At 39.4% G+C, this 106,703-nt stretch carries 105 protein-coding genes and 1 pseudogene (1 of these 106 only partly in view); 17 read left to right on the plus strand and 89 right to left on the minus strand.

Going from position 1 to position 106,703, the window contains the following annotated elements; all coding sequences use genetic code 11:
• The 6 genes and pseudogenes from rpmA to rsfS form a co-directional block, all read left to right on the plus strand.
• Positions 1 to 26: the 3' portion of a 50S ribosomal protein L27 gene (rpmA, locus tag DWX96_RS10575; RefSeq protein WP_022243836.1), read on the plus strand. The gene continues 265 nt to the left of window position 1, outside the view; 26 of the gene's 291 nt are visible here — the last part of the coding sequence; the start codon falls outside the window, past its left edge; it ends in the stop codon at positions 24 to 26.
• 149 nt (positions 27 to 175) lie between these two features.
• Positions 176 to 1,465: a GTPase ObgE gene (gene obgE / locus DWX96_RS10580; protein WP_118057471.1), complete on the plus strand. Its 1,290-nt coding sequence runs from the start codon at positions 176 to 178 to the stop codon at positions 1,463 to 1,465.
• A gap of 6 nt (positions 1,466 to 1,471) precedes the next feature.
• Complete coding sequence (gene yhbY / locus DWX96_RS10585) at positions 1,472 to 1,765, plus strand: ribosome assembly RNA-binding protein YhbY (RefSeq protein WP_117946962.1); 294 nt, start codon at positions 1,472 to 1,474, stop codon at positions 1,763 to 1,765.
• Positions 1,766 to 1,810: 45 nt separating this feature from the next.
• Positions 1,811 to 2,398: pseudogene (nadD, locus tag DWX96_RS14890) on the plus strand (nicotinate-nucleotide adenylyltransferase); the annotation flags it as partial.
• Between the two features lie 30 nt (positions 2,399 to 2,428).
• Positions 2,429 to 3,013: a bis(5'-nucleosyl)-tetraphosphatase (symmetrical) YqeK gene (yqeK, locus tag DWX96_RS14895; protein WP_242988782.1), complete on the plus strand. Its 585-nt coding sequence runs from the start codon at positions 2,429 to 2,431 to the stop codon at positions 3,011 to 3,013.
• Positions 3,006 to 3,359, plus strand: a complete 354-nt coding sequence (gene rsfS, locus DWX96_RS10595; protein WP_118057469.1) for a ribosome silencing factor — start codon at positions 3,006 to 3,008, stop codon at positions 3,357 to 3,359. The genes yqeK and rsfS overlap by 8 nt, the downstream gene beginning before the upstream one ends.
• A gap of 154 nt (positions 3,360 to 3,513) precedes the next feature.
• Here rsfS and lexA read toward each other — a convergent pair whose 3' ends face one another.
• A complete protein-coding gene (lexA, locus tag DWX96_RS10600) occupies positions 3,514 to 4,131 on the minus strand; it encodes a transcriptional repressor LexA (RefSeq protein ID WP_022243831.1) in 618 nt (205 codons plus the stop codon).
• A gap of 165 nt (positions 4,132 to 4,296) precedes the next feature.
• Between lexA and yneA the strand changes: the two genes are divergently transcribed.
• The 3 genes from yneA (at position 4,297) to DWX96_RS10615 (ending at position 6,460) form a co-directional block, all read left to right on the plus strand.
• Positions 4,297 to 4,773 (plus strand): cell division suppressor protein YneA, encoded by a 477-nt coding sequence (gene yneA / locus DWX96_RS10605; RefSeq protein WP_118057468.1) that lies wholly within the window; start codon positions 4,297 to 4,299, stop codon positions 4,771 to 4,773.
• Between the two features lie 227 nt (positions 4,774 to 5,000).
• A complete protein-coding gene (locus DWX96_RS10610) occupies positions 5,001 to 5,618 on the plus strand; it encodes an SGNH/GDSL hydrolase family protein (RefSeq protein WP_118057467.1) in 618 nt (205 codons plus the stop codon).
• 128 nt (positions 5,619 to 5,746) lie between these two features.
• Positions 5,747 to 6,460: a lysophospholipid acyltransferase family protein gene (locus tag DWX96_RS10615; RefSeq protein WP_118057466.1), complete on the plus strand. Its 714-nt coding sequence runs from the start codon at positions 5,747 to 5,749 to the stop codon at positions 6,458 to 6,460.
• Positions 6,461 to 6,597: 137 nt separating this feature from the next.
• Here the strand turns inward: DWX96_RS10615 and DWX96_RS10620 are convergent, their stop codons facing one another.
• The gene (locus DWX96_RS10620; RefSeq protein WP_118057465.1) at positions 6,598 to 7,647 is read right to left on the minus strand and encodes a tyrosine-type recombinase/integrase; all 1,050 of its coding nucleotides are present in this window, start codon (positions 7,645 to 7,647) and stop codon (positions 6,598 to 6,600) included.
• Positions 7,640 to 8,368, minus strand: a complete 729-nt coding sequence (locus tag DWX96_RS10625) for a tRNA lysidine(34) synthetase (RefSeq protein ID WP_118057464.1) — start codon at positions 8,366 to 8,368, stop codon at positions 7,640 to 7,642. Before DWX96_RS10625 ends, DWX96_RS10620 begins: the two co-directional genes overlap by 8 nt.
• A 116-nt stretch (positions 8,369 to 8,484) precedes the next feature.
• On the opposite strand from DWX96_RS10625, the gene dtd reads away from it, so the two are divergent.
• Entirely contained in the window at positions 8,485 to 8,934 is a 450-nt protein-coding gene (gene dtd / locus DWX96_RS10630) for a D-aminoacyl-tRNA deacylase (protein WP_117699216.1), read from the plus strand.
• Positions 8,935 to 9,198: 264 nt separating this feature from the next.
• Here dtd and DWX96_RS10635 read toward each other — a convergent pair whose 3' ends face one another.
• From DWX96_RS10635 to DWX96_RS10685, 11 genes are all read right to left on the minus strand, one after another.
• Positions 9,199 to 10,464 (minus strand): hypothetical protein, encoded by a 1,266-nt coding sequence (locus DWX96_RS10635; RefSeq protein WP_118057463.1) that lies wholly within the window; start codon positions 10,462 to 10,464, stop codon positions 9,199 to 9,201.
• Positions 10,448 to 11,410: an ATP-binding protein gene (locus DWX96_RS10640; protein WP_118057462.1), complete on the minus strand. Its 963-nt coding sequence runs from the start codon at positions 11,408 to 11,410 to the stop codon at positions 10,448 to 10,450. Before DWX96_RS10640 ends, DWX96_RS10635 begins: the two co-directional genes overlap by 17 nt.
• Before the next feature lie 29 nt (positions 11,411 to 11,439).
• A complete protein-coding gene (locus DWX96_RS10645) occupies positions 11,440 to 13,428 on the minus strand; it encodes a DDE-type integrase/transposase/recombinase (protein ID WP_118057461.1) in 1,989 nt (662 codons plus the stop codon).
• A complete protein-coding gene (locus tag DWX96_RS10650) occupies positions 13,401 to 14,087 on the minus strand; it encodes a TnsA endonuclease N-terminal domain-containing protein (protein ID WP_118057460.1) in 687 nt (228 codons plus the stop codon). The genes DWX96_RS10645 and DWX96_RS10650 overlap by 28 nt, the downstream gene beginning before the upstream one ends.
• 534 nt (positions 14,088 to 14,621) lie before the next feature.
• The gene (locus DWX96_RS10655) at positions 14,622 to 15,251 is read right to left on the minus strand and encodes a cytidylate kinase-like family protein (protein WP_022243824.1); all 630 of its coding nucleotides are present in this window, start codon (positions 15,249 to 15,251) and stop codon (positions 14,622 to 14,624) included.
• 180 nt (positions 15,252 to 15,431) lie between these two features.
• A complete protein-coding gene (locus DWX96_RS10660; protein WP_118057459.1) occupies positions 15,432 to 16,352 on the minus strand; it encodes an RluA family pseudouridine synthase in 921 nt (306 codons plus the stop codon).
• A 15-nt stretch (positions 16,353 to 16,367) separates the two neighbouring features.
• The gene (gene lspA / locus DWX96_RS10665) at positions 16,368 to 16,889 is read right to left on the minus strand and encodes a signal peptidase II (protein ID WP_118057458.1); all 522 of its coding nucleotides are present in this window, start codon (positions 16,887 to 16,889) and stop codon (positions 16,368 to 16,370) included.
• A gap of 62 nt (positions 16,890 to 16,951) precedes the next feature.
• Positions 16,952 to 17,704 (minus strand): YlmH family RNA-binding protein, encoded by a 753-nt coding sequence (locus tag DWX96_RS10670; protein WP_118057457.1) that lies wholly within the window; start codon positions 17,702 to 17,704, stop codon positions 16,952 to 16,954.
• Positions 17,705 to 17,740: 36 nt separating this feature from the next.
• Positions 17,741 to 18,262: a cell division protein SepF gene (locus DWX96_RS10675; protein ID WP_117699220.1), complete on the minus strand. Its 522-nt coding sequence runs from the start codon at positions 18,260 to 18,262 to the stop codon at positions 17,741 to 17,743.
• Between the two features lie 19 nt (positions 18,263 to 18,281).
• Complete coding sequence (locus tag DWX96_RS10680; RefSeq protein ID WP_117841055.1) at positions 18,282 to 18,974, minus strand: YggS family pyridoxal phosphate-dependent enzyme; 693 nt, start codon at positions 18,972 to 18,974, stop codon at positions 18,282 to 18,284.
• Positions 18,975 to 19,033: 59 nt separating this feature from the next.
• Positions 19,034 to 20,410, minus strand: coding sequence for an HlyD family efflux transporter periplasmic adaptor subunit (locus tag DWX96_RS10685; RefSeq protein WP_118057456.1), 1,377 nt, complete (start codon positions 20,408 to 20,410; stop codon positions 19,034 to 19,036).
• Positions 20,411 to 20,501: 91 nt separating this feature from the next.
• On the opposite strand from DWX96_RS10685, the gene DWX96_RS10690 reads away from it, so the two are divergent.
• Positions 20,502 to 20,714, plus strand: coding sequence for a DUF378 domain-containing protein (locus DWX96_RS10690; RefSeq protein ID WP_022243817.1), 213 nt, complete (start codon positions 20,502 to 20,504; stop codon positions 20,712 to 20,714).
• 65 nt (positions 20,715 to 20,779) lie between these two features.
• Here the strand turns inward: DWX96_RS10690 and DWX96_RS10695 are convergent, their stop codons facing one another.
• The 28 genes from DWX96_RS10695 to rlmH all read right to left on the minus strand — a co-directional run bounded on the left by DWX96_RS10695 (position 20,780) and on the right by rlmH (position 50,943).
• The gene (locus tag DWX96_RS10695; protein WP_117698372.1) at positions 20,780 to 21,199 is read right to left on the minus strand and encodes a twitching motility protein PilT; all 420 of its coding nucleotides are present in this window, start codon (positions 21,197 to 21,199) and stop codon (positions 20,780 to 20,782) included.
• 82 nt (positions 21,200 to 21,281) lie between these two features.
• Positions 21,282 to 22,274 carry a D-alanyl-D-alanine carboxypeptidase family protein gene (locus tag DWX96_RS10700; protein WP_118057455.1) on the minus strand — a complete coding sequence of 331 codons (993 nt, stop codon included), beginning with the start codon at positions 22,272 to 22,274 and terminating at the stop codon, positions 21,282 to 21,284.
• Entirely contained in the window at positions 22,258 to 22,653 is a 396-nt protein-coding gene (locus DWX96_RS10705; RefSeq protein ID WP_022243814.1) for a methylglyoxal synthase, read from the minus strand. Before DWX96_RS10705 ends, DWX96_RS10700 begins: the two co-directional genes overlap by 17 nt.
• A 4-nt stretch (positions 22,654 to 22,657) precedes the next feature.
• Positions 22,658 to 23,770 (minus strand): FtsW/RodA/SpoVE family cell cycle protein, encoded by a 1,113-nt coding sequence (locus tag DWX96_RS10710; RefSeq protein WP_118057454.1) that lies wholly within the window; start codon positions 23,768 to 23,770, stop codon positions 22,658 to 22,660.
• Between the two features lie 27 nt (positions 23,771 to 23,797).
• Positions 23,798 to 24,073: a cell division topological specificity factor MinE gene (minE, locus tag DWX96_RS10715; RefSeq protein ID WP_117698374.1), complete on the minus strand. Its 276-nt coding sequence runs from the start codon at positions 24,071 to 24,073 to the stop codon at positions 23,798 to 23,800.
• A gap of 13 nt (positions 24,074 to 24,086) precedes the next feature.
• Positions 24,087 to 24,878, minus strand: a complete 792-nt coding sequence (gene minD, locus DWX96_RS10720) for a septum site-determining protein MinD (protein ID WP_022243811.1) — start codon at positions 24,876 to 24,878, stop codon at positions 24,087 to 24,089.
• 22 nt (positions 24,879 to 24,900) lie between these two features.
• Positions 24,901 to 25,578, minus strand: coding sequence for a septum site-determining protein MinC (minC, locus tag DWX96_RS10725; protein ID WP_022243810.1), 678 nt, complete (start codon positions 25,576 to 25,578; stop codon positions 24,901 to 24,903).
• A 21-nt stretch (positions 25,579 to 25,599) separates the two neighbouring features.
• On the minus strand, positions 25,600 to 28,461 hold the full coding sequence (locus DWX96_RS10730) for a penicillin-binding transpeptidase domain-containing protein (RefSeq protein WP_118057453.1): 2,862 nt from the start codon (positions 28,459 to 28,461) through the stop codon (positions 25,600 to 25,602).
• Positions 28,454 to 28,972 carry a rod shape-determining protein MreD gene (mreD, locus tag DWX96_RS10735; RefSeq protein ID WP_022243808.1) on the minus strand — a complete coding sequence of 173 codons (519 nt, stop codon included), beginning with the start codon at positions 28,970 to 28,972 and terminating at the stop codon, positions 28,454 to 28,456. The genes DWX96_RS10730 and mreD overlap by 8 nt, the downstream gene beginning before the upstream one ends.
• Complete coding sequence (mreC, locus tag DWX96_RS10740) at positions 28,972 to 29,829, minus strand: rod shape-determining protein MreC (RefSeq protein ID WP_118057452.1); 858 nt, start codon at positions 29,827 to 29,829, stop codon at positions 28,972 to 28,974. Before mreC ends, mreD begins: the two co-directional genes overlap by 1 nt.
• A gap of 9 nt (positions 29,830 to 29,838) precedes the next feature.
• On the minus strand, positions 29,839 to 30,855 hold the full coding sequence (locus tag DWX96_RS10745; protein ID WP_022243806.1) for a rod shape-determining protein: 1,017 nt from the start codon (positions 30,853 to 30,855) through the stop codon (positions 29,839 to 29,841).
• 19 nt (positions 30,856 to 30,874) lie between these two features.
• Positions 30,875 to 31,552 (minus strand): RadC family protein, encoded by a 678-nt coding sequence (gene radC / locus DWX96_RS10750; protein ID WP_118057451.1) that lies wholly within the window; start codon positions 31,550 to 31,552, stop codon positions 30,875 to 30,877.
• Between the two features lie 62 nt (positions 31,553 to 31,614).
• Positions 31,615 to 32,916: a methionine gamma-lyase family protein gene (locus DWX96_RS10755; RefSeq protein WP_117841050.1), complete on the minus strand. Its 1,302-nt coding sequence runs from the start codon at positions 32,914 to 32,916 to the stop codon at positions 31,615 to 31,617.
• A gap of 90 nt (positions 32,917 to 33,006) precedes the next feature.
• Positions 33,007 to 33,957 carry a tRNA (adenosine(37)-N6)-dimethylallyltransferase MiaA gene (gene miaA, locus DWX96_RS10760; protein ID WP_117698379.1) on the minus strand — a complete coding sequence of 317 codons (951 nt, stop codon included), beginning with the start codon at positions 33,955 to 33,957 and terminating at the stop codon, positions 33,007 to 33,009.
• 6 nt (positions 33,958 to 33,963) lie between these two features.
• Positions 33,964 to 35,937: a DNA mismatch repair endonuclease MutL gene (gene mutL / locus DWX96_RS10765; protein WP_117698418.1), complete on the minus strand. Its 1,974-nt coding sequence runs from the start codon at positions 35,935 to 35,937 to the stop codon at positions 33,964 to 33,966.
• A gap of 17 nt (positions 35,938 to 35,954) precedes the next feature.
• Entirely contained in the window at positions 35,955 to 38,579 is a 2,625-nt protein-coding gene (mutS, locus tag DWX96_RS10770; RefSeq protein WP_117841248.1) for a DNA mismatch repair protein MutS, read from the minus strand.
• Between the two features lie 58 nt (positions 38,580 to 38,637).
• Positions 38,638 to 40,245, minus strand: a complete 1,608-nt coding sequence (locus tag DWX96_RS10775; protein WP_118057450.1) for an NAD(P)/FAD-dependent oxidoreductase — start codon at positions 40,243 to 40,245, stop codon at positions 38,638 to 38,640.
• Positions 40,242 to 41,486 (minus strand): NAD(P)/FAD-dependent oxidoreductase, encoded by a 1,245-nt coding sequence (locus DWX96_RS10780; protein ID WP_118057449.1) that lies wholly within the window; start codon positions 41,484 to 41,486, stop codon positions 40,242 to 40,244. Before DWX96_RS10780 ends, DWX96_RS10775 begins: the two co-directional genes overlap by 4 nt.
• 101 nt (positions 41,487 to 41,587) lie before the next feature.
• Positions 41,588 to 41,965, minus strand: a complete 378-nt coding sequence (locus DWX96_RS10785; protein ID WP_117698382.1) for a hypothetical protein — start codon at positions 41,963 to 41,965, stop codon at positions 41,588 to 41,590.
• An 85-nt stretch (positions 41,966 to 42,050) separates the two neighbouring features.
• Positions 42,051 to 43,709: a putative polysaccharide biosynthesis protein gene (locus DWX96_RS10790; RefSeq protein ID WP_118083001.1), complete on the minus strand. Its 1,659-nt coding sequence runs from the start codon at positions 43,707 to 43,709 to the stop codon at positions 42,051 to 42,053.
• Between the two features lie 29 nt (positions 43,710 to 43,738).
• The gene (locus DWX96_RS10795; protein WP_118057447.1) at positions 43,739 to 44,857 is read right to left on the minus strand and encodes a DUF3048 domain-containing protein; all 1,119 of its coding nucleotides are present in this window, start codon (positions 44,855 to 44,857) and stop codon (positions 43,739 to 43,741) included.
• 15 nt (positions 44,858 to 44,872) lie between these two features.
• The gene (ybeY, locus tag DWX96_RS10800; protein WP_117946943.1) at positions 44,873 to 45,370 is read right to left on the minus strand and encodes an rRNA maturation RNase YbeY; all 498 of its coding nucleotides are present in this window, start codon (positions 45,368 to 45,370) and stop codon (positions 44,873 to 44,875) included.
• Entirely contained in the window at positions 45,367 to 46,548 is a 1,182-nt protein-coding gene (locus tag DWX96_RS10805; protein ID WP_022243794.1) for a hypothetical protein, read from the minus strand. The genes ybeY and DWX96_RS10805 overlap by 4 nt, the downstream gene beginning before the upstream one ends.
• A complete protein-coding gene (locus DWX96_RS10810; protein WP_022243793.1) occupies positions 46,535 to 47,533 on the minus strand; it encodes a PhoH family protein in 999 nt (332 codons plus the stop codon). The genes DWX96_RS10805 and DWX96_RS10810 overlap by 14 nt, the downstream gene beginning before the upstream one ends.
• Positions 47,520 to 48,779 carry a sporulation protein YqfD gene (locus DWX96_RS10815; RefSeq protein ID WP_118057446.1) on the minus strand — a complete coding sequence of 420 codons (1,260 nt, stop codon included), beginning with the start codon at positions 48,777 to 48,779 and terminating at the stop codon, positions 47,520 to 47,522. Before DWX96_RS10815 ends, DWX96_RS10810 begins: the two co-directional genes overlap by 14 nt.
• 9 nt (positions 48,780 to 48,788) lie before the next feature.
• Complete coding sequence (locus DWX96_RS10820; protein WP_227700104.1) at positions 48,789 to 49,079, minus strand: YabP/YqfC family sporulation protein; 291 nt, start codon at positions 49,077 to 49,079, stop codon at positions 48,789 to 48,791.
• A 27-nt stretch (positions 49,080 to 49,106) separates the two neighbouring features.
• Entirely contained in the window at positions 49,107 to 50,414 is a 1,308-nt protein-coding gene (locus DWX96_RS10825) for a pyrimidine-nucleoside phosphorylase (RefSeq protein WP_197420805.1), read from the minus strand.
• Positions 50,415 to 50,460: 46 nt separating this feature from the next.
• The gene (gene rlmH, locus DWX96_RS10830; protein WP_117841040.1) at positions 50,461 to 50,943 is read right to left on the minus strand and encodes a 23S rRNA (pseudouridine(1915)-N(3))-methyltransferase RlmH; all 483 of its coding nucleotides are present in this window, start codon (positions 50,941 to 50,943) and stop codon (positions 50,461 to 50,463) included.
• A 102-nt stretch (positions 50,944 to 51,045) separates the two neighbouring features.
• Between rlmH and DWX96_RS10835 the strand changes: the two genes are divergently transcribed.
• Both DWX96_RS10835 and DWX96_RS10840 read left to right on the plus strand, forming a co-directional pair.
• Positions 51,046 to 51,525 carry a hypothetical protein gene (locus DWX96_RS10835; RefSeq protein ID WP_118057445.1) on the plus strand — a complete coding sequence of 160 codons (480 nt, stop codon included), beginning with the start codon at positions 51,046 to 51,048 and terminating at the stop codon, positions 51,523 to 51,525.
• A 46-nt stretch (positions 51,526 to 51,571) separates the two neighbouring features.
• Positions 51,572 to 52,150: a xanthine phosphoribosyltransferase gene (locus tag DWX96_RS10840; protein WP_117698389.1), complete on the plus strand. Its 579-nt coding sequence runs from the start codon at positions 51,572 to 51,574 to the stop codon at positions 52,148 to 52,150.
• 68 nt (positions 52,151 to 52,218) lie between these two features.
• Here DWX96_RS10840 and DWX96_RS10845 read toward each other — a convergent pair whose 3' ends face one another.
• The 19 genes from DWX96_RS10845 to DWX96_RS10935 all read right to left on the minus strand — a co-directional run bounded on the left by DWX96_RS10845 (position 52,219) and on the right by DWX96_RS10935 (position 74,904).
• The gene (locus tag DWX96_RS10845; RefSeq protein ID WP_118057444.1) at positions 52,219 to 53,367 is read right to left on the minus strand and encodes a chitobiase/beta-hexosaminidase C-terminal domain-containing protein; all 1,149 of its coding nucleotides are present in this window, start codon (positions 53,365 to 53,367) and stop codon (positions 52,219 to 52,221) included.
• A gap of 9 nt (positions 53,368 to 53,376) precedes the next feature.
• A complete protein-coding gene (gene folD / locus DWX96_RS10850; RefSeq protein WP_118057443.1) occupies positions 53,377 to 54,219 on the minus strand; it encodes a bifunctional methylenetetrahydrofolate dehydrogenase/methenyltetrahydrofolate cyclohydrolase FolD in 843 nt (280 codons plus the stop codon).
• Between the two features lie 8 nt (positions 54,220 to 54,227).
• A complete protein-coding gene (locus DWX96_RS10855) occupies positions 54,228 to 55,898 on the minus strand; it encodes a formate--tetrahydrofolate ligase (protein WP_118057442.1) in 1,671 nt (556 codons plus the stop codon).
• Between the two features lie 40 nt (positions 55,899 to 55,938).
• A complete protein-coding gene (locus DWX96_RS10860; protein ID WP_118057441.1) occupies positions 55,939 to 58,530 on the minus strand; it encodes a DNA translocase FtsK in 2,592 nt (863 codons plus the stop codon).
• A gap of 13 nt (positions 58,531 to 58,543) precedes the next feature.
• A complete protein-coding gene (locus DWX96_RS10865; RefSeq protein ID WP_199535176.1) occupies positions 58,544 to 59,416 on the minus strand; it encodes an undecaprenyl-diphosphate phosphatase in 873 nt (290 codons plus the stop codon).
• A gap of 89 nt (positions 59,417 to 59,505) precedes the next feature.
• Complete coding sequence (locus tag DWX96_RS10870) at positions 59,506 to 60,333, minus strand: ClpP family protease (RefSeq protein WP_118057440.1); 828 nt, start codon at positions 60,331 to 60,333, stop codon at positions 59,506 to 59,508.
• Between the two features lie 106 nt (positions 60,334 to 60,439).
• Positions 60,440 to 61,897 (minus strand): glycogen synthase GlgA, encoded by a 1,458-nt coding sequence (glgA, locus tag DWX96_RS10875; RefSeq protein ID WP_022243780.1) that lies wholly within the window; start codon positions 61,895 to 61,897, stop codon positions 60,440 to 60,442.
• 18 nt (positions 61,898 to 61,915) lie between these two features.
• Positions 61,916 to 63,199, minus strand: a complete 1,284-nt coding sequence (locus DWX96_RS10880) for an O-acetylhomoserine aminocarboxypropyltransferase/cysteine synthase family protein (RefSeq protein WP_022243779.1) — start codon at positions 63,197 to 63,199, stop codon at positions 61,916 to 61,918.
• Between the two features lie 90 nt (positions 63,200 to 63,289).
• On the minus strand, positions 63,290 to 64,018 hold the full coding sequence (locus DWX96_RS10885; protein ID WP_022243778.1) for a YebC/PmpR family DNA-binding transcriptional regulator: 729 nt from the start codon (positions 64,016 to 64,018) through the stop codon (positions 63,290 to 63,292).
• Positions 64,019 to 64,051: 33 nt separating this feature from the next.
• A complete protein-coding gene (locus tag DWX96_RS10890) occupies positions 64,052 to 64,960 on the minus strand; it encodes a hemolysin family protein (RefSeq protein ID WP_022243777.1) in 909 nt (302 codons plus the stop codon).
• Between the two features lie 66 nt (positions 64,961 to 65,026).
• On the minus strand, positions 65,027 to 65,374 hold the full coding sequence (locus tag DWX96_RS10895) for a type II toxin-antitoxin system PemK/MazF family toxin (protein ID WP_022243776.1): 348 nt from the start codon (positions 65,372 to 65,374) through the stop codon (positions 65,027 to 65,029).
• A gap of 64 nt (positions 65,375 to 65,438) precedes the next feature.
• Positions 65,439 to 66,608, minus strand: a complete 1,170-nt coding sequence (gene alr, locus DWX96_RS10900) for an alanine racemase (protein ID WP_118057439.1) — start codon at positions 66,606 to 66,608, stop codon at positions 65,439 to 65,441.
• A 21-nt stretch (positions 66,609 to 66,629) separates the two neighbouring features.
• The gene (locus tag DWX96_RS10905) at positions 66,630 to 68,117 is read right to left on the minus strand and encodes an NAD(P)H-hydrate dehydratase (protein WP_118057438.1); all 1,488 of its coding nucleotides are present in this window, start codon (positions 68,115 to 68,117) and stop codon (positions 66,630 to 66,632) included.
• A 3-nt stretch (positions 68,118 to 68,120) separates the two neighbouring features.
• Positions 68,121 to 68,774 (minus strand): hypothetical protein, encoded by a 654-nt coding sequence (locus DWX96_RS10910; protein WP_117946931.1) that lies wholly within the window; start codon positions 68,772 to 68,774, stop codon positions 68,121 to 68,123.
• Positions 68,775 to 68,785: 11 nt separating this feature from the next.
• Positions 68,786 to 69,436 (minus strand): redox-sensing transcriptional repressor Rex, encoded by a 651-nt coding sequence (locus DWX96_RS10915; RefSeq protein ID WP_022243772.1) that lies wholly within the window; start codon positions 69,434 to 69,436, stop codon positions 68,786 to 68,788.
• 77 nt (positions 69,437 to 69,513) lie between these two features.
• Positions 69,514 to 71,502, minus strand: a complete 1,989-nt coding sequence (locus DWX96_RS10920) for an ABC-F family ATP-binding cassette domain-containing protein (protein WP_118057437.1) — start codon at positions 71,500 to 71,502, stop codon at positions 69,514 to 69,516.
• Positions 71,503 to 71,617: 115 nt separating this feature from the next.
• The gene (locus tag DWX96_RS10925) at positions 71,618 to 72,826 is read right to left on the minus strand and encodes an NADP-dependent isocitrate dehydrogenase (RefSeq protein ID WP_117841030.1); all 1,209 of its coding nucleotides are present in this window, start codon (positions 72,824 to 72,826) and stop codon (positions 71,618 to 71,620) included.
• An 18-nt stretch (positions 72,827 to 72,844) separates the two neighbouring features.
• The gene (locus DWX96_RS10930; RefSeq protein WP_117698399.1) at positions 72,845 to 73,504 is read right to left on the minus strand and encodes a GntR family transcriptional regulator; all 660 of its coding nucleotides are present in this window, start codon (positions 73,502 to 73,504) and stop codon (positions 72,845 to 72,847) included.
• A 17-nt stretch (positions 73,505 to 73,521) separates the two neighbouring features.
• Positions 73,522 to 74,904 (minus strand): isopropylmalate/homocitrate/citramalate synthase, encoded by a 1,383-nt coding sequence (locus DWX96_RS10935; protein WP_022243768.1) that lies wholly within the window; start codon positions 74,902 to 74,904, stop codon positions 73,522 to 73,524.
• A gap of 186 nt (positions 74,905 to 75,090) precedes the next feature.
• Between DWX96_RS10935 and DWX96_RS10940 the strand changes: the two genes are divergently transcribed.
• Positions 75,091 to 75,294, plus strand: coding sequence for an alpha/beta-type small acid-soluble spore protein (locus DWX96_RS10940; RefSeq protein WP_022243767.1), 204 nt, complete (start codon positions 75,091 to 75,093; stop codon positions 75,292 to 75,294).
• Between the two features lie 130 nt (positions 75,295 to 75,424).
• Here the strand turns inward: DWX96_RS10940 and DWX96_RS10945 are convergent, their stop codons facing one another.
• The 4 genes from DWX96_RS10945 to DWX96_RS10960 form a co-directional block, all read right to left on the minus strand.
• Complete coding sequence (locus DWX96_RS10945) at positions 75,425 to 77,491, minus strand: methyl-accepting chemotaxis protein (RefSeq protein ID WP_118057436.1); 2,067 nt, start codon at positions 77,489 to 77,491, stop codon at positions 75,425 to 75,427.
• Positions 77,492 to 77,633: 142 nt separating this feature from the next.
• Entirely contained in the window at positions 77,634 to 79,694 is a 2,061-nt protein-coding gene (gene recG, locus DWX96_RS10950) for an ATP-dependent DNA helicase RecG (protein ID WP_118057435.1), read from the minus strand.
• A gap of 11 nt (positions 79,695 to 79,705) precedes the next feature.
• Positions 79,706 to 81,385, minus strand: a complete 1,680-nt coding sequence (locus DWX96_RS10955) for a DAK2 domain-containing protein (protein ID WP_118057434.1) — start codon at positions 81,383 to 81,385, stop codon at positions 79,706 to 79,708.
• Between the two features lie 15 nt (positions 81,386 to 81,400).
• A complete protein-coding gene (locus tag DWX96_RS10960) occupies positions 81,401 to 81,760 on the minus strand; it encodes an Asp23/Gls24 family envelope stress response protein (RefSeq protein ID WP_022243764.1) in 360 nt (119 codons plus the stop codon).
• Between the two features lie 222 nt (positions 81,761 to 81,982).
• Between DWX96_RS10960 and rpmB the strand changes: the two genes are divergently transcribed.
• On the plus strand, positions 81,983 to 82,168 hold the full coding sequence (gene rpmB / locus DWX96_RS10965) for a 50S ribosomal protein L28 (RefSeq protein ID WP_117698403.1): 186 nt from the start codon (positions 81,983 to 81,985) through the stop codon (positions 82,166 to 82,168).
• Between the two features lie 435 nt (positions 82,169 to 82,603).
• On the opposite strand, the gene DWX96_RS10970 is transcribed toward rpmB, so the two are convergent.
• The 17 genes from DWX96_RS10970 to proB form a co-directional block, all read right to left on the minus strand.
• A complete protein-coding gene (locus DWX96_RS10970) occupies positions 82,604 to 83,050 on the minus strand; it encodes a GerW family sporulation protein (RefSeq protein WP_022243763.1) in 447 nt (148 codons plus the stop codon).
• 36 nt (positions 83,051 to 83,086) lie between these two features.
• The gene (locus tag DWX96_RS10975; RefSeq protein WP_118057433.1) at positions 83,087 to 84,055 is read right to left on the minus strand and encodes a DUF2953 domain-containing protein; all 969 of its coding nucleotides are present in this window, start codon (positions 84,053 to 84,055) and stop codon (positions 83,087 to 83,089) included.
• Between the two features lie 2 nt (positions 84,056 to 84,057).
• Positions 84,058 to 84,399, minus strand: a complete 342-nt coding sequence (locus tag DWX96_RS10980) for a hypothetical protein (RefSeq protein ID WP_118057432.1) — start codon at positions 84,397 to 84,399, stop codon at positions 84,058 to 84,060.
• A gap of 44 nt (positions 84,400 to 84,443) precedes the next feature.
• The gene (locus tag DWX96_RS10985) at positions 84,444 to 84,896 is read right to left on the minus strand and encodes an NUDIX hydrolase (RefSeq protein ID WP_022243760.1); all 453 of its coding nucleotides are present in this window, start codon (positions 84,894 to 84,896) and stop codon (positions 84,444 to 84,446) included.
• Between the two features lie 134 nt (positions 84,897 to 85,030).
• Positions 85,031 to 86,509, minus strand: coding sequence for a peptidoglycan D,D-transpeptidase FtsI family protein (locus DWX96_RS10990; protein WP_118057431.1), 1,479 nt, complete (start codon positions 86,507 to 86,509; stop codon positions 85,031 to 85,033).
• On the minus strand, positions 86,433 to 87,821 hold the full coding sequence (locus DWX96_RS10995) for an FtsW/RodA/SpoVE family cell cycle protein (protein ID WP_118057430.1): 1,389 nt from the start codon (positions 87,819 to 87,821) through the stop codon (positions 86,433 to 86,435). Before DWX96_RS10995 ends, DWX96_RS10990 begins: the two co-directional genes overlap by 77 nt.
• A 13-nt stretch (positions 87,822 to 87,834) precedes the next feature.
• A complete protein-coding gene (locus DWX96_RS11000) occupies positions 87,835 to 90,087 on the minus strand; it encodes a peptidase U32 family protein (RefSeq protein ID WP_118057429.1) in 2,253 nt (750 codons plus the stop codon).
• 71 nt (positions 90,088 to 90,158) lie between these two features.
• On the minus strand, positions 90,159 to 90,674 hold the full coding sequence (locus DWX96_RS11005) for a cell division protein ZapA (protein ID WP_118057428.1): 516 nt from the start codon (positions 90,672 to 90,674) through the stop codon (positions 90,159 to 90,161).
• A gap of 95 nt (positions 90,675 to 90,769) precedes the next feature.
• The gene (ruvB, locus tag DWX96_RS11010; RefSeq protein ID WP_022243755.1) at positions 90,770 to 91,762 is read right to left on the minus strand and encodes a Holliday junction branch migration DNA helicase RuvB; all 993 of its coding nucleotides are present in this window, start codon (positions 91,760 to 91,762) and stop codon (positions 90,770 to 90,772) included.
• Between the two features lie 12 nt (positions 91,763 to 91,774).
• Entirely contained in the window at positions 91,775 to 92,392 is a 618-nt protein-coding gene (ruvA, locus tag DWX96_RS11015; protein ID WP_118057427.1) for a Holliday junction branch migration protein RuvA, read from the minus strand.
• Complete coding sequence (locus tag DWX96_RS11020) at positions 92,356 to 92,865, minus strand: Gx transporter family protein (RefSeq protein ID WP_118057426.1); 510 nt, start codon at positions 92,863 to 92,865, stop codon at positions 92,356 to 92,358. The genes ruvA and DWX96_RS11020 overlap by 37 nt, the downstream gene beginning before the upstream one ends.
• 8 nt (positions 92,866 to 92,873) lie before the next feature.
• Positions 92,874 to 93,251, minus strand: coding sequence for a NusG domain II-containing protein (locus DWX96_RS11025; protein WP_022243752.1), 378 nt, complete (start codon positions 93,249 to 93,251; stop codon positions 92,874 to 92,876).
• Positions 93,252 to 94,691: a tRNA (N6-isopentenyl adenosine(37)-C2)-methylthiotransferase MiaB gene (gene miaB / locus DWX96_RS11030; protein ID WP_118057496.1), complete on the minus strand. Its 1,440-nt coding sequence runs from the start codon at positions 94,689 to 94,691 to the stop codon at positions 93,252 to 93,254.
• A 31-nt stretch (positions 94,692 to 94,722) separates the two neighbouring features.
• Positions 94,723 to 95,967 (minus strand): glutamate-5-semialdehyde dehydrogenase, encoded by a 1,245-nt coding sequence (locus DWX96_RS11035; RefSeq protein ID WP_118057425.1) that lies wholly within the window; start codon positions 95,965 to 95,967, stop codon positions 94,723 to 94,725.
• A gap of 12 nt (positions 95,968 to 95,979) precedes the next feature.
• Positions 95,980 to 96,567 (minus strand): 5-formyltetrahydrofolate cyclo-ligase, encoded by a 588-nt coding sequence (locus DWX96_RS11040; protein WP_118057424.1) that lies wholly within the window; start codon positions 96,565 to 96,567, stop codon positions 95,980 to 95,982.
• A complete protein-coding gene (locus tag DWX96_RS11045) occupies positions 96,539 to 96,766 on the minus strand; it encodes a DUF896 domain-containing protein (RefSeq protein WP_117946917.1) in 228 nt (75 codons plus the stop codon). The genes DWX96_RS11040 and DWX96_RS11045 overlap by 29 nt, the downstream gene beginning before the upstream one ends.
• Positions 96,767 to 96,770: 4 nt before the next feature.
• Complete coding sequence (proB, locus tag DWX96_RS11050; RefSeq protein WP_117698413.1) at positions 96,771 to 97,625, minus strand: glutamate 5-kinase; 855 nt, start codon at positions 97,623 to 97,625, stop codon at positions 96,771 to 96,773.
• Between the two features lie 177 nt (positions 97,626 to 97,802).
• On the opposite strand from proB, the gene DWX96_RS11055 reads away from it, so the two are divergent.
• The gene (locus tag DWX96_RS11055) at positions 97,803 to 98,831 is read left to right on the plus strand and encodes an FAD:protein FMN transferase (protein ID WP_242988781.1); all 1,029 of its coding nucleotides are present in this window, start codon (positions 97,803 to 97,805) and stop codon (positions 98,829 to 98,831) included.
• Positions 98,832 to 98,839: 8 nt separating this feature from the next.
• Here DWX96_RS11055 and DWX96_RS11060 read toward each other — a convergent pair whose 3' ends face one another.
• The 7 genes from DWX96_RS11060 to rsxC all read right to left on the minus strand — a co-directional run bounded on the left by DWX96_RS11060 (position 98,840) and on the right by rsxC (position 105,335).
• Complete coding sequence (locus tag DWX96_RS11060) at positions 98,840 to 100,237, minus strand: MATE family efflux transporter (protein WP_117698414.1); 1,398 nt, start codon at positions 100,235 to 100,237, stop codon at positions 98,840 to 98,842.
• 82 nt (positions 100,238 to 100,319) lie between these two features.
• Positions 100,320 to 101,111, minus strand: coding sequence for an RnfABCDGE type electron transport complex subunit B (locus DWX96_RS11065; protein WP_118057423.1), 792 nt, complete (start codon positions 101,109 to 101,111; stop codon positions 100,320 to 100,322).
• 13 nt (positions 101,112 to 101,124) lie between these two features.
• Positions 101,125 to 101,700 (minus strand): electron transport complex subunit RsxA, encoded by a 576-nt coding sequence (gene rsxA / locus DWX96_RS11070; RefSeq protein WP_022243743.1) that lies wholly within the window; start codon positions 101,698 to 101,700, stop codon positions 101,125 to 101,127.
• Between the two features lie 14 nt (positions 101,701 to 101,714).
• Positions 101,715 to 102,437: an electron transport complex subunit RsxE gene (rsxE, locus tag DWX96_RS11075; RefSeq protein ID WP_022243742.1), complete on the minus strand. Its 723-nt coding sequence runs from the start codon at positions 102,435 to 102,437 to the stop codon at positions 101,715 to 101,717.
• Complete coding sequence (locus DWX96_RS11080; RefSeq protein ID WP_117841015.1) at positions 102,437 to 103,045, minus strand: RnfABCDGE type electron transport complex subunit G; 609 nt, start codon at positions 103,043 to 103,045, stop codon at positions 102,437 to 102,439. Before DWX96_RS11080 ends, rsxE begins: the two co-directional genes overlap by 1 nt.
• Positions 103,038 to 103,985 (minus strand): RnfABCDGE type electron transport complex subunit D, encoded by a 948-nt coding sequence (locus tag DWX96_RS11085; protein ID WP_022243740.1) that lies wholly within the window; start codon positions 103,983 to 103,985, stop codon positions 103,038 to 103,040. Before DWX96_RS11085 ends, DWX96_RS11080 begins: the two co-directional genes overlap by 8 nt.
• Positions 103,986 to 104,006: 21 nt before the next feature.
• Positions 104,007 to 105,335, minus strand: coding sequence for an electron transport complex subunit RsxC (gene rsxC / locus DWX96_RS11090; protein ID WP_118057422.1), 1,329 nt, complete (start codon positions 105,333 to 105,335; stop codon positions 104,007 to 104,009).
• 196 nt (positions 105,336 to 105,531) lie between these two features.
• Here rsxC and DWX96_RS11095 point away from each other — a divergent pair, with 196 nt between their 5' ends.
• A complete protein-coding gene (locus DWX96_RS11095) occupies positions 105,532 to 106,638 on the plus strand; it encodes a ribonuclease H-like domain-containing protein (RefSeq protein WP_118057421.1) in 1,107 nt (368 codons plus the stop codon).
• Positions 106,639 to 106,703 lie beyond the last annotated feature (65 nt).

Below are 106,703 nucleotides of genomic sequence, written 5' to 3' on the forward strand. Positions count from 1 at the left end.
TTTATCCAGTAGCAACAAACGAATAAGATGCATGATAGACCCGACACGAAAGCGCCGGGTCTATTTTCACTTATAGGAAACTATATTTTAACTTGAAGTAATTTAGAAACAATTAAAGTATCATTTGATTACAGTAACTGATATTTAATCACAATCAATAATGAGGTAGAAAATTATGTTTGCCGATAGTGCAAAAATTATTATAAAATCAGGAAAAGGCGGCAACGGTCATGTGAGCTTCCGCCGTGAAAAATATGTTCCGGATGGCGGTCCGGACGGTGGCGATGGTGGAAAAGGTGGCGATATCATCTTTGAAGTAGATGACAGCATGAATACATTAAATGATTTCCGTCATAAACACAAATGGGCTGCAGAAAACGGAGAAGAAGGAAAAAAACGAAACTGCCACGGAAAAAAGGGTGAAGACCTTGTCATCCATGTTCCTGCCGGAACCATTATCCGTGATGCAGCTACCGATAAGGTAATTGCAGATATGTCCGGTGAGAATAAAAGACAGATTATTTTAACCGGTGGAAAGGGTGGACTTGGCAATCAGCATTTTGCGACCTCTTCCATGCAGGCACCGAAATATGCACAGCCGGGGCAGGAAGCATTGGAACTTGAAGTTCGACTGGAACTTAAAGTAATTGCTGACGTTGGTTTAGTCGGCTTCCCAAATGTGGGAAAATCAACTTTATTATCCAGTTCCACCAATGCAACACCAAAGATTGCAAATTATCATTTTACAACTTTAAATCCGATTCTTGGTGTCGTTGATTTAGGCGAAGGTGCCGGATTTGTCATGGCTGATATTCCGGGGCTGATTGAAGGGGCATCCGAAGGAATTGGCCTTGGACATGAATTCTTGAAGCATATAGAGCGAACCAAGGTTATCATTCATGTCGTGGATGCTGCCGGAACAGAAGGCAGAGATCCGATTGCAGATATTCATGCCATCAATCAGGAGCTGGAATCCTTTAACCCTGAATTGTTAAAGAAACCTCAGGTTATTGCAGCCAATAAAATTGATGCTATTTATGAAGGCAATAATGAAATAATTGAGAAATTAAAAGAAACCTTTGAACCATCCGGCATTAAAGTGTTTCCAATTTCTGCGGTCAGCCGTCAGGGTGTACGTGAGTTAATGTTTTATGTGAAGAGTCTTTTAGATGAAATGGACGATACACCGGTTATCTATGAACAGGAATTCTTCCCGGATTCGAGAGCATTAGAGGGTGAACCTTATACCATTGAGATTGATCAGGAAGATGGTGCTTATGTTGTAGAAGGTCCTAAGATTGATAAAATGCTGGGTTACACCAATATTGATTCTGAGAAAGGATTCCTTTTCTTCCAGAAATTCTTAAAAGAACAGGGTATCTTAAAGGAATTAGAGGCAAAGGGTATTCAGGAAGGTGATACAGTCCGTATGTATGGACTTGAATTCGATTATTATAAGGAGTAAATCATTATGGAATTAACGAGTAAGCAGCGTTCCCATTTAAGAGGAATGGCAAGTACGATAAATCCAATTTTCCAGATTGGAAAGGCATCTCTTACACCGGAAATTATTTCTGCAATAGATGATGCTATTGAAAAACGGGAATTAATCAAGATTTCTGTATTAAAAAACTGTGCAGATGATCCTCGCGAATTAGGCGAAATAATTGCAGAGCGTACGCATGCACAGGTGGTTGCGGTAACTGGTAAAAAAATCGTTCTTTACCGTAAATCAAAGAAACATCCAAAGATTGAATTGTTATAAACGAAAGCTTTTATACCTTGGAAGGGTGGTAGAAGATTGAAAAAAGTGCGTATTGGAATTATTGGCGGAACCTTTGATCCGATTCATATCGGGCATCTGATTATTGCACAGAATGCGGTAACACAATATCATTTAGACCAGATTCTTTTTATTCCAACGGGACATTCGCCTCATAAGGATGATAAAGAGATTGAACAGTCTGCCCACCGGCTGGAAATGATTCGCCTGTCGATTAAAAATAATCCGGATTTTTATTTTTCGGCCATGGAGATTAATGCAGCCCGTACCAGTTATACGTATCTGACGCTGCAGGAGCTTCATCGGACCTATCCGGACTGGGAACTCTATTTCATTATGGGAGCAGATTCCCTTGATTATCTGGATAAATGGATGGAACCGGCAGAAATTTGCCGTCTTGCAACGCTCTTAGTTGCCATCAGAGACGATTTGGATATGAACCGGATAAAGAATAAGGCTGCGGAGTTAAAGCGGCTCTATGAGGCGGATATAAGGCCGATTATCACACCAAATGTTTCCGTTTCTTCTCATAATATCCGGGAACGTGTGGCAAAAGGGGAACCGATACGTTACCTTGTCACACCGGAAGTGGAAGAATATATTGCCCACCAGTGTTTATATCAGGAGGATGAAGGCCAGACACCAATGAACGAAAGATTTAATAAGATAAAAAAAGCATTAAAAAAAGAACTGGATAAAGACCGTTATGAGCATACTTTAGGGGTTATGTATACCTCGGCCTGTCTTGCCATGGCAAATGATTATGATATGGAAAAGGCTCAGCTTGCAGGTCTGCTCCACGATTGTGCCAAGTGTATTCCAAATGAAAAAAAGTTAAAAATATGTGCAAAGAATAACATTCCGATTACACAGGTGGAAAAAGATAATCCATTTTTACTTCATGCTAAAGTCGGCGCATTTCTTGCCAGAGTATTATATGAGGTAGAGGACGAAGAGATTCTTCATGCAATTTCTGTTCATACCACCGGGGCACCGGCAATGAATACTCTGGATAAAATCGTATTTATCGCAGATTATATTGAACCAAAACGGGATAAAGCAGCAAACCTAAAGGAAATCAGAAAAACAGCCTTTGAAGATTTAGATGAAGCACTGAAAATGATTTTAAGTGATACCATTCATTATCTCAATGGCAGTAAAAATGATAAAAATATCGATCCAATGACAATTGAAACATATCATTACTATACAGGAGGTTCTCATGAATAAACAATCGAAAGAAATGGCGAAGCTTGCATATCAGGCATTATCGGAAAAGAAGGCAGAAGATATTCGTATTATTGATATCAGTGAAATATCTGTTATCGCAGATTATTTTATTATTGCCAGTGGAAGTAATGCCAACCAGTTACAGGCTATGCAGGACAACGTAGATGAACAGTTATATAAAGCCGGTTATCATGCAAAACAGATTGAAGGAAATCAGCGTTCCAGCTGGATTCTGATGGACTACAGTGATATTATCGTTCATATCTTCTCAAAAGAAGATCGTCTCTTCTACGATTTAGAGCGCATCTGGAGAGATGGAAAAGATATTGACCCGGAAGAACTTTAAGAAATATATAGTTAAGAAGTATATTATGAAAAGGTATATATAAAAAGTTATATAATAAGATGTGCATATCAGGAAGGCACTATCGTACAAACACAGTCTGTATGGTAGCGCCTTCTTTCTAAAATATACTTACTTAATAAGCCTGAAATTATTACTAAGCCAGGAAACGGAATACGCCGAATACCTTTCCGAGAATAGAACATTCTTTCACAATAATTGGATCCATGGAATCATTTTCTGGCTGCAGACGATAATAACCATCCTCCTTATAAAAGGTCTTAACCGTTGCAGAATCATCCACAAGAGCAACCACAATATCACCATTAGATGCAGTAGACTGACGCTTTACAAGAACATTATCCCCGTCAAAAATACCTGCATTAATCATACTTTCTCCCTTAACACGAAGCATAAAGCTTTCTGCATTTGGCATAAACTCTGCTGGAATAGGAAAATAGCTGGTAATATTTTCTACTGCAAGAATCGGCTGCCCTGCAGCAACACTTCCTACCATAGGAACATTAACAACCTCACGTCTGGTTAAATTAAAGCTGTCATCAATGATCTCAATTGCTCTTGGCTTCGTAGGGTCACGTCTGATATATCCATTCTTCTCAAGAGTTTCCAGATGAGAATGAACCGAAGAAGTTGATTTCAGATTAACTGCTTCACAAATTTCACGAACAGCAGGTGGGTATCCTTTATTTAAAATTTCCTGTTTAATATATTCAAGAATTTCCTTTTGTTTTGAACTGATTTTTCCGTATGCCATCTCATTACCTCCTTTTTATATTCTAAGTCTAACATATGTTCGCTGAAAAAGCAAACACATATTCCGAAAATTTGTTCGCTTTTCTTCTTGACAAACGAATGTTCCCTATATATAATGCATATATAAACAAATGTTCGCAACAGACGTTCGAAAGGAGACATAACAATGAATCGTGATAATAGAGTATATGGATACAACGAATATAAAGAATACTACGGAAGGGGAAATAGAATGGACAACAGGCGCAGATATATGGATGGAACTCAGTATACATCGAATCGTACGATGGCAATTCGTGCAAACGGAAGAAGAAACAGAGCATATGTGTGCCAGATTCAAAGATATCTTATTATTTCTTTTCTGGCAGTGTTTTTAACCATCCTTGGTGTTATTTTAGGAAGCAACCTGCTTGCTTCTTCACAGAGCAAAGCTTCCAATGAGGTAAATACCTATAAATATTATACCAGTATTGAAGTACAGAAAGGGGATACTCTCTGGACGATTGCAGAGCAATATGCAGATGATGATGCCGATTATGCATCCTATATCGAAGAAGTAAAAGAGATGAACCAGTTAACCAGTGATACCATCCATGCGGGAGAGTACCTTACTGTTTCTTATTCTTCCAGTGAATTTAAATAGGATTTCAGATATGACAGAACACAGACCGCTTTTAGATAAATTAGATACCTTTCTGGATAAATAAGATATACAAGAAGAGATTTTGTTTTAATGTTATTTTAAATATTATTTTTAATTTTATATTGACTTTTCATAGTAACCATATTAATATAGTAGGAAATTAGAAAAAGTATTATTTTCAACTACATATATCAAATTACATTATTTTAGACAAATGGAGGTTTACTATGAAAGAAATATTATGCTTTGGTGATTCAAATACTTACGGTTTAATTCCTGGCACAAAAGAGAGATATGGACGTGATACCAGATGGACAGGTCTTTTAGAACAACATTTATATGAAAAAGGTTATCGTATTATAGAAGAAGGTTTATGCGGTAGAACCACCGTCTTTGAAGATGAGCTAAGAGAGGGACGGAAGGGGGCTGCCTTACTTCCGACACTGTTAGAAAGCCACGCTCCAATTGACCGGGTTGTTCTTATGTTAGGAACGAATGACTGCAAAAGCTTATATAATGCATCAGCAGAAGTAATCGGACTTGGAATAGAACAATTATTAAAACAGATTCGGAAAATTGATTCAGATACCCGTGTTTTGTTAATTTCTCCAATCCAATTGGGAGAAGGAGTTTGGGAGCCGGAGTTTGATCCTGAATTTAATCAAAAATCTGTTGAAGTATCTAAAAAATTAAAATCCGTTTATCAAAGAATTGCCCTAAAATACAACTGTGATTTTCTTGCTGCATCTGATATTGCAGCACCAAGCAGTGCTGATAGAGAACATTTAAATGAAGAGGGACATCAGAAGCTGGCAGAAGCAGTCCTTAAAGTGATTGCAGCATAATATGCTAAGAAATTTAAAATAAAATTTATCAGAAAAGAAAGAATAGTTGTCGAATTTTCGGAATGTGGTATAATAGCTATGTATTATTTTACGCATAGTACAAGATTAAAATATCAAGGAGTTAGAAAATGTTACGTTTTATATATGTTATTATAATGAATCTTTTTCGAGCCCCATATATTATACCGAAAATGAGAAAGTGGGCAGATCATCCGGAAAAATATTCGGAAGAGGAACGATATAAACTGGTTCGTCATGTCATTTATTTAATGAAGCGTTCCGGTAAAATCAAGACTGTAGCCTATGGCGAAGAAAATCTTCCAAAAGAAGGTGGATATGTTATGTATCCGAATCATCAGGGTAAATATGATGCTCTTGGTATCATAAGCACTCATAAGGAACCATGTTCCCTTGTTATGGACGAAGCAAAATCCCATACCATTCTGGTAAGTGAATTTGTTGACTTACTTCAGGGTAAGCGTTTAATAAAAGATAATGTCCGTCAGGCTTTGAAAATTATTACCGAAGTTTCAGAAGATGTAAAGAACGGAAAGAAATACATTCTTTTTCCGGAAGGTGGTTACGAATTCAATAACCGTAATCGTGTCTGTGATTTCAAAGCGGGTAGTTTTAAATCTGCAATAAAAGCACATGTACCAATTGTACCAATTGCGCTGATTGATTCCTACAAAGTCTTTAACAGTTTTTATCTGTGGCCAATTACTACACAGGTTCATTATTTGGAGCCGATTTATTACGAAGAGTATAAAGATATGAAATCCAAAGAAATTGCCGAATTAGTAAAACAGCGGATTCAGGATAAGATATCAAGTATTTTATAAGATTCCTTTTATTATCTTATATTAAAACAGTTTCCCTTCTGGTGATTATAAATATATTTTTACTTTTATAATACTGGAAGGGAAACTGTTTTTCTTATAAAATATTAATTATAATATAATGATAAGAATGCTTATTTTTATTCATCCCGCAAATGAATATATTTTGGAGCAGTTCTTCGACGTTCATCCTCTAAGGCCGCATAATGCTTTTTCGTGGTATTTACATCTTTATGGCCTAAGACATCAGCCACCAGGTAAATATCGCCTGTTTCGCGATATAGTGACGTTCCATAGGTACTTCTTAATTTATGCGGTGTAATATTCTTCATGGTAGTAATTAATTTTGAGTATTTTTTTACCAGATTTTCTACTGCCCGGACACCGATTCGTTTCTTCTGCAGGGAAAGGAAGAGGGCATTGGTGCTTCCTTCCACAGCTTCAATGGTATTTCTTTCTTCCAGATAATTTAAAAGGGCTGTGCGAACCTCATCACCAAAGTATACAACAACTTCAGCGCCACCTTTTCGATGCACTTTGATTCCGTTGTTACGAAAGTCTACATCTGTGATATCAAGTCCCACACATTCGGAAACACGAATTCCAGTTCCTAAAAGTAAAGTCATAATAGCAAGGTCACGACATTTGGTCTGTTCATGAAACTTTTGCTGGCGTTCGGTTAATTTTTCACCAGATTCAACTTCATCTAACAGCATAGCAACTTCATCTACATCAAGTCTCGTTATGGTTTTTTCGTGTTTTTTTGGCATCCGGACAAGCTGTGCAGGATTTTTTGTTATCATTTCTTTACAGAAATAGTAATTATAAAAGCTTCGTAAGCTTGCCAGTTTACGTGAAATGCCTCTTTCATCATTGGTATGCGCAACACCATCTTTTTCATAAACCCTTAAATAATCAAGATATTCCTCAATATCCATAGGCGAAATCTGGTCTAACAAATCGATGGTGAATTCATTTACCGGCTTTTTCGCACAAATGGGATTATTCTGATGTATAAAATCAAAAAATATACCTAAATCATATGCATAAGCCAATAGGGTCCGGGACGAAACAGACGCTTTCATTCCGATAAAAAACTCTCGGCAGAAGGGGGGCAGCTCCTTCTGAAGTTCACGTAACTTTAATTCATTTTTTGTATTTACTGATTCATAATATGCCTTTTCATTCATTGGATAATTGCCTCCAGTCTGGAATATTCCCATTTAAAATTGCTGTAAATAAACGGTTCTTTACACCAGGATGATCTTTATTAAGCTGTTGTAATAAATCCTTGGCATACTGACGCTTTGTTTTTCCATCAAATGTACATGGATTTTTAACAACAGGAAGATTGTAATGATTTTTAAAACCAATAACATCGACTTCCGGAACATACATCAGTGGCCGGATAACATCGAGATTGCTACGGTCGAGATGTGTAACAGGAGGAAATGTATAAAATCTTCCCTCGAACATAAGAGAAAGTAACATAGTTTCTATGATATCATCTTTATGATGAGCATAAGCAACCTTATTGCACCCAAGTTCTATGATAGCCTGATTTAATGCTCCTTTTCGAAGCTTGGCGCAAAGGGAGCAGGGGCTATTCTTTTTGTTCTGCTCTTTTATAATTGCCCCAATCTGTGTTGGAATAATATGATATGGCACATCCAGCTTCTGACACAATGCTTTGATTTCTGTTAAATCAAAATCCGGATATCCCAAATCAACTGTTATGGCAGTAAGTGAGTAGTACACCGGATAAAATCTGCGTAGACCAGCCAGGGCATATAGCAGCGTAAGACTGTCTTTTCCTCCGGAAATACCAACCGCAATAGAATCATTTTCTTTAATCATCTGAAAATCATCAATTGCCTTTCTGGTATAACTATATAATTTTTGAAGTTTCATGAATAGCCTCCAAGTTTTGTGTTTTACGAATACATTATACATGAAAACTACTGGAAAATCTATGTCTTTACATATATAATAGGATAAGAATATGTAATGAAAGGAATTTTAGAAGAATGAAATTCGTAATACAGCGTGTTACACATGCCAAAGTTGAAGTTGAACAGAAAATTATTGGTTCCATTCAGAATGGCTACCTGGTATTAATCGGAATTGCTGAGGATGATAATGAAGAAATTGCAGATAAATTAGTTAAAAAGCTATTGGGATTAAGGATTTTTGCAGATGAGAATGGCAAGACAAATTTAAGTCTAAAGGATGTAAATGGATCCCTCTTGTTAGTTTCACAATTTACATTATATGCAGATTGTCGTAAGGGAAATCGACCGTCCTTTGTAAATGCAGGTAATCCAGAAAAAGCTAACGAATTATATGAATATATCATTGGAAAATGTCGTGACGAAGTTCCGGACGTACAAACTGGTTCCTTTGGAGCAGATATGAAGATAACTTTGCTGAATGACGGTCCATTTACAATTATATTAGATTCAAAAGACTTGATGTAAAATCTGCTTTGTGCGTTAATATGGTATATATAGGGTGTGAGTTATCTATTCGCAAAACACAGCTTTTACGAATAATTGCTGCCATTTTAAGCCGGTCAGCGCCGACGCACGCATAAATGCCTTTGACCTATGTCAAATGAACTAAAACAGGTTCATTCATTGAAGAAACCTTGATTTTTTTGGTTCATTGCTGTTAATGTATTTTTTATTTTGTGAAGTAAATGTGGTTCATTCATGTCCAATGAACCACATTTACTTCACAATTTAATATAAAATTATATCCCCAGACTTAGTTTTGGCTACAACATAAACTGGATATTCCCAATTATGATATGTAATAAAAGATGAACTTGTGTTGGGACCCTTTTCCGGAAAATTATTTGTAAAGCAACTATATATATGATTGAAACGCGCTATAATAAACTCCTTCAAAATAATATTATATAATTCATTATACTCATCCATTGATATATCTATATAAATATAAGTTTTACGTATGAAATCAATTATAGGGGCACTAAAACGGTCCTCAAAAAATATTTCATTAATATTAATCAAAAAATTTCCCAGTTTATAATAAGGTAATTCATCAACATTATTTTTACATTGAAGTTCTCTTAATAAATACAAAACCGTTAAAAGCTCAATATTATAACCAGTAAGTTCATAACGATAATATCTATTTGAAATATGCCAACAATGCTTTAATATGATATCACGAGTATATTTAGACAAAATATATTGGTGAAGTAATTTTGACATGTTAATTTTATTGTTTGAATTATTCTTTTTAATCAAAAAACGTGGTTTACAGTTGGCTTGTCCGGAAAGCAAAATATTCTGTAATACCTGTTTTTGGGTATCATTAAATTTAATACAATCATGCGCATTATTATCTGATGTCCTATGGCCAATATACGAAACATCCAGTATATGAATACACTGATATATATTCGTTTTTTGAACATGCTTTTTAATTTCTCTGCTACTACTGCTTCCCCATGCGTTTAAGATACCATCTGCCGATGAAGGAGTCATTAATATTTTTTTGCTGCAAGTTTCGCATTGAAAAGCGCTAGTTTTAGTTATAGTTTTTCTTTTCAAAATATATGTATTTTGACATTCACATCGATATAAAAGTTTAGTATTTCCATGTAAAAAGCATTTATCAAAAAATGTTAATTGATGAAGAAATGAATGATAACCGTTCCTTATACATTTGGGGCAATATCGTATTCTGGTATCGAAAATACCATTTATATAAGTAAAATTCTTAAAAATATCTACATCTATTTTAAGAACATCTGACATTTGAGGCACAAAATAGTTTTGATTACGATAAATTAACAAATCTGTTGAAAATAATGTATAAAAACTATATCCTCCTATTTTTATTATCTTATCTAGTTGCACAGGTAATAACGCATTCACTGAACGAAATTTTTCTATACGTCCCCAAATTGATTCATATGGTATATTCCATTCGCTTTTCCAAGTATACTCTGGCTTTCGATTATCCAATTGGAACATTAAAATAGACCCTTTCTGCAGCTACATATCCTGAATTATTTATAGAATTTTCCCACATTTTTTCTGTAGGAAAATATGCTTTTTCACCTGTAATTCCATAATTATTTAAACAATACTTAATTGTATTAACGAAATACATCATAGGAATTTCCGATGCAGGTGGAATGCCTATTTTTTTCATTACTTTTAAGTATTCATCCATTAATATATTTGCACATGAAAATAAACGTTTTCCATCAAGAAATGCATCAGGGAAGAATTCTTTAGTTAAAGAAATCTGTTCACCGGCTATATCTAATGGTTGATCATAATTAGCCAAACAAATTGACATTTCTTTTGCTGATTGAATTCCATGAAACCGGCATTCCTCTACCATAAATCGTCCTACAATCTGATGCTGCTTGGCCATGATAAGTGCCTGTTTTCTGGCAATCAATTCTTCAGAACCAACTAAAAAAATATAGAGATGAATATTTTTAAGATTCAAATTATTATAGACATCCATAAGCCATTTAAAATCTTTCTCGCTAAAATTATATGCTTCATCTATAAAAAGAATTATTTTACGATACTTTGTATTACAGGCACTTGCAAATAATGAATTTAATAAACGTTCTTTAAGCATGCTTACAGTCCCTTTATCAAATTCTGGATGTCCAACAACTTTTAGTAGCTCTGAGTAGAAAAATTTATCTTTTGGTACATGTTCTGTTGCATTTAATACATATATAGGCAATTCACGTCCATATTTAGCTCTTAAAACATTGGCAATGTAAAGAATTGCACGAGTTTTTCCGATTCTAGGACGACCATATATAATTGCACCCGGAACCCCATCAGATACCCAGCGTAATACTTGACCTTGAAGTTCCATTATAGCTGGTGTTGTAATATTAAATTCGTTTGAAACAAAATAATTATCTAATGTATCTTGTGAAATTATCATTGCTTATTCTCCCATTTTTCACACAATTATTATATCAATCCTTGCCTGTATGCTTCTTCCAAAGAGCCCGCATTTATTATTGCTTCCATTTCTTCTGGTGTATAATTTTCACGTTTTCGTCTAATAGCTTCTTCATCAGATATTGTGGAATATGCATTTTGTGTATGCATTTCTTTCCCTTTTGAAGTGATTTCTTTGGAAGTAGTATTATTTGCCGTAAGTTCTTTACCCTGTTCCTGACGTATGCGAGCAGCCTTTGTTCTTGCCCTGCGTTCATTTATTGCTCGTTCATTTAACTCATTTTCCAGTTCCGTTAAAGGAGCATAAAACGGATTATTTTTCTGCTTATTATAATTAGCTAATTTTATAGCCTCTTCCCGTGTTTTTAAAGAATGTCTTCGCATTCCCCACTCTCCTACGGCAGTTAATAAGCCAAGTTCTGTACCATCTTCAAAAAAACCTTTTATAGTGCTTATATCATCAGGATTTATATCAATGATGAGTTTTTGACCAATAAGTCCCATGGATTGTGATAGTATATCATTACGATATTCAGTCCCTTTATAGGTTATGTAGGGTCTTTTGCCATTTTTAATGCTGCCACGTATAGTCTTTATCTCAGTAATATTTGTAAGTTCATATATTTTTCTTTTCATTGTTGCATCTGCAATATAAGGTTGCATTCCAGCTTCCATAATGCGGCGTTGCATACATTCAAGAGGTGTTTGATTGTCTAATGAAGAATGTGGACTATTATTATATATAGCAATAAAATATTCTGTTAATTGCGCTATATCATTAAAAGTAATTTGGTACTTAACAGAATCTTTTTCTGCATTAATTCTACGTACATCATTTATATTACTTCCTGTTGTAGACACTAGACGATGATATCCATTTTCTTCTAAAGTTTTAAACATGCGTTCAACAATACCTCTTGTTTCTGGCGTTGCTACCGATCCAAAATTTAAAGAGCAAAATAATTGTGAGCATAACTTTTCAATGATATTATCTGCCAAATGTGACTTTGCATTATCTAACATAATTGTATTTGGCATAGCCCACTCTGTTGCCGGAATTGCCAACGATGGAAAGCCATAGTTTTCAGGGTATTTCAATCCTGCAAGAGAAAATTCAATCGGCGTTTTTGGTATAATAGAATTTCTAATTGCCCGCAAAACATCTATTTGATTATAATTTTCATTACTTGTAAGACTATATCCGAGAATGCACCGAGTAGAAACATCGATAACAGCAATTAACCACATCCTCATGGCGGGCATTCTAATTAATTCTCCGTGTTTATTAATAACTTCAACGGAATACAGCATATCTATTTTGTGTCCATCAAGTTGTACTACAGAAAAAGGCACCAAAGGCGTTGGACGCATACTTCTTCCTATTCCTGTTGAGAAGTACTTTTGCTGAACATTTTTATCTGAACGTAATATTAAATTATCCGAAAAAGATATTTCTAATTTGTTTATATAATCATAAAAAGATCTACGAGCTTTATCAAACGTGTTAAATGGATATTCATAATCTTGAATTCCTATTTCACGACACTTATCAAGAAATTTATTATACAAATTTCCTATCGTAATATTTTTTTCAAAACTTTTCTTGGTATCATTAAAATATGAATTAAAAATAAATTCGTATAGTAAAGGATGCTCTAAAAGTAATTTTGAGAATGAACCGCGCCCTTTTACATTAGTTCTTTTAATGGAATCGCTTTTTAAACGTTTATATGGTATTAAGCCAGTATAACCGTATTGTTTTCCTGTTTTTTGATTGATTTTTACACATTTTCCAACTAGTTGAGAAATTTTTTGCCGTGGAATTTTTGTTAATTCCATAATTTTGATTAATGGAAAATCGTCAATATACATATCAACAGCCTGTTTACGTTTTATATAAATCTCTTTTTGTGAATTATTTAATAGTTCAATATGAACATCTGTCCAATTTTCTCGATACTTTTTTAATTCTAAAATATTGTATTTGCGTTCTCGCATAACCTAATCTCCGTTCTTTTATCTAAAGGTCTGTGTAAAATATCTATTTCAATTTTTCCTTTATAAAAAAGATATGACAAAATAACTAATTCTTGACCTCTTTCTAATATTCCTAATTCTGTTATTGTAGAAATAGTTTGTACTCCATTTGAAAGAAAATCGTATAATTTAGTTTTCGATTCAGGTGAAATTGATATATTTTGACGCAAAAGAAAAGAATGTAAAATACTTAGATTAGTAATATAATATTCACTTTTATATAATTCTTTTTCTGTTACCACCTTATACATATAGCCATGTTTGTGACACCATTCTTTTTGAAATTCTATTTGTTTTTTTGAACGTATAGATGATTTTGACGAACCCACTAAATCAGTTGAATATTTGACTTCTTGAAATTCAGTAGAACTATCGGTAAAATATACCCAAAAATCAAATACCGTTTGAGTGTTATTTGTATTTGAATCACTGATTTTCAATGGCTGCTCGCAAAAATATTCTACATTTGAATTCATTTCTAAAGAAAGAAAGTTTGCATATTCTAACATACTATATAAATGCACTTTTCTTTGTATCTTCCGACTAAATGTAATCCAATAGTCACTGCCATAATGCGTCCCTCTTGGCATATTTATGGGTGTATTATATAAATACTTCATTTAATATTGGGAACTCCCTTCTGCAAGAATGGAGAAAAAAGAATTGCATAAAATTAGCTGATGTGCTATATTAAGAAAAAATAGGTACACTTAATAAGCGCATTAACAATCTCACTTTCCTAGGGCGTAATTGTTAATGCCTTTTTTCTACATTCGTATTAAATAAATTTTACTATATTTTACACATACTGTAAATCACAAATATTTATGAACCACTTTTTCTTCATAAAAAAGCTTTAAATGAATATCAAAAGAAAAGAACCACATTTACTTCATAAATTTGTGAAGTAAATGTGGTTCTTTAAATTTTAAAATGCATATTTTTGAATGATTTTGTTATCGATGAAAGAACCAAAATTAGTTCATATAACAACCTATGCAGGCATTCCCTTATGGTTGTTTCAGAGCTTTTTATCCCCCTTTGGCAGTTCTGCTTTATAGCAAATGAGGGAAAAATATGAATGAAAAATAAAAAGTGCATGAACTCTAAAGTTTCTTTTGAAATACTTTAAAAGTTCATGCGCTTTTTGGTTTTTATTTCATAAGATATAATGCACGATACTGTAAAATCATTTCTACACATTTATCAATGCCAAGAGCGCTGCTGTCTAAGGTCAGATGATAGCTTCTTGAGTCGCCCCATTTCTTGCTGGTATAGTAATTGTAGTAGCTGGCACGCTGTTTGTCCTTTTTCTGAATTGCATCCTTTGCTTTGGATTCATTTACCTGCAATTCCGCAGCTACACGTTTTGTCCGGAATTCCTTGTCAGCATGAATAAATACATTGATGCAGTTTGGATTTTCTGCCAGTGCATAGTCGGCGCAGCGACCAACAATGACACAGGATTCTTTTTCAGCAATTTTCTTAATGGTTTCAAACTGTGCTAAAAATACTTTGTGATTTAACGGCATATCTAAAAACGGTGCGGATGAATAGCCATTTATGGAATATGTATCCATAACTAAAGAATATAAGAAACTGTTCGTTGGCTTTTCGTCCTGATTTTCAAAAATTTCACGGCAGAAACCGCTTTCTTTTGCAGCTTCCTGTAAAAGCTCTTTATCATAAAACTTTATGCCGAGACGATCTGCAACTTTCTTGCCAATTTCTCTTCCGCCACTTCCAAATTCACGTCCGATGGTTATAACAACATTATTTCCCATAGTAATCACCTCTTTATGCAAAATATATAACTTGATAAATGAATTATAACATATTTAGTGCACTATTCCTAGTTTTTTCTGAAAATAAATAGAATTTTTTAAAATTGAAAACAGCCAAACACTAAATATTACCGAAAATAATACCGGAGAAAGCATAAAAAATTGAAGAAGAATCCTGAATTAATTCTTCCTCAATTTATTTAAAAGATCTTCAAAATATTCCGGAATCGGTGCTTTAAACTCAACATATTCTCCGGTTGCCGGATGCACAAATCCAATGATATAAGCATGAAGGGTCTGTCCTTGCAGATGATATGGATTCTTCAGACTGCCATATACGGTATCGCCCAGTAAGGGATGACCAATACTTGCCATGTGAACACGAATCTGATGGGTACGTCCCGTTTCCAGTTTGAATTCCATATAAGTTGCATCTTTTAGACGCTCTATAACACGGTAATGGGTAATTGCGGTTTTCCCATTTCGTTCATTAATTGCCATTTTCTTACGGTCTTTTGGATGACGTCCGATTGCGCCTTCAATGGTGCCGGAATCTTCTTTTACAATGCCTTTTACAATGCCACGATACAGCCGGTTAACGGAATGCACTTTAATCTGTTCTGCAATCAGACGATGGCTCTGGTCATTTTTGCATATAATCAGTGAACCGGTGGTATCCTTATCAATTCGATGAACGATGCCTGGCCGGATTTCACCATTGATTCCGGAAAGATTTTCCCTGCAATGGTACATGATTGCATTTACAAGCGTTCCGCTGTAATGTCCGGGACATGGATGTACAACCATATCTTTGGGTTTATTAACGATAATTACATCATCATCTTCATACAAGATGTCTAATGGAATAGCTTCTGGTAAAATGGTTGTCTTTACCGCATCTGGTATGGTCACAGAAACCATATCTTCTATATGCATCCGATAATTTGCTTTTGATTGTGGCACATCATTGACCAATACCAGCCCGTCTTTTATCAGCTTCTGAAAGAAACTTCTGGACTGTTCCGGGTAGATAGCAGCCAGAAACTTATCCAGACGTTCCTCTTCATATTCATCTGTAACTTCAAAAGTTTCCTTATGCATAAAAGAAATTTCCCCCTACTCTTCCGCTTTTTTGTTCTTCATAAATGGGAAAATCTGACCTAATTCCTCTTCCTTATAATAAAACAGCATCAGCAGAATAAAGAGAATACATGCTACTACCACATAAATATCTGCAACATTAAAAATTGGGAAATTAATTAGCTTAAAATAAAAGAAATCAATGACATACTGGTGTACAACACGGTCAATCATATTTCCAATAGCACCGGCAACAATCAGTACAGCAACAATGCGGATTGGTGTAAATCTTTTCGTCAGTGGAATATTATGATAAAGAATTATCACTATTACAAGGAAAATCAATGTCCCAATCACAAAAAAAGTTTTCTTTCCCTGCATAATACCAAAGGCTGCCCCCTGATTTTCAAGATACTGCAATTCAAAAACGTTCTTAATAATTGGAATTGCAGCCTGTCCTTTGAGATGAAGCACGGCTAAATATTTTGCTATCTGGTCGAGAAAAAGCAATACTGCTGTACTCAATATAGTAATTATATACATGATTTTCTTATTCATAAATCTATCGCCTTTCGTCTTTTTTATGAAACATACTGCCGGAAGTGGATTTTCATCATTAATCAAACATACTGCCGGAAACGGATTTTCATCTTACTTTTCTTTGTGGTGCCAATTTCCCCATCAAAAATGAATTTTCCGGTGCCCCGGATGGAAATCACATCTTTTTGTTTACATAAGTATGTGTTATGTAAACACTCTGCACCATTGATAAAAATTTTACCGGATTGTATCAGCACAACCGACTGGCTTCTTGATTTTCCACTCATGGCAGCTATCACACTATCTAAGCGATTCGATGCCACAATTTTTTCGAATTCTTTTAATTCTGGCTCCACTGCCATAGCTGATGGTTCTTCTAAAACACAATGTACTATAGTATGACATACCTGTTGAAGTTCCTCGGCTATGTAATCGGCAATTTCCCTTTTTACAAAAAGGTAAGCATTATTATCCTTTATCAGAATGTCTCCCAGCTTCTCTCTTGCAATGCCAAGATTCATCAATGCTCCCAATACATCACGGTGGGAAATTGTATCTGCAAATTTCGGATAAGCCGGTGCGATTTCAATACATTTAATTGGATAACTCCATTCATAATAAAGAGCATCAGGAAGAAAAGCTGCTATCTGACGCTCTGCATAAAAACAGCCGCCCGATAATTCATAGGTAATTCCCAATGATCCGGCGCAGCTATTTAAGATATTCTGTTCATTCAGGGTAAGAAAATCGCTGAAACAGACAATCCCCTTGCGTTGTGCCTGCTGGAACAAGTCCAGGAAGCGTTTTTTTATTAATTGTTCATCCTGCATCATAGCTATATCACATCATATATTTTGATTGTAATACTATTAACGAAAATCTGTCTGAATGGATGAACCGGAGAAGCTGTCTAAAATCTCCTGGAAGTCACCTGAAATATCAACAGATTCCGGTGTAATAATAAAGATATAATTGGATATCTTCTGCAAATTCCCATTGATTGCATAACAGGAACCAGAGGTAAAGTCAATAATTCTCTGGGCAATCTCAACATCCAGACCCTCTACATTCAATACAACGGTACGGTTCATAAGAAGAGTCTCCGTAATCTCTCTTGCATCCTCAAAAGAGGTTGGCTTAATCACACAGACTGCCATATTACCATTCTGCTTCCGGCTGCTGCGCATTGGAGTAATCTTGCTGACTGCCTTTGGTTTCTCCTTTACAACAGGCTCATCGAAATCGTCATCCTCTTCCTCATGCTTATGGAAAAGCTTTTTCTTTGGCTTTTCTTCTTCCTCATCATCATAATAATCGTCATCATAGAAATCATCATCGTCATCATCTGAGTTCAAACGCATAACATCCATAAATTTATCAAAAAGACCCATTGTTCATTCTCCTAACTACTTATTTATTATAATTTCTTTCGCCAAAAATTCCGGTACCGACACGAACCATTGTAGCACCTTCCTCAATGGCAACCATATAATCTCCTGTCATACCCATGGACAGGACATTCATAGATACATTATCAATGTTTTTTGCGGCTATGTCAACAGATAATTGGCGGATATTCCGAAAATATTGACGGTTATCTTCTGGATTTTCTACAAACGGAGCAATAGTCATAAGTCCTTTTATCCGTACATTTTCAAGCTGTGCAATCTGTTCTACCAGTGCAATGGCATCCTCTGCATGAATACCAAATTTGCTACTTTCTTCAGCAATATTGACTTCCACGAGAATTGGAACTGTGATATTTTTCTTCTTTGCCTGAATATTAATTTCTTCAGCGAGACGATAAGAATCTACAGAATGAATCAGGCAGACCTTATCAACGATATATTTCACTTTATTTCTCTGTAAATGACCAATCATATGCCATTTGATATCCTGTGGAAGCTCATCATATTTTTCTACCAGCTCCTGCACTTTATTTTCCCCAAAGTCACGGATGTTTTCATCGTAAATTTCCTGCAGCATTGGTACCGGCTTGGTCTTGCTGACAGCAATCAATGTTACATCTTCCGGATTCCTTCCGGACTTTTCACATGCCTTTAAAATATTTTCCTGCACTTCTTTTAAGTTTTCTTTCAGCATTTTATACACCTCTTAATCTCATGATATCATTTTATGATAATGTTACTTTTTTAACAATATTAATTAATCAGATCATCCTCGGAAACAGCATCGCCCTCTAATGCAATGTGATCATAAATGGAGATTCCAAAATCTGTTCCAGCCTTTACAATGGTATATTCTTCATTCTGATACAAAATATCAATCTGCTTGAATACCGCATATCCCTTGTTGACATTGTATACACCCTGAAGTGTGGACTGCGCCTGCACCTCAAAAGTATCGTTGGAATCCGGCTTTTGAATGATACTGCCGGCAGTAATTTCTTCTTCGTCAATATAATAATCCGTTTCGGATTCCTGGAAAATAGCTGTTGCAACGAAATTAACAGCATTGGTCTTATTGTCCCTTACATATAAGCCTAAGGAGTTAGAATCGCCTCCACGGGTAAAATATTCCTTCGGAACAGTATAGAACGCCTTTTCCGTGATAGAAGAATTTGGGATCTTAAGTCCACTCCGCTCTGTCAGCAGTAATTCCACATCGGTAAAACGGTCTCCTGCAAAGCGAACCATGTTATTGTGCAGAGATAATATCACATAATAATCATTCCCCTGGGCTTTTAATTCATAATTCACCCAGCAGCTCGTATTGTCTTTTTTAAATTTGATTTCAATAACATTGCTGTCTGTTAACCGGTCATAGGTTGCTTTCTTGACCGGAAGAATGATATTCCAGTTTTCACTGGTAATCTGCTTATAAATCGGGTCACCTGCAGCAATCGTACTGTTATTTTTAATGGTTGTCTTCTTATAATCCAGCGGCTGAATATCATCTGCCGTAAAATTATCTGTCGTGATATTTTCATAGCCATCGGTATAATAAGCAATCAGCCCCGGAGTCTGGGCATAACTGATATGGAAAGTATCACTTGCCGTTGCCCCGGATGCTGTCAAATCGGATAATGCGCTCATATTTACCGATTCCATGACCTGGGAGCTTACATTTTCTTTAAAATCATATACATGATAAAAAGACAATGAATCATAGGACTGGGTAAACTGTGATACATTGGACTTCAGATTTTTAAAATAATCACTGTCAAGCCCCGTGGTATCTGAAGCAGCTGCAGCAGCCAACTGATTACTGACAGAGCCTGTCTCATCCACAGAACAGATAATATTGTTCCAGCCAGCCTGGGCATTGTCTGCAATGTAATAATTAAAGGTACCACTATAGTCGGAAGTATAAACACTTTCTGACCTTACAATCAATCCGGTATAAGTATTATTCTCGGCAATTGTACCCTGGGTCACTTCATATATTCCAATGTGTTTTTCAGTGAAATAAGAAAATACATAAAAAAGAATATATACAAGAATAATAACAAAAATGACAATCTCTATATTTAAATGAAATGGTTTTCGATACTTTACAATCTTTTTTGTTTCAGCCACAATCGTTCCGCCTTTATAAAGAATAAATAGAAATTGATGTATAATGTCATCCACTTTGCACCATACTACATAGTAAAGGAGGACTTTGGATATGAGTTCAAAAGGATTAGATTATACATTACTAACACTTGTAATCATTGGAGCCATCAACTGGGGACTCATCGGATTCTTCCGATTTGACCTGGTGGCATTTCTGTTTGGTAATATGAGCTGGCTTTCCCGCATTATCTATGCACTTGTCGGAATCAGCGGTCTTTATCTACTTTCTGCCTACGGACGAATCCGCTCTATCGAACAGGCTTAGTAAAAAAGGTGTCTTAAGCATTTTAAGGACTTAAGACACCGCTTTTACTGCCAATTCAGGCATTTTTAAAGTGCTACAACTACTTTTGCTTTTGCACATTCTGGAAGTTTTGAAGCATCCATAGAAATACTTAAAATAAATTTAACTTTATACTTCTCACTGATGACATCAAGTTTTTCAATAGCATGGGTAAATTCTTCGTCCTTCATACCGGAAATCGTAAGAAAACTATCCAGATACATCTCATGTAAATCATGATCAGATGAAACGATACCACATATAAAACCTAAAAACTCATCACAATTGGATATTGGAAAATCTGCAACATTGACAAGTCTGACTTTATTGTCCAGCTCATACATATGTTTCTGGCTCTTATCCAGATATACAATGCTGCCACCGACTGTTTTTACAGCTTCGTTTACCTTATCCAGTAATACTTTTGTCTTTCCTTTACCCTTTTCTCCTGCAATTATTTCAATCATCGCATTTCCTCCCAGACATTATTTTCTTCAATGAAGAACTATATAAGTTCATTATATAATATGTTGCTGCTTTATACAATGCCTAGTTACCACATCCGGCAAGTATTTCATTCATCATAAGATACAGATTGGATTTACAGTCTGCCTTTAATACAATGGATATCACCGGTTGTCCACCGGCATTATCCGTAAGTAACACAAGACAGAATCCTGCGTCCCCGGTGGTTCCTGTCTTACCGCCCACCAGTGTAAATCCATCCGGTAATTTGGATTCACCGGTTTTATACTGATTGGTACTGCTCCAGTCCTGGGTCTTAGCACTGCCATCTGCCGCTGTATAATTGGTGGTATAGGAACTGGTAGAAATCAGCTGGTAAAAGGTCTCGTCCTGTAATGCCTTTTGGAAAATCAGATACAAATCATAAACGGTTGTATAATGATTCTCATCCGGCAGTCCATTTGGATTCATAAAATGAGAACCGGTTGCACCAAGTTGCTGTGCTTCCTGATTCATCAAATCCACAAAAGCTTCTACGGAACCGGAAATATGTTCTGCAATTGCAATGGCTGCATCATTTCCGCTTCGCAGCATCAGACCATAAAGTAAATCCTGTAAAGTCATCTGGTCTCCCGCCTGCAATCCACATTTAGAAGAATCAGATGCCAGATTTACGGCATTGTCACTGATTGTTACCACATCACTGAGATTTCCATATTTGATAGCAAGATAAGCGGTCAGTATCTTTGTTGTACTAGCCGGATACATCCGCTCATATATATTCTGGGCATATGTAATTGTATTAGTTGCCGTGTTAAATACTCCGGCGGCCTCTGCCACACTGTTATGTTCTACGGATTCCTGCCCGATATTTTCAGTTCCGCCAACACATAAATTGGCACCAAAATAAGAGCTGACCGTATCCTCTGCACAGGATAGCACATTTACGCTGCTGCTTTCTCCATATACCGGATAGCCATTCTCTACAACGCTTTTGGCTTTCCCACAACCCGTTACAGATACGAACACACATACAACAAGCAGACCTGCCAGTACACGTTTATTTATACATTTCACGCCACTCAAGGTCTCCTCTGTCTAATGATTTAATCAAAAGCTCTGCAGTAGCAAGATTTGTTGCCAGCGGAATATTGTGTATATCGCATAAACGAACAACACTGTTTACATCCGGCTCATGTGACTTCTGTGATAATGGATCACGCAGGAAAATCACAAGGTCAATCTCGTTATGCTCAATCTGTGCACCAAGCTGCTGTGCACCGCCTAAATGACCTGCGAGATATTTGTGGACATTCAGATTTGCTACTTCCTCAATTAGTCTTCCGGTAGTTCCCGTTGCAAAAAGTTCATTTTTACAAAGAATTCCCCGGTATGCAATACAAAAATTCTGCATAAGCTTTTTCTTCGCGTCGTGTGCAATCAAACCGATATTCATTCGTTTAGTCCCCCTGTCCATATTTTCTAGGCTGAAGCCCTACATTCATTACCAGTCCAATTCCCGCAAACAACGTGACTAACGACGTTAATCCGTAGCTTACAAAAGGAAGTGGAAGTCCGGTATTTGGCATCAAGCCTGTGACAACGCATATATTTACAAAACTCTGGAAACCAATCAATGCAGCAATTCCGCTGGCAATTAACCGGCCTGCCATGTCTTTTGCACGTCTTGCAACCAACAGACATTCTATGGTAATCAGAAACAGTAATACGATAATAATAACACTGCCGATAAAGCCCATCTCTTCACCTACTATAGAAAAAATAAAGTCTGTCTGCGGTTCGGATATAAAATTACCGTTTTTAACGGAAACAATATTCGTATTATTCAGTCCCTTGCCCCAAAGCTGTCCGGAGCCCACTGCCATAATCGAGTTCTGCTGCTGATATGCAATGTTAGGATATTTATCGGGTTCCAGCCAGCCTAAAATACGAAGTGCCTGATTTCCTGTCAAAAGTTTCTGCCCCGGCTGTAATACCAGCGTTAAGACCACAACCAGTGACGGAACTGCCACTGCCAGCACACCCATTACTATTTTATAACTTAATCCGGCAATAAACAAGAGGGATGCAAAAATTAATGCTGTAACAATTGTGGTAGAAAGATCCGGCTCCTTAAAAATCAGAAGAAGCGGTACGGCTGCCAATACCAGCGAGCAAAACAGCGTCCGGATATTATTCAGTTTATCTTTATTTTTGCTTAGATAATAGGCAAAAAACAAAACTAACAGGATTTTGCCTAATTCGGAAGGCTGAAAGCGGATTCCAAGCTTCAGCCAGCGGCGCGCGCCTTTTGTCTCTTCTCCAATGACAAAGATAGCTGCCAATAAAGCCACATTAACAAAATAGAATATCCAACTGAATTTCAATATAAAATTGTAATCAATCAGCGATATACCAACCATTACAATCAGACCTAAGATTAATCCTGCAATCTGCTTATTCTGTACGGAAGGCTTTGCACTGCCAACTACCATAATTCCAATGATGGTCAGTGCCACCACATAAAATATCAGTCGGAAACGGTAGTCTCTTAAGCGGTATTGTTTTAACATAAATCACTACTTCCAATCTGAAGTCTGTTATTTTCCGGAATGCTTCAAATCCTTAATCGGAATATTTGCAAACAATGCCGGAACAGCTCCGTTGTTACCATCTGATTCGGTCTGGGTAATCTGAATATCAAGCCCTTCCGCATCAATTTCCATATACTTTGATATTACCTGGATAATATCGTTTTTGATATTTTCCATTACATCCGGTGAGCAGTCAGCACGGTCTGAAATCAACAATAATTTCAGACGGTCTTTCGCTACATTACCGGAATTCTTTTTCTTGAAAAAATCCATGAATCCCATAATTATTATCCCCCTAGTTTTTCTTAAATAAACTTACGAATTTAGACCATACGCCATTTTTAGACTCTAAGTCAAGAAGCGGTACTTCTTCTCCCATGATACGTTTACAGATATTTAAATATGCCTGTCCTGCAAGGCTGTCAGAGCCTACTAACGGCTCACCCTGGTTGGTTGAGATTACAATCTGTTCGTCATCCGGAACTGCACCGATTAAATCGATAGCAAGAATCTCATGAACATCTTCAATGGACATCATATCGCCACGTTTTACCATATCCATACGCAGTCGATTTACGATTAACTCGATTTTCTTAATCTCATTTGCCTCTAAAAGACCAATGATACGGTCTGCATCACGGATTGCAGATACCTCCGGTGTGGTAACAACCAGTGCACGGTCTGCTCCTGCAATTGCATTTTTAAATCCCTGCTCGATTCCAGCCGGGCAGTCTAATAATATGTAATCAAATTCTTCTCTTAATTCTTCTACTAATTTCTGCATCTGCTCCGGTGTAACAGAGGTTTTATCTCTGGTCTGGGCAGACGGTAATAAGAAAAGGTTCGGATATTTCTTATCTTTGATTAATGCCTGTTTGATTCTGCAGTTGCCTTCTACAACATCTACCAGATTGTATACAATACGGTTCTCAAGACCCATAACTACATCAAGGTTACGTAATCCGATATCGGTATCAATCAATACTACTTTTTTATTTAACTGTGCAAGACCGGTTCCTACATTTGCAGTAGTTGTTGTCTTACCAACACCGCCTTTTCCTGATGTAATAACAATTACTTCGCTCATGATTTATTCTTCCTCCTAAATCTTATATATTCATTAATAATCCACTTGTAATCGGTTCGATTAGTATGGAATCATCCATAACAACAGCTACCTGCGGTTCTAAAGTCTTCCGCCGGTTCTTAATGGCACTCAGTGGTCCGCGGTCAGAGCTTCTTCCAATTACATTACCTATTTTAATCTGTACCGGGTCCATATCAAGGGCAGCTACAAAGGTATGCTCATCTCCTGCCGCTCCAGCATAGGCATTGCCACGAAGCGAGCCTAATACTACAATATTTCCTTTTGCAATAATTTTTGCACCTGGGTTCACATCGCCAAGTACAACAATGCTTGTCTTGCATTCGATGACCTGTCCACTTCGCAGTGTTCCCTTATAGAATTCACCGGTTCTTCCAGACTGGCTTTCATCAAATTCCTGAATCTTTCGGGCACAGATTTCATCCCGCAGGGAATTATTATCTAAAATACATACCACATCAATGCTGGTATTTCGACTGATCAAATCAACGATTGCAAGTTCTTCTTCCTGACTTAATTCCCTGCCCTCAAAAGACAAGGCAATTCTGGCATTTTTAAAGAATTTGTCGGATTCTTTAAATTTATGAAGTATCTCGTCTAATAGCTCCTGAAATGGAATTCTATCATCTAAAATCAGATTGATTCCATGGGGATTACTCTTTAAAACAACTGGTTGCGACATATACTTCTTCCCTCCTGACATTTAATCATTAAAGGCATTGGCAGCAGCTCCAACATCTTCTGCCTGACCATCTAACAAGGTAGATGTATCCTCCAAATGGAAATAATATTTATATACTGATGCAGCAAGTTCTGCAGTATTGGCTGATGTATATCCGTATGCAATACGGGTTGCAATGGAAATCTCAGGATCATTATATGGTGCATATCCTACATATAACGCATGGTTTGGTCTGGTTGGTACCTGCTGTGCGGTACCCGTTTTACCGGCAGAATCCACAGTAAGTCCATCAAACTGCTCATGGGTTTCTACCACCATCTTCATACCGGAATGAATGGCATCCCAGGTACTCTCTGAAATGTTGTCTATTGTGTTTTTAACGGTCGGTTCATAGGTTTCTAATACGTTACCATCGGAATCTGTAACCTGTTTTAACAGGGTATAATTATATACGGTTCCACTGTTTGCAACTGCGGTTACATAACGGGATAACTGTACCGTAGTAAAACTGTTGTTACTCTGTCCGATTGCAGAAGTAATCGGGAACTCTGTGGTCTGCTTCGGTTTACTTTCTGCAATTTCAATTCCGGTTTTAGAATCAAGACCATACATGGATGAGTATTTATTAATCATTTCCACACCATGGTCTTCATTATAAGTTCCATTTACCATACTTAAATCGTAACCAACTTTATAAAAGAAATAGTTACAGGAATCTCTTAATGCCTCTGAAACATTGATGGAACCGTGACTGCTTGGATAAATCCAACATTTTGGTCCATTTGCCACTTCTTCAAACTGTCCTTTATCCAAAATAGTTGTACCAGGTGAAATAATACCCTCAGTAAGTCCTGCTGTTGCAGTAACCATCTTAAAGGTAGAACCAGGTGCCGTCGTCTGCTGTGTTGCATTATTATAGAACGGATTTGATAAATCCTGATACAGCAAATTATAATAATTACTGTCTACTGTATTTGCCAGACGGTTGGTATCATAGCCCGGATAAGTAACACAGGCTAACAGTTCGCCGGTCTTTACATCTGTAATGACACAGGAGCCGGAACAAGGATCCAGTGCAAGCTGTGCCGGTGTGATTTCAAGATTCTTCACCTTTTCTTTTATAAAATTAAAGGCACTGATGCTGCCGGACTGTAACCCACTTACTGCCGTGTCATCATAGTTTAACACTTTTTGGTCAAAAAGTGCAAGACAAAGCTGCGTTCCATTAATCAGGTCATTGTGAATCATGTACTTATACATAATCTTTGAAAATCCCTTATCTGATGCCAGTTCTTCTACAATATAGCTGACCAGTGCATCATAGATTTCGGAAGAATCAGAATACTTCTCGTCTACGGAAAACTTCGTGATATCAATCCATTTCTGGCTGATAGCATAATTTAAATATTCATTTACACTGATTTTATTACCTGCATAATTTTTATAAGTTTCATCCGATTTGTCAATGGAATCTGTAAGCAAAATTTTATTATTGACCAGCATTTTCGGAATATAGGTCATATAATCCTGCATTTCCTCCGGCAACTCATCCACTGGAGTTGCTGCTGAACTGCTAAGGCTGCTTTCCACCTGGGATAATACCGTTTGCTGTTTACTTCCAAAGGCACTGAAAATCTGTTTTTCCACATCGGAAGCATCTTCAGCACTAAAGTGGTTTAAATCCAATACATTATTATTAATCAATGCAAAATACACATCATCAATTGGAATCAGAATATCGGACGCTGTTCCGGCTGCGGTATTATATTCTTTGATATTCACAATTTTAGAATATAAAATTCCGGCAATTTCCTGTTCCAAAAGATTATAAACCGCTTCCTGCAAATCTTTATCAATAGAAAGGTAAACATCATTTCCAGCCTGTGGCTCAATCCGCTCGGTTGTCTCCATTACTTTTCCAAGGCTGTCTACATAAACGGTTTCACTGCCCTTTTTACCCTGCAGTGTTTCGTCCATAACCTGCTCAATTCCGGATTTTCCAATGACATCATTTAAAGAATACTCATCATTATCAGCAGATAATTCATCATATTCTTCCTGGGAAATCTTTCCGGTATATCCGATAATATGGGAAAAATACTCGCTGTCTACATATTTTCGGATGGTATCTTCCGAGATATCCACACCCTGCAATGCATTCATATTTTCTGTAATATATGCTACGGTTTCATCACTAACATTTTGGGCAATGGTTGTGGAAATATATTTCTGATAGCTGTTTTCTGCAATGGCACAACGCAATACCACAATCCGGTATAAGTCTTCTCTGGCATAATCATCTTCCGATAAATCATAGCCATTTTTGTCACTGGATCTGCAAAGATAATCCATTACCTGCTTTGGGGTTGCTTCTGCTTCGTTATATTTCAGCTTCTTATTATAGACTAAATCATCTGCAGAAGAATGTCCATAAGTGTCAGCAAGGAAACGCTTTAATGTGGTTCCCTCTACCGTATAATAATAGTTCCCGTCATCATCCAGTCCGATTTCAAAATCATTTTCAATGACATCGCCGTTTTTATCCAGCTCTTTGATAATATTGTAAAGTTCTGTATTAAGAGCCTCATTCTTTTCTGAAGTCTTGTCATAAGAACCGTTATCCTCAATGGTTACGCTGTTTGCCAGTTCGTTGTAGGCTAAAAGATTACCATTACGGTCATAAATATTGCCACGGGAACCATTTAAGATACGTGGTTTCTGGATTTTTAAACTGTAATTATCCTGATACTCTTCACCTTTGATAATCTGAAGGTAAAATAGTCTGCCTATCAGAGTCGATGACAAAAGAATCATGACAACGCAGAGTACAAATATTCTTGATTTTGCAACTTTATGAAGTATTTCTTTCAGTGTATCAAACAAATTTCGCTGCACTCCTTTTTTCAATACGCTCTAACCGCTGGTTAATTTTCAAAATAATGAAATATAAAACTACAGAAATCAAAAGCGTGTATACAAGTTCCGGTATGATAATGTGTAACATATAATATCCAATTGCAAACTGCTTGCGGAATAAAAACCGGAAAAAGTAGATAAACAGATTATAAGATAAATCACTTCCGGCAATCAAAAGCATTGGAAGCTTAATATCGTCCGGGTAAAACATCTTCTTAAAGCATCCGTTTAAGAAGCCTGCATACATATATAAAAGGGCATAAAATCCAATCATCTCCCCAAAAAAGATATCTATCAGCAGTCCACTGAAGAAACCGATAAATATCCCTTCTTTTCTTCCGCGCATAAATCCAAAAGATGCACAGACCACAATCAAAAGATTCGGGGAAATAGACGCAAAGGATAACGCCTTAAATAATGTGCTTTGCAATAAAAAGCATACAATAATAATTAATGTAACGGTGATTTTTCTTCTCATCAATCAGACCCCGTTTCCTTTTTGTCAAGTATAACCAAAACCTGCTGAAGATGTTCAAAGTCAACTGCCGGAGTAATGGTTCCTGATTTGGTCAGGTGGTTGGAATCTTCCGAAATACTGCTGACATATCCAACCAGAATGCCCTGCAGATATTTGTCACTGACATTGGAGGTTACAATCTGATCTCCTATCTGAACCTTGTTCTCACTGTCGTTTAATCCGGAGAACTCGATTACCTGGTCTTCATTCATACTCTGAAGATTACCATTTATGATACAGTTATCTGACGTATTTAATATCATGCCGTATACCTTGGCAGAATCATCAATCACAGAACGCACCTTTGCATAATGTGGTCCCACATCAATAACAATTCCTACCAGTCCGTTTCCGGCAATGACATTCATATCTACTTCAATTCCATCTTTGGAGCCTTTGTCAATGGTGAAGATGGAAAACCAGTTGCCCGGATCCTTTCCGATAACATTTGCTCCGGTTTTCTTGTAATCCGAATACTGCTGGTCTAAAGCTAACAGTTCCCTTAAATTATCCAGTTCATACTGTTCTAATTTAAGGGTGTTTAATTCGTTGGTCAGTTCTTCTACCTGTCCCTTCAACTGTTCGTTTTCTTCCATGACGTCATTCAGATTTTTTAAATTATCTGCCTTGTCAGAAAGCCATGTACCAGCATAATTGATTCCCTTCTGCATTGGTTCAAAAATTGCACCGGCAATCGAATTCAACGGTCCGCCACCAAGATTCAATGAAAAACTGACATACATTGCCAGAATACATAATGCGGTCATGGACAATAATATATACTTTGTTGGAATTTGATGTTTTGGTCTACGTCTCATTTTATGCCTCTATTTATATATTTTGGACTTCATACTGAATCCTAAATGTTTATATTTTTCATCTGAAACAATCTTATTCAATCCGCGAACTGCACATTCTTCCGGATTCTCGCAGGAATTTACCTTTATATTGGTAATCTCAGTAAATAATTTATCCAGATTATGTATTTTAGAACCGCCACCGGTAATATAAATACCGGAATGAATAATATCTTTTGCAAGTTCAGGCGGAGTCTTCTCCAAAATCATTTTAATAGAGTTACAGATAGAATTAAGATTATCCTTAATTGCAGCATAAATGACTTCTGCAGTAATCTCCATCTCAATCGGCAGACCACTGACTACGTCACGGCCAACTATAACCATACTCTTTTCCATGCCAGGTGTACCGGAACCAAGTTCTTCTTTTAAAGTCTTAGCAGTTTTGCGCCCGATCACAAGATTAAAGTTCTTTTTGATATAACTGCTGATGGAGTCATCAATGCGGTTCCCACCAAAATGCAGTAAGTCACTTAATACAAGTCCACCCAGGGAAATTACTGAAATTTCTGTGGTATCTGCTCCGATATCTACAATCATGGCTCCGGTCGGCTCATTGACATCAAGTCCCAAACCAACAGCATCAGCCAATGGCTTCTCACATAAAAGGACAGACTTCGGTTTCATTTTGCTCTTATAAAAGATATCAAAGAAAGCTTTTTTCTCAACTTCCGTAATATCTGTTGGTACCGCAACGATAAATTCTGCACCACGGGTCTTGCCCTTTGCGTGTTTTTCTAAAAATTCCTGTATCATGGTCTGCATATTATTAAAATCTGCAATAACACCACAGATAATCGGAAAAGAAACCTGAATCTGCTCCGGTGCCTTCTCATACATTGCATACGCTGCATCGCCATAAGCATACATCTGATTCTTATTTATGATGGCAATCGTATTTTTTTCATTTAGTATTTTCCCAGTTGCCTTGCAATATACCTTCATATTAGAGGTTCCAAGATCAATTCCATAAATGTTATTCGACATTTCTTTCTCCCTCCGGAAATCATAGCATTTCCTGTTCTTTAAAACTAAAATATTTTTTATCACCAATAATAATATGATCAGCAAGCTCAATTCCAAGAAGCCTGCCGCCTTCTACTATCTTTCTGGTAACTTCAATGTCCTGCCTGCTTGGTAGCGGATTTCCGCTGGGATGATTATGCACTAAAATCACATGTACTGCATGATATTCAAATGCTTTCAAGAAAATCTCCCTCGGGGAAATCAGTGAGGCATTTACTGTGCCAATTGAAAGAATGGAATCTGCAATCAGATGACACTTCGTATCAAACATGCAAAGCATCAGATGTTCTTTTTCTTCATGCCGAAGCTGCTCCATATAATAGTCTGCTACGGAAAAAGCATTCTGCATTACAACTGCCTGCTGGCGTCCGGTCTGTGCAATCCGTTTTGAAAGCTCTGCAATACACTTTAACTGGATTGCTTTTACTTTCCCGATACCCGGAACCTCCTGTAATTCCTTAAGACTCATCTGATAAAGCCCTAAAAGATTTCCGGTGCGTTTGCTCAATACTTGCTTTGCTACTTCTGTTGAAGAACTTCCATTTGTGCCACAGCGGATAATTACCGCTAAAAGCTCTGCATCCGATAGGGATGCCGCTCCGGATTTCAAGCACTTTTCATAGGGCTGTTCGGAGACTGGCAGATTTTTTGCCGTCATATTATAACCTCTTTCTACTCTCACCGGTAACCCATTTCTTCCAAAAAGGCATATACTTTATATTAACACATCATATCTTCATTAACAAGTTTCTGTTCATAAAGTTTTTGTAAAGACATCAGGATTCCAAGTTTTGCATGATACCAGGTCAGTCCACCCTGAAAATATACGGCATACGGCTCTCTTAACGGACCATCGGCACTTAATTCAATGGAGGAACCCTGTACAAATGCCCCGGCAGCCATAATGACATCACTGTCATAGCCCGGCATTGCCCATGGCTCCGGTGTTACATAGCTGTCCACCGGCGCTGCAGCCTGAATTCCTTTGCAGAATGCAATCAGACCTTCCGGGCTGTTTAAGGTAACTGCCTGAATAATATCGTGACGGCTCTCTGTACCATTCGGTACAACGGCAAAGCCCAGTCTTTCGTAGATATTTGCAGCAAAAATTGCACCCTTTAATGCACCTGCTGTAACTACCGGTGCCTGAAACAGTCCCTGATAAAAAGAAGAAATTACATTTAAGGAAGCACCCACTTCTTTGCCGAGTCCCGGAGAAGTCAGGCGGTATGCTGCATTTTCCACACATTCTTTTTTGCCGACAATATAGCCGCCGATTGGTGCCAGTCCGCCCCCCGGATTCTTAATCAAGGAACCTACAATCATGTCTGCTCCTACATCCAGCGGCTCTCTTTCTTCTACAAATTCACCATAGCAGTTATCTACCATACAGATAACGTCCGGTTTTATGGATTTGATAAAGGAAATCAGTTCTCCAATCCGCTCTACAGATAAGGTAGGTCTTGTCTGGTATCCCTTGGAACGCTGAATGGTCACAAGATGTGTTTTTTCATTGATTGCTTTTTTGATATTCTCATAATCAAAGCTGCCATCGGAAAGTAAATCTACCTGGCGGTAAGTAATGCCATATTCTGCCAGTGAGCCTTTGGATGGTCGGATACCGATAACTTCCTCTAAGGTATCGTACGGTTTTCCTACCGGTGATAATAATTCGTCCCCCGGTCTTAAATTTGACATCAATGCCAGTGCCAGTGCATGGGTTCCACAGGTAATCTGCGGACGAACCAGAGCATCTTCTCCATGGAAACAGCTTGCGTATACTTTTTCCAGTGTATCTCTTCCCAGATCGTTATATCCATATCCATTGGACATGGCAAAGCATTCTGCGGAAACTCTGTTTTTCTGCATGGCATCAATTACTTTCATCTGATTATATTCTGCTGTTGCATCAATTGCTGCAAAACGTTCTTTTAATTCATCCTCTATCTTTTTTCCAAAACGATATACTTCTTTGCTGATACCCATTTCTTCATATTTCTTTTCAATCATTTCTTCTCTCATCATTTTCCTCGTCTTTCCGGCTGCAATTTCTTTCTAAATTACAGCAAGTCTATCATATAATGTTCTCTTTCTTTTTGTATGAATAAAAACTTAAGAAATAATAGCTTTTTCCTTAAGTATCTTTATCATGTATGCAAGAATTGCCTCATTTTTATAATCGAACTCATTTTTGTTAAGCCAGATGACATCCCGTTCCCGTTTAAACCATGTAATCTGCCGTTTGGCGAAATGTCTTGTTTCCCGCTTGATAATATAAACTGCTTCTTCCAAAGAATAACCGCCATCAAGATAGGATAACATTTCTTTATAGCCAATTCCCTGCATTGCCACCATATCTTTGGTGCAGCCCATTTCCTTTAAGCGGCGGACTTCTGCTTCCAGTCCATCTTCTATCATTTTATCTACTCTGGCATCGATTCTTTTGTATAAGTGGCTGCGCTCATCATTTAATACAAAATAGGCAAAATTATAAGGTGAAGTCCGCATCTGCTCTTTTGCATTATGCTCAGAAATCTTTCTACCGGTCTCCTGATAGAATTCCAACGCACGGATGACGCGTTTTCTGTTATTCGGATGGATGGCTTCGGCAGATTCCGGGTCCACTTCCCTTAACCGGTCATGAAGATACTGGTTGCCATGTTCTTCTGCCAGCGCTTCCAACTCTTTCCGGTATGCACTGTCACTTTCCTGTTCCGTAAAATCAATATCATTTAACAGAGCCTGAATATAAAATCCGGTGCCGCCGGCAATAATCGGAATCTTTCCGTGGGCATAAATTTCGTTTAAATATTTTTTCGCATATTCCTGAAATTTTACCACATGGAATTCCTCGAAAGGCTCCAATTCATCCACCAGATAATGACGTACACCATCCATTTCTTCCGGTGTGATTTTTGCAGAGCCCACATCCATATATTTATACACCTGCATGGAATCGGCGGAGATAATCTCTCCGCCAATGGCCTTTGCAAGCTGAATGGATAATTCTGTTTTTCCTACTGCAGTAGGACCTGTCAATACTACAATTGGTTTTTTCATCATATCATCCTACACAATCCGCTTGAACTTTTTCTCAATTTCATATTTTGACATGGCAATAATCGTTGGTCTTCCATGTGGACAGTTATATGGATTATCAAGCTTCATCAAATCCTTCATAAGCTGTTCCATTTCCGGCAGGCTCAGTCTCTGACTTCCTTTCACTGCAGCTTTGCAGGACATGGATGCAATCTTATCTAAAATAACATCCGCAGTTGCCCGCTCGGATATGCCATCAGTAAGCTCATCTAACATTTCAATCAATACATCCCTGGTATTCAGCCGGTAAAGATTACCCGGCACTCCACAGATACTGTATTCTGCACCACCAAAGTGCTCAATTTCGAAACCAAGCTTCGTAAATTGTTCTTTGAATCGCTCCAGTACTTCTGCCTCACGCATGGATAATGTTATGACAATCGGCGGGCTGATAGCCTGAGAAGTAAACTCTTTCTTCTCAAACTGCTTTTTTAATTTTTCATACATGACTTTTTCATGGGCAGCATGCTGGTCTACAATAAACAGTCTGTCATTATATTCTACCAGCCAGTAGGTATCAAAAAGCTGTCCGATAATCTTCTGCTTTGCCATCTCCTCTTCTTTTAAGAAAGAACCCTGTTCATAGCTTCCTTCCGGCTTTGCTCCATAGGTTTCTTCCTCACGGATGACATAGGCTTCCTTTGCCAGTTCTTTTTCCGTTTCTTTTTTCGATTGTTCCGGAAGCGGCTCTTTCTGAATCCGTTCTTCCGTCATATCTTCCGGTGGCATTGATTTTATCGTATCAAGAAGCTTTTCCTGTGCCGCAGAGCTGACTGACCCGGTTCCCATTGGTCTGCTGACAGGATATTTTATTTCGTAAGGACTGTCTTTTCGTACTGCCTTCCGGATTTCTTCCAAACGTTTCTGCTCAAATGGCTCTGGCATTACCTTCTCTATCTTAGGAACTTCCATCTCGTTTTTCTTTGGTGTATCCACCGGAACTTCCGGTATAATATCACGGTGCACTAGCGCTGCCGATAAAATACTCTGCACTTCCCGGTACAGCTCCTGCTGGTTGGAAAAGCGAAGTTCCATCTTAGTGGGATGCACATTTACATCCAAAAGACTGCTGTCAATCTCAAAATAAAGTACCGTAAAGGGATACTGATGCTGCATCAGAAACGGTTTAAAGGCATCCTCTATAGCTTTGGATAAAATCTGGCTCCGGATAAATCTGCCATTGACAAAATATAATTCGTAGCCCCGGTTTCCTCTGGAAATCATCGGCTTTCCAATAAATCCACTGACTTTAAAAAGCTCGCTTTCATGTGCAATCGGAAGCAGCGCTTTTGTAATATCCCTTCCGTATAAATGGTAGATAATATCCTTGATATTTCCATTTCCGGATGACTGCAGTTTTACCTGATTATTCATAATAAATTTGAAAGCTACGTCTGGATGGGATAAAATCATCCGCTGCATCAGTTCATGAATATAGGTGCCTTCTGTCTGGGCGGATTTTAAGAATTTCTTTCTTGCCGGTGTATTATAAAAAAGATTCCGTACAATAAAAGTGGTTCCATCCGGCGCACCGATTTCTTCTAAAGAGACTTCCTTTGAGCCTTCAATGAGATAACGGGATCCGGTAAAATCACCGTTCGTCTTTGTAATGAGTTCCACCTGACTTACTGCTGCGATACTTGATAATGCTTCACCTCGGAACCCTAAGGATGTAACGGTAAACAAATCTTCTACGGATTTAATCTTACTGGTGGAATGACGCAAAAATGCCAAAGGAATCTGTTCCCTTTCGATTCCGCAACCATTGTCCGAAATACGGATAAAGGATATTCCACCTTCTTTGATTTCAACCGTTACTGCACTGGAACCTGCATCTATCGCATTTTCCACTAACTCCTTTACCACCGAGCTTGGTCGTTCGATGACTTCTCCTGCCGCAATTTTATCAATTGTTTCCTGACTTAACAGTGCAATCTGTGGCATAACGCCATCCACCTCCTTTACCATCTGTTTTTCACTTTATTCTGTAATTCGTATAACTTATTCATTGCTTCGATTGGTGTCATCTGACCCAAATCCAGTTCTTTTAATTCGTTTAATATCGTATCGTTGTCCATGGTATCAAGCAGTGAAATCTGTTCTAAATCCACCTCGTCCAACTTCGGTTTGCTGCGTTTGCTGCTTCCCTCCGCACTGATATTCTGAACAATTTCCGTAATATCATTATTACTTAATTCTTCTACAATTTCTTTGGCACGCTCAATGACATTATCCGGCACTCCCGCAAGCTTTGCTACCTGGATACCGTAACTCTTATCAGCTCCGCCTTTTACAATCTTGCGCAGGAAAACGATATCATCACCCTTTTCTTTTACTGCAATGCAGTAGTTATTTACGCTGTTTAATTTGCCTTCCAGCTCCGTCAGTTCATGATAATGGGTTGCAAATAATGTCTTTGCGCCAAGAAGCCTTGGATTACTGATATGCTCTACCACTGCCCAGGCAATACTCAATCCATCAAAGGTACTGGTTCCACGTCCGATTTCATCTAAAATCAAAAGACTGTTGGAAGTGGCATTCCGTAATATGTTTGCCACTTCTGACATTTCAACCATAAAGGTACTCTGTCCGCTGGCGAGGTCATCAGAAGCCCCTACTCTGGTAAAAATACGGTCTACAATTCCAATTTTGGCTGATTTTGCCGGAACAAAGCTTCCGATTTGAGCCATCAGTACAATCAACGCACTCTGTCGCATATAGGTGGACTTTCCTGCCATATTCGGACCGGTAATAATGGACACACGGTTGCTGCCATTATCAAGATAAGTATCATTTGCCACAAACATTTCATTCTGAATCATCCGTTCTACTACCGGATGTCTGCCATCTTTGATGTCGATAAGACCTTTTTCGTTTAATTTCGGACGGCAGTAATTATTCTGTTCCGCTACCGTTGCAAGAGATGCAAATACATCAATCTGCGCCACTGCTTTGGCGGTCTTCTGGATACGGACCACTTCATCCGCCACCTTCTGGCGGACTTCCCGGAACAGTTCATATTCTAAGACAATCAGCTTGTCTTCCGCACCTAGGATAACATCCTCTAATTCTTTTAATTCCGGTGTAATAAAACGCTCAGCATTTGCCAGAGTCTGCTTTCTGGTGAAATAGTCCGGCACCATGTCTTTAAAGGAATTGGTTACTTCAAGATAATAGCCAAATACTTTGTTATATTTGATTTTCAGATTCTTGATTCCGGTTTTCTCCCGCTCTTTTGCCTCCAAATCAGCAAGCCAGCTCTTTCCATCTGTCTTGGCTTTCCGCAGGCGGTCCACCTCTTCGTTATAGCCCTCTTTTAAGATGCCGCCGTCATGAAGGGTAAGTGGCGGTTCTTCCGCAATGGAGCGTTCGATTAATTCGTATAATTCATCCAACGTATCCAGCTGCTCATATAAACGTTTTAAAAGTGGTGACTGAAAATCACTCATCAGTGTCTTAATCGGTGGCAGCATATGTATGGAATTGCGAAATGCAATCAAGTCCCTTGGATTTGCGGTCTGATAAGTAACACGGGTAATCAACCGTTCCAGATCATAGACCGGATTTAAATATTCCCGGATTTCTTCTCTTGTGATGGCATTGGTATTAAATTCGTCAATGGCATCATAACGTTCTTCTATTTCCGTACGCTCAATTAATGGCTGTTCCACAAAGCTTCTTAAGGTTCTTGCTCCCATGGCTGTCCTGGTCTTATCCAATACCCAAAGGAGAGAACCACGCTTTTGCTTTTCCCGGAGGGTTTCAACCAGCTCTAAGTTTCGTCTGGTAGAACTGTCAATAATCATGAATTTTCCGGTGGTATACGGATGAATTGCCACCAGATTGGAAAGGGTTGTTTTCTGTGTCTCGTAAAGGTATTTTAATAATGCACCGGCTGCAACGACGCCGCTGTCATAATCTGCAAGACCAAGTCCTTCTAAATCCCTGACTTTAAAATGATCCTTTAAAGTCATCTGTGCTGTCTCATCAGAAAAATACCATGCATCCAGAGAATAAATTACGATTCCCATACGGTTTTTCATATCATCGATATCAATTCCGCTGATATAAAATGCTTCATTACAGATGATTTCTGTCGGCTGGTATTTATTGACTTCGTCCAATAATTTCCGTTCCGAATCCACTTCTGTCACATAGTAATCTCCGGTGGTAATATCTGCAGAAGAAATACCATAATGGTCACCGATATATGCGATACACATGATATAATTATTTTTCGTTTCATCCAGTGCCTGTGCATTTAAGGTAGTTCCCGGCGTTACAACTCTTGTTACTTCACGCTTTACCATTCCCTTGGCAAGCTTCGGGTCTTCCACCTGCTCACAGATAGCAACCTTATAACCTTTTTTCACCAGTCTGGTCAGATAAGTTTCTGCTGCATGATATGGGATTCCGCACATGGGTGCCCGTTCCTCTGCACCACAGCTCTTTCCGGTTAAGGTAAGCTCTAATTCTTTTGATACAACCTTTGCATCATCAAAAAACATTTCATAAAAGTCACCCAGACGGTAAAACAAAATACAGTCCTTGTATTCTTCATGTGTTTTTAAATAATGCTGCATCATTGGTGTATATTCCGTCAATGTTCTGTATCTCCTTTTCTGTTTCAAAACACCTGTTGTTTTAATCTATTTTAAGTCTTGCATATTTTCCTGCAATTGCTTCCGCTACTTTCAATCCGTCCATGGCTGCTGACATAATACCGCCGGCATAACCGGCACCTTCTCCGCAAGGGTAAATGCCTGCAATATTACTTTCAAAGGATTCATCCCTTGTAATCCGCACCGGAGAGGAAGTTCGACTCTCCACACCGGATAAAATGGCATCCTCCCTGTTATAGTCCGGAATGTATTTCGGAAAGAGCTCCATTCCTGCTTGAAAAGATGCTGCTAATTCTTTTGGAAAAATTTCCCTGAGATTTGCAAATGTATGTGCACCCTTTGTGGTACTTTCAAAAGCCCCATATCCTGTGGATATGCGATTCTCTTTAAAATCTCCGTAAAGCTGCTGCGGAATTGCTCCGTTTCCAATGCAATAGGCATTTTTTTCCAATTTCCGCTGAAACTCAATTCCAGCTAACGGTCCATCCCCTTCAAAATCATCCGGTCGAACCGATATGATAATGGCACTGTTGGCATTCTGCCCGGCTCTTGCATGATAGCTCATGCCATTGACTGCCAGCATACCTTCCTCCGAAGAAGCATTTACGACATAACCACCCGGACACATACAGAAAGAATATACCCCGCGGTGATTCTCAAGATTTGCGGTCAGCTTATAGGATGCAGCAGGCAGCAGGGCATTTTTATGTCCGTTATACTGGCATGCATCAATCATCGCCTGCGGATGCTCTACACGAAATCCCACCGCAAATGCTTTGGCTTCCATCATAAGTCCCGCTTCCTGTAACATTGGGAAAGTATCTCTGGCGGAATGTCCGATTGCCAGCACCAGAACGTCTGTTGCTACTTCCTTTTCTCCGTTAATCCGGATGGCTTCTACTTTATCTTTCTTCCCATTCAGCGTAATGTCTGTAAGCTGGCTGAAAAAGCAGTAAGTTCCACCCATTCTTTCAATTTCCAGCCGGATGTTTTTTACGACTGTTTTTAAAATATCAGTTCCGATATGAGGCTTATTTATATATAAAATTTCTTCCGGAGCGCCCATTTTCACAAAGATTTCTAACACTTCCCGGTTTCTTCCTGCCACATCTTTTACCAGCGTATTTAATTTCCCATCGGAAAAAGTACCTGCTCCGCCTTCGCCAAACTGTACATTCGTCTTTGGATTTAAGATGCCGTCCTTCCAGAACCGTTCTACTTCAGCAGTCCTCTCTTCCACACTGCTTCCACGCTCCAAAATAATTGGACAATAGCCATGCTTTGCCAGTTCATAGGCACAGAACATTCCTGCCGGACCGCTTCCTACAATAACCGGTCTGTGGGACAGCTGTTTCTCTCCGGCATCCGGGAAATGATAATGTATATCCTTTGCTTTACTGATATTGGAATTTTTATTCTTATGTAAAATCATAGCTTCCTGCTTCAATTCCACATCCACTGTGTATACAAAGGAAAGTTCATTTTTTCTTCTTGCATCAATGGATTGCTTTCGAATCTGATAACGGATCAGATCCTTTTCATTTTTTAGATGAAGTGTTTTGATAATCTGTCTTCTTAACATCTCTTCCGAATGTTCAATCGGAAGCTTTAACTGATTTACTCGTATCATGATAACTCCCTTGCCACATGTATCCCGGCTACTGCGCCGCTGCTCCATGCCCATTGCAAATTATAACCACCGCAGATTCCGTCAATATCCACCATTTCTCCGGCAAAATAAAGTCCCGGACAAAGCTTTGACTCCATGGTTTCTGCATCTATTTCATCAGTGTCTACGCCACCGGCAGTCACCTGTGCCGTATCAAAGGTATTCCAGTCAGTAATATCCACCCGGAGTCCCTGCACTGTATCTATAAATCTCTCTAATTCTTCTGTCTGCAGCCGGTTCGCATATTTTGCAGCTTTTATATGTGACTCTTCTAATAATACCGGAATTAATTTTTCCGGAAAAAAGCCGATTAAGGCTTCCCCGATGTGTTTTTCATCTGCTTTCTTAAATCTTTCCTTGAAATAGGTTAAGCACTGTTCTTTCTCCCAGAATGGCACAAAATTAAGTGTCGCATAGACTTTTTTCTGTTCTGATAACGCTCTTGTGGCAACTCTTGAAAGCTGAAATACCGGAATGCCGGATATTCCATAATTCGTGAGCTGTAATTCCCCCCGTTCGCTGCATGCATGCGTGCTTTCTATGTATAAATCGACCTTTACATCTGCACGAATTCCTGCAATATCAGCAAAAAATGACTGTTTTCCCTTCAATCCGATAAGCCCAGGTACTAAATCTATGATATGATGTCCCAGACTTTCAAGATATAGGAAACCGCTTCCGTCACTGCCACTTTTCTTTAAGGTCTTACCACCGGTTGCCATTATGCATTTTGTTGCATAAAAATCACCGCCCTTGGTATGAAAAGTGAAGCCCTTTGCGGTCTTTTCTATGCCTTTTATGCCACAGCCACAGACCACTCCAACATTCTGTTTCTTTAATTCCATCAGCAACACATCCCTGATTGCAGTTGCCTGCTCGCTCTGAGGATAATATCCGCCGTTACGCTCCTTTGGATATATGCCAAGTTCTTTAAAGAACTGCAGTGTCTCTTCCAGTCCAAACTGCTCAAATACAGGTGCAACAAAAGCAGGGTTCTGTCCGTAATATTTGTCCACACCCTGCACTTTATTTGTATAATTACATTTACCGTTTCCGGTTGCTAAAATCTTCTTACCAGGTACTTCGTTGTGCTCTAAAATAAGAACTTTTGCACCGTTTCGTGCCGCCATAATGGCTGCCACCAATCCGGCAGCACCTCCACCGACTACAACGACACCTATGCGTTCTGTATGCTTACTCATGCCAGTTATTTACTCTTCTCTCTATTTCTTTTGGACTGCTATGCAATCAGACCTATTCAGCCTTTTAGATTGTATCATAACAGTCTGAAACAATCAACTTTTTAACTGGAATAGCTTTCTAAGAAACGGTATAAATCTTCCAGTGTATCAAAGGTTTTCCCATTGCTGATTTCTTTTTTCAATTCTTCTGGCAGTCCCTGATACGCAATTCCAGTATACATGTATAAGGCATCCTCTTCGCCAAAATAGACATTCAAGTACCCGTCCTCTTCCCGGATAACAAATGCTTTTTTATTCTGAATGTTTGCACTTTCCACGCTATCCTCGAATTGCTCCGTCTCAGCTTCCTGAATCTTTATTATTTTTTCCTGTTCTTTTTCATTCAGTTTCAGATAATACTGTCTTCCACCAATCCATGCAGAGATAGATAATACCAGTGCTCCAAGGAAAAAAGTGCGCATACGTTTTGTGTTTTTCATATTCATCACCACAAACAGTATGCGCAGGTTTTTTCTTTTTATACAATTTTTTCAAGAATTCTATGTTTTGCCCTTTTATTGCATTTTATAATAAATGTAATTTCTTGGCAATACGGACGAAAAGGTATCCCTTCGGGAATTTCTTTAATTCTTCCTCACTTAAGCCTTTTAATAATAAAAGAATTGCACCATATACAACAGCTCCCATTACAATCGCAAGTATAGCTGCAATGGCATTTACCTTAATAACAGCAAAAATACCTTTGTAAACGCCAAAGACTACGACACCCATAATGGCAGAAGCTGCCACCGGGATTAAGAAAGTTTTCACAACTTCCTGGCGATAACCACTGTATTTCCGTAAAGACATTGCGTTAAAGAGGCACATAAAGAATGCAAATAAAGCATTCGAATATACCACTGCATAAATACCAAGATGTAAACCAAACATCATCACTAATAGTGCAATCAGATGCAGTCCCAATGCGATAGCCGCATTTTTAACAGGCTCTCTCATCCGGTTAATTCCCTGTAACAATCCATTAGATAATGTGGAAAGAGAATAGAACAAAATTGCAATAGCTCCCGTTGTAAGCATGGTTGCTGCAGTAGTTCCGGTGCTGCCATAAAGATGCAGCAGCTTTAATATCGGTCCTGACAGCACTGCAATTCCAATGGTACAAGGGAATGCAATTACCATAATAAAGCGGATTGCAATATTAATCTGGCTTCGTACGGACTCTCTGTCTTTTCTTGCATACGCACCGGTAAGATTTGGTACACAAGAAGCCGCCATCGCAGCAGCAATGGAAATCGGAATATTGATAATGGTCTTATATTTTCCGGAAAAGATTCCCCACCAGACATCAATATCATCCGGCTTATAGCCCTGTAGTTCCGCTACGTTCTTATAGATACCCTGATCTAAAATTGCACTGATATTATAAATTGTGGTACTTAAAAGTACCGGAACAATGGTCATAATCAGTACACGAAAGACATTCTGATAGGATTCTGTTTTGCTGCTGGTATCCCGGCGCATCTGTCGTTTAAAAATACGTTTGTATGCCAGAAACAACATTCCAAGGAATAAAAGTGCAAACACCGCTCCCATATTGGTACCCAGTGTTCCGCCTGCAGCACCGTAAGCAGAACCATACTTTTCCTTATTTCCAAGCACTGCTCCGATTCTTGCCCCATATCCATAGAGGATATAGGCAGCTGCAATACTGACAATCGCATTGACAATCTGTTCGATAATCTGTGAAATGGCACTCGGCATCATGGTACCAAGTCCCTGGAAAAATCCACGTAAGACTCCTAATACAGCAACTACCAGTATCGTCGGTGCCAGAACCTTCAATGCAAAAATACTAAGGGGCGTATTCAGCATGTTTGTGAAGAATGACGCACCAAAGAAAAGAATCAAACTTGCAGTAAGTCCGGTACCGGTTGCTAAAAGCAGGGCACCTTTTACAATTCGATATGCATTTTTTCTTTGCCCCTTCGAGACACGGGCAGATACCAGCTTGGATACCGCCAATGGCAGGCTGTATGCAGAAATAATCAGCAGGATATTATAAATTTCAAAGGCTGCACTGTAATAACTGTTACCGGTATCTCCAATGATATTGGTCATCGGGATACGATAGAGCAGACCGATTATCCTGCTGACTATAGAGGCAATTGCAAGAATGGAACCCTGTACTAAAAAGTTGGAGTCACTCTTTTTTCCTGAACTCATAAATTTACCTCAAGTAATTTTCGAAATAATTATTTTGCGGAAGGTGGTGTAAACTCATCTTCTGTTGCATAGATATTTAATTTCTTCTCCATATCATTTAACAATACACATACCATGGTCTTACCCTGATTTAATGTGATTTCATTTCCGGAAGCGTCATAGTATCTGGTTGGCTCGTTTTCGCTTGCTTTCTTCCATGTCACATCTATTACTTTACCGTTAGTAATATATTTTCCGGTTCCTTCACCGGTGCTCTCAACATCCAGATAACCGTGTGCATCATCTAACTTGGTATAATCGCAGTACTGAAGCAGAATGTTCTTAAAAGCAAGCTGTGTGCCTGTATTTTCATCCATATGCTCTTTTTTATACTGGAAACGATAGTATAAACCATCTTCACTGTTATATACAAACCAAGGATTGTTTACATAATATCCCGGCTGAACCACTGCTGCATCTGCTCCGTCTGTAAGTTCAATTTCTTTTTCATCATCTTCATTAAACTGATAATGTCCTTCATAATCGGAAGGCAGCTCGGTATCATAACCTTTTAATTCAATTCCGGCATCAATACCATCTGTGCTTACAAATGCATTGTGTGGAGCCTTTCTTGACTTGTCACGATAGAAAGTAGCAGAATCAATGGCACCCTCTAAACCGTTTAAGTCCTCAACTTTGCCACTCTCTAACAGCTCAGTTGCGTAAATTGCCTGTCCGTAATGAATATAAATTGCATCAAATTCCATTGCATAATATGCATAGTAGTGACGGCAGCTTCTTACCGAACCAATCTTGTCTAATCCGGAATAATCCTGGAAAATTGGCATCAGACGGGTAATTCCGCCTTCAGCAGGAGCTTCGTAAAGTACGTCTGCCTGTGACAGTCCATACTGTGGCAATGCATCATTGGTATTTCCAATCATGATTGCAACCGGTTTCTTCTTTGCTAAATCTTTATCAATCCATTCACCGGTCAGGTAACTTCTTGCCATACCATCTTTGCCAGTTTTGGTTTTGGTTTCGGTTTCAGGTTCTGCTTCAGAAACGGTTTCTGTCGGTTCCGGAGCTTCCTCTTTTTTCTTACATCCAGCTAAAAGACTGGTTGCCATCAGTGTCATGCATAAAACAATACTTAATCTCTTTTTCATGATGTTCCTCCATTTTTATCTTAAAATATTTAAGCATTCTAAAATCTCGCGCTGCTTTCCTTCCATCAATGCAGCTTCCTGCTCTTCCATGTGGTCGTAACCAAACAGATGCAGCATACTATGTACAATCAGAAATGCAAATTCTCTTTGCATACTGTGGCCATATTCCTCTGCCTGTTCCCTGACCTTGTCCACAGAAATAATAATATCCCCCAGCAGAATTTCCCCTGTATCCGGATTAAAGCAATCCTCCGTCTGATTCTCTATCTGGGAAAAATCTCCCGGTACATCATATTCTAACATTGGAAAGGATAAAACGTCCGTCGGGCGGTCTATCTCCCGGAACTCTTTATTAACCTTCCAGATACCTTCGTTATCTGTCAGTGTAAGACTGATTTCTGCTTCAAAAGGAAAATGCTCATGTTCCATTGTAAACGATATTACATCTTTTGCAAGTGTTTCATAATCAAAATCGAAGGTAACCTCCGCTTCTTTTTCTATCGCAAGGCTCAAAACAAATCCGCTCCTTTCGTTAAAAACTCTCTGATTTTAATAAACTGGTTCATGCCAAGATTCGCTTCATCATATAATCCGGCAGCCGATTTTTCGTTTAATGTCTGATAAATAATAATATCATGATTCCAGCTGTTCTTCACGGTTTCCTTGTCCAAAAGTTCAAATTTGGTAACAATACTGTCCACAATATGTACGATTGCGGACTCTATAGAACTAATAGCATTTAATTCACCATTGTATTCGCTTAGAATCTTAACCACGTTTTTCGGGAAACAGTTAATCTCAGCAAGACGAACTCCATTTTCTACAAACGGTTCTCCCTCCAGCTTGCCAATCCGGTAGTAAAATCCTGCCGCAGCTACCGTTTTATCATCTGCCCCAAGCTCCTTTGCACATTCTTCTGCCACACTCGAAACTTTACGGGCATGTGCATAATCAATTTCCGAATAGTTTTTAATCTCCTGTACCAGTGGAAAATTTTCTGCAATAATTTCAGCTAAAGTACGTTCTTTTTCATGCTTCGTATAATAATACAGCCTGTCCGCAAAAAAGTACGAAAAAACTGCAGTCAGTATCATGCTGCATCCTGCGGATAAGTACTGATGATAATTGATTTCAAAGCTGCTGATGTAATAGAAGATACTCGGAACAGCAAACGACAATGCAACAGTCATGATGCATCCATAAATTTTATATTTTTTCTGGCTGATTACCATAAGCAGAATTCCGGAAAGTACCGTCAGCATAGTATATGCCGCATATTCATAAAAACTGCCGCTGGAACACATGCAAAGCAGTGTATTAAAATAAATTCCACCTAAAATACCAATCAGCTCATTTCCGCCACAGGAAAGAATCATGACCGGAATCATGACCGGTGCCATATATGCCGGCATAAAAAAGAAACCCACATAACAGGCTGCTGCTGCAAGAAAGCAAAGAAACAGCTGATGAAAATCACTTTTTTCATTCCGGTTCAGATGCCCTCTGATACGTTCCATTTCAATCACTGCAATCAGCAATGGCAGATATAAAGCATTTATAAAAACAAGTACCAGTACACGGTCTATGGTAAACTTGCAGATTATTGCCAGAAAAACAGAATAAATCGCAACGGAAATAAGGATTCCCAGCATACGAATCATTCTTTTGGGTGAAAATCTATCTTCCTTCATTTTTCGTTACTCTTTTCGTTCTTTTATTTGCTTTTGATTCATAATCGTCATAGGCTTTTACAATCTTCTGTACCAAAGGATGTCTTACTACGTCAGCGCTGGTCAATTTGCAGACGGATATCTCATCTACATTTCGAAGTACACGTAATGCCACATCCAGTCCCGACTTCGTTCCCGGAGCCAGATCCTTCTGGGTAGCATCTCCGGTCACCACAACCTTGGAGCCAAATCCAATACGTGTTAAAAACATCTTCATCTGTGCCGGTGTAGTATTCTGTGCCTCATCCAAGATAATAAATGCATTATCTAAGGTACGGCCTCTCATATAAGCCAATGGTGCGACCTCAATAAGCCCCTTTTCCATATTCCGCTGAAAGCTTTCTGCTCCCATAATCTGATACAGTGCATCATACAGCGGGCGAAGATACGGATCTACCTTGCTCTGTAAATCTCCCGGAAGAAATCCTAATTTCTCACCGGCTTCAATTGCAGGACGGGTTAAAATAATACGATTTACTTCTTCATTCTTAAATGCGGTAATTGCCATGGCCATGGCAAGATAAGTCTTTCCGGTTCCGGCAGGCCCGATTCCAAATACAATCATCTGCTTACGGATGGCATCCACATAAGCCTTCTGCCCTAAAGTCTTTGGTTTCACCGGTTTGCCGTTTATCGTATGGCAGATGCAGTCCTTATCGATTTCTACCAACGAGCCTTCTTTATGTTCTCCCAAAAGAGAAAGTGTATATGCAACCTTCTGCTCATCAATCATGTTTCCTCTCTCTGCCAGTTGTAAAAGTTCTGCAAACACCTTGCATGCACCCTCTACATTTGCGGTATCTCCAATGACTTTGATTCCTTCATTGCGGGGCACTACCGTAACATTTAAGGTCCGTTCAATCAATTTTATATTATGGTCAAATTGTCCGAAAATATTGGAAACATGCTCTGCCGGTATATCAATTCTTGTTTCATTCAAGCTCATTTAATACTAGCCCTTCCTCTGTGTCTTCTGTATCAGGTGCTGTAAGCTGTTCCGTTTCGTGCCTTAAAGCAGCTTTTGTGCGCACTTTGATGATTCCTTCCATGATACAGTTTTTATCGTCCATATCTATAATAACATTTTTTTCTAAAATTTGAATATTTTTTTCTGCTAAATGTGACAAATAAATATTAAAATTTTCTGTAGCAACCGCTTCTGCCTGCTCTTTCGTATAAATTGCCTGTTCTGTCCGATACTCTTTTAAAGTACTAGAATAGATTCCGAGTGGCAGATAAAAGTCCCCATGAAGGCAAAGCTGCTTATAATCCGTGGTTTTGTCTGCACATTCAAATTCACCGCTTAATGCCGGAAGTGTTATTACTTTTCCAAAGAAATCAATAGCATACCGTTTCTTTTTTGCACCGGTCATTCTTTTTTCTTCATGGACAAGGGAAAATTTATCATGGTAGGAATATTCCGTCAGCAGATATATATCCGCATCCGCATTGCAATATTCATAGGCATACCGTTCCCCGCTGTCATTAGTCAAATCAATCCTGCCACTTACTAATATATCTCCTGCCTTTACTGCATCGCCGTTCTTTACTAGTGGGGTTCCATTTCTTGTAATAATTGATTCCACTGTCGCATCCTCTTCTGCTATCAGGTCTGAAGCTTCATACGGCAATTCTTCCATTGCTTCCTGCTGTACCAGATTTTCCTTGATTAATACCGTCATTTTCGTTCCGTAAATCTGTACCGATGCCCAGATGATTTCCGGAAACTGTGCCCGCAGATCCCGTTCTAACTGTTCGCAGTCAATTGTACGAATCCGGTCTCCGTAACCACAATCCTCCTCATCAAGAAATGTTAAAACGGTTTCTGTCGTAACAGATGAATTACCATCTACCTCCACATTCCAGAGAAATCGTGATAAAAACCACACCAGACCAGCTGCGAGAATTACTCCCATCAGGAAGCATTTTCGTTTCCGGTAACGGTTCATCCAGAACGGAAATCCTATTTTGCGCAGAATCCGAATCCTGCATCCGGTCTTGCTTATGAACGGACGGATACTCCAAAATGCACGAATGCTGATAAAAAAGTGATAAACATCTTCCTCTTTTCGAAGATTCCAGATTAAAATATTGTGATTGCCACACAGATTTAAAAATCGTTCCGGGGCATAACCACTTAAGACTACCTCAAGGTAACCGCCTATATATTTAAACAGGGAAAGTGTTGTCATAGAAAACCTCTATTCATACTCAATACTTTGGATGATTCCTGTTATTTTCATCTCTTCATTCGTATAATAGGAAATGTTGAGATTCTTCCCACGAACAAGAATCCGGCAGCTTTTCGCCTGAATCCTGATATATTCTTTCTCGTATTCTAAGATTCCCTTATAATTTTCCAACAGCAGTTCCCTGTTACCCATAACGGTTACAATTGCTGCCCGGTAGACTAAGTCTTTCGGCAGTTCTAAGGATTCCACCATATGATTTTTAAAATCTTTTTTTAACTCTTTCTTATTGTTTTTCCTCATATATAACTATATGAGTTTTTTTCTTTTCTATGCGGTAATATATTTTAAAACTGTTTCCGGTGCATCCAGTGGCTCTTTACTGAAAAGAAATGCATTTTGAACCAGTTCCTTTGCATCGTTGCATTTTGCTGCATCATTACCATATAATTCGGCCAGACATTCTCCTTTTTTTACGCTGTCTCCTATTTTTTTCTTAAGGCGGATACCGACAGTTAAATCAATCTGACTCTCCTTTGTCTCTCTGCCGCCGCCAAGGCTCATGCAGGCAGTTCCAATTGCCATAGCATTTAAAGCTTCTACATATCCATCTTCCGGTGCGATGATGGTTTCTGTAATTGCTGCTTTTGCCAATAACTGCGGATGATAAACCTGTTCCTTTCTGCCACCCTGTGCTTCTACAAAGTCTGCAAATTTATCCAGTGCTTTTCCGCTTGCAATGACTTTCTCCATCATTGTTCTTGCTTCGTTTTCATCTTCTGCTACACCGGCAGCCTTTAACATAAGATACCCTAATGCATAGACAACATCCATCAGATCCTTTGGCCCTTTTCCATTCAATGCTTCAATGGCTTCCTGCACTTCCACAATATTGCCTACTGTATTGCCAAGGGGCTGTGACATATCTGTAATAACCGCATAAGTTTTCTTTCCAGCACCATTTCCGATGGCCACCATAATCCGGGCAAGTTCCTCTGCCTTTTCCACAGTCTGCATGAATGCACCGTTTCCGGTCTTTACGTCAAGGACAATAGCATCCGATCCGCTGGCTAATTTCTTACTCATAATGCTGCTGGCAATTAAGGATTTCTCCGCTACCGTAGCAGTGACATCCCGGAGTGCATACAGCTTCTTATCTGCTGGTGCAAGATTAGCAGTCTGTCCCGCAATTGCAACGCCAACCTCTGATACCTGCTTTAAAAAGGCTCCTTCTGATATGGATGTGCTGAATCCTTCAAAGCATTCTAACTTATCAATGGTTCCGCCGGTATGACCCAATCCTCTTCCGGACATTTTTGCTACCGGAACACCAAGTGCAGCAATAATTGGTGTCAGAATCAGAGAGGTCTTATCTCCTACACCACCGGTGCTGTGTTTATCCACCTTTACGCCTTTAATACCGGATAAATCAAGCACATCTCCGCTATCCCGCATAGCAAGTGTTAATGCCAGTGTCTCATCGTGATTCATTCCCTGAAAACAGATTGCCATCAGCATGGCTGACATCTGATAATCCGGAATTTCACCGGTTGTAAATGCATTTATCATCCACTGGATTTCTTCTTTGCTTAAAGCAGCTCCTTCCTTTTTCTTTAAAATGAGGTCGTACATCCTCATAAAATCTCCTCCTTTTATCCGTTTCTTCTATTTATGATACGGTTGCTTATTTGTGATACGGTTCATGATTGATAATCCGATAGCTCCGGTATAACTGCTCCAATAAAATAACACGCATCAGCTGGTGCGGAAATGTCATCTTCGAAAAGCTTATTTTTTCATCTGCACGTTTTAATACTTCATCCGCAATTCCAAGGGAGCCTCCGATCACAAGAACGATATGGCTGTTGCCCTTTACCATCAAGTCACTGACTTTTTCCGATAAAGCAACAGAATCCAGCATTTTTCCGTTGATTGCAAGGGCAATGACGTAGCAGTTCTTTCCCTCTAAATATTTTAAAAGACGTTCCCCCTCTTTATGACGAATCTGCTGTTCCTCTGCCTCGGATGCTCCATCCGGTGTTTTCTCATCTGCCACTTCCACAATTTCAAGCTTACAGTATCTGCCCAGTCTTTTTTCGTACTCGGCAATGGCATCCCTGAAATATTTTTCTTTGATTTTTCCTACGCATAATATTGTTATCTTCATACTTGCAGTATACCTTATTTCAGAAATACAGACAAGGTTATTGTATCGTCGGATAAAATCACTTATAATAGTATTATTATAACGAAAGGTCAGGTACATAACATGGTATACAAGGAGAAAGATGCCCAGCTGGAAGATAATCGTTCTACCGCTTATACATTCCTTGGAGTTGGAATTGCCGGTCTGATTTTTGTCATTCTTTTTGCTCTGGACATCATCAAATTACCAATGGCTGATTATATGCGTGTTATTATGATTGTTGTAATGTCTGTTCTGTTTGTTATTTTTCTTGGAATCGGAATTACACATTTCCGTAAAATCAACCAGATGTCTGCGGATGCAGATATGGAAAGCAGACGCACCAGCGAAATTATGGAATGGTTCTCTTCAAACTATACTGCGGAAGAAATCGACCATGTCAGTGGTGCTGACAGCGAGCCTTCCATGGAGCAGCGTTACTTTATCCGTTCCGACAAAATTGCCGCACTTCTTCATGCTAAATTTGCCGGTCTGCCGGAGGATTATGAAGAACATATCTTAGAAAAGATTTATGCCGCTTACTATTCAGACACCAATGAATAAACAGCAGATTTCTGCTTAAATATAATACAATCAAAGGAGTAACAAAATGAAATTATTAGAAGACAAAATTCTTGCAGAAGGAATCGCAGAAAGTGAAAACATTTTAAAGGTTGACAGCTTTATTAATCATCAGGTGGATCCTGAATTAATGAAGAAAATGGGCAAAGATATTGCAGAACATTATAAAGGAAAAGGTATCACACGTATTGCTACCATCGAAAGCTCCGGTATTGCTCCGGCTCTTATGGCTGCAGAAGCATTAGGCGTTCCACTTGTTATTTTAAAGAAACAGCCTTCTAAAATTTTAAATCATGATTTATATCAGACTGTTGTAACTTCTTATACCAAAGGAACCAGCTATGAATTAACCATTTCCGCAAAATACATCAGCGAAAATGACCACATTCTTATCGTGGATGATTTCCTTGCCAACGGCGAAGCTGCTACCGGTGCTATCCGCCTAATCCGTAAAGCACATGCCACCATCGCAGGTGTCAGTGTCTTAATCGAAAAAGCATTCCAGCCTGGTCGTGAAAAATTGGAGGAACAGGGCATCGATGTTTATTCTTTAGCAAGAGTATCCAGACTTGACAAGGGTGTCATTGAATTTGTAAAAGAAGACTAATTTTTAAAATCCCCGGAACGAAGGCAGATAAGAAACATTCTTATCTGCCTTTGTTCATCTGCCATAGCTTATTCCGGCAGATAAATGTAATTATATCTTATCACTGGGCTTGCCAGTCCATGGTCATCTACCACAAGAATAGACAACACATTATTGCCCTGTGGCATTTCAAGTGGTTCACTGTATACATCAGAATCCTGTGTTGGTGTTGAGCCATCCCAGGTATAGTAAGCAGTGGAACCAGCGGGAACCTGTATACTGATGCTCTGCGCATCATAATATGTTCCGGCCGCAGGTGTTACATTAGCAGAATCCGGAGCTTCAAAAGTAATTTCATAATCTGCTTCTGCAATCTCACTATAAAAGCCTCTTGCGTCCTTTGCTACTGCTTTGATGGTATATTCTTTCTCATCCTCTAAAGAAATCGGTTCTGTATATTCCATTCCCTTTTCAATCGGAGAATCACCATTTAACGTATAATAAATGGTACAGTCTGAGTCTGCCATCAGTTCAATTTCAATCGTATCATTGTATTCCCCGGCTTCTTCCGAAAACTCCGGAGCCTTTACTTCATAATTATCAAACAGCGCTTTTATTTTATCAGAGTCTGATTGTTCATATAAATCCTGTAGTTTATCATATTCCTTTTGCTTATCATATAAGGCAATCAGCATCTGATACGCTTCTTCATTGTTCTTATCAAGGGTAAGTATCTGTAACAAATACGCTTCTTCTGATGTTTCATCTTTTCGGAGACGGTACAAATCAGCCATCCGGAGTAATACATCCACATTATCCGGCTGCAATTTCTCAGCCTGTTCAAAATAGGTCAATGCCTTGGTATAATTCTTCTCTTCCGTGTAACTGATTCCCTTCTGATACTGATAATCAAAAGATTTCTTATGGCTGTTCTGCACCAGAAGAACAATGATAACACCAATGATTGCAATAGCAATCAGAACTGATACTGTAATCAGAAGTCTTTTCTGTTTCTTTTTCTGTTCTGCCTCTTTCTTTTTCTTCTGGCTGTTTTTCAATGATTTTTTCTTCTTTCCGTTGGAAGAGGCATTCTTATTCGTTTTATCGTCTTCTTCTAATAATTCTTTTAAAATATCCTCTTCCACATTATAATCCGGAACAATCTGTGCTTCTTTTCCACATACAGAACAGTACACACAGCCTAATTTTATTTCTGCTCCACAATTTGCACACTTCATAGCCTTCTCCTATTCATGTCTCATAGCTTCCACACAATTGTTCATTAACATTGCAATGGTCATTGGTCCGACTCCACCCGGAACCGGTGTAATCGCACTACAAAGCTGCTCTACTTCATCAAATTTTACATCACCGGAAAGTTTATTGTTCTCATCGCGATGAATTCCAACATCAATGACAACTGCCCCATCTTTTACATAGGATGCATCAATAAATTCTTTTTTTCCAATTGCAACAATCAGAATATCTGCCTCTTTACAGATTTCCTTTAAATCACGGGTTTTTGAATGCGTTACCGTAACAGTTGCATTCTCACGCAGCATTAAGATTGCCATCGGTTTTCCTACAATATTGCTTCTTCCAACGATAACACAGTGTTTTCCCTCAATATCAATGTCAGAACGTTTCAGAAGCTGGATGATTCCGGCAGGTGTGCAGGAAATATATCCTTTCTGTCCAATCATCAATGCGCCGACATTTTCCGGATGGAAACCATCTACATCCTTCTTCGGAGAAATGGCACGGATTACCGCATCCTCATCAATGCCCTCTGGCAATGGAAGCTGTACCAAAATGCCTTTTACATGTTCTTCTTTATTCAATTTATCGATTAAAGCCAGTAATTCATCCTGGGAAGTCTCTTCCGGAAGCTCATAAGAAAGAGAATCTATCCCAATATATTCGCAGGCACGCTTTTTGTTTCTGACATATACACTGGATGCAGGGTCATTTCCCACCTGGATTACAGCAAGTGCTCCTGTGATTCCCTGTTCCTTTAACTGTGCTACTTCTTCTTTTAATTCATCCTTTATTTCAGCAGAAATTCTTTTTCCATCAATTAATAATGCCATGATACCTCCTAAAATAATCCTGTAATTACGCCGTCATTAGTTACATCAATATTATTTGCAGCCGGTACTTTCGGAAGTCCAGGCATGGTCATAATAGAGCCGGTAATAGCTACTACAAAGCCTGCTCCGGCAGATACATATACTTCACGGACATTTACGGTAAAGCCAGTCGGTCTGCCAAGCTTTGATGCATCATCAGAAAGAGAATACTGGGTCTTTGCCATACATACAGGGAAATTGCCCATTCCCATTTCTTCAATATGTTTTAATTCTTTTAATGCAGCCTTACTGTAAGTTACATCATCTGCTCCATAAATCTCAGTTGCAATCGTCTTAATCTTATCCATAAGAGACATCTCATCCTCATACAGAGGTTTGAAATGTGCCTCTTTATGCTCTAAAGTATCCAGTACTTTCTTTGCAAGTTCGATTCCGCCTTCGCCACCTTTTTCCCATACTTCAGATAATGCGAATTCACAGTTTCTTTCCTTACAGAAGTTCTCTACAAATGCAATTTCTTCTTTGGTATCGGTTACAAAGGAGTTTAAGGTAACTACTACCGGTACACCAAATTTTTGAAGGTTCTCGATATGTTTCTCTAAGTTTACAATTCCCTTCTTTAAGCTTTCCAAATCTTCTTTTGCAAGGTCTGCCTTTGGAACCCCACCGTTATATTTTAATGCACGGATGGTTGCTACCAGTACCACTGCGTCCGGTTTAAGTCCAGCCTTACGGCACTTGATATCAAAGAATTTCTCAGCACCAAGGTCAGCACCAAAACCGGCCTCTGTAATTGCAATATCACCTAATTTTAAAGCTGTCTTTGTAGCGCGGACACTGTTGCATCCATGAGCAATATTTGCAAATGGTCCACCATGAACAATGGCCGGATTGTGCTCTAATGTCTGAATCAGATTTGGTTTGATGGCATCTTTTAGGAGTGCTGCCATAGAACCGGTTGCATGTAAATCATCTGCCGTAATCGGATTTCCGTCAAAGGAATAGGCAACTATGATTCTGCCCAGACGGCGTTTCAAATCTTCCATATTGTCCGCCAGACATAAAACAGCCATAATTTCAGATGCCACTGTAATGATGAAATGGTCTTCACGTACCATACCATCCATCTTGCTTCCAAGACCGATTACAATATTTCTAAGTGCACGGTCATTCATATCCATACAACGTTTCCATACTACCTGACGTGGGTCAATTCCAAGCTGGTTGCCCTGCTGGATATGATTATCCAATAATGCGGCCAACAGGTTATTTGCGGATGTGATTGCATGGAAATCTCCGGTAAAATGCAGATTTAAATCTTCCATCGGAACTACCTGCGCATATCCACCACCTGCAGCTCCACCTTTGATTCCAAAGCACGGTCCTAAAGACGGCTCACGAAGTGCAAGTACCGCTTTTTTACCAAGTAAAGCCATCGCCTCACCAAGTCCGATACTTGTTGTGGTCTTTCCTTCGCCGGCAGGTGTCGGGTTAATAGCTGTTACAAGAACCAGTTTGCCATCTTCCCTGTCTTTTACAGACTCCCATAATTCATCGGAAATCTTTGCTTTGTATTTTCCGTAAAATTCCAGCTCATCCTCGTTTATTCCGAGCTTCTCAGCCACTTCCTTAATATGTACCAGTTCTGCTTCCTGTGCAATTTCAATATCTGACTTCATCTTCATTTCCTCCTCATGGATTGTATTCTATAAATCTTTCTTAATTACCCTCTTCAATAAATGCTTCCAGCTGTTCCGGAGACATTAACACCTGTCGCGGCTTGGTCCCTTCATCCGGTCCTACTACACCAGCTTCTTCCAGCTGATCCATAATTCTTGCCGCCCGGTTAAAACCAACTTTAAAATAACGCTGAATCATTCCGATGGAACCTTTATCTTTATCAATCAAAAGCTTTGCAGCATCCAAGAAATAAGCATCTCTGTCATTTCCATCACCAGATGCCGCATCAGCACCAGTGCTTGCGGATACAGAAATATTGTTCATCCGCTCTTCAATATCACTACTGTAGCCTTCTCCCTCATTGTGTTCCTTTAAGAATTCAACCACATCTGATACCTCTTTATCGGATACAAACGCACCCTGTACACGAAGCGGTTTCTGTAAGCCCTGCGGATAATAAAGCATATCGCCTTTTCCTAAAAGCTTTTCCGCACCGTTCATATCAAGAATGGTTCTTGAATCCACACCGGACGTTACAGAAAATGCGATTCGGGATGGCATATTTGCTTTAATCAGTCCGGTAATGACATTTACGGAAGGACGCTGTGTTGCAATGACAAGATGGATTCCTGCGGCTCTTGCAAGCTGCGCCAACCGGCAGATAGCATCTTCCACATCCCCCGGTGCAACCATCATCAAATCCGCCAGCTCGTCCACAATAATTACAATCTGCGGCATCTTCTTTGGCTTATCCGGGTCATCAATATCTTTGATTCCTTCTATTTTCTGGTTATAGCCCTTCAGATCACGGACACCGTATTCTGCAAATTTCTGATAACGGTCTGTCATTTCAGCTACCGCCCAGTGCAATGCACCTGCCGCCTTCTTCGGATCTGTAACAACCGGAATAAACAGATGTGGGATTCCATTGTATACACTTAACTCAACCACCTTCGGGTCAATCATGATAAGCTTTACATCCTCCGGATCTGCCCGGTACAAAATACTCATAATAATTGTATTGATACAGACAGATTTACCGGAACCGGTAGCTCCTGCAATCAATAGATGCGGCATCTTTGCAATGTCCGCAATCATGACTTTTCCGGCAATATCTTTTCCGGCTGCAAAAGCAATCGGTGATTTATTGGCATGAAATTCCTCTGACTCTACCAAATCACGGAACATAACCGGAATACTTTCTTTATTCGGCACCTCGATACCAATGGCTGCTTTACCCGGAATCGGTGCTTCAATCCGGATATCCGCCGCCGCAAGATTCATCTTGATATCATCGGACAAATTTACGATTTTGCTGACCTTTACACCCATTTCCGGCTGGAATTCATATCTCGTTACTGCTGGTCCGCAGTTGATAGCCGTAATTGTAATATTAATTCCAAAATTCTTTAGAGTCTCTTTTAATTTTGCTGCTGTCTGATTCAGATAATCCCTGGTATCACCAGAAGCACCTGTATTTCCTTTTTGCAGCAAATCTACCGGCGGGAATACATATCTGCCACCGGAACTTTCCTGTTTTACGATGGATTCTTCTACTGCCGCCACTTCATCTTCAATTTCCATCTTATCCTGCTTTTTATTTTTCCTTGGCTTTTCTTCGTCCATTGCAGGTTGCACCGGTTCTTTTTGCATATAGCTTTCTGTCTTTTCTGCAACAGGTTCCGGCTCAAATGCAGGCTCAATTACCGGTTTTACCTCTGTTCTATGTATGGTTGCCACCGGCTCATTCAGTGTGTGAATTACCGGCTGTTCCACTCCCTGACTGCCGTTGGCTGCCGTAAGTGCAACTTTATTTTCTTCCTGTACCACAGGCATATCTTCGATATCACTTAAAGTAATTTCATTAATATCATCTGATTTAACTTTCTTTTTATCCGGGGATGGTAATTTGGTATCCAATGCTACACCGCTTACCTTCTTTTCCATCCGTCGTCTTGCCTGCTCTTTTTCTCTTTCTTTCTCCCGCTCCTCCCGGCGTTCCTTTGCTGCATCCATTCGGCGGATTGCATCATCCTTGGCAGAATCGTAAATGACTTTTCCGCCTTTTTGCATGCCCTTCATAATAGAACGTTCCGTAATCAGCACAAGGGAAATTATCAAAACGATAATATCAATGACATAAGTACCCGGCACACCAAAATTCGGACACAGAAGCTGTTCTAATAATCCACCGATTATACCGCCACCAGCCTTATTTTCAAATCCATAGCGGAAAGCGGATATTGCTCCTGCTTCCTTGCTGCTGTCTGTTACCATCTGCACAAACAGGCATAAAAAGGATACAAATAATACCGCCGCTACAATTTTGACTGCTGCTACTTTATTTTCCCGGTTAGACACTGCGAACACCACGGCTAAAAAGAAACAGATTGGGAATACATATGCCATTAATCCAAATATTCCAAAGAAAAAGGAACTGACTCCGCTTCCGATTTTTCCACCGATTCCAAAATTAGCAAGCAGCAAAACAATACAGACTGCCAGTGCAATCCAAAGAATCACTTCATTCCGGAAGGATTCCTGCTGTTCCCGCTGTTTTCTTGCTTTTGATGCTGTTGTTCCCGTTGTTTTTTTCTTCTGAGTTGTCTTTTTTCTAGTTCCAGTTGCCATTTCAATCTCCCATTTACATATAGAAATATCCTCCAATTGATACCAGTCCCATTATGAGACAGTAGATGGAAAATATCGTGAATTTCTTTTTACGCACTACTACCAGCATGGTCTTAATGCAGATATAACCGACTATCGCTGCCACCAGCGTTCCAACTATGTAATTCAAAATATCTGCAGACTGTAATGCTGCAAATTCAACATCCTTAATCTCTACTACCAATGCTCCAAGTATTGCCGGAATAGACAGGATAAAAGAATATTTTACCGCAAATTTGCGGGTCATTCCGGTAGAAAGACATGCTGTGATTGTGGTTCCTGACCGCGATAAGCCCGGCATGGTTGCGATTCCCTGACTGATACCGATTAAAAATGCATTGGTATAAGTTACCTGCTTTGGTGTCTTGCCGCCATCCGGAATCCGGTCTGCAATAAATAAAAGTACTGCCGTAATAATAAGGCAGATTCCAGGAACCAGTAAAATCTGCTCTGCCGCAGACACCAGATCTTTCGCTGCAATTCCAATAATTCCGGTTGGAATCGTGGAAACAATGACAAGCATCACAAATTTCCGGTAACTATTATGCACGATTTTACGGTATGGTAAATCTTCTTTTGTTATCACACGTTTAAAAAAGGTTGCCACATTTACAAAAGAATCACCAATAATGGCAAAGCCTTCTTTAATCATGCGGAATATATCCTTATAATATACAATAAATACGGCAATCAGTGTTCCGATGTGAAGCAGAATATCAAAAAACATTCCGCCGGTTTCTATTTGAAAAAACTGTTTAAATATTGCCAGATGACCGGAACTGCTTACCGGCAGAAATTCGGTTAATCCCTGTATCAGACCTAATAAAACAGACTGTAATAATGACATAGCTGCCTCCTTGGTATCTCTCACTACAGTTACTTGTATAAAATTATCAACACTGTGCATTAGTATACCATATTTTGATGCGTTTGTCATTACAGGCATTCGTTTTTCTGTTCTCGTATAATCTCATGCAATTTATGAAGTGCCTGGTCGATTCCCCCCACTTCGTCAATCAGTCCTTCTTTTACTGCATCCGCTCCTACAAGAATGGTTCCCAGATCCTTTGCCAGCATAGTGGTATTCATCATGAGCTGCTCTAATCTTTTTTCATCCGCTCTGCTGTGAGATGCTATAAAATGAATAATCCGATTCTGCATCTGCTGGAAATAATCATAAGTTGGCGGTGCTCCGATTACTGTCCCGCTCATACGCACCGGATGGATGACCATGGTTCCCGATGGCACAATAAAAGAATAGTCCGTTGAAACCGCCAGCGGCACACCAATGGAATGACTTCCGCCTAAGACAAGGGACACTGTCGGTTTACTTAAGGAAGATAGCATTTCTGCAATGGCAAGTCCGGATTCCACATCACCGCCTACTGTATTCAAAAGCACAAGAACACCATCCACCTGGTCAGAATCTTCTATTTCTGCAAGCTTCGGCAGTACATGCTCATATTTCGTTGTCTTGGTATTGGAAGAAAGACATTCATGACCTTCAATCTCACCAATCACCGATAATAAATGAATCTTCTGATGCCATCGGCTGTCAGATAAGGAAATCTGCCCGGATTCCCTGATCAGTTCCTGATCGTCTAACTGTTCCTTTTTCGATTCATCTTTTTTCCGTTCTTTGTTTTCTGTTTTTTCTAGTTTTGATTCTGTATTTTGTAATTCTGCATTTTTGTTTTCTGCATTTTTCAATTCCACATTTGGGACTTTTTTCTTTGGCAGCACTTTGTTTTCTTTCTGCTCCATATCAGATGCTCCCTTCTTTCTGTCTGGATTATTTCTCGCTACTCGCGAAAAAAATAAGGCAGGCAGTTTTACACTGTCTGTCTTATTATCTACATGATATTCTTTTTTATACCGGCCAGCCCTTTAAATAATTGTAAAGGTTCTCATAACGGCATTTGGAGCTCTTCCAGGAGAAGTCTTTTGCCATGCCACGGTCAATAATCTGGTTCCACTGTTTCTTCTTATCAAAGAAAATGTGTTTGGAATAATTAATGACAGAAAGCATTTCCTCCCCATTGTAATTACTGAATGAGAATCCGTCTCCGGTATTCTCATATTCATTATATGGAACAACAGTATCTTTTAATCCACCAGTCTCGCGGACGATTGGCACTGTTCCGTAGCGGAATGAAATAAGCTGTGTCAGTCCACATGGCTCAAACCGGGATGGCATTAAGAAGGCATCGGCAGATGCATATAACTTATGTGCCAGGTCATCGGAGTAACAGATATTTGCAGATACACGATCCGGATATTTCCATGCATAATAACGGAACATGTTCTCATACTGGCCTTCACCGGTTCCAATTACTACAAGCTGTGTAAAGTCATCTACAATACGGTCGATAACGAAGTTAATCAAATCTAAACCCTTCTGGTCTGTCAGACGCGAAATAAGACCAATCATATATTTCTTCTTATCTACGGTCAGTCCTAAGTCTTCCTGCAATTTCAGCTTGTTATTGACTTTCTTCTTGCGGAATGACTCAGCATCATAGTTACAGTAAATCTTATTATCTGTTGCCGGGTTGTAAACCTGATAATCGATACCGTTTACAATTCCCTGCATATCATAATGACGGGCGGAAAGCAGACCATTTAAACCTTCCCCATAATTTTCTGTCTGAATCTCATTGGCATAAGAATCACTGACTGTGGTAATGTAGTCTGCATAAACCAGACCACCCTTTAACATATTAGCATCTTTCTTATATTCCAGCTTATCCGGTGTAAAAAGTGATGCCGGAAGTCCGGTTAACCCCTGCATGGTCTTAATATCCCATACACCCTGGAATTTCAAGTTATGAATAGTCATAACAGATTTCATACCCCAGAAGAACATATCTCCCTGAAACTCGTTTTTCAGATATACCGGAATGAGACCTGTTTCCCAGTCATGACAATGGATAATATCCGGCTGGAAGCCGATAACAGGAAGCATAGATAATACTGCCTTATCAAAGAAACAGAATTTTTCGATATCCTGTCTGATATTTCCATAAGGTGAAAAACAATCAAAATACTCTTTATTATCGATAAAGTAATATGTAATTCCATCTAATTCATATTTTAATACGCCCACATATTTGCTTGGGATATAAGAACCTGTTCCCATGTAAAAATGTGTTACATATTCAAACTGGCTCCGGAAATGTTCCGGTATACAACTATAGTTTGGAATTACCACACGAATATCCCAATACTGAGGGTCAAATTCCTTTGGCAGTGCACCACACACGTCCGCAAGCCCTCCGGTTTTAATAAATGGTACACATTCTGATGCTGCAAATAGAATTTTCTTCATTTTGCTACCCCTTTCTGCTTAAACATTCTCCAATGCCTGTTCCAGGTCTGCTATGATGTCTTTTACATTTTCCGTTCCAACGGAAAGCCGGATTAAATCCGGTGCTACACCTGCTTCAATTAACTGCTCATCTGTCATCTGACGATGTGTATGGCTGGCAGGATGCAGGACACAGGTTCTGGAATCTGCTACATGTGTTACAATTGCAGCTAATTTCAGATGATCCATAAAGGATACGGATACTTCCCTACCACCCTTTAAGCCAAATGCAATAACACCACAGGTGCCATTTGGCATATATTTTTCTGCCAGTGCATGATATTTGTTATCCCTTAAGCCCGGATAATCTACCCATGCCACTTTATCATTTGCATTTAAATATTCTGCTACCTTCTGGGCATTTTCACAATGTCTTGGCACTCTTAAATGTAAAGTTTCCAGCCCGACATTCAGTAAGAAAGAATTCATTGGGGATGGAATGGAACCAAGGTCACGCATAAGCTGTGCTGTTGCTTTTTCGATATAAGCCAGCTTACCAAATTTCTGAGTGTATACAATTCCATGATAAGATTCATCCGGCTGTGTCAGTCCCGGATATTTATCCTTATATTTCTCCCAATCAAAATTACCACTGTCAACGATACATCCACCCACTGCCATGGCATGTCCGTCCATATACTTGGTAGTAGAATGAGTTACGATATCTGCTCCCCATTCAAAAGGTCTGCAGTTAATCGGTGTTGCAAATGTATTATCTACGATAAGTGGTACCCCATGTGCATGGGCAACATGTGCAAACTTCTCAATATCAAGTACTACAAGGGATGGATTAGATAAGGTCTCCGCAATCACCGCCTTGGTATTTGGTAAAAATGCCGCTGAAAGCTCTTCTTCCGATGCATCCGGATCCACAAAGGTACAGGAAATCCCCTGTTTCTTAAGTGTGGTTCCCAGCAGATTAAAGGTTCCACCATATAAGGAGCTGGATGCCACAATATGGTCTCCTGCTTCACAGATATTAAATACTGCAAAATAGTTGGCTGCCTGTCCGGATGAGGTCAGCATTGCTGCTATACCGCCCTCTAAATCTGCAATCTTTGCAGCTACTGCATCATTGGTCGGATTCTGAAGTCTCGTATAAAAATATCCGGCTTCCTCTAAATCAAATAACCGTCCCATCTGGTCACTGGTATCATACTTAAATGTAGTGCTCTGGTAAATCGGTAATACTCTCGGTTCCCCCTTGGTTGGTTTCCAGCCAGACTGAATACATTTTGTCTCAATCTGATAATTCTCTTCCATCTTTCCTTCTCCTTTATACCATATGTAATATATTATTAGAAAATACCTGCATCTATCTATCATTGTCTCTGATAAATGCAGGTATCAGTTTTATTCCTCCCAGTTGTGATATACTTCCTGTACATCATCATCTTCATCCAGAAGATCTAGGATTCTCTGGATATTGGTAATATCTTTCTCGTCTGTTAAAGAAACATAAGTCTGAGGAATCATGGTAACCTCAGCACTTGCCATTGGAATATTTTCTGCTTCCAAAGCTTCACGTACTGCACTGAAATCATCCGGTGCTGTAATTACTTCAAAGCTGTCTTCCTCTTCTGAGAAATCCTCTGCTCCGGCATCCAATGCCATCATCATCAAATCGTCTGCATCCATATCGCAGTCTTCCTTGGCAATGATAATCTGACCCTTCTGGTCAAAAAGGTAAGATACACAGCCCTGTGTTCCGATATTTCCCTGACCCTTTGTAAATGCATTCCTTACATTTGCAGCGGTACGGTTCTTGTTATCGGTTAATGCGTCTACAATAATTGCAGTTCCGCTTGGACCGTATCCTTCATAAGTAACCTGTACATAATTTACGGAATCACCGTCTCCGGCTGCTTTTTTAATACCACGCTCGATGGTATCGTTTGGCATATTATTCGCCTTTGCTTTTGCAATTACGTCTCTTAATTTACTGTTGTTAGCAGGGTCTGCTCCACCCTCTTTTACCGCAATTGCAATTTCACGTCCTATAATTGTAAATATTTTTCCTTTTGCCGCATCATTTTTCTCTTTCTTATGTTTGATATTGGCAAACTTGGAATGTCCTGACATAATAAATCCTCTTTTCTATCCGTATTTCGTGTATTATTCTACCATTTTTTCATCCTGCTGACAAGTCGCAGTGTCAGACTCGGCAGATTCTGACCTTTCCGGAACAACATGTACATATTTTATCATCTTATCTTCCACGGAAAGTACTTCGAAAATATAGCCTTTGTATTTTACTTCAAAGACTTCGTGCTCCGATGGAATTTTATCAATAAGCGAAATCAGAAGGCCATTTAAGGTGTCATAATCCTCATCTTCAAAATCAAGATTCAGTGCTTCCCCTACTTCCTCTAACGGTGTCATTCCATTCATTACAAATGTTCCGTCCGGTTTCTTCTCTATATAGGTATCTTCCTCGTCATGTTCATCTAAAATATTTCCGACGATTTCCTCTAAGATATCCTCCATGGTGACCAGTCCGGCTGTCTGACCATATTCATCCACAACAATTACCATATGCTCTTTTGCCGACTGCATCTCCTGAAACAATGCATTGATGTTGCGTGTCTCCGGTATGAAATCCACCGGACGGATTAACCCGTCAATTTCCTTAATCGGCTTCTTTAAAAGCTCCGGTTGTCTGCTGTAGGATAAGGTCTCTTTGATATGTAATACTCCGATAATATTGTCTATGGTATCAGAGTATACCGGCATTCTCGAATAATGGCTGTCTATCACCAGAGTGATTACATCTTCAAAAATGTCATTTCCATCCAGTGCAGAAATATTTTTACGGTGTGTCATAATATCACCGGCTTCTTTATCACCAAATTCAAAGATATTATGTATCATCTCCGCTTCATTTTCCCGAAGGACTCCCTGCTCATGGCCTTCATTTACCATGGAAATAATTTCTTCCTCTGTTACATCCTCGGAATCTTTGAATGGAAGTTTATGAAAAATTTTTTTAAAAAATCCTGTATTCGGACTCCCTCCGTCATCCATTTTTGAATACTCTCCTTTTTATACATATTTCTGAAAAATATAACATTTTAGGCAAAAATAGTCAAGTTATGTATATAATTCCAGACTAATCTTCAGTGCTTTGTCGATTTTCGACAGAATTTTTCCATCCAGATGACACACCTTATCTTTTAATCGTGTCTTGTCAATGGTACGAAGCTGTTCCAATAAAATAACCGAATCTTTTACAATGTCATATTCATGACAGGACAGTTCCACATGGGTCGGCAGCTTCGCTTTATTCATCTGTGATGTGATTGCGGCACAGATAACCGTAGGACTGTGCCGGTTTCCTACATCATTCTGTATAATCAGAACCGGTCTGATTCCGCCCTGTTCCGAGCCTACTACCGGTCTTAAATCCGCATAATAGATATCTCCTCGTCTGATAATCATAATATACACTCCATAGAATAGGTTTTACTGAAAGTATTACCAATTTTATCGAGTGTATACTGTTCTAATCCTGAAAATAATCTTTCTGTTCTACTTCTTTGTTGTTTTCGAAATAGATTCTTGGAATACGTTTGCCAAGACAGCAGACAAATTCATAATTGAATCTGCCGGATAAATCCCCGATTTCTTCCGCTGTAATGATTTCATCGCCGTCTCTGCCAAGAAGTGTTACCTCTGTTCCAACGACAACATCCGGCACATCAGTAACATCCACCATAAACTGATCCATGCAGACTCTGCCAAGAATCGGTACTCTTTTTCCCTGAATCAGTACAGAACCTTTGTTAGATAAAGTTCTCGGATAACCGTCTCCATAACCGACCGGAATCGTTGCCACCTTCGTCTCTCTGGTTGTGGTATAGGTTCCACCATAGCTGATTTCCCTTCCAGCCGGCAGTGTCTTTACGTAAGAAACATGACTCTTTAATTCCATTAACGGGTGCATTGGCAGTCTGTCTTTTTGCACTTCATCCGATGGCCAGAGTCCGTATAATGTAATTCCCGCTCTTACAATGTCCATATTTGCTTCCGGCAAATCAATAATTCCTGCACTGTTTGAACAGTGTGCATGATGGAAAATAACGCCTTCTTCTTTGCACATTGCAATCATTTTCTGAAACAGTTCAAGCTGCTTATGGGCACCCGTTTTGTCTTTTTCATCTGCCCTTGCAAAGTGGGTAAAAATCCCCTCCATTATTATATGTGGCAGCTTACTGATTTGCGCTACCTCTCTTGCATTTTCTTTTTCCACCTGATAACCAATCCGGCTCATTCCAGTATCCACTGCAATATGAATTGCCACATCCTGATTTTTCTTTGTTGCAGCTTCAGATAGTGCAACTGCCATATCATACGTAAATACGGCAGGCTCTAATTTCTGTTCTACAATAATATCATATTCATCCGGGAATGCAAAACCAAGAATCAGAATCGGTTTCTTAATTCCATGATTTCTTAAAATTACGCCTTCTTCCACTGTGGCCACACAGAAGCCATGGAGATACGGAAGCGGCTCTAATACACGGGCAAGTTCCGTTGCACCATGTCCGTATCCATCTGTTTTAATTACCGCAAACATGCTGGTATCTTTCTTTAAAAGCCGGTGCATTGCCTCCATATTCTCAATGGCCGCATCCAGATTCACGCTGGCATATACCCTGCTATATCTTTTCATTTCATTCACCTCAAATTATTATTATGACAACACATCGGATAATCCGTTTATAATTTCGCCTGCAGTCAGTCCATGCTTTGAAACTGTTTTGCTCCGTTCATCTGCTGCCGCCGCATGTACATATACCCCAAGCGGTGCCGCCTGCTCTGCAGATAGGCCCTGCGCCATCAGACTTCCAATAATTCCGCTCAGTACATCACCACTTCCCGCAGTAGCCATTCCGCTGTTACCGTTCCGGTTAATAAATGTTTTCCCATAAGGAATTGCCGTTACCGTTCTGCTGTCTTTCAAAACACAGATTACATTATATTCCCTTGCGAAATCTTCCGCAACCTGCTCAATATTTTCTTTGATATAGGAAACGGCAAGCTGTTTTAACCGGGACATTTCACCCAGATGTGGCGTTAATACCAGTTCTGTATGCGGGCGAAGAAGCTGTTCGGTCTGCTCTGCTATGATATTTAATGCATCGGCATCTACTACCATTGGTACTGCCGCATTCTTAAGTACCGTCTTTACAATACTGTGTGCCACATCACTTTTGCCAATTCCAGGTCCTAAAATAATAACATCTGCCCAGGACAGACATTCTATCAGTTGCTGTGTATCAGCCTTTTTTGCAGAATAGGTAGTAAGAATTGCCTCCGGCACTGCTGTCTGTAAGATAATACGGTTTTCTTCCGGTGTATATATTCTCACCAGACCACAGCCACTGCGATAAGCTGCCTTTGCTGCAAGAACCGCCGCACCTGCCATATTCACGCTTCCGGCAACCAGAAGGACTTTTCCAAAGGTTCCCTTGTTCGAATCAGCAGCACGATTATTTAAAAAATTTAAATCTTCCTTTGTGATTGCATAAGCTGCAGGTCTTTTATCTAACCAGCTTTCTTCTCCAATTCCGATATCCTTAACCGTAATATTTCCGCAGTATTCTGCACCAGGAAATAACACCATTCCGGTCTTGCAGTAAGCAAAGGTTACGGTATCATCTGCTTTGAATGCACCACCTAATACAGCTCCATTATCTGCCGAGACACCGGATGGTATATCCACCGCCAGCCGGTGGGCACTGCTCTGGTTTAGCCGTTCCATCAAGTGCACCAGTTCATCATCTAATTTTCGTGATAATCCTATACCAAATAACGCATCAATAATCAGGCTGTAGGAATTTGCATCCTCCATTTCATCAATAAATGGTACACCATATGATGTCAAGATTTCATACTGTTCTTTTGCCTGCTTTGAAAAATGTGTTTTATTTCCATAGAGATATACTTCAACCGGAATGTGGGATAAGTATAACAACCTTGCAATTGCCATACCATCGCCGCCGTTATTTCCGGTTCCACACACTACCAGCACGCGGTTACATGAAATTTCTTTTTCCTGTATTACTTCTATCGCAGAAAGCGCTGCCCGCTCCATCAGAACCATGGATGGCACTTTAAAATGTTCGATTGTATTGGTATCACATGTTTTCATTTCCCGGGAATTTACAAGATATTCCATAAATTAATTCCTTTCGTCCGCATTTTCCACCGCTTTTTTTCCCTGCAGACGGTCTTCATCTTCCTGCCGCAGATCAAATATATTTAAAATATCCACACCAAAAATATCATGCATATAAGAATAAATCTGCCGGTTGTTGATTTCACGGTTCTGTTTTTTGATGATATTTTTCTTAAGTTCTACCCTTACCTTATCAATCCAGGCCGTAATTTCATCTGCTTCTTTGCTGTTCTGTCTTAGTCTCTCATAGCAGTAACGCATGCTTTCTAACATAAGTTCCTGATTTGCACTGTTTATATTTCGTGGAAGTTCAATTAATTCATCCTCAATTTCTTCCATTTTGACATTGACTTCATCAATCAGTCTCTTGTCTTCATCTAATTTTCTGGAAGAAATATCCCCCTCATTTTCCTCATGAGTTCCTTCCATGTTGACAACAATGCTTTTCATCAACCGATTCTTTGTCTTTTTCAGTTCTTTCAAATCATTATTAAGCTTTCCCTGCTGTTCTAACAACTGATTTAACTTTTCTTCCAGCTGCTTGATTTCACTGGTTTTTCCGCTTAAAGCAAAAAGCCTGTGCCATTTCTGATCCAATACAAGTATTGGTACTTTTCTGCTTTCTAATGCTTCCAGAAATTCCTTGTCATCTTTCATGCAAAACACCTCTATTCCAGCGTTTCCTTTTTCCTTTTGTTCTTTGTCATGTTATAGGATAACTGCATCAGGCTGTCTGATAAATGTACATTTTCCACTACAACATTTTCATCCAACACTTCCAGATCCACATGGGCAAAATTCCAGATTGCATGTACACCAAGGCTTACCAGCTGGTTTGCCACAGCATCTGCCTTTTCTTTCGGCATAGTCAGTGTAGCAATATCTACCTTATGTGTCTTTACAAATTCTTCCAGTTTATCAATCATTTCGATTTTATTGCCACGAATGGATTTTCCGCATAACTCCGGATTCACGTCAAACAATCCTACTATGACGAAGCCGAGTTTTTCAAACTTCACATAATTGGCAAGTGCCTGTCCTAAGTTACCAGCTCCAATAATAATAATATTATGCTGTTCATTTAATCCCATAATCTTTCCGATTTCTTCATACAGAAATTGTACATTGTAACCATATCCCTGCTGTCCAAAACCACCAAAATTATTTAAATCTTGTCTGATCTGCGATGCGGTCACTTTCATTCTTGCACTCAGTTCATTCGATGAAATACGTTCTACCCCTTCATCTAAAAGTTCCCCCAGATATCGGTAATATCTTGGCATTCTACGAATTACTGCCTGTGATATTTCTTTGCTCATTCTGCCAGTTCCTCCTGCTCTCAATACCCTACAATAATTATAGTTTCTTGCCGAAAGGATGTCAATGTGTTACAACTTTAACAATCTTTCTGTAAACTTAATTCTTCCCATTTTGCATAGAGTTCTTCCAGCGCTGCCTCTTCCTGCATCTGCTCCTCATGGATTTTGTTTAATTCATAGGAATTTGATGCTACCCCCGGCTTTGACAGTTCATCATTTAATGCTTCTATCTTTGCCTCTCTCTTAGCAATTTCATCTTCTGTACGCTTTAATTCGTTTTCCAGCTTACGTTTTGCTGCCTGCTGTTTCTTCATTTCTTCCCAGCTTAACTTCTGTTTTCCTCCGCCGGATATCTGCTCTGTTCCATTATTTTCTCCAGTTCCATCGGAAACAATGACATTTCCTTTTGCTGCTGAATTTTCTGCACGTTCCTGTGTAGCTGTGCCAAATGCCGCCAACTCCTGAACTTCCTTTTTCTCCAGATAATAATCATAATTTCCAATATAATTTAAAATTGTTTCATTCTTTAAATCAAGAATTCTGCTGGCAGTTTTATTAATAAAATAACGGTCATGGGATACATAAAGCACCGTTCCGGTATAGGAATTGATGGCTGACTCTAAAATTTCCTTCGACATAATATCAAGGTGGTTGGTCGGCTCGTCTAAAATTAAGAAGTTAGCATTGGATAACATCAGTTTTGCCAGTGAAACACGGCCTCTTTCTCCACCACTGATATCACGAATCCGCTTAAACACATCATCATCCGTAAATAAAAATGCTGCTAACACATTTCGAATCTTCGTTGCCTTCAGATTCGGATAAGCATCTGCAATTTCATCAAATAACGTCTTATCCGGGTCTAAGTTCTGATGCTCCTGATCGTAATATCCGATTTCCACATTGCTTCCAAGCTTTATCTCCCCGGCATCTGCGTCTACAATTCCATTGATTATCTTTAAAATGGTGGTTTTCCCGGTACCGTTATTTCCGATTAAAGCAACTTTTTCCCCTCGCTTAATCTGAAAATCAATGTTTGAAAACAGTTTATGCTCGTAAGATTTTGAAAGACCTTTCACCGAAAGTACATCATTTCCACTGGTAATTTCCGGCTCCAATGTAATATGCATATCTGTTTTTTCATCGATTGGCTTCTCAATACGTTCTATTTTATCCAATGCCTTCTCACGGCTTTCCGCACGCTTAATGGACTTTTCCCGGTTAAAGGATTTTAACTTGGATATTACTTCTTCCTGGTGCTTGATTTCCCGCTGCTGGTTATAATACTGTCGCAAAAGACTTTCCCGCTGTATTTCCTTCTGCCTCGCATATGCGGTATAATTTCCCGGAAATACCGTTGCCGTATGGCGGGATATTTCCACTACCTTCGTAACAATCCGGTCTAAGAAATAACGGTCATGGGCTACGATAATTACGGCTCCTTTATAATTCAAAAGATAGTTTTCCAGCCATGCAATCGATGCCATATCAAGGTGGTTGGTCGGCTCGTCGAGCATGATAATGTCAGGCTTGGTTACCAGAAGTCTGCCTAATGCCACTCTGGTCTTCTGTCCTCCGGATAACTCTGACATTTTCTTTCCGAAATCATTTTCCGAAAAACCAAGTCCCTTTAACACACCGTTTATCTCACTGCGAAAAGTCAGTCCGCCCTCTAATTCAAAGGCATGGCTGAAACGGTTATACTGCTCCATATATTTCTCTAATTCATCTGCGCTTACATGCTGCATGTCTTCTTCCATTTTACGAAGCTTTTCTTCTTTTTCGATTAATGCATCGCAGGCATGAAGCACTTCATTATAAATGGTCTCGTTGCTGTCTTTATCCTGATACTGGGCAAGATAACCGATGGTTTTTCCTTTTGCAACGGTTACCTCGCCACTGTCCGGTGCCAGCTCTCCCACTATAATTTTCAATAACGTAGATTTGCCGGCACCATTGATGCCGACAATTGCTGTTTTCTCATTATCTTCTACATGAAAAGAAACATTCTGTATTATGGTGTCTGTCCCAAAGGATTTACTGATATTCTGACAGGCTAAAATCATGGAAGTCTCCTCACTTTTTCTCTTCGCCCCATAAGTAAAGCATTCTTTACAAGGGGCTTTTTATAGCTGAAAATTCCGGGACGGCACACTATTCTGCCCTCCCGGAGTATAAAATTTATAACATTTTCTCTAATGTAGCACGGATTGCCTTGATAAAGTCTTCACTGTTTAATACAGTCGGATTTTCAATTGTAGTAATCAGTGCAAGGTCTTTGGTCATCTTTCCGGATTCAATCGTATCTACACAGGCTTTTTCCAGTTTGTCGGCAAATGTGCTTAACTCCTGGTTGCCATCTAATTCACCTCTCTTACGAAGTGCTCCGGTCCATGCAAAAATAGTTGCTACGGAGTTGGTGGATGTTTCTTCTCCCTTGAGGTGTTTATAATAGTGACGCTGAACTGTTCCGTGTGCAGCTTCATATTCATAATATCCTGCCGGTGATACCAGTACGGAAGTCATCATGGCAAGGGAACCAAATGCAGATGATACCATATCACTCATAACATCTCCATCATAGTTCTTACATGCCCAGATAAAGCCGCCCTCTGCTTTCATCACACGGGCTACCGCATCATCGATTAAGGTATAGAAGTAGGTAATTCCTGCTTCTTCGAATTTTTCTTTATATTCCGCATCAAAGATTTCCTGGAAAATATCTTTGAAAGTATGGTCATATTTTTTGGAAATGGTATCCTTGGTTGCAAACCATAAATCCTGTCTGGTAGAAAGTGCATAGCTAAAGCAGCTTCTTGCAAAGCTTTCGATAGAATCATTTAAGTTATGCTGTCCCTGGACAACACCTGCTCCGGTAAAGTTATGAATCAGCTCTCTTGTTTCCGTTCCGTCCTCTGCTGTATAAACCAGTTCACATTTTCCCGGTCCCGGAATCTTCATTTCAGAAGCCTTGTATACATCACCGTAAGCATGTCTTGCAATGGTAATCGGTTTCTTCCAGTTCTTAACACATGGCTCAATTCCCTTTACAACGATTGGTGCACGGAATACCGTTCCATCTAACATTGCACGGATAGTTCCATTCGGACTCTTCCACATTTCCTTTAAGTTGTACTCCGTCATACGTGCTGCATTTGGTGTAATGGTAGCACATTTTACTGCAACACCGTATTTCTTTGTTGCATTTGCAGAATCTACAGTTACCTGGTCATCCGTTTCATTACGATGTTCAAGACCCAGGTCATAATATTCTGTGTTCAAATCAATAAATGGTAATAACAGTTCATCCTTAATCATTTTCCAAAGGATTCTTGTCATTTCGTCTCCGTCCATTTCAACCAAAGGGGTAGTCATTTTAATTTTGTCCATCTTTCTATCCTCCATTTACTATTTCAGCAGATTGTCCCAGCCATAATTATCCATATTTTCAATAGTATTTAACATATGACTTGTCGCAAGCAGTTCTGCTTCTTTTGCATTGTGCTGCTTCAATGCTTCTACAATCTTTTTATGTTCATCATTTGATTTTACCACACGATCCGGCATTGACAAAGTGATTTTTCGAACTCTTTCCACATAATGATGAAATGCAGACAATTCATGCTTTAACATTTTGCTTCCGGAAGCTTCATAAAGCACCTCATGAAACTTATTATCCAGCTCCAATATCTGTGCATAATTTTCCTTCTTAGCATGAAATTCCACCAGAAAAATGTTTTCTTCCAGTTCCGCTATCTGCTCCTTGGTAATTCTGTCTGCCGCCCACTTTGTGCAAAGTCCCTCCAGCCGTGCACGGATTTCATAGATATCTTTTACGTCTTCTTTCGTAATTCCCTCTACGAATGCTCCGCGGTTTGGAATGATTCTGACGAGTCCTTCCAGTTCAAGCTGCCTTAAGGCTTCTCTTACCGGAGTACGGCTGACACCCAGTTCATCACCCAGGGTTTTTTCTTTTAATTCTTCATCGCACTTGTATTTTCCGGATAAGATATTTTCACGAATCGTATGAAATACTCTTCCGCTTAAAGAATATCCTTCTTCGCCCACGATAAAGCCTCCTTAATTTATAATACAATTCCGAGTTTTTTACAACAGTCAGTTATCTGTACTACAAGTTCGTTATCTGTAATTACAGTTACACGTCCCTCATCATACTGCTCGTCTACCCACTGTTTGATGGTCTTTACCAGTTCCGAATTCTTATCTACTTTACGGTCATCACTGAGACGGTAATAGGTATTAATCCAGTGTGCAATTCCAGCAAGTCCTGATGTATTGGAAACAGATACCAGTGCCGGACGATTTAAGAATTTTTCGGTATCAAAAATGTTATAAATTTCTTCATTTTTCAAAAGTCCGTCTGCATGGATACCTGCTCTTGTAACGTTAAAATTACTTCCGACAAATGGTGTACGGCTTGGAACCTTATAATTCAATTCCTTCTCATAATATTCTGCCAGTTCTGTGATAACTCTGGTATCCATTCCATCCAGGGTACCCTTTAACTGCGCATATTCAAATACCATTGCTTCCAGAGGTGTGTTACCGGTTCTCTCACCAATACCAAATAAGGAACAGTTTACGCCGGATGCACCGTAAAGCCATGCTGTGGTCGAGTTATTGACTGCTTTATAGAAATCGTTGTGTCCATGCCATTCAATCAATTCAGAAGGAACTCCTGCATGTGTGGTAAGTCCGTAAATGATACCCGGTACACTTCGCGGAATTACTGCTCCCGGGAAGTTTACACCATATCCCATGGTATCGCAGGCACGAATCTTAATCGGAATATTGTATTCTTTCATTAACTTCATCAGCTCTAAGCAGAACGGAATTACAAATCCGTAAATATCAGAACGTGTAATATCCTCCAAATGACATCTTGGACTGATTCCAGTCTCTAAGCATTCACGAATCACACTTAAGTAAAGATTCATAACTTCGCTTCTGGTCATTTTCATTTTATAGAAAATATGATAATCGGAGCAGCTTACCAAAATACCGGTTTCACGCAGTCCCAAATCTTTTACCAGCTGGAAATCCTGTTTGCTGGCACGAATCCAGCTGGTGACTTCCGGGAATTTATAACCACGCTCTAAGCATTTATATACGGCATCACGATCCTTCTTGCTATATAGGAAGAACTCGCTCTGACGAATTTTACCCTTTGGTCCGCCTAATTTATGTAAGTAATCATAGATGGTTACAATCTGTTCTGTGGTATATGGTGCTCTTGACTGCTGACCATCACGGAATGTTGTATCAGTAATCCAGATATCCTCCGGCATATTATGCGGAACGATTCTGTCATTAAATGCAATTTTCGGAATTTCCTCATATGGAAAAAGATTGCGGAATACATTTGGTTCCTCAACATCTACAAGCTGATAAAAATGCTCTTCCAACTGTAATAGATTAGTTTTTTCATTCATAACGACTTCTCTCATGGAACACACTCCTTTTGATTCACAAATATTCTTGAATAATTGTATACAATTATACTTGTATGTGTCAAGAGCTTTTTCAAGATTATTCCAAAAAAGTGAATATTTATTAGTATTATCCTTTTTTATCGGTAGATAATAGTATTGTAACCATTCGGTTATATACAAATGCTAAGGAGGAAATTTACTATGTCTAATCGTTCGAAAAAATCTTCTGTTCCAGAAGCACAAAGTGCATTAAACCGTTTCAAATTCGAAGTTGCAAGTGAGTTAGGTGTACCACTGTCTGAGGGATATAATGGGGATTTAACTTCCCGTCAGAATGGTTCCGTAGGCGGTTATATGGTAAAGAAAATGATTGAGGCGCAGGAAAAGCAGATGGCTGAACGTTAACACATCTTTTTCATTGCCCACTTAGATGTCAGAAGAGGCTGTCCACCGGAATCGGTGAACAGCCCCTTTCTCAGGTTCCCCCTTTTCTTTCTATATCATTTTTCTATCATGACACATGCAGTAACACTTATTACAATACGAATTTTCCGACAACCTCTTTTAATTCTCCGGCAATCTTTTCCTGCTGGGAAGACATTTCAGACACCTCTCCAACAACTGCAGATACTGAATTTACAGACTGCATAATCTGTCCACTATTATCCACTGTATTCTGGGAAGATTCCGCCACACTGGACACTGCCTGGCTGACCTCGTGAATGATTGTCTCAATATTTGTTGCCATCCGGGCAATATCATTGGAAAATTTTTCAATTGCCTGGGCATCATCTCCATACTGCTGTGCTACATTGACGAAAGTATCGTAGTCCGGTGCGACCGTATCTGTCACGAAGTTTAACATAGACTGTGACTGTTCCACAATTCCGCTAAAGGCATGTTCTACTTCGCCAATTGTTTCTTTAATCTTATTAACTGCAGCTGTAGTCTCACCTGCCAGATTGCCAATTTCTCCGGCAACAACTGCAAATCCCTTTCCCTGTTCTCCTGCCCGGGCGGCCTCAATGGAAGCATTTAAGGACAGTAAGTTAATCTGATCTGCGATTTCGGAAATCACTTCTGCCAATGCGCCAATGGATTTTACAACATCTGCATTCTTAATACTCTTCTCCAGACCAGCTCTGTTCTGCGCTGCAAGCTTATTGGCAAGTTCATAAGCACTGCGGCTGGTATCTTCAATTCCATTTGCACGCTTCTTAATTTCTCCTGCCAGTTCCAGACTCTTTTCTGTCTCAGAAGCCAGCATATTAACAGAGGAATTCACTTCCTCTACTGCAGCATTTACTTCTTCCGTCGCTGCGCTAGAGGAAGTCATATCGGAATTAACCTGATTCATCAGTGACTCTATCATCTCATAATCCTTCTTTAATTCCTCTACCGAACGCTTCAGTTCAATGCTGGAATCACTCAGAAGTTTTGCATGACCACTGATTTTTGAAATCATGTCCTTATTATTTCCATACATTTCATTTAAAGACTGTCCCATTGCTCCCAGTTCATCACTGCGTCTGCTCTCAAGCGACTGTACTTTAAAGTTACCCTCTGCCAGCTGTACAGCAAAGTTCTTAACTCTATTAATCTGTCTGGAAACTGATTTTACCTGTGATAAAATCACAAGTATCATAATAATAAGAATCACTGCCGCAATGATTGCCAACTTAATCCCAAGGCTGATAACCGGTGCATTCAGTTCTGAATTTTCAATCGCAATTCCAAGTTTCCAGTCCAGATCCGGAATTGTCTCATAATATACCGTATATCCGGTAATCCCTTCTGTAAAGCAGGCTTTTCCACTATCAGAATCTAACATTTTTGTTCCTACTTTAGCAAGAGAACTATTTTTAGAATCCGTTATTTTCTCATTCATGATTTTACCGGAATCCTGTGTATAAAGATAGGTTCCATCCGATGAAATCAGAAATGCTTTTCCTGTTTTTCCTACTGACATCTGGCTGACCAGATTCTGAATCTCATCCAGCGTAATATCAACAGTTACGCATCCCATATAAGTTCCATCTGCACTATACATCGGTGCAGAACAGTTTACCATATCACAGTCTAGAACCTCATCATGATATGCCTTTGTAAACTTCGATTCTGTTTCGCCATTCGAAACAATCTTGTAGAAATCCCTGCTTACATAATCATAAGAGGACTGGCTCCTGTCATAAGTCAGAATCGGCGTATCTCCATCCTTGTATACATAAGGTCCTACAAAACGTTGTTTGGAGTCATACTTATTCGGTGCAAAATAAATTCCGGCACCATAAATAAAATCCTCCTCATAAATCATGGTATTTAAGAAATTAACATATGCCAGCAGTTCCTCATTTTCATAAGTAATCCCAACAATTCCAGCCATATGTTTTGCAAGGCTTGCCGCAGACTGCATCTGTGACTCTACCTCTGTCTTCTCGTTTTCCAGACTCAGCGTCATTTCCTTCCCAATCTCATCGTCAATAATCTGCTTACTGGAAAATACACTGACTGCCCCTAATACAGCCATACCAAGAATCAGTACCGGGAGCATTGCACTTAACATTTTCGTGCTAATTTTCTTCCCTTTTTTCTTCTTAGCCATAAAAATATATCCCCCGCCTTCACTAAATTGTAATTTTGTACTTATTGTATCAACATTTAGGCAATTTAGCAATAAAAACGAGGGATTTTGCGTTAATTTTCGTAAACTTTTCACAAATTATTCCTTAATTTTTCGAAACTTTCTAAATATTTGTGTTGTATTCTGTCATTTTGTACGCATTTTTCAGTGTTGTTTCAAGTCTCATGTCTTTTTCGCAATCGTTTAAGTTACACTTTTCGACATATTCTTTTGCTTCTTCGGATGCAATAGAAAGCATATCGGCATCCGAAAAGACATCTGCAATTTTAAATTCCATCAAACCACTCTGACGTACTCCGAAGAAATCTCCTGGTCCACGCATTTTCAAATCTTCACTGGCAATATAGAATCCATCATTAGAACCCGCCAGAATATTCAATCTCTCTTTGGCATTCTTTCCATTGGAAGAATTCATAAGAATACAATAGGATTGTGCATTTCCTCTTCCGACACGCCCCCGCAGCTGATGGAGCTGTGCCAGCCCGAAACGCTGTGCATCCTCAATCATCATAACTGTGGCATTCGGCACATTTACACCTACTTCCACTACCGTTGTAGAAACCAGAACCTGGATTTCACCAGTGACAAAGGCTTCCATTACTTTATTCTTCTCTGCCGGGCGCATTTTTCCATGAAGTAATCCTACGCTGATTCTGTCTCCATAATATTGTTCTAATTTCTTTACATATGAAGTAACATCCTGCAATTCCAATTCCTCATTGGCTTCTACCAGAGGACAGATGATATATGCCTGATGTCCTTTTTGAACTTCATCTAAAATAAAATTCCAGGATTTCTCCCGCATTTTCGGTCCAACGACACAATTTTTGACCGGAAGACGTTCTGCCGGAAGCTCATCTACTACCGAGATGTCCAGATCTCCGTAAAGAATTATTGCAAGGGTCCGCGGAATCGGAGTCGCACTCATAACCAGTACATGTGGCAGCCGGCTGCTCTTATCTGCCAGCGTCTCCCTCTGTCTTACCCCAAAACGATGCTGTTCATCCGTTACTACCAGCGCCAGCTTCTGATAAAGTGCCTTTTCCTGTATCAATGCATGGGTTCCAATTATCATGGCATTCTGTTCTGTTTCCATTCTCGCATATGCTTCACGTTTTTCCTTTGCGGTCAACGAACCGGTAAGAAGAATAACAGGAAAGTCCAGTTCAAACATAGCAATCCATTCCTGAAAGGTCTCATAATGCTGTCTTGCCAGAACCTCGGTTGGTGCCATAATAGCAGTCTGATAACCTTCATGGGCAAATTTTGCCATAATAAGAAATGCAAGAATAGTCTTACCGGAGCCTACATCCCCCTGTATCAGCCGCTGCATGGCATAAGGACTGTATATATCTTTTTCCAGATCTGCCAGTGTTTTCTTCTGGGCATTTGTCAGTGGAAACGGAAGCTGTTCTGCCACCACCTCAATAAATTCATCCCTTACTACCGGAAATCCATTCGGCGTCTGCTCGTGATGTTCCTTAAACCGCTGTATCTGCAGCAGAAATAAGAAAAATTCGTCAAAAGCAAGACGTTTTCTTGCTCCGGTCAGTTCTTCTAAATCTGTTGGAAAATGCACTTTTTCCAATGCCTCTCTCAATCCCATAAACTGATGGCGGGCTAAGATTTCTTCCGGAATATATTCACCATCTTCTTTTACACTGTCAAGGGCTGTACGTACAAGCTTACCAAACTGCTTGCTGGATATGCCCTTAGTCAGCGGATATACCGGCTGAAGTGATATCTGCATTTTCCTGTATTCATCCGGCTTCCACACTGCCGGCTGTTCCATGACATATTTCTTATTTTTTAAGGTCAGCTTTCCATATAATATTACTTCCGGTTCCCGGTTCAGCTGATTACAGATATAGGGCATCCGAAACCAGACCGCCTCTACTTTCCCTGTTCCATCGCTAAACTGTGCAGTAGATATCTGCATGGCTCTGGTACTTCTTGTTACCGGAGAAGAACACAGCCGTACATGAAAAGCATAGACTTTCTCCGGCTCTGCCACACTGATATGCTCCGGCTCCGGCATCTGCTTATAATCCCTTGGAAAAGCAAGGAGTATATCCCCAACGGTATATACTCCAAGTTTTTGCAATATTTTTTCAGTTTTTGGTCCAACTCCATTCAATTCCTGAATGGGTGCATTTCTGTCCATAAACACTCCTGTTACTCTACTGATATTACATAATAGTAAATTGGCTGTCCGCCAAAGTGAATCTCCACTTCTACCTCCGGATACTTCTCTTCTAAAGCAGCACCTAATGCATTGGCATCTTCTTCTGTTACTTCTTCACCATAATAGATACAGATAATCGCAGATTCTTCATCTACCATCTCAGCAACCATATCTTCTGTAGTGCTCTTGATATCCTTACCAACAGCAAGGATGCTCTTGTCGCCAATTCCCATATAATCGCCCTGTTTAATCTCTTTGTCATCGATTACAGTATCACGAACTGCATAAGTTACCTGACCGGTCTTTACATTTTCTAATTCCTCGGTCATACGTTCTGCATTTTCCTCTGCCGACTGATCCGGAATAAAGTTAATCAGTGCTGTAATTCCCTGTGGAATTGTCTTGGTTGGAATAACAATAATCTTCTTATCTTCTACTAAAGATGCTGCCTGATTTGCAGCCAGTACAATATTCTTATTATTCGGAAGAATAAAGATGTTATCTGCATTCACATGGTCGATGGCATTTAACATATCCTCGGTACTTGGGTTCATGGTCTGACCACCTTCGATGATATAATCCACTCCAAGTCCGTTGAAGATTTCATTGACACCGGCACCAATGGATACGGAAATGAAGCCCATTTCTTTTCTTGGTTCCTCTGCCTTTTCTTCTTTTTTGGTTTCTTCCTCTTTCTGCTCTTTTGCGAGTTTCTCAGCATCCTTGATTAATTTTTCCTGATGCTCTTCACGCATATTATCAATCTTGATTTTGCTTAATGAACCATGTTTCAATGCTTCCTGGATGGCAAGACCAGGGTCATTGGTATGTACATGGGTTTTCACAATCTCATCATCTGCCACAACAACGATAGAATCACCAATGGACTCTAAGAAGTTTTTATATTCATGCTCCTGCTTCTCTGTTAATGGCTGATTTAATACAATGATAAATTCGGTACAATAACCAAACTTAATATCAGCTTCTGTCTCAGCAGTAATCTTCATAACACCTGCAGATGCTGCAGAACCTTCAATGCTGTAATCAATTTCTTTGCCAATCAGGGAATCATAACCGCCCTTTAATACCTGAACCAGTCCCTGTCCGCCGGAATCTACTACGCCAGCCTGTTTTAATACAGGAAGCATATCCGGTGTCTTGCTTAACACATGGTCTGCTTCTTTAATAACTTCATCTACAAAGAATACAATATCATCGGTATCATCACAAAGTTCTAATGCTTTGTTGGCTGCCCCCTTAGCAACAGTAAGAATCGTTCCTTCCTTTGGTTTCATAACTGCCTTATATGCAGTCTCAACAGCCTTCTGCATAGCTTCTGTCAGAATCACTACATCAAGCTCATCATATTCTGCAATCACCTTGGTAAATCCACGGAATAACTGGGAAAGGATAACTCCTGAGTTTCCTCTTGCTCCTCTTAATGAACCCGATGAAATTGCCTTTGCAAGTTCCTTCATGGTCGGATTTTCAAGCTCGCTTACTGCCTTTGCTGCTGACATAATTGTCATAGACATATTGGTTCCTGTATCTCCATCCGGTACAGGGAAAACATTCAGTTCGTTAATCCACTCTTTCTTTGCTTCGAGATTCTTTGCTCCGGCCAAAAACATTTTAGCAAATACCGCAGCGTTTATTGTACTTACTTCCACTTCAACAGTTCCTCCTTAATCAATCACTCTGACGCCTTCAACTAAAATGTTGACTTTCTTAATCTGCATTCCGGTAAACTCTTCCACTTTATATTTTACCGTATGAATCAGATTGTCTGCTACTGTCTCAATACTTACGCCATAGGCAACAATTACATGGAAATCAATTGTAATTTTATTATTTTCATCCACATCCACATTTATACCATGTGTCAGATAATCTCTCTTTAATAATTTAACCAGGCCATCTTTCATATTAACTGCAGCCATTCCCACAATGCCAAAGCACTCAACTGCAACAGAACCGGCATAGGTTGCAATTACTTCATTATCAATTACGACTTTACCTAATTCGTTTTCCATTTTACCTGTCATTCTATAACCTCCAATTAAAATTAATCTTCTCGCATTTCCGCCAGTATATACATAACATGAACTATATTATAACCTCTTTTTCCGAAAAAAGAAACAGTATTTTTCTTTATTTTCAAAAAATGCAATTTTTTTCTTGCATTCTGTCTGTATTTCTGTTAAGATAGCTTTGTTGTGAGCTTGTGTCATAACAGGCTTAGTGAAGAATTTAAAGGAGGTGCTATCATGGCAAAATGTGCAGTTTGTGGAAAAGGCGCTCATTTCGGTAACAATGTGAGCCATTCTCATAGAAGATCTAATAGAATGTGGAAATCAAACATCAAATCTGTAAAATGTAAAGTAAACGGAACTCCAAAAAGAATGTACGTATGTACTTCCTGTTTAAGATCCGGATCCGTTGAAAGAGCTTAATTAGCATTTTCTATCTGGACTGTCCTTTTGGACAGTCCTTTTTTTACTTTACAGGAAATTGCTTTCCTGTAAAGTAAAAACGCTCCGCGAGGATGCACACTGCGGCGTATAAGGTAGTTGTCGCAAGCGACCGCCGCAGGCGCAAGAATGTGCCAAGGCACATTCTTTGTTCCTTTACAAGAAATTGCTTTCCTATTACTTACAGCAGAAAAGATTATACCCTATCAACAGCAATATCAATATAATAATAATCCCAATCACGTCACTTGGAATAATAAACATAAAAAACATGCCAAATCCCACCATGAAAAAGGAATACCCCATCAAGCGTTTCATGTTTTTTCTCCAATCAAAAAGACATATACCATTATAGTATATGCCCTTCTTTTTCACTTAGCACGCTGTACGTTCTTCTGTTACTATTCTATACTGTTCTTATTCTTCATCCTTATTTACTGCATCAGATAAAATTTCATTCATCTCAGACTCTGCTGCTTTCTTGGATTCTTCATCTAACTTTGCAGTTGCTGCCTCATCCTTCTTTCCCCTGGATGCAAACTTATTTACGAAATCTGGTACCATATCAAGAATTTTGGTCACACCATCCTGATTCTTAATATTTACAAGCTTGGTGGTGCCATTCTGAATGACAAGAACCGCACTCGGTGTAATCTTTCCACCCATTCCTCCTGCTCCGTTGTTCTTCTTCTCCTGTGAAAATGCACCTGCGCCTACGCCAAAGGATACATCCACTAATGGAAGAATGATGGTATCTCCGATATGAATGGCATCTCCTACAACCGTCTTGGTTGTAATGAAGCTGTCCATTCCTTTGAATAAAGATTCTACCGTATTGCGAAATGTGTTATTACTGTCTGACATAATAATTCCTCCTGATTCTACTTCGTATTGATTCTGTTAAAATTGCTTTATAAAGTGTTTCACATCCGGATTTCTCCAGATTTGAATTGCAGCCTTTAATAAATGAATCACCTGTATCCGTCCCCTTATATCCCAGCTGCCTTCGATATAAAAACGTTCTGCCTCAAAATCCGGCATAATAGATACCTTATCATAATATAAAAATGGTAATACGCTGAGCACTGCTAAAACCTGTCCTGTGGCTGCCGGATCTTCCATACCATAAGCAACATCTGCCTTCATATGCTTTGGTCCGTATTTTTTTAACAGCCCTATTACATCACCCAGGACAAACCGGACGGCACTTCTATTCTGCTCATCCTGTATCCACTGATTCACTTTTTTTATTTTACTGCCGATATTTTTTAATTTCTGCGGAATTGCTTTTATCTTTTCTACTATCGAGCGTATTGTCTTGCTGATTTTACCAAATACGGAAACAAACTTTTTCTTATATGTCTTCTTATGGTGTTTCTGTTCATACTGTTTTTCCGTCTGTTCTTCTTGCACTTCAGCCGGTGGATTCTGTTCTTCTAACCCCGTTACATCTATCTTTTTTTCAATCGCCGGTGCTGTTTGTTCTTCCGGCTTCTGACGTTTCTGCACTAAGTCTTTTTCCGGTTCCTTATGGGATTTTTCCCCGGATTTCTTTTTCTGCTTTTTCTTTACTTTCTTTTTTTCTAATTTCTTTTTGGATTTTTCATCCGATGGATACTTCCATGCTTTTATGCCAAAAATCTTTAAAACTGCAAGCCGCTTTCCCTGCTCCATTAGAAAGGAAAAACGCAAAGCCATAAGACACCATGCTCCATGCACTTTTAACGTAGTCTGTCCCTGCCTTGTCTCTCCACGAATCCGGTAAGATACCGGAGCAAACAGCAAAAGCATGATAAGTAAAACCAGTAAACCTAATATGCATAATAATATTATGCCCAGGATTTTCAAAATAGATAACAGCACTGTCATCCTCATGTCTCCATTTCAGTATTTTTACGAGTCTGCTGTTTCAGTACAAATTTACGCACTTCAAATGTTCCTGTTTTATGATAAATATCATTCACAATTGCTGCTGACATCTCTAATGCTGCGTCATATCCTCTTTCCAGACCGATAATAAAAAGTTCTTTCTTCGGATATGCCTTTTGTAATAAATCTGTTGCCGGTATAATATCCAGAAGATTCTCTTCATTTGACGGAAGGGTCAGAAGATAAAGCGACGGCTGTGGCACATTCCGCTCCACTCTGCTTTTTACCTTTGCTTCCTGATTTTTCAGCCTTTCTCCCAGATATAAATTAGAATACCAATGCATGCTACACCTCATATCTGATTTAAAAAAGCAGTCAGATGGCTGCTCTAATAATATTTGTGGGTTCCCCACAGATTACACTTTTTCAAATCCAGATATTCATTATAAGCCTTTTCCAAAATCTGCTTCTCATTGGCAAATTTTAAAAGATGATAGGCTTCATGATATTTATAATATCCGGAATCTACAAAGAACTCTTCACGTTGTGGCTTACTGTAATAACTGTCTGCCATCATCAGATACCAATGTACCTGTTTCTCCACCGTATCTTCTGGCACAGTAAAGCTATACTGGCTCTTCCCGACATATTTGATTATGGATGCATCTACGCCCGTTTCCTCCAATACCTCTCTTGCTGCGGTATCTTTGAATTCTTCCCCGGGTTCCACTGTTCCCTTTGGAAGCACCCAGCCTTCGTACTTATTCTTATAATTCTTATAAAGGACAAGCACCTTACCCCGAAATATTACCACACCACCACAACTTGTTGCTTCAATCATTGCAATACCTCCTGATGTGGTCACTACCTTTTGTTTAACAAACAGTATACCCCTTTTTTCATAAGGATGCAACAATCCATTTCAGAAGTCCAGGATGATTCCCCGACGCAACATGTCATCCTATCTGTTTTCATTTATCTGTAATATGCATCAAAAACCTGTTTTGCTGCCGGAACTGCAACAGTACTGCCTGCACCTGCACCTTCTGCAATTACAACAACTGCAATATCTTCCTTATCCTCCCGGTGTGCATATCCAACAAACCAGGAATGGCTTTCTCCCTTATTGTTATTAAACTCTGCGGAGCCAGTCTTGCCGTATGCAGTATAACTCTGCCCATTTAACTTGGATGCAGTACCATCTGCAACTACTCCTGCCATAAATTCCTGCATGGTCTTTGCTTCTTTTTCCGAAAGAAGCTGCTTGCTTGCAGCCGGCTCATATTTCTTTACTTCTATACCATTTTCATTTTCCGTATGGTCTACCACATAAGGTTTCATCAGAATACCATCGTTGGCAATTGCACTGGTAATCAATAACATATGGAGTGGTGTTACCAGCGTCTCTCCCTGTCCGATTGCCGTCTGCATTTTCATACTTTCCGGGGATTCATCTGTTAATTTAAACTGACTTTTACTTGTTTCAAAGTTTCCCGGCAGTGTCTTATCAAACATCAAATCTGAACAAAGGTCCGAAAGAGAATCTGTGTCCAAAGATAATCCGATATTGGCATAAGATGAATTACAGGAATTTGCAAAGGACTGCTTCAAATCCTGCGTTCCATGCACGGCATTATTATAACAGTGTATTGTAAAATCATTCTCTGTAATACTTCCGTTACAGCTATAACTGTAATTCTCATAATCCGGATTTTCCCGGATATATTCTAAAGTTGTAATTATTTTAAAAGTAGAACCAGGCGGATATAATCCCTGGGTCGCCCGGTTTAAAAGAACCGAGTTATTATTATCTTCTGAAATAATGGAATCCCAGTCTGCCGCAATAGTATTCGGGTCAAAATCCGGTTTGGACACCATGGCAAGCACTTTTCCGGTGGAAGGCTCCATCACAACAACTGCACCATCATAATTACCCAATGCCTGATATGCAGCTTCCTGCAAAGTGGAATCCAACGTGGTAACCACATTGTCTCCCATGCTTTTTTCATCTTTAATCTCGTTAAACATACGCTCTAATACAAAAGAATGGGAACGTAAAAGATTAAAGTTCATATTGGATTCAATACCTGACTTTCCATTGGTGGAAAAACCGACCACATGCGCATACATATTACCATAAGGATATTTCCGGGTTTCATTACCGGCAGCATCCACTACGGTCTCGGCCAAAACTTTGCCATCTGCTGACATAATCTTTCCTCTGACCACACGGTCTGCAAAAGTATCCTGTCTGCTATTATATGGACTATTGATAAAATCTTCGCTTTTTACCGTCTGAAAATATACCATATATCCCATCAGGCAGATAAAGATAGCAAGGAAAAGATAAGTAATCACTGCAAATTCTTTATTCTTACTAACTGAGGTCCCTGACTTCTGTTTCGAATCCCGATTTTGCTTTCTTTTTTGCTGATTTATATTCTCCTTTTTCATTATGTGACACTCCTTCGTCTTCCCGCAAAATATATAATCCCTGAATAATGCCAAATATAATCAATGTACTTAACATGGAGCTTCCTCCATAGCTGACTAACGGAAGGGTTACTCCGGTGGATGGAATAAATTTTGTAACTCCGCCAATGGTTAAGAATACCTGAAATCCGTAAATCGTTCCAAGTCCAAGTGCCACCAGCTTATAAAAGGAATCCTTTAACTGCATGGCAATATTTAAAAACATCAGGAAACAGCTTACACAGACCAAAATAAGACACAGGGCAAACATTCCACCCAGTTCTTCTGAAATTGCTGCGAAAATAAAATCCTGTTCTACTACCGGTATTTTATTTGGCATGCCCTGATATAACCCCAGACCGAAGAAGCTTCCGGTCCCGATTGCAAAAAGTGACTGGCAGATCTGATAGCCCTCTTTGTCAATTACTTTTAGAGGTGTTTTCCATGCCACCACACGGACTCTGACATGGTTAAATAATTTATAGGCAATTACTGCCGCTACACTTCCCGCCAGCAGTCCACCGGCAAAATAGAGTGGTTTTCTCGTTGCCACATAAAGCATTGCCATATAAGCCACAAAGAAAATCAATGCGCCACCTAAATCCCTGGATAATACCAGAATCAATACATGCAGTGCTGCAATCAAAGTGGTAATTATCACCTGACGGAATTCCGTTGATTTATGATACATGGCAGCCACAAAAAACACAAAAAGAATCTTAATAAATTCGGACGGCTGTACCGTAATTCCTGCTATGGTAAAGGAAATCTTTGCTCCATAGCTGGTGCTTCCTGCTATACATACAATACCAAGTTCCACAATACCGATTGCCGCATAAATCCAGGTAAGATTCCGGAAAAATCCCATCCTCCGTATCATCACCGGAATCACAAGGGAAATCACACAGGATACCGCTGCAATCGCAAACTGCTTGATAGCATGTCCAAAATTCAGGCGGGTCAGAATAATAAACCCGATAATCATAAGCATACACATATTATTAACCAAAAGTCTTGAAGCCGTCGGATAACATAATTTGTACACATTCCGCACCACAACAAGAAGAATTATCTGCGCCAGATAAAAAATAAAGGTATATGCATCCTCTGTCACCGCAAATATGACTAAATATGCCGTAAAATGAATCACATACAAAATCCTTGCCTGCCGTTTAAATTTCTTTTCCTGTTTTCGTTCTGATATATTCCGGAATACCGCAAAACATTCATATGTATACACGGAAAACAGAATAATCAGTGCATATTTTGATAACTCCACAATTAAATGAACCATAAATACCTCTGCTTTATTCTACGCCTCGTTTAAAATGACCATTGGTGCATTCCATTGGCAGCTGCCCCAAAATGCCACCATTTTTATAAATATCGCCATAAATTGTTAAAATCTGTTCTGTCTCTTCTTCCGTCTCTATCGTAAAGGAAAGTCTCACGGCAGCCGGTGCAATCTTTTTCACGGTTACGTCTTCCTTAAAGAGACAGACCGGAAGCGAATTATAAATTACGTTATAACATTCCGAGCAGAAATTTTTCACCGGAAAATGTACCGAATAACGGTCTTTTAAGGTCAGCACGTCAGGCTGATGCATACAGCCCAACGTGTTCTTATGAATACACTGTGCCGTTATCATAAGTGGAAGTCTGCCATAGATAATCATTTCAGACCGGCTGTTTTCTCTTCTTAAAATCTCCTTCCGGTTCAATTCCACCGGAATTGTATCCTGCATCATTCCAAGATGATAAAAATATTCTGCTGCTTCATTGGAATAGGTATATAAATTACTGTCGGATACCATCTGCCAGTTTTCATTGCCCCATTCCTTTATAAACGCAATCTCATCAAGACTCCGCACCATAATACCATTTAATGGAAGCTTTTTTAGCTCCGGCATGATTTTTTCATAAAAAAGACTGGTCTGCTGCCGGAAAATAAACGGGAATACATAAAATGCTTTCTTACCGGATGCCTGTACCCTGTCTATATCCTCACTTAACTTGCGGATCAGATTTTCTCTTGTATACAACATACAATCAAGATAAACCGTATCCACGAAATCGGCTTTTAATACTGCCGGAAGCTGTTCTGCGTCTTCAATCAGTACCCGGACTTCTGTGGATGAACCGGCGGATTGTTGTCCAGAAGTCTGTGATAATGACTGTCCGGAAATCTGCTTTTCTTTTATGACATTTCCTGTTGTCTGCCTATCTGTTTCAGCGGAAGAAGTTTCCACCAATTCTGGAAGCGTTCTTTCATAAGGTTTCAACAACGCTTCTTCTAATGCTTCCAACGCACCTCTTCGCAGCTGGTTCAACTGGTTTACCGGCATAAAAATATCATCATCCATTGTAACTTCAAGATTTTCAAAAACAAATGGTGTATTTCCAGTCTTTGTAATCTTTTCTGTTACAACTTCTTCCGTCAACGGACGATTCTGCGCTACAAGAACCATATCTCCCTGATAAGAAACTTTTATTTTTCCATATTGCACTTCTATCTTAGCAGGGCATTCTTTATTTAATATTAACTTTCCTTTAATCTTTTCTTTTAATTCGGTGTCTACATATTCTCTACGGATGTTATCCTGAAGAACACCTTCGCTCTTATTATGGGAAGCACTCTCTCCGCTTAGCATATCACTGTCATTATGATGATAGTAATATCCGTTGGTAAAGCCACCTCGGTTTCCAAGTTCTAAAAGTGCCCTGATATCCTTCTTCTCCACCGGAATACGGCTTCCATCCAGATAGGAATCCATATATTTTCGGTAAATACTTACTACACCGGCAGCATACTCCGGTGTCTTCATCCGTCCTTCTATCTTAAAGGAATATACCCCATGGTCTGCCAGTTCATACAAAAATGGCAGTGTACACATATCCTTAAGACTCAGAATCGGAGTTGCATGATGTCCGGTAAGACTCTTTTCTCCCTGCAATACTTCATAGGAAAGGCGGCATGGCTGTGCACATCTGCCACGGTTTCCGCTTCTTCCGCCGATGATACTACTGAAAAGGCACTGTCCGGAATAACAGTAACACAATGCGCCATGAATAAAGCTTTCCAGTTCCACGCCTACTTCATCATGGATTCTTTGAATTTCTTCTAAGGACATTTCTCTCGCTGTCACCACACGCTCTACACCCTGTTCCTTTAAAAGCCTGGCTCCCTCTACATTGGTAATGGTCATCTGGGTACTGGTATGTATCGGAAGATTTGGAAAATGAGTTTTGATAAACTCCATAACGCCCATATCCTGCACGATGACAGCATCTAATCCCGCTTCATAATAAGGGTGCAGATAATCATAGAGCTGTCCTAATTCATATTCTTTTAACAGAGTATTCACCGCAAGAATAATTTTGCGTCCATGAATATGTCCGAAACGGATTGCTTCTAATAATTCTTCTTCGTTAAAATTATTGGCATATGCTCTTGCACCGAACATACTTCCGCCAAGATATACGGCATCTGCTCCGGCATGAATGACTGCCTTTAATGTTTTCAAGGAACCTGCCGGTGCTAAAAGTTCTAACTCTTTCATCTTTCCTCATCTCCTATGGCAACAAAAGGGACAGATAAATGTCTGCCCCCTTTCATAGTTTTTATTCTCTATTACGCTTTCTTTCCGGAAGGCTTTTCCTCTTTCTTTTCTTCCGTATGGTCTGTTTTCTTTTCCTCTGGTTTTTCAGTTTTTTCCGGTTTTTCAAGTTTATCTACTTTACCAAGTAAAGCATCTTCTAAGGTTGCTTCTAATCTGGTCTTATTTAAAAGCAGCTCTTTATTTTCTTTTTCCAGTTCCTTTAAAGATTTGGCATCACTTTCCATGCGGATCTGGTTGGAAATCAGTTCATGCTTTAAATCATAGATTTCACGGTCTTTTACCTCTAAATCCTGCTCTAATTTTTCAACCTGATTTTTCGCTTTGAAGTAATCATCTGCAATGTTCAATGCCAGCAATGTGGAACGCATATCACTTGGAATTCTCTTATATTCATCCAGCATTTTAAATTCTGCAATCTTATCATTGATATAAGTTGCTACCTTCTGTAAATACTCCTGACTCTCATATCCACTTAAAGTATATACTTTTCCATCAATAATCACTTCTGTATTATTTTTTGCTGCCATTTTCATTTCCTCTCTGCGTATCTGCCTAAAAATATTCTCTGACTACTACATATAGCATATTATAGCTATAAATCTGTCGAAAAACAACTATTTTCTTAGCCCTCTATTCCAAAGTGATGATATGCAAATTCTGTTGCGACCCTTCCCTTTGGTGTCCGGTTGATAAATCCATTCTTTACAAGATATGGTTCATAAACATCCTCTATGGTTCCGGCATCTTCCCCAATCGCTGCCGCAAGGGTATCCAGCCCTACCGGGCCACCCTGGAATTTTTCAATAATCGTAAGCAAAATGTTCCTGTCATTCTGGTCTAATCCCATCTTGTCTACTTCCAGTAAATCCAGTGCAAAGGATGCTACTTCTTTGGTAATTTCACCATTGTACTGCACCTGTGCAAAATCACGCACCCTCTTTAAAAGGCGGTTGGCAAGACGCGGCGTTCCTCTGGAACGGCGTGCCAATTCGATTGCACCTTCCTCATCAATCTTTACCTCTAACTTTTTTGCAGAATGGACAATAATTGTCTTAAGTTCCTCCACATTATAAAATTCCAGATGATGTACCACTCCAAAACGGTCTCTTAAGGGTGCCGATAAAAGTCCGGCTCTGGTAGTGGCACCAACCAGCGTAAAATGCGGTAAATCAAGGCGGATTGAACGGGCAGTTGCGCCTTTTCCCACCATAATGTCAATGACATAATCCTCCATGGCAGGATATAATACTTCCTCTACCTGCCGGTTCAAACGATGAATCTCATCTACAAATAAAATGTCACCTTCTGCAAGATTACTCAAAATAGCTGCCATTTCTCCCGGCTTTCCAATTGCCGGACCGGAAGTGACTTTCATATGTACGCCCATTTCATTGGCAATAATGCCGGCAAGAGTAGTCTTACCAAGTCCCGGAGGACCATAAAACAATACATGGTCTAAGGACTCTCCACGCTGTTTTGCAGCCTCTATATACACTTTAAGATTTGCTTTTGCTTTCTCCTGACCAATATATTCATCCAAGGTCATCGGACGCAGTGTTTTTTCGATTTTGATATCTTCATCCTGCATCTGCGTTGAAATTACACGTTTTTCCATTTTCTGCTCCTCTTATAAGAATGCCATCTGCTTCAAAGCCAGTTTTAAAATATCTTCTACCGAACTGTCTTCCGTAATTTCAATATCACGAAGAACCTTCAAAGCCTCTGTGGAAGAATAACCCAGTGAAACCAGTGCCTCTACCGCTTCATTGCGGATTCCTTTTAAGCCGTTACCAGAAGCAGCTTCCTGTGTATGGCTTAATTTCTGTTCAAAGGCATCCTCTAAACTAAGCTTGTCTTTTAATTCTATAATCAACCGCTGTGCCGTCTTATTTCCAACACCCGGAGCTTTTGCAATTGCTTTTGCATCATCAGATAATACTGCAAAACGCAAATCATCCGTTGACATGACAGAAAGAATTGCCAGTGCACCCTTTGGTCCGATTCCGGATACACCAATCAGCAATTTAAATACATTTAAATCATCTCTACTAAGAAAACCATATAAAATAAATGCATCCTCTCTGACACAAAGATAAGTATAGATTTTTACTTCTTCGCCAACTCCCGGTAGCAGAGATAATACCTGTCCCGGAATATAAATATTATAGCCGATTCCGCCATTTTCAACGACAATATGATTCTCTGCCACTATTTCGGATAATTCGCCTTTGATATATGAATACATAATCTTCCTCCTACTTCCTTTGCCACAATTCCAATCAGGGCACCCGTCACAAAGCCTGCAATCAATAAAACCGGCATATAGTAAATGACATAGTATGAGCTTACCAGAAATCCTGCTACGATAAGCTGTCCCATATTATGTATGATTCCGCCACAGATACTGACCGTAACTACATGAAAACGGTTTATCCGAATCAGAATAAACATAAGTACAAAGCTTAATAATCCGCCGGCAAGTCCATAACAGATGCTGACCAAATTTCCAAATAAAATTCCGGTAAGCACAATACGAAGCACCGATACACAAAGAGCCTCTCTCCAGCCAATCAGATACAGCATCAGCACCGTAACAAGGTTGGCAAGTCCAAGCTTTACTCCCGGTATTCCAATGGCAAAGGGCAATATTGCTTCCACATAACTTAATATCATGGCCAGTGCCAAAAACACGCCAAGATATGCTACACTTTTCTTCATGCTTTCACCTACCCTGCCACATCATCCAATGTATTTTTCTGCTCACTTTCTACGGTTACTACAACCCGGTTTGGCAGACAGATAATGGATTCTTTATCTTTGGAAATTGCGTTCTGATGCATACACAACTGATCCGGGCAGTCCGCCTCAAGCATATAGGCAGTCCCATTTTCAATCGTTACGATATTGGTAACTTTTCCATCTATTTTAATTGGAATCTCTTTATTTTCTGTCAGGGAATATCTGCCATATTCGCTGCCATTTACCGTAATGATAATACTGTCACCGCTTTGTAATGCAGAGGTCATTCCTACATAGAAAACTAAAATAACTACTGCAAGCATTCCCAGCAACAGGATATCATTTTTTCCAAAACGACGGTTCATTTACTCTGCAACCTCTCCCATATAATAAAAGCCTTTGCATTCTTTTAAATGTACCGGTACGATGGTTCCAATCATGGATGCATCACCCGGCAGATGTACCACTGAGTTATTGGATAATCTTCCGGTCACAAGACCTTCCTGCTGTTCATCTAATTCTTCAACTAATACATCCTGCACGCTTCCGGTTAATGCTCCGGCTTTCTTTGCGGAAATCTCCTGTACCAGTTTTAACAGCCGGTCAAAACGGTCTTTTATCACATCTTCCGGAATCTGATTTTCCATTTTGGCAGCAGGCGTTCCGGTACGTTTGGAATAAATAAACGTAAACGCGCTGTCATACTCTACCTGTCTTACCACATCCATGGTCTCTAAGAAATCTTCTTCGGTTTCTCCTGGGAATCCTACAATAATGTCGGTTGTAATTGCCAGATCCGGCATTGCTTTTTTGATTTTTTCAACCAGTGCAAGATAATGCTCCTTGTCATAGTGACGGTTCATTTCTTTTAACACTCTGCTACTGCCGGACTGAAGCGGCAAATGAAGATGTCTGCAGATTTTTTTAGAATTCTTCATTACTTCAATCAGTTCATCGGATAAATCCTTTGGATGGGATGTCATGAACCGGATTCTTTCCAGACCTTCAATCTTTTCTACTTCCTGTAAGAGCTGTGCAAAGGTCACTGGTGTATCTAAGTTCTTTCCATAGGAATTGACATTCTGTCCTAAGAGCATAACTTCTACTACACCATCTGCTACCAATTTTTCAATTTCTCTTATGATATCCTGTGGTTTTCTGCTGCGTTCTCTTCCTCTTACATATGGCACAATACAGTAACTGCAGAAATTATTGCAGCCAAACATAATATTAACACCGGACTTAAAGCTGTATTTCCGCTCTACCGGAAGTTCTTCTACAATTTCTTTCGTATCATCCCAGATGTCAATCACCATTTTCTGCTCTTCAAAGCAGCGTACCAGAAGTTCTGCAAATTTAAAGATATTATGGGTTCCGAAAACCAGGTCTACAAAACGATAGCTCTGTTTTAATTTTTCCACAACCTCCGGTTCCTGCATCATACAGCCGCATAATGCAATCATCATATCTTTATTCTTTTTCTTAAAGCCGCTTAAATATCCCAGACGTCCGTAAACCTTATTGTTGGCATTTTCACGTACGGTACAGGTATTATAAATGACAAAATCTGCTTCCTCGGAATCGGTCTCTTCAAAACCTACGGTCTCTAAAATTCCGCATAACTTTTCGGAATCTCTGGCATTCATCTGGCACCCAAAAGTTGTCACATGAAAGGTAAGCGGTCTGCCTTTCTTCCTGGAAATCTGCGTCACATACTGCTTTGCAAGGTCCATAAAATAAAATTGTCTCTGTGGTTCCATTACCGGAACTTCACCGGTGTGATTTATCTTTTCTATTTCTCTCATTTCTTTTCCTGTTTTCTTAATATTTTTCTTATTATTCTCTGATCTGGCCATCCCCATAAATGATATATTTGGTGGTCGTCAGTGCTTCTAAGCCCATCGGTCCTCTGGCATGCAGCTTCTGGGTACTGATTCCGATCTCTGCCCCAAAGCCAAACTCAAATCCGTCGGTAAAACGTGTGGATGCATTTACATAAACAGCCGCAGCATCAATCTCATTTAAGAACTTCTGTGCATGCTCATAATTATTGGTAATGATTGCTTCCGAATGTCCGGTATTATATTTATTGATATGTGTAATGGCTTCATCAATATCTGAAACTGTCTTTGCAGAAATAATATAATCCAAATATTCGGTGCCCCAGTCTTTTTCTGTTGCAGCCACTGCATCTTTTGTAGCTTTCTGAACCCGCTCATCCCCACGGATTTCTACATGGCTTTCGGATAATTTTGCAGAAAGGCGTGGCATCAGTTCATCTACGATGCTCTCATGCAGCACTAAAGATTCACAGGCATTACATACACCGATGCGCTGTGTTTTGGCATTATTAATGATATTCACCGCCATATCAAGGTCTGCGGTTTCATCCACATAAATGTGGCAGTTACCGGTACCGGTCTCAATCACCGGAATTGTAGCATTGGCTACCACAGCACGAATCAGTCCGGAGCCACCTCTTGGAATCAGTACATCCACATACTCATTCATTTTCATAAATGCAGTAGCAGTTTCCCGGCTGGTATCTTCGATTAAAGAAAGCACTCCTTCCGGCAGCTGGTTATTACTTAAAGTTTCATTGATGCTCTTTACGATTGCCATATTGGAATGAATGGCATCACTTCCACCTTTTAAAATCACGGTATTTCCAGTTTTAAAGCACAAAGCAAAGGCATCTGCTGTTACATTTGGACGTGATTCATAAATAATTCCAATGACACCTAATGGTACACGCTTCTTTCCAATCATAAGTCCATTCGGGCGCTGTTTCATGGAAAGGACCTCTCCTACCGGATCTTCTAATTCTGCTACCTGGCGGATTCCTTCTGCCATCTGTGCAATACGCTCTTTATTTAACATCAGACGGTCTAAAAGTCCCTGATGCATTCCGGCTTCTCTTCCTGCATCCATATCCTTCTGGTTTGCTGCTAAAATAGCATCGGTATCTTCTACTAAATGTTCTGCAACTTCAAGCAAAATCTTTTCTTTTTCTTTCATGCCCATATTCCGCATGATGACTTCTGCTGCTTTTGCTCTCTTACCTAATTCCTGTAATTCCATAATTCCCTCCTGCTACTTATTTTCGTCTCTGTTATCCGTTACTTTATAAATCTTCTCCGGTGTTACAAGATAATCCATCAGAATATCATAAGCCTCCATAGGTACCTGTTCTGCAAGCTGACAGGATAATGCAATTCCAACCCGGATTACTTTCTTATATTTCTGAAAAAAACGATCATAAAAGCCCTTACCATATCCGCTTCTTCCACCGTTAATATCAAAGACCAGTCCCGGTGTGAATACAATTGTTTTCTCCTGCTCAAGTTCTGCTAAATCCATCGCCGGTATCTCATCCTTTGGCTCCATCACATGAAAATACCCTTCCTGAAAATCATCTGTACTATTGACTTCACAAAAGTCCATTTCTTCTCCACGTACCCGGGGAAAAGCTGCTCTTTTTTGAATACTTTCTTTAAAAAAAGGCAATAAAGAAGCTTCTTTCCCAAGGGGATAATAAAAGAAACAATTTTTTGCTTTCTGAAAGATTTCCCAGGTACTGATATTCTGACAAATCCTTTGGGATTCTTCTCTTACAATATTATCCGGCATTGCATTTCGCAGTGTCTTATACTTAGTTCTGATGCTTGCCTTTGTTTCCATATTTTTCTCCCAGATTGGTTACCGTTCCATCTGCATTTACCATATCAATATTATCTAACTGTCCCTTCAGATTCCGCTTTACACTTGCTATGTATTCCTTGCGAAGTGCTGCCTGTTCTTCCTTTTCTTCCGGTGTCAGTCCTTCTTTCTGAGATTTATGATATAATTCATTGATTCTTGCTATTGTATTTTCAATCATCTTTTTACTCCATGCTTTCTTCTACATAATCTGCAATATAGAAATCATCATTTTTATTGGCTTTGAAAAAGGTTCCCACCTGTTTTCCTTCGAAAATCTGATGCAGAACTCCCACATCCTTTGCATTGGCAATAATCATATCTGCTCCGGATAAGGTTGCAATCCTTGCTGCCGTTAATTTGGTGGTCATTCCACCGGTACCAACATCACTACCTACTGTATCTCCTGCCATGTTTTCAATCCGATTATCAATTTTTTCTACTACCGGTATCAATTCTGCTTTTGGATTCTTTCTCGGATCATCCGTATACAACCCGTCAATATCAGATAAAAGAATCAACAAATCTGCTCCTACCAATGAGGCTACAATAGCCGACAGGGAATCGTTATCACCAAACTGCATCTCATAAGTAGATACGGTATCATTTTCATTTACAATTGGTATAATTCCCATTTCAAACAATTCTTCAAAAGTATTCTGGGCATTTTTTCTCGACACGTTATCAACCATAGTTTTTTTTGTCATAAGAACCTGTCCCACATTCTGGTGGTACTCTGAAAAAAGCTTTTGATAAGTCATCATAAGTCTCGCCTGTCCCACTGCCGCACATGCCTGTTTTACAGCTATTTTCTCCGGTCTTTCTTTGAATCCCATGGACTGTCTTCCTACTGCAATAGCCCCGGAGCTGACCAGACATACATCCATGCCCTGATTCTTAATATCACATAATTCTCTTACCAAACGTTCCAGTTTTAAAAGATTTAATTTTCCGGTCTCTTCATGTAAAAGAGATGAAGAACCGATTTTTACAATTACACGCTTCTTATTCTTTAATGTTTCACGCAACTGTGTATCCATTTTTCCGCCTCTTAATCATCTACGGCATATTCACTATCTGAATGCCGGTTATAATTTTTTATTCATATGCATACATTTTATACTTTATCATACCTTTCGAAAAAAATCATCTGTAAATTTTATCTTCCTTGTGCTATGCTTGTGCTATATGATTTTAAAAGAACCGGAGTATACATGATGAAAACAAAAAAGACGATATTTTCTTATAAATTAACCTGCAGTTTACTTGCTTTCTTTCTCTTCTTCTGCTCCTTCTCCTTCATGGGATGCGGACGCAGCAAAGAACCCGTTTCCAAATCTGATTTTTATTTTAATACAGTCATTACTATTACACTATATGGAGAAGAAAATGCTTCTTATATTGATGACTGCTTCAAGCTTGCTTCCCATTATGAGAACCTTTTCAGCAATACCATCGCAGACAGCGATATCAGTAAAATAAACAATGCTGGTGGCACACCGGTTACTGTGGATGATGATACGATTGAATTATTACAAAAAGGTATTTATTATGGTGATTTAAGCCTGGGACAGTTCGATATCACCATTGGTAAATTGTCTTCCCTCTGGGACTTTCCAAATAACAGCGGTACGGTTCCATCTGAATCTGATATTGAAGCCACACTTTCCACCATCGACTATCATGCGATTGTTATTGATGGAAACGAAGTTAGTCTTTCCAATCCGGATGCCATGATTGACTTGGGAGGCATCGCCAAAGGTTATATTGCTGATAAAATGAAAGATTATTTAAATGAAAAAGACATTACCTCCGGCATGATTAACCTTGGAGGCAATGTCCTTACGCTGGATGATAAACCAGATGGAAGCAACTATAATATCGGTATCCAGAAACCATTTTCCGATGACGGCACTGCCATTGCCAGTGTTGAAGTCTCTGATGAAACGGTAGTAAGTTCCGGTGTTTATGAACGTTATTTCTATGTGGGTGATAACTTCTATCACCACATTTTAAATCCGAAAACCGGTTATCCTTATGACAATAACCTGCTGGGTGTCACCATTATCTGTCCGAAATCCGTAGATGGTGACGGACTTTCCACCACCTGTTTTGCTTTAGGATTAGAGGACGGCATGAAGCTGATAGAATCCTTGGATGACACGGAAGCCATTTTTATCACCGACGATTACGAACTTCATACCACTTCCGGCATCGGCAGCAATATTCCATTTCATGAAATGTAAACATAATCCTATTGCTGCTCCATAACCATATTGTTGACCCAGATTTTCTTCTTTACCATAACATATCCGATGATGCATTTTATAATCTCTATCAACTGACAGGATAAATAAATAGATACAATCGGAACTCCTGTAAATCTGGTTAACACAAATGCCAGTGGAATATCTACCACCCAGATATAGACACTGTCAAAAAGAAAGGTAATGACTGTCCTGCCACCAGAACGCAGTGTGAAATAGGTTGCATGCATAAATCCATATAACGGCATGCAGGCTGATGCAATCCGGATAAATTGTTTTGCCAGTCCACGCACTTCTTCTGTCGTATTGTATATTCTTGGAAAGAACGGAGCAATCGCAAACATGCAGGCTCCTATAACAAAACAACAAAATACAGAAAATACAATCATCTTGCGGTCCGTATCCACCGCCTCTTCCAATTTACCAGCACCAAGCTGCTGTCCTACAATGATGGATATCGCACTTCCCAACGCAATAAATACAACATTAAAAAGATTGGCTACTGTATTTGATATGTTAAATCCAGCTACAACAGCAAGACCTCTTGTGGAATAACACTGCATCAGGACTGCCATTCCTCCAGCCCATAAAGTCTCATTTAAAAGCAATGGCGTTCCTTTTATGATAATCTGTCGTACCAGTGTTCCCGGTATTTTAAAATCACGGTAAGCTCCTACAATAAAATGATTCTTATCTGCTCTCGCATGGGTCCACAAGACAACAATAATGCATTCCACAACTCTTGCCAATACGGTTGCTGCCGCTGCACCTCTTACTCCTAATGCAGGCAGTCCAAATGCACCAAATATTAATACATAGTCAAACATCAGATTTACTGCTACAGAAGCAATTCCGGCTTTCATCGGAAGAACCGTTTCTCCTGTTTCACGTAATGTCTGGGCATATGCCTGAATCAATGCAAAAGGAACCATGGATGGCATTACCGTCTGTAAATACTGTTTTGCATACAATAATGTAGCTTCAATATCTCCCGTGCTTCCTCCTTCATGCAAAAACAGCCGAATTAACGGTTCATTTGCAAAGCCCAATATCAGCATCCATATGACTGCTAAGAAACCACAGGCTACAATTTTAAAACGGAAGGCATCCCGCACTCCTTTATGGTCCCCTTTTCCATAAAACTGTGCCCCAAAAATGCCTGCACCGGATACTGCTCCAAAAATACAGATATTGTAAACCAGCATCAACTGATTGATGATTGCGACACCGGACATCTGCTCCGTTCCAACCAGTCCTACCATGATATTGTCCAAAAGACTCACAAAGTTAGTGATGGCATTCTGTATCATAATTGGAATAGCTACCAGCAGAACCATTTTATAAAAATCTTTATTTCCAATATACTTTTCTCTAAATTTTCTCATATCCAATCCTCATATAACATCAACTACGCAAAACGGGACTGCCAAATCAATGACAATCCCGTTCTTTCTATCACAGAAACGATTATAAAATAATCTTCTTCGGACATTTCTCGGCACAAATGCCACATCCGGTACATTTCTCCTGGTCGATATAAGCCACATTATCTACGACATGAACAGCATCATTTGGACAGTTCTTCTCACAGAGATGACAGCCAATACAACCTACGGAGCAGGCTTTCATAACGTCTTTGCCTTTATCCTTGGAACTGCACTGTACCAGATGCTTTGCTTCATATGGAACCAGCTCTATCAAATGCTTTGGACAGGCTGCAATACATTTTCCACATGCTTTACAAACTTCCTTATCCACCTTTGCAATACCGTCTACAACATGGATCGCATCAAACGGACATGCCTTTACACAGTTTCCAAAGCCAAGGCAGCCATAGCTACAGCTCTTTGCTCCGCCGCCCGGAATAAATGCCATAGCAGCACAATCTTCTACTCCGGTATATTCATAATCATGACCGGCTTTTTCACAGGTTCCTGCACATTTTACAAAGGCAACCTGCTTTGCGCCTTCTTCTGCAGCAACACCCATGATTTCCCCGACTTTTGCTGCAACCGGCGCACCACCAACAGGACATCCATTGACCGGGGCATCACCTTTTACAATAGCAGCTGCAAGACCGGAACATCCGGCATAACCACAACCACCACAGTTATTTCCAGGAAGAACACCAACAATTGCTTCTTCCCTTTCATCTACTTCTACTTTGAACTTTTCTCCGGAAACGCCGAGGAAAAATCCAATAAAAAGTCCTACGCCGCCTACAATAACGGCTGCAATAATAATTGCCTGTACACTCATCTTTTCTTTCCTCCTAAATCATTCCTGAGAAGCCCATAAATGCAATGGACATCAGACATGCTGTAATTAATACAATTGCTGTTCCTTTAAATGGCTTAGGGATATCATTATATTCAATTTTTTCACGAATTCCTGCCATAATTGTAATAGCAATAAAGAATCCAAATGCGGTTGCAAAACCGTTTACAACGCCCTCTAAGATACCATACTCTTTGGTTACGTTGGTAAGTGCTACACCTAATACTGCACAGTTGGTTGTAATCAAAGGAAGATACACTCCAAGGCTCTTATAAAGAGCAGGCATGGATTTCTTTAAGAACATTTCTACAAACTGTACCAGCGCTGCGATTACAAGAATAAATACAATAGTCTGTAAATACTGTGTTCCCGTCGGAATCAGTATAAACTTATAAATCAATGAGGTAACAAAGGAGGATATCGTTATGACAAAGATAACGGCTCCACCCATTCCAGCAGCGGTCTCTGTTTTCTTTGATACACCCAAGAAAGGACAGATACCAAGGAACTGGCTTAATACTACGTTATTTACAATGGCTGAACCAATTGCAATCAATAATAATGTCTGCATCTGTCATATTCCTCCTATTCACTTTTTTCCTCTGCATCTGCAGCTTTCTTCTCTTTTTCGCTGCAGGTTGCAGACATGCTGCATCCGGCACAGTCTCCACTGATACAGCCGGCAGGCTCTGCCAGTGGTTTGCCTTTTGCTTCCATCTTCTGACGAACAATACTCATTAAAGCAACTAAGAATGCCAGTACCAAGAATGCACCCGGTGCCATAACAAAGATATTGATTGGTGTATACCATTTCAGTGAAAGAATCTGGAATCCAAACAACTGTCCTGCACCTAAAATCTCACGGACAATGCCAATACAGGTTAATCCGAAGGTAAATCCAAGTCCCATACCAACACCGTCTAAGATAGACAATACAGGTGGATTTTTAGATGCATAGCTTTCTGCTCGTCCAAGGATAATACAGTTAACAACAATAAGAGGGATATATACACCAAGCTGTTTAGCCAGTGCCGGTGTATAAGCCTTCATAATAAATTCTACAATGGTTACCAAAGATGCTACGATAACAATGTATGCCGGCATTCTGACACCATTTGGAATTGCTTTACGGAATAAGGAAATCAACAGGTTAGAGAAAATCAATACCACTGTTGTAGATAATCCCATTCCCAGTGCATTCATTGCTGATGTTGTTACTGCCAGTGTCGGACACATACCAAGCATCAGTACAAAGGTAGGATTTTCTTTAATCAATCCGTTATATACGCGTTCTAAATACTTATTCATTATTCAGCGCCTCCTTCCAATTCATTCTGGAAGTATGTAATGCAGGCATTTACACCATTGGTCATTGCTTTTGATGTAATGGTTGCACCGGAAATTGCTTCAATCTCGTTATCAGCAGATGGTGCCTGTTTCACAACGGTAAAGCTGTCTACATTCTTATTCTTATACTGTTTGGAGAAGTCTTCTGTCTTTGCCTTGTCTCCAAGTCCAGGTGTCTCTGACATACTGGTAACGGAATAGCCGTTTACGGTTCCATCATTCTTTATGCCAACAGAAAATGTGATATTACCCTGGCTTCCGTCTTTAGCTGTTACAGTAATCACATAGCCTAATACATTGCCATCTTTATCTAATGCTTCCTGCACACCATTGATTTCATCACTGTAACCATTCTGCTCTAACAGGCTGGCTGCGGCTTCTGCATCAAAATCATAGGTGGAAAAAGAATCTGCATCTTCAAACACTGCTTTGTATGCAGCCTGTGCAGTTGCCTCTTCTGCCTTTGCAATCGGATCCTTGGTAATCTCATATACCAGTCCGAGAATAAATCCGATTACTACGGTAAATACGGTTAAAATCAACGCGTCATGTACAATCTTCTTATTCATGCTGCTTTGCCTCCTTTACCTGTCCAAAGGCCTTTGGAATTGTAATCCTTTCAATCATAGGAACCAGAAGGTTGCTTAAAATAATTGCAAAGGATACACCTTCTGCGTTTGCTCCAAAGATACGGAATAATCCGGTAAGAATACCTAAAAGAATTCCATATAAAATCTGTCCCTTCGGTGTGATTGGTGATGTTACATAGTCGGTTGCCATAAAGAATGCACCAAGCATTAATCCACCACCACAAAGCTCAGCAACGATATAGTCGATGTCAAAGCCATGTCCGCCGAACAAGCTGATAAATACTACAAATGTAATGATATAGGTTCCCGGAATCCGAAGTGTAATGACACCCATCAGGATTAAGAACATTGCTCCAATTAAGATAGCAATAGCGGATGTCTCTCCGATGGTTCCGGCTGTCTTACCAATTAACATATTCATGGTATTAACAGCTCCAACGCCCTGTTCTCTGATCAGAGCCAGTGGAGTTGCTCCTGAATATCCATCTACGGTAAAGTTTGTCATGTCTGCGGCAAATGCTATCAGTAAAAAGCATCTTGCACCCAGTGCCGGGTTCATAAAGTTCTGTCCCAGTCCGCCAAACATCATTTTAACAATAACGATTGCAAATACACTGCCGATTACAGCTTCCCACCATGGAAGGGATGCCGGCAGGTTTAATGCAAGTAACAGTCCGGTAACTACCGCACTTAAATCACTGACGGTATTCTTCTTATGTACAATCAGATTGAAAATCCACTCTGATGCAATACAGCTTGCAACAGATACCAAAATCAATACTGCTGCTTTATATCCAAAATTAACAATACCAAATATACTTGTTGGAAGCAGAGCTATAATTACATAAAGCATGATTCTGCTTGTTGTATCTTTGGCTCGTACATGTGGTGATGATGATACATGATATAACTCACTCACAATAGTCCACCTCTTTCTTTGTTATTTATTTTTTTTCTTTTCAGCAAGAACCTGTTTTTTCATTGTCTTAATAAGCTGTGCTAACGGACGTTTTGCCGGGCAGATAAAACTGCAGCTTCCACATTCCACGCACTCAAGACCATGCCATTTTTCAAATTCTGCCATATCTCCATGCTCTGAGAATTTAGATAATCTGGATGGAACAATCTGTTCCGGACATGCTTCTACGCAACGACCACAATTGATGCATGCTGTTGCATCTGCATCTGCTTCTGCCACTTCATCTTTGGTCATACAAAGGAGTGCCGAGGTAGTCTTGGTTGTCGGCACATCTAATCCGAACATGGAAAAGCCCATCATTGGTCCACCGGAAATAATTTTCTCCGGCTGCTCTTTAAATCCACCGGCAGCATCTAAAAGTTCCTGGAAACTGGTTCCGATTAAGAACTCAAAGTTACCCGGATCTTCTACTGCATCACCGGTAACTGTAAAGATTCTGCTTGTAACAGGTTTTCCTTCTTTTACTGCATGGTATACGGCAACCATGGTTGCAACATTATCTACGATACATCCTGCATCTGCCGGAAGCATCTTGGAATTAATTGCACGTTTGGTTACTGCATAAATAAGCTGACGTTCACCACCCTGTGGATATTTTGTCATAAGAGGTGCGACCTCCATACGAGGCTCATCTTTCGTTAATTCTAATAATTTTGCGATACAATCCGGTTTATTATTCTCGACTGCAAATACACCCTTGGCATGTTCAAACATACTGAGAATGATACGCATGCCTTCTACCAGTTCTTCCGTGTGATCTAACATGATGCGGTAATCAGATGTCAGATATGGTTCACACTCTGCACAGTTGGCAATAATATAGTCGATTTTTTCCGGTTCCTTCGGAGATAATTTTACATGGGTTGGGAATCCTGCTCCACCCATACCAACAACTCCCGCTTCTTTTATACGGTTAATAATTTCTTCTTTGGAAAGAGCACTGACGTCTTCTACTGCCTGATACTCTACCTCCTTAAATTCACCATCGCTTTCAATTACAATGGAGTTCACCATATCACCTGTTGGAACTCTTCTTAGCTCAATTTTCTTAACAGTTCCGGATACGGACGCATGGATTGGTGCAGATACGAAGCCGCCTGCTTCTGCTATCTTCTGCCCTTTCAAAACGGAATCTCCTACCGCTACGATTGGTGTTGCCGGTGCTCCAATATGCTGCGATAACGGATATACCAGTTCACCTTTGGGTAATAATTCACGTATTGGCTTATCTTTTGATAAATCCTTTCCTTCGAAAGGATGGACGCCACCTTTAAATGTCATTAAACCCATCTTATGTGCCCCTCTTTCTATGATAGTATTACACTGCATATGCAATGCATTTAACATAAAATGTATTATAACACAAATTAGAATTTTTTGACACACTAAAAAGATTTTTTCTCAATATTTTTGTCGATTTTTAACAAGGAATGATTACTTTTTGACCATACATCGTGTATAATAAAAAAATGACAGGAGGGCAGATATGAAAACAATTGTACATGAAATTCCATATAGTCCGGCTTCGAATTTAGATGAGGAAATATTCACTGCTTCCTCTGTCTTTTTCGATATCGAAACTACCGGATTTTCCCCGGCTCATACCAGTCTTTATCTGATTGGATGTGCCTATCATATAGAACAGATGCTTTATATCAAACAGTTTTTTGCCGAAACACCGGAAGAAGAAAAAGAAGTACTTGAGCAGTTTCTTTTGCTATTAGACGGTTTTGATACAATTATCACTTTCAATGGAATCGGCTTTGATATTCCTTATCTGAAAGCAAAATGCAATACTTATGAATGTAACGAGCACTTTGCTGATTTTACTTATGTGGATATTTTCAAATCCATTTCCCAGATAAAGCATATTCTCCAGCTGCCAAATTACAAGCAGAAGACCATCGAAGCTTTTCTTGGTATTGGCAGGGATGACTTATATTCCGGCGGTGAATTGATTGAGATCTATCATTCGTATACCAAGGAACCACGTCCGGATAAATTGGAAATTCTTCTGCTCCACAACTACGAAGATGTTCTGGATATGCCTGCATTACTTCCCGTCTTATCCTATGTCCATCTGTTTTACGGACAGTATTTATCCTGCAGTGCTTCTGTTTCTGAATATACAGATTATAAGCAACAGGAAAAGAAAGAACTGATTCTTTCTATTGAGCCGGAATTTCCATTTCCAAAGCATATTTCCTGCCGCATAGGTTCTGTTTATTTCTATGCAAAGGGCAAAAAATGCACCCTCTCCGTCCGTTTAGAAGAGGATGCCCTGAAATATTTCTTTCCAAATTATAAGGATTATTATTATCTTCCGGCTGAAGATACTGCAATGCACAAAAGTGTAGCATCATATGTCGATAAAGAACACCGCAGACAGGCTACCGCTGCCACCTGCTATACCCGGCATGAAGGAAGCTTTCTTCCACAGTACGAAGAGCTTATTTCTCCTTCTTTTAAACACGACTATAAGGAAAAAATATCTTACTTTGAACTTACGGAAAAATTTCTTTCATCTCCGGAGCTTATTCATAGTTATGTAAACCACTTGTTAGAAGCTATAAAAAACAAGAAAATTAAGTGATACCTACATTATGGGTTATAGGACAAAACGTGTTGATGGCTAATCCCATTCTGTAAAAGATTTAT

Source organism: Roseburia sp. AF22-2LB, from assembly GCF_003461125.1.
In the GTDB taxonomy this organism is placed as follows: Bacteria; Bacillota; Clostridia; order Lachnospirales; family Lachnospiraceae; genus Roseburia_C; species Roseburia_C amylophila.

Bases quoted from the DNA above. Each gene is read 5' to 3' on its own strand.
- DWX96_RS10870 (WP_118057440.1), bottom strand. From the start codon at position 60,333: ATGGAGCAGAAAGAAAACAAAGTGCTGCCAAAGAAAAAAGTCCCAAAT.
- DWX96_RS10645 (WP_118057461.1), bottom strand. From the start codon at position 13,428: ATGCGAGAACGCAAATACAATATTTTAGAATTAAAAAAGTATCGAGAA.
- DWX96_RS10815 (WP_118057446.1), bottom strand. From the start codon at position 48,779: ATGACAACACTTTCCCTGTTTAAATATATAGGCGGTTACCTTGAGGTA.
- DWX96_RS10915 (WP_022243772.1), bottom strand. From the start codon at position 69,436: ATGAGCAAAGAAATATCACAGGCAGTAATTCGTAGAATGCCAAGATAT.
- DWX96_RS10825 (WP_197420805.1), bottom strand. From the start codon at position 50,414: ATGAGGATGTACGACCTCATTTTAAAGAAAAAGGAAGGAGCTGCTTTA.
- DWX96_RS10780 (WP_118057449.1), bottom strand. From the start codon at position 41,486: ATGAGTAAGCATACAGAACGCATAGGTGTCGTTGTAGTCGGTGGAGGT.
- DWX96_RS10710 (WP_118057454.1), bottom strand. From the start codon at position 23,770: ATGTTAAAACAATACCGCTTAAGAGACTACCGTTTCCGACTGATATTT.
- glgA (WP_022243780.1), bottom strand. From the start codon at position 61,897: ATGAAGAAAATTCTATTTGCAGCATCAGAATGTGTACCATTTATTAAA.
- DWX96_RS10895 (WP_022243776.1), bottom strand. From the start codon at position 65,374: ATGATTATCAGACGAGGAGATATCTATTATGCGGATTTAAGACCGGTA.
- rlmH (WP_117841040.1), bottom strand. From the start codon at position 50,943: ATGAAGATAACAATATTATGCGTAGGAAAAATCAAAGAAAAATATTTC.
- lspA (WP_118057458.1), bottom strand. From the start codon at position 16,889: ATGAATAAGAAAATCATGTATATAATTACTATATTGAGTACAGCAGTA.
- DWX96_RS10755 (WP_117841050.1), bottom strand. From the start codon at position 32,916: ATGAGAGAAGAAATGATTGAAAAGAAATATGAAGAAATGGGTATCAGC.
- DWX96_RS11040 (WP_118057424.1), bottom strand. From the start codon at position 96,567: ATGGAAACAAAGGCAAGCATCAGAACTAAGTATAAGACACTGCGAAAT.
- DWX96_RS11045 (WP_117946917.1), bottom strand. From the start codon at position 96,766: ATGATTGAAAATACAATAGCAAGAATCAATGAATTATATCATAAATCT.
- miaA (WP_117698379.1), bottom strand. From the start codon at position 33,957: ATGATGAAAAAACCAATTGTAGTATTGACAGGTCCTACTGCAGTAGGA.
- rpmB (WP_117698403.1), top strand. From the start codon at position 81,983: ATGGCAAAATGTGCAGTTTGTGGAAAAGGCGCTCATTTCGGTAACAAT.
- rsxA (WP_022243743.1), bottom strand. From the start codon at position 101,700: ATGCAGACATTATTATTGATTGCAATTGGTTCAGCCATTGTAAATAAC.
- minC (WP_022243810.1), bottom strand. From the start codon at position 25,578: ATGTCGCAACCAGTTGTTTTAAAGAGTAATCCCCATGGAATCAATCTG.
- DWX96_RS11065 (WP_118057423.1), bottom strand. From the start codon at position 101,111: ATGAGTGTACAGGCAATTATTATTGCAGCCGTTATTGTAGGCGGCGTA.
- rsxE (WP_022243742.1), bottom strand. From the start codon at position 102,437: ATGAATAAGTATTTAGAACGCGTATATAACGGATTGATTAAAGAAAAT.
- DWX96_RS10995 (WP_118057430.1), bottom strand. From the start codon at position 87,821: ATGGTTCATTTAATTGTGGAGTTATCAAAATATGCACTGATTATTCTG.
- mreC (WP_118057452.1), bottom strand. From the start codon at position 29,829: ATGAGACGTAGACCAAAACATCAAATTCCAACAAAGTATATATTATTG.
- DWX96_RS11095 (WP_118057421.1), top strand. From the start codon at position 105,532: ATGAAAACAATTGTACATGAAATTCCATATAGTCCGGCTTCGAATTTA.
- yneA (WP_118057468.1), top strand. From the start codon at position 4,297: ATGAATCGTGATAATAGAGTATATGGATACAACGAATATAAAGAATAC.
- DWX96_RS10795 (WP_118057447.1), bottom strand. From the start codon at position 44,857: ATGAAAAAGAGATTAAGTATTGTTTTATGCATGACACTGATGGCAACC.
- DWX96_RS10945 (WP_118057436.1), bottom strand. From the start codon at position 77,491: ATGGCTAAGAAGAAAAAAGGGAAGAAAATTAGCACGAAAATGTTAAGT.
- DWX96_RS10690 (WP_022243817.1), top strand. From the start codon at position 20,502: ATGAGTTCAAAAGGATTAGATTATACATTACTAACACTTGTAATCATT.
- DWX96_RS10620 (WP_118057465.1), bottom strand. From the start codon at position 7,647: ATGAATGAAAAGGCATATTATGAATCAGTAAATACAAAAAATGAATTA.
- DWX96_RS10905 (WP_118057438.1), bottom strand. From the start codon at position 68,117: ATGGAATATCTTGTAAATTCCCGGGAAATGAAAACATGTGATACCAAT.
- DWX96_RS10925 (WP_117841030.1), bottom strand. From the start codon at position 72,826: ATGGACAAAATTAAAATGACTACCCCTTTGGTTGAAATGGACGGAGAC.
- DWX96_RS10920 (WP_118057437.1), bottom strand. From the start codon at position 71,502: ATGATTTTAGCCTGTCAGAATATCAGTAAATCCTTTGGGACAGACACC.
- miaB (WP_118057496.1), bottom strand. From the start codon at position 94,691: ATGAGAGAAATAGAAAAGATAAATCACACCGGTGAAGTTCCGGTAATG.
- DWX96_RS10880 (WP_022243779.1), bottom strand. From the start codon at position 63,199: ATGGAAGAGAATTATCAGATTGAGACAAAATGTATTCAGTCTGGCTGG.
- DWX96_RS10810 (WP_022243793.1), bottom strand. From the start codon at position 47,533: ATGAGCTTGAATGAAACAAGAATTGATATACCGGCAGAGCATGTTTCC.
- DWX96_RS10610 (WP_118057467.1), top strand. From the start codon at position 5,001: ATGAAAGAAATATTATGCTTTGGTGATTCAAATACTTACGGTTTAATT.
- rsfS (WP_118057469.1), top strand. From the start codon at position 3,006: ATGAATAAACAATCGAAAGAAATGGCGAAGCTTGCATATCAGGCATTA.
- DWX96_RS10940 (WP_022243767.1), top strand. From the start codon at position 75,091: ATGTCTAATCGTTCGAAAAAATCTTCTGTTCCAGAAGCACAAAGTGCA.
- DWX96_RS10660 (WP_118057459.1), bottom strand. From the start codon at position 16,352: ATGCATAAGGAAACTTTTGAAGTTACAGATGAATATGAAGAGGAACGT.
- lexA (WP_022243831.1), bottom strand. From the start codon at position 4,131: ATGGCATACGGAAAAATCAGTTCAAAACAAAAGGAAATTCTTGAATAT.
- DWX96_RS11055 (WP_242988781.1), top strand. From the start codon at position 97,803: ATGAAAACAAAAAAGACGATATTTTCTTATAAATTAACCTGCAGTTTA.
- recG (WP_118057435.1), bottom strand. From the start codon at position 79,694: ATGGACAGAAATGCACCCATTCAGGAATTGAATGGAGTTGGACCAAAA.
- DWX96_RS10650 (WP_118057460.1), bottom strand. From the start codon at position 14,087: ATGAAGTATTTATATAATACACCCATAAATATGCCAAGAGGGACGCAT.
- mreD (WP_022243808.1), bottom strand. From the start codon at position 28,972: ATGAGAAGAAAAATCACCGTTACATTAATTATTATTGTATGCTTTTTA.
- DWX96_RS11080 (WP_117841015.1), bottom strand. From the start codon at position 103,045: ATGAATAAGAAGATTGTACATGACGCGTTGATTTTAACCGTATTTACC.
- rsxC (WP_118057422.1), bottom strand. From the start codon at position 105,335: ATGGGTTTAATGACATTTAAAGGTGGCGTCCATCCTTTCGAAGGAAAG.
- DWX96_RS10845 (WP_118057444.1), bottom strand. From the start codon at position 53,367: ATGAAGTGTGCAAATTGTGGAGCAGAAATAAAATTAGGCTGTGTGTAC.
- DWX96_RS10990 (WP_118057431.1), bottom strand. From the start codon at position 86,509: ATGAAAAAGGAGAATATAAATCAGCAAAAAAGAAAGCAAAATCGGGAT.
- DWX96_RS11060 (WP_117698414.1), bottom strand. From the start codon at position 100,237: ATGAGAAAATTTAGAGAAAAGTATATTGGAAATAAAGATTTTTATAAA.
- DWX96_RS11020 (WP_118057426.1), bottom strand. From the start codon at position 92,865: ATGAAGAAAAGTGTAGCATATCTTGGCGTGTTTTTGGCACTGGCCATG.
- DWX96_RS10985 (WP_022243760.1), bottom strand. From the start codon at position 84,896: ATGATTGAAGCAACAAGTTGTGGTGGTGTGGTAATATTTCGGGGTAAG.
- DWX96_RS10860 (WP_118057441.1), bottom strand. From the start codon at position 58,530: ATGGCAACTGGAACTAGAAAAAAGACAACTCAGAAGAAAAAAACAACG.
- DWX96_RS10910 (WP_117946931.1), bottom strand. From the start codon at position 68,774: ATGAAAGATGACAAGGAATTTCTGGAAGCATTAGAAAGCAGAAAAGTA.
- ruvB (WP_022243755.1), bottom strand. From the start codon at position 91,762: ATGGAAAAACGTGTAATTTCAACGCAGATGCAGGATGAAGATATCAAA.
- DWX96_RS10835 (WP_118057445.1), top strand. From the start codon at position 51,046: ATGGTATACAAGGAGAAAGATGCCCAGCTGGAAGATAATCGTTCTACC.
- DWX96_RS10695 (WP_117698372.1), bottom strand. From the start codon at position 21,199: ATGATTGAAATAATTGCAGGAGAAAAGGGTAAAGGAAAGACAAAAGTA.
- DWX96_RS10840 (WP_117698389.1), top strand. From the start codon at position 51,572: ATGAAATTATTAGAAGACAAAATTCTTGCAGAAGGAATCGCAGAAAGT.
- DWX96_RS10975 (WP_118057433.1), bottom strand. From the start codon at position 84,055: ATGACAGTGCTGTTATCTATTTTGAAAATCCTGGGCATAATATTATTA.
- dtd (WP_117699216.1), top strand. From the start codon at position 8,485: ATGAAATTCGTAATACAGCGTGTTACACATGCCAAAGTTGAAGTTGAA.
- DWX96_RS10970 (WP_022243763.1), bottom strand. From the start codon at position 83,050: ATGTCAGACAGTAATAACACATTTCGCAATACGGTAGAATCTTTATTC.
- obgE (WP_118057471.1), top strand. From the start codon at position 176: ATGTTTGCCGATAGTGCAAAAATTATTATAAAATCAGGAAAAGGCGGC.
- DWX96_RS10820 (WP_227700104.1), bottom strand. From the start codon at position 49,079: ATGAGGAAAAACAATAAGAAAGAGTTAAAAAAAGATTTTAAAAATCAT.
- mutS (WP_117841248.1), bottom strand. From the start codon at position 38,579: ATGATGCAGCATTATTTAAAAACACATGAAGAATACAAGGACTGTATT.
- radC (WP_118057451.1), bottom strand. From the start codon at position 31,552: ATGACGGCAAAAAATCTGCCAGTCTCCGAACAGCCCTATGAAAAGTGC.
- DWX96_RS10935 (WP_022243768.1), bottom strand. From the start codon at position 74,904: ATGAGAGAAGTCGTTATGAATGAAAAAACTAATCTATTACAGTTGGAA.
- DWX96_RS10635 (WP_118057463.1), bottom strand. From the start codon at position 10,464: ATGTTCCAATTGGATAATCGAAAGCCAGAGTATACTTGGAAAAGCGAA.
- DWX96_RS10885 (WP_022243778.1), bottom strand. From the start codon at position 64,018: ATGTCAGGACATTCCAAGTTTGCCAATATCAAACATAAGAAAGAGAAA.
- yhbY (WP_117946962.1), top strand. From the start codon at position 1,472: ATGGAATTAACGAGTAAGCAGCGTTCCCATTTAAGAGGAATGGCAAGT.
- alr (WP_118057439.1), bottom strand. From the start codon at position 66,608: ATGAAAAGATATAGCAGGGTATATGCCAGCGTGAATCTGGATGCGGCC.
- folD (WP_118057443.1), bottom strand. From the start codon at position 54,219: ATGGCATTATTAATTGATGGAAAAAGAATTTCTGCTGAAATAAAGGAT.
- DWX96_RS11025 (WP_022243752.1), bottom strand. From the start codon at position 93,251: ATGAACCGTCGTTTTGGAAAAAATGATATCCTGTTGCTGGGAATGCTT.
- proB (WP_117698413.1), bottom strand. From the start codon at position 97,625: ATGGATACACAGTTGCGTGAAACATTAAAGAATAAGAAGCGTGTAATT.
- DWX96_RS11005 (WP_118057428.1), bottom strand. From the start codon at position 90,674: ATGGCAGCAAAAAATAATACAGAAGTGATTATTGATGGAAAAGTATAT.
- DWX96_RS10705 (WP_022243814.1), bottom strand. From the start codon at position 22,653: ATGAATATCGGTTTGATTGCACACGACGCGAAGAAAAAGCTTATGCAG.
- DWX96_RS11035 (WP_118057425.1), bottom strand. From the start codon at position 95,967: ATGGAATTACAGGAATTAGGTAAGAGAGCAAAAGCAGCAGAAGTCATC.
- DWX96_RS10625 (WP_118057464.1), bottom strand. From the start codon at position 8,368: ATGAAACTTCAAAAATTATATAGTTATACCAGAAAGGCAATTGATGAT.
- DWX96_RS10865 (WP_199535176.1), bottom strand. From the start codon at position 59,416: ATGTCATTATTACAGTCTGTTTTATTAGGTCTGATACAGGGATTAACC.
- yqeK (WP_242988782.1), top strand. From the start codon at position 2,429: ATGAACGAAAGATTTAATAAGATAAAAAAAGCATTAAAAAAAGAACTG.
- DWX96_RS10680 (WP_117841055.1), bottom strand. From the start codon at position 18,974: ATGCTGAAAGAAAACTTAAAAGAAGTGCAGGAAAATATTTTAAAGGCA.
- DWX96_RS10670 (WP_118057457.1), bottom strand. From the start codon at position 17,704: ATGATGCAGGATGAACAATTAATAAAAAAACGCTTCCTGGACTTGTTC.
- DWX96_RS10785 (WP_117698382.1), bottom strand. From the start codon at position 41,965: ATGAAAAACACAAAACGTATGCGCACTTTTTTCCTTGGAGCACTGGTA.
- DWX96_RS10675 (WP_117699220.1), bottom strand. From the start codon at position 18,262: ATGGGTCTTTTTGATAAATTTATGGATGTTATGCGTTTGAACTCAGAT.
- mutL (WP_117698418.1), bottom strand. From the start codon at position 35,937: ATGCCACAGATTGCACTGTTAAGTCAGGAAACAATTGATAAAATTGCG.
- DWX96_RS10775 (WP_118057450.1), bottom strand. From the start codon at position 40,245: ATGATACGAGTAAATCAGTTAAAGCTTCCGATTGAACATTCGGAAGAG.
- DWX96_RS10640 (WP_118057462.1), bottom strand. From the start codon at position 11,410: ATGATAATTTCACAAGATACATTAGATAATTATTTTGTTTCAAACGAA.
- DWX96_RS10960 (WP_022243764.1), bottom strand. From the start codon at position 81,760: ATGACAGGTAAAATGGAAAACGAATTAGGTAAAGTCGTAATTGATAAT.
- ruvA (WP_118057427.1), bottom strand. From the start codon at position 92,392: ATGTATTCATATATCAAAGGCGAATTATCCGAAATAGTGGCAGAGAAT.
- DWX96_RS10805 (WP_022243794.1), bottom strand. From the start codon at position 46,548: ATGAAGGAAGATAGATTTTCACCCAAAAGAATGATTCGTATGCTGGGA.
- DWX96_RS11000 (WP_118057429.1), bottom strand. From the start codon at position 90,087: ATGAAAGAGTTAGAACTTTTAGCACCGGCAGGTTCCTTGAAAACATTA.
- DWX96_RS10855 (WP_118057442.1), bottom strand. From the start codon at position 55,898: ATGAAGTCAGATATTGAAATTGCACAGGAAGCAGAACTGGTACATATT.
- DWX96_RS10615 (WP_118057466.1), top strand. From the start codon at position 5,747: ATGTTACGTTTTATATATGTTATTATAATGAATCTTTTTCGAGCCCCA.
- DWX96_RS10655 (WP_022243824.1), bottom strand. From the start codon at position 15,251: ATGGGAAATAATGTTGTTATAACCATCGGACGTGAATTTGGAAGTGGC.
- minE (WP_117698374.1), bottom strand. From the start codon at position 24,073: ATGGGATTCATGGATTTTTTCAAGAAAAAGAATTCCGGTAATGTAGCG.
- DWX96_RS10890 (WP_022243777.1), bottom strand. From the start codon at position 64,960: ATGGATGACGGAGGGAGTCCGAATACAGGATTTTTTAAAAAAATTTTT.
- DWX96_RS10790 (WP_118083001.1), bottom strand. From the start codon at position 43,709: ATGAGTTCAGGAAAAAAGAGTGACTCCAACTTTTTAGTACAGGGTTCC.
- DWX96_RS10980 (WP_118057432.1), bottom strand. From the start codon at position 84,399: ATGCATTGGTATTCTAATTTATATCTGGGAGAAAGGCTGAAAAATCAG.
- minD (WP_022243811.1), bottom strand. From the start codon at position 24,878: ATGAGCGAAGTAATTGTTATTACATCAGGAAAAGGCGGTGTTGGTAAG.
- DWX96_RS10745 (WP_022243806.1), bottom strand. From the start codon at position 30,855: ATGTCGAATAACATTTATGGAATTGATCTTGGAACCTCTAATATGAAG.